Annotated in this window: 112 protein-coding genes and 3 tRNA genes; 55 read left to right on the plus strand and 60 right to left on the minus strand. The window is 68.8% G+C overall.

All coding sequences use genetic code 11. The features are described from left to right. On the plus strand, positions 1–191 hold a 191-nt coding region (locus IWC96_RS15890), incomplete at its 5' end, for a hypothetical protein (RefSeq protein WP_231378864.1). Between the two features lie 133 nt (positions 192–324). On the opposite strand, the gene IWC96_RS04375 is transcribed toward IWC96_RS15890, so the two are convergent. Then, the gene (locus IWC96_RS04375) at positions 325–576 is read right to left on the minus strand and encodes a FliM/FliN family flagellar motor switch protein (protein ID WP_045318939.1); all 252 of its coding nucleotides are present in this window, start codon (positions 574–576) and stop codon (positions 325–327) included. Positions 577–649: 73 nt separating this feature from the next. Here IWC96_RS04375 and lipB point away from each other — a divergent pair, with 73 nt between their 5' ends. After that, a complete protein-coding gene (gene lipB, locus IWC96_RS04380; RefSeq protein WP_196838413.1) occupies positions 650–1,390 on the plus strand; it encodes a lipoyl(octanoyl) transferase LipB in 741 nt (246 codons plus the stop codon). Here the strand turns inward: lipB and IWC96_RS04385 are convergent. Genes IWC96_RS04385 through crcB form a run of 6 tightly spaced genes read right to left on the minus strand, consistent with a single transcriptional unit; the run spans position 1,387 to position 6,356 of the window. After that, positions 1,387–1,899, minus strand: a complete 513-nt coding sequence (locus IWC96_RS04385; RefSeq protein ID WP_081703437.1) for a DUF805 domain-containing protein — start codon at positions 1,897–1,899, stop codon at positions 1,387–1,389. The genes lipB and IWC96_RS04385 overlap by 4 nt on opposite strands. A gap of 55 nt (positions 1,900–1,954) precedes the next feature. After that, entirely contained in the window at positions 1,955–2,497 is a 543-nt protein-coding gene (locus IWC96_RS04390) for a hypothetical protein (protein WP_370541087.1), read from the minus strand. A gap of 53 nt (positions 2,498–2,550) precedes the next feature. Continuing rightward, positions 2,551–3,243 carry an HAD-IA family hydrolase gene (locus IWC96_RS04395; RefSeq protein WP_021697043.1) on the minus strand — a complete coding sequence of 231 codons (693 nt, stop codon included), beginning with the start codon at positions 3,241–3,243 and terminating at the stop codon, positions 2,551–2,553. Continuing rightward, entirely contained in the window at positions 3,240–4,934 is a 1,695-nt protein-coding gene (locus IWC96_RS04400) for a putative 2OG-Fe(II) oxygenase (RefSeq protein WP_021697044.1), read from the minus strand. Before IWC96_RS04400 ends, IWC96_RS04395 begins: the two co-directional genes overlap by 4 nt. Then, positions 4,931–5,926, minus strand: coding sequence for an RluA family pseudouridine synthase (locus IWC96_RS04405; protein ID WP_196838446.1), 996 nt, complete (start codon positions 5,924–5,926; stop codon positions 4,931–4,933). Before IWC96_RS04405 ends, IWC96_RS04400 begins: the two co-directional genes overlap by 4 nt. 40 nt (positions 5,927–5,966) lie before the next feature. After that, positions 5,967–6,356: a fluoride efflux transporter CrcB gene (gene crcB / locus IWC96_RS04410; RefSeq protein WP_196838414.1), complete on the minus strand. Its 390-nt coding sequence runs from the start codon at positions 6,354–6,356 to the stop codon at positions 5,967–5,969. A gap of 47 nt (positions 6,357–6,403) precedes the next feature. Here crcB and IWC96_RS04415 point away from each other — a divergent pair, with 47 nt between their 5' ends. Then, positions 6,404–6,844, plus strand: a complete 441-nt coding sequence (locus IWC96_RS04415; RefSeq protein ID WP_021697048.1) for a DUF2214 family protein — start codon at positions 6,404–6,406, stop codon at positions 6,842–6,844. A gap of 135 nt (positions 6,845–6,979) precedes the next feature. Further along, entirely contained in the window at positions 6,980–8,182 is a 1,203-nt protein-coding gene (locus IWC96_RS04420) for a hypothetical protein (RefSeq protein ID WP_231378868.1), read from the plus strand. Positions 8,183–8,195: 13 nt separating this feature from the next. Here the strand turns inward: IWC96_RS04420 and IWC96_RS04425 are convergent, their stop codons facing one another. Continuing rightward, positions 8,196–8,687 (minus strand): hypothetical protein, encoded by a 492-nt coding sequence (locus IWC96_RS04425; protein ID WP_021697050.1) that lies wholly within the window; start codon positions 8,685–8,687, stop codon positions 8,196–8,198. A 78-nt stretch (positions 8,688–8,765) separates the two neighbouring features. Between IWC96_RS04425 and IWC96_RS04430 the strand changes: the two genes are divergently transcribed. Beyond that, positions 8,766–9,911, plus strand: coding sequence for a bifunctional 2-C-methyl-D-erythritol 4-phosphate cytidylyltransferase/2-C-methyl-D-erythritol 2,4-cyclodiphosphate synthase (locus tag IWC96_RS04430; protein ID WP_021697051.1), 1,146 nt, complete (start codon positions 8,766–8,768; stop codon positions 9,909–9,911). Here the strand turns inward: IWC96_RS04430 and IWC96_RS04435 are convergent. Beyond that, entirely contained in the window at positions 9,889–12,186 is a 2,298-nt protein-coding gene (locus IWC96_RS04435; protein ID WP_196838415.1) for a fused MFS/spermidine synthase, read from the minus strand. The two genes, IWC96_RS04430 and IWC96_RS04435, sit on opposite strands and share 23 nt — an antisense overlap. A gap of 80 nt (positions 12,187–12,266) precedes the next feature. Here IWC96_RS04435 and IWC96_RS04440 point away from each other — a divergent pair, with 80 nt between their 5' ends. Next, the gene (locus IWC96_RS04440; RefSeq protein WP_021697053.1) at positions 12,267–12,758 is read left to right on the plus strand and encodes a CinA family protein; all 492 of its coding nucleotides are present in this window, start codon (positions 12,267–12,269) and stop codon (positions 12,756–12,758) included. Here IWC96_RS04440 and IWC96_RS04445 read toward each other — a convergent pair. Beyond that, on the minus strand, positions 12,730–13,374 hold the full coding sequence (locus IWC96_RS04445; protein ID WP_021697054.1) for a hypothetical protein: 645 nt from the start codon (positions 13,372–13,374) through the stop codon (positions 12,730–12,732). The genes IWC96_RS04440 and IWC96_RS04445 overlap by 29 nt on opposite strands. On the opposite strand from IWC96_RS04445, the gene IWC96_RS04450 reads away from it, so the two are divergent. Beyond that, positions 13,373–13,663, plus strand: a complete 291-nt coding sequence (locus tag IWC96_RS04450) for a sulfurtransferase TusA family protein (RefSeq protein WP_021697055.1) — start codon at positions 13,373–13,375, stop codon at positions 13,661–13,663. The two genes, IWC96_RS04445 and IWC96_RS04450, sit on opposite strands and share 2 nt — an antisense overlap. Here the strand turns inward: IWC96_RS04450 and IWC96_RS04455 are convergent. Continuing rightward, positions 13,629–14,555 carry a YihY/virulence factor BrkB family protein gene (locus IWC96_RS04455; protein WP_021697056.1) on the minus strand — a complete coding sequence of 309 codons (927 nt, stop codon included), beginning with the start codon at positions 14,553–14,555 and terminating at the stop codon, positions 13,629–13,631. The genes IWC96_RS04450 and IWC96_RS04455 overlap by 35 nt on opposite strands. Before the next feature lie 177 nt (positions 14,556–14,732). On the opposite strand from IWC96_RS04455, the gene IWC96_RS04460 reads away from it, so the two are divergent. After that, entirely contained in the window at positions 14,733–16,028 is a 1,296-nt protein-coding gene (locus IWC96_RS04460) for a diguanylate cyclase domain-containing protein (RefSeq protein ID WP_196838416.1), read from the plus strand. Here IWC96_RS04460 and phhA read toward each other — a convergent pair. Together phhA and hspQ are read right to left on the minus strand one after the other, a co-directional pair. Next, on the minus strand, positions 16,025–16,906 hold the full coding sequence (gene phhA, locus IWC96_RS04465; protein WP_021697058.1) for a phenylalanine 4-monooxygenase: 882 nt from the start codon (positions 16,904–16,906) through the stop codon (positions 16,025–16,027). The genes IWC96_RS04460 and phhA overlap by 4 nt on opposite strands. Before the next feature lie 60 nt (positions 16,907–16,966). Beyond that, entirely contained in the window at positions 16,967–17,272 is a 306-nt protein-coding gene (gene hspQ / locus IWC96_RS04470) for a heat shock protein HspQ (RefSeq protein ID WP_021697059.1), read from the minus strand. Between the two features lie 143 nt (positions 17,273–17,415). On the opposite strand from hspQ, the gene IWC96_RS04475 reads away from it, so the two are divergent. Next, positions 17,416–18,477, plus strand: coding sequence for a Ppx/GppA phosphatase family protein (locus IWC96_RS04475; RefSeq protein WP_196838417.1), 1,062 nt, complete (start codon positions 17,416–17,418; stop codon positions 18,475–18,477). A 12-nt stretch (positions 18,478–18,489) separates the two neighbouring features. Here the strand turns inward: IWC96_RS04475 and IWC96_RS04480 are convergent, their stop codons facing one another. From IWC96_RS04480 to gyrA, 6 genes are read right to left on the minus strand one after another with little or no spacing between them, the layout of a single operon-like run. After that, positions 18,490–19,368, minus strand: coding sequence for a peptidylprolyl isomerase (locus tag IWC96_RS04480; RefSeq protein WP_196838418.1), 879 nt, complete (start codon positions 19,366–19,368; stop codon positions 18,490–18,492). Positions 19,369–19,385: 17 nt separating this feature from the next. Then, entirely contained in the window at positions 19,386–20,234 is an 849-nt protein-coding gene (locus IWC96_RS04485) for a peptidylprolyl isomerase (RefSeq protein WP_021697062.1), read from the minus strand. Next, on the minus strand, positions 20,231–20,716 hold the full coding sequence (coaD, locus tag IWC96_RS04490; protein ID WP_021697063.1) for a pantetheine-phosphate adenylyltransferase: 486 nt from the start codon (positions 20,714–20,716) through the stop codon (positions 20,231–20,233). Before coaD ends, IWC96_RS04485 begins: the two co-directional genes overlap by 4 nt. A gap of 55 nt (positions 20,717–20,771) precedes the next feature. Continuing rightward, positions 20,772–21,584: an aminotransferase class IV gene (locus IWC96_RS04495; protein ID WP_021697064.1), complete on the minus strand. Its 813-nt coding sequence runs from the start codon at positions 21,582–21,584 to the stop codon at positions 20,772–20,774. A 6-nt stretch (positions 21,585–21,590) separates the two neighbouring features. Then, positions 21,591–22,376, minus strand: a complete 786-nt coding sequence (locus IWC96_RS04500) for a hypothetical protein (protein WP_148291452.1) — start codon at positions 22,374–22,376, stop codon at positions 21,591–21,593. A 47-nt stretch (positions 22,377–22,423) separates the two neighbouring features. Then, the gene (gene gyrA, locus IWC96_RS04505) at positions 22,424–25,180 is read right to left on the minus strand and encodes a DNA gyrase subunit A (RefSeq protein ID WP_021697066.1); all 2,757 of its coding nucleotides are present in this window, start codon (positions 25,178–25,180) and stop codon (positions 22,424–22,426) included. 147 nt (positions 25,181–25,327) lie between these two features. On the opposite strand from gyrA, the gene IWC96_RS04510 reads away from it, so the two are divergent. Next, positions 25,328–25,945 (plus strand): superoxide dismutase family protein, encoded by a 618-nt coding sequence (locus IWC96_RS04510; RefSeq protein WP_021697067.1) that lies wholly within the window; start codon positions 25,328–25,330, stop codon positions 25,943–25,945. Here IWC96_RS04510 and IWC96_RS04515 read toward each other — a convergent pair. The 12 genes from IWC96_RS04515 to IWC96_RS04570 all read right to left on the minus strand — a co-directional run bounded on the left by IWC96_RS04515 (position 25,942) and on the right by IWC96_RS04570 (position 36,896). Continuing rightward, entirely contained in the window at positions 25,942–26,853 is a 912-nt protein-coding gene (locus IWC96_RS04515) for a DMT family transporter (protein ID WP_196838419.1), read from the minus strand. The two genes, IWC96_RS04510 and IWC96_RS04515, sit on opposite strands and share 4 nt — an antisense overlap. 345 nt (positions 26,854–27,198) lie before the next feature. Beyond that, positions 27,199–27,675: a single-stranded DNA-binding protein gene (ssb, locus tag IWC96_RS04520; RefSeq protein WP_045318942.1), complete on the minus strand. Its 477-nt coding sequence runs from the start codon at positions 27,673–27,675 to the stop codon at positions 27,199–27,201. Between the two features lie 93 nt (positions 27,676–27,768). Next, complete coding sequence (locus IWC96_RS04525; RefSeq protein WP_021697070.1) at positions 27,769–28,170, minus strand: hypothetical protein; 402 nt, start codon at positions 28,168–28,170, stop codon at positions 27,769–27,771. After that, a complete protein-coding gene (locus tag IWC96_RS04530; RefSeq protein ID WP_021697071.1) occupies positions 28,170–28,844 on the minus strand; it encodes a hypothetical protein in 675 nt (224 codons plus the stop codon). The genes IWC96_RS04525 and IWC96_RS04530 overlap by 1 nt, the downstream gene beginning before the upstream one ends. Positions 28,845–28,930: 86 nt before the next feature. After that, entirely contained in the window at positions 28,931–31,639 is a 2,709-nt protein-coding gene (locus IWC96_RS04535) for a transcriptional regulator (protein ID WP_196838420.1), read from the minus strand. 69 nt (positions 31,640–31,708) lie between these two features. Then, a complete protein-coding gene (locus IWC96_RS04540) occupies positions 31,709–32,545 on the minus strand; it encodes a flagellin (protein WP_021697073.1) in 837 nt (278 codons plus the stop codon). Positions 32,546–32,679: 134 nt separating this feature from the next. Next, complete coding sequence (locus tag IWC96_RS15895; protein WP_021697074.1) at positions 32,680–32,925, minus strand: flagellar protein FlaG; 246 nt, start codon at positions 32,923–32,925, stop codon at positions 32,680–32,682. A gap of 127 nt (positions 32,926–33,052) precedes the next feature. Further along, positions 33,053–33,883, minus strand: coding sequence for a flagellin (locus IWC96_RS04550; protein ID WP_021697075.1), 831 nt, complete (start codon positions 33,881–33,883; stop codon positions 33,053–33,055). Positions 33,884–34,238: 355 nt separating this feature from the next. Then, positions 34,239–34,709 carry a hypothetical protein gene (locus tag IWC96_RS04555; RefSeq protein WP_021697076.1) on the minus strand — a complete coding sequence of 157 codons (471 nt, stop codon included), beginning with the start codon at positions 34,707–34,709 and terminating at the stop codon, positions 34,239–34,241. Next, the gene (locus tag IWC96_RS04560) at positions 34,706–35,224 is read right to left on the minus strand and encodes a tlde1 domain-containing protein (RefSeq protein ID WP_021697077.1); all 519 of its coding nucleotides are present in this window, start codon (positions 35,222–35,224) and stop codon (positions 34,706–34,708) included. The genes IWC96_RS04555 and IWC96_RS04560 overlap by 4 nt, the downstream gene beginning before the upstream one ends. Then, positions 35,221–35,463: a hypothetical protein gene (locus IWC96_RS04565; protein ID WP_196838421.1), complete on the minus strand. Its 243-nt coding sequence runs from the start codon at positions 35,461–35,463 to the stop codon at positions 35,221–35,223. The genes IWC96_RS04560 and IWC96_RS04565 overlap by 4 nt, the downstream gene beginning before the upstream one ends. Beyond that, complete coding sequence (locus IWC96_RS04570) at positions 35,463–36,896, minus strand: DUF2793 domain-containing protein (RefSeq protein ID WP_021697078.1); 1,434 nt, start codon at positions 36,894–36,896, stop codon at positions 35,463–35,465. Before IWC96_RS04570 ends, IWC96_RS04565 begins: the two co-directional genes overlap by 1 nt. A 187-nt stretch (positions 36,897–37,083) precedes the next feature. Between IWC96_RS04570 and IWC96_RS04575 the strand changes: the two genes are divergently transcribed. Beyond that, complete coding sequence (locus IWC96_RS04575) at positions 37,084–38,520, plus strand: methylmalonyl-CoA mutase family protein (protein ID WP_370541088.1); 1,437 nt, start codon at positions 37,084–37,086, stop codon at positions 38,518–38,520. Beyond that, the gene (scpA, locus tag IWC96_RS04580) at positions 38,517–40,673 is read left to right on the plus strand and encodes a methylmalonyl-CoA mutase (RefSeq protein WP_196838422.1); all 2,157 of its coding nucleotides are present in this window, start codon (positions 38,517–38,519) and stop codon (positions 40,671–40,673) included. Before IWC96_RS04575 ends, scpA begins: the two co-directional genes overlap by 4 nt. Before the next feature lie 405 nt (positions 40,674–41,078). On the opposite strand, the gene IWC96_RS04585 is transcribed toward scpA, so the two are convergent. The 4 genes from IWC96_RS04585 to IWC96_RS04600 form a co-directional block, all read right to left on the minus strand. Continuing rightward, positions 41,079–41,636 carry a fasciclin domain-containing protein gene (locus IWC96_RS04585; protein ID WP_021697822.1) on the minus strand — a complete coding sequence of 186 codons (558 nt, stop codon included), beginning with the start codon at positions 41,634–41,636 and terminating at the stop codon, positions 41,079–41,081. Between the two features lie 275 nt (positions 41,637–41,911). After that, positions 41,912–42,628 (minus strand): anti-sigma factor domain-containing protein, encoded by a 717-nt coding sequence (locus IWC96_RS04590; protein ID WP_021697821.1) that lies wholly within the window; start codon positions 42,626–42,628, stop codon positions 41,912–41,914. Beyond that, positions 42,625–43,170, minus strand: a complete 546-nt coding sequence (locus IWC96_RS04595; RefSeq protein ID WP_231378869.1) for a sigma-70 family RNA polymerase sigma factor — start codon at positions 43,168–43,170, stop codon at positions 42,625–42,627. Before IWC96_RS04595 ends, IWC96_RS04590 begins: the two co-directional genes overlap by 4 nt. 66 nt (positions 43,171–43,236) lie before the next feature. Then, positions 43,237–43,695, minus strand: a complete 459-nt coding sequence (locus IWC96_RS04600) for a DUF4112 domain-containing protein (protein WP_021697819.1) — start codon at positions 43,693–43,695, stop codon at positions 43,237–43,239. A gap of 55 nt (positions 43,696–43,750) precedes the next feature. Here IWC96_RS04600 and IWC96_RS04605 point away from each other — a divergent pair, with 55 nt between their 5' ends. Next, a complete protein-coding gene (locus IWC96_RS04605) occupies positions 43,751–44,722 on the plus strand; it encodes an endonuclease/exonuclease/phosphatase family protein (RefSeq protein ID WP_021697818.1) in 972 nt (323 codons plus the stop codon). On the opposite strand, the gene rlmJ is transcribed toward IWC96_RS04605, so the two are convergent. Beyond that, entirely contained in the window at positions 44,719–45,573 is an 855-nt protein-coding gene (gene rlmJ / locus IWC96_RS04610; RefSeq protein WP_021697817.1) for a 23S rRNA (adenine(2030)-N(6))-methyltransferase RlmJ, read from the minus strand. The genes IWC96_RS04605 and rlmJ overlap by 4 nt on opposite strands. Positions 45,574–45,634: 61 nt before the next feature. On the opposite strand from rlmJ, the gene IWC96_RS04615 reads away from it, so the two are divergent. Genes IWC96_RS04615 through IWC96_RS04625 form a run of 3 tightly spaced genes read left to right on the plus strand, consistent with a single transcriptional unit; the run spans position 45,635 to position 48,610 of the window. Then, positions 45,635–46,666, plus strand: coding sequence for a DNA topoisomerase IB (locus IWC96_RS04615; RefSeq protein WP_021697816.1), 1,032 nt, complete (start codon positions 45,635–45,637; stop codon positions 46,664–46,666). Between the two features lie 59 nt (positions 46,667–46,725). Beyond that, positions 46,726–48,240, plus strand: a complete 1,515-nt coding sequence (locus tag IWC96_RS04620; RefSeq protein ID WP_231378871.1) for a sensor histidine kinase — start codon at positions 46,726–46,728, stop codon at positions 48,238–48,240. Next, on the plus strand, positions 48,233–48,610 hold the full coding sequence (locus tag IWC96_RS04625; protein WP_045319160.1) for a response regulator: 378 nt from the start codon (positions 48,233–48,235) through the stop codon (positions 48,608–48,610). Before IWC96_RS04620 ends, IWC96_RS04625 begins: the two co-directional genes overlap by 8 nt. Here the strand turns inward: IWC96_RS04625 and IWC96_RS04630 are convergent. From IWC96_RS04630 to IWC96_RS04650, 5 genes are read right to left on the minus strand one after another with little or no spacing between them, the layout of a single operon-like run. After that, entirely contained in the window at positions 48,591–50,201 is a 1,611-nt protein-coding gene (locus IWC96_RS04630) for an NAD(P)/FAD-dependent oxidoreductase (protein WP_196838423.1), read from the minus strand. The two genes, IWC96_RS04625 and IWC96_RS04630, sit on opposite strands and share 20 nt — an antisense overlap. Before the next feature lie 5 nt (positions 50,202–50,206). Beyond that, entirely contained in the window at positions 50,207–50,665 is a 459-nt protein-coding gene (locus IWC96_RS04635) for a DUF6265 family protein (protein ID WP_021697812.1), read from the minus strand. A 27-nt stretch (positions 50,666–50,692) separates the two neighbouring features. Next, the gene (gene hutI, locus IWC96_RS04640) at positions 50,693–51,904 is read right to left on the minus strand and encodes an imidazolonepropionase (RefSeq protein WP_242397140.1); all 1,212 of its coding nucleotides are present in this window, start codon (positions 51,902–51,904) and stop codon (positions 50,693–50,695) included. Then, positions 51,904–52,791 carry an agmatinase family protein gene (locus tag IWC96_RS04645; RefSeq protein ID WP_196838424.1) on the minus strand — a complete coding sequence of 296 codons (888 nt, stop codon included), beginning with the start codon at positions 52,789–52,791 and terminating at the stop codon, positions 51,904–51,906. The genes hutI and IWC96_RS04645 overlap by 1 nt, the downstream gene beginning before the upstream one ends. Continuing rightward, on the minus strand, positions 52,788–53,495 hold the full coding sequence (locus tag IWC96_RS04650) for a UTRA domain-containing protein (RefSeq protein ID WP_021697809.1): 708 nt from the start codon (positions 53,493–53,495) through the stop codon (positions 52,788–52,790). Before IWC96_RS04650 ends, IWC96_RS04645 begins: the two co-directional genes overlap by 4 nt. A 72-nt stretch (positions 53,496–53,567) precedes the next feature. Here IWC96_RS04650 and hutU point away from each other — a divergent pair, with 72 nt between their 5' ends. Both hutU and hutH read left to right on the plus strand, forming a co-directional pair. Then, positions 53,568–55,241 (plus strand): urocanate hydratase, encoded by a 1,674-nt coding sequence (gene hutU / locus IWC96_RS04655; RefSeq protein ID WP_021697808.1) that lies wholly within the window; start codon positions 53,568–53,570, stop codon positions 55,239–55,241. Further along, positions 55,238–56,770: a histidine ammonia-lyase gene (hutH, locus tag IWC96_RS04660; RefSeq protein WP_021697807.1), complete on the plus strand. Its 1,533-nt coding sequence runs from the start codon at positions 55,238–55,240 to the stop codon at positions 56,768–56,770. The genes hutU and hutH overlap by 4 nt, the downstream gene beginning before the upstream one ends. A 1-nt stretch (position 56,771) precedes the next feature. On the opposite strand, the gene IWC96_RS04665 is transcribed toward hutH, so the two are convergent. Beyond that, positions 56,772–58,631: a PPC domain-containing protein gene (locus IWC96_RS04665; protein ID WP_196838425.1), complete on the minus strand. Its 1,860-nt coding sequence runs from the start codon at positions 58,629–58,631 to the stop codon at positions 56,772–56,774. A gap of 94 nt (positions 58,632–58,725) precedes the next feature. On the opposite strand from IWC96_RS04665, the gene folD reads away from it, so the two are divergent. The 5 genes from folD to IWC96_RS04690 all read left to right on the plus strand — a co-directional run bounded on the left by folD (position 58,726) and on the right by IWC96_RS04690 (position 62,620). Continuing rightward, positions 58,726–59,637: a bifunctional methylenetetrahydrofolate dehydrogenase/methenyltetrahydrofolate cyclohydrolase FolD gene (gene folD / locus IWC96_RS04670; protein WP_021697805.1), complete on the plus strand. Its 912-nt coding sequence runs from the start codon at positions 58,726–58,728 to the stop codon at positions 59,635–59,637. Between the two features lie 50 nt (positions 59,638–59,687). Next, positions 59,688–60,326 (plus strand): LemA family protein, encoded by a 639-nt coding sequence (locus tag IWC96_RS04675; RefSeq protein ID WP_021697804.1) that lies wholly within the window; start codon positions 59,688–59,690, stop codon positions 60,324–60,326. Further along, positions 60,323–61,114, plus strand: a complete 792-nt coding sequence (locus IWC96_RS04680) for a YgcG family protein (RefSeq protein WP_021697803.1) — start codon at positions 60,323–60,325, stop codon at positions 61,112–61,114. Before IWC96_RS04675 ends, IWC96_RS04680 begins: the two co-directional genes overlap by 4 nt. A gap of 1 nt (position 61,115) precedes the next feature. Further along, positions 61,116–61,802: a TPM domain-containing protein gene (locus IWC96_RS04685; RefSeq protein ID WP_021697802.1), complete on the plus strand. Its 687-nt coding sequence runs from the start codon at positions 61,116–61,118 to the stop codon at positions 61,800–61,802. A gap of 62 nt (positions 61,803–61,864) precedes the next feature. Continuing rightward, entirely contained in the window at positions 61,865–62,620 is a 756-nt protein-coding gene (locus IWC96_RS04690; RefSeq protein WP_045319157.1) for an endonuclease/exonuclease/phosphatase family protein, read from the plus strand. Here IWC96_RS04690 and IWC96_RS04695 read toward each other — a convergent pair. Next, positions 62,560–64,044 (minus strand): phospholipase D-like domain-containing protein, encoded by a 1,485-nt coding sequence (locus IWC96_RS04695; RefSeq protein ID WP_196838426.1) that lies wholly within the window; start codon positions 64,042–64,044, stop codon positions 62,560–62,562. The two genes, IWC96_RS04690 and IWC96_RS04695, sit on opposite strands and share 61 nt — an antisense overlap. Positions 64,045–64,212: 168 nt before the next feature. Between IWC96_RS04695 and IWC96_RS04700 the strand changes: the two genes are divergently transcribed. Then, positions 64,213–64,389 (plus strand): hypothetical protein, encoded by a 177-nt coding sequence (locus IWC96_RS04700; RefSeq protein ID WP_021697800.1) that lies wholly within the window; start codon positions 64,213–64,215, stop codon positions 64,387–64,389. A 117-nt stretch (positions 64,390–64,506) separates the two neighbouring features. After that, complete coding sequence (locus IWC96_RS04705; protein WP_196838427.1) at positions 64,507–67,038, plus strand: tipN; 2,532 nt, start codon at positions 64,507–64,509, stop codon at positions 67,036–67,038. Between the two features lie 392 nt (positions 67,039–67,430). Here IWC96_RS04705 and IWC96_RS04710 read toward each other — a convergent pair whose 3' ends face one another. The 3 genes from IWC96_RS04710 to IWC96_RS04720 all read right to left on the minus strand — a co-directional run bounded on the left by IWC96_RS04710 (position 67,431) and on the right by IWC96_RS04720 (position 72,136). Further along, complete coding sequence (locus IWC96_RS04710) at positions 67,431–67,682, minus strand: hypothetical protein (protein WP_045319155.1); 252 nt, start codon at positions 67,680–67,682, stop codon at positions 67,431–67,433. Between the two features lie 102 nt (positions 67,683–67,784). Beyond that, on the minus strand, positions 67,785–69,851 hold the full coding sequence (locus IWC96_RS04715) for a S46 family peptidase (protein ID WP_196838428.1): 2,067 nt from the start codon (positions 69,849–69,851) through the stop codon (positions 67,785–67,787). A gap of 209 nt (positions 69,852–70,060) precedes the next feature. Further along, positions 70,061–72,136, minus strand: coding sequence for a S46 family peptidase (locus IWC96_RS04720; RefSeq protein ID WP_196838429.1), 2,076 nt, complete (start codon positions 72,134–72,136; stop codon positions 70,061–70,063). Positions 72,137–72,336: 200 nt separating this feature from the next. Between IWC96_RS04720 and IWC96_RS04725 the strand changes: the two genes are divergently transcribed. From IWC96_RS04725 to IWC96_RS04735, 3 genes are read left to right on the plus strand one after another with little or no spacing between them, the layout of a single operon-like run. Then, positions 72,337–73,512: an ABC transporter permease gene (locus tag IWC96_RS04725; RefSeq protein WP_021698270.1), complete on the plus strand. Its 1,176-nt coding sequence runs from the start codon at positions 72,337–72,339 to the stop codon at positions 73,510–73,512. Further along, positions 73,509–74,261: an ABC transporter ATP-binding protein gene (locus IWC96_RS04730; RefSeq protein ID WP_021698269.1), complete on the plus strand. Its 753-nt coding sequence runs from the start codon at positions 73,509–73,511 to the stop codon at positions 74,259–74,261. Before IWC96_RS04725 ends, IWC96_RS04730 begins: the two co-directional genes overlap by 4 nt. Positions 74,262–74,288: 27 nt before the next feature. After that, positions 74,289–75,293: an HlyD family secretion protein gene (locus IWC96_RS04735; protein WP_045319300.1), complete on the plus strand. Its 1,005-nt coding sequence runs from the start codon at positions 74,289–74,291 to the stop codon at positions 75,291–75,293. A 7-nt stretch (positions 75,294–75,300) separates the two neighbouring features. Here the strand turns inward: IWC96_RS04735 and IWC96_RS04740 are convergent, their stop codons facing one another. The 3 genes from IWC96_RS04740 to IWC96_RS04750 form a co-directional block, all read right to left on the minus strand. Further along, complete coding sequence (locus IWC96_RS04740) at positions 75,301–76,104, minus strand: crotonase/enoyl-CoA hydratase family protein (protein ID WP_021698267.1); 804 nt, start codon at positions 76,102–76,104, stop codon at positions 75,301–75,303. Between the two features lie 64 nt (positions 76,105–76,168). Continuing rightward, a complete protein-coding gene (locus tag IWC96_RS04745; RefSeq protein WP_021698266.1) occupies positions 76,169–76,471 on the minus strand; it encodes a hypothetical protein in 303 nt (100 codons plus the stop codon). 89 nt (positions 76,472–76,560) lie between these two features. Then, positions 76,561–76,716 carry a hypothetical protein gene (locus IWC96_RS04750; RefSeq protein ID WP_021698265.1) on the minus strand — a complete coding sequence of 52 codons (156 nt, stop codon included), beginning with the start codon at positions 76,714–76,716 and terminating at the stop codon, positions 76,561–76,563. An 88-nt stretch (positions 76,717–76,804) separates the two neighbouring features. On the opposite strand from IWC96_RS04750, the gene IWC96_RS04755 reads away from it, so the two are divergent. Genes IWC96_RS04755 through IWC96_RS15900 form a run of 3 tightly spaced genes read left to right on the plus strand, consistent with a single transcriptional unit; the run spans position 76,805 to position 78,365 of the window. Next, positions 76,805–77,029, plus strand: a complete 225-nt coding sequence (locus IWC96_RS04755; RefSeq protein WP_021698264.1) for a DUF1289 domain-containing protein — start codon at positions 76,805–76,807, stop codon at positions 77,027–77,029. A 56-nt stretch (positions 77,030–77,085) separates the two neighbouring features. Beyond that, complete coding sequence (locus IWC96_RS04760) at positions 77,086–77,610, plus strand: TIGR02281 family clan AA aspartic protease (protein ID WP_021698263.1); 525 nt, start codon at positions 77,086–77,088, stop codon at positions 77,608–77,610. A 41-nt stretch (positions 77,611–77,651) separates the two neighbouring features. After that, positions 77,652–78,365 (plus strand): OmpA family protein, encoded by a 714-nt coding sequence (locus IWC96_RS15900; protein WP_021698262.1) that lies wholly within the window; start codon positions 77,652–77,654, stop codon positions 78,363–78,365. Here the strand turns inward: IWC96_RS15900 and IWC96_RS04770 are convergent, their stop codons facing one another. After that, positions 78,366–79,190 (minus strand): sulfite exporter TauE/SafE family protein, encoded by an 825-nt coding sequence (locus IWC96_RS04770; protein WP_196838430.1) that lies wholly within the window; start codon positions 79,188–79,190, stop codon positions 78,366–78,368. It lies immediately after the preceding gene. Next, the gene (gene dusA, locus IWC96_RS04775) at positions 79,187–80,215 is read right to left on the minus strand and encodes a tRNA dihydrouridine(20/20a) synthase DusA (protein ID WP_021698260.1); all 1,029 of its coding nucleotides are present in this window, start codon (positions 80,213–80,215) and stop codon (positions 79,187–79,189) included. The genes IWC96_RS04770 and dusA overlap by 4 nt, the downstream gene beginning before the upstream one ends. Before the next feature lie 243 nt (positions 80,216–80,458). Here dusA and IWC96_RS04780 point away from each other — a divergent pair, with 243 nt between their 5' ends. Beyond that, positions 80,459–81,064 (plus strand): DUF4168 domain-containing protein, encoded by a 606-nt coding sequence (locus tag IWC96_RS04780; protein WP_045319293.1) that lies wholly within the window; start codon positions 80,459–80,461, stop codon positions 81,062–81,064. 63 nt (positions 81,065–81,127) lie between these two features. On the opposite strand, the gene IWC96_RS04785 is transcribed toward IWC96_RS04780, so the two are convergent. Continuing rightward, positions 81,128–82,981, minus strand: coding sequence for a monovalent cation:proton antiporter-2 (CPA2) family protein (locus IWC96_RS04785; RefSeq protein ID WP_045319292.1), 1,854 nt, complete (start codon positions 82,979–82,981; stop codon positions 81,128–81,130). Positions 82,982–83,409: 428 nt separating this feature from the next. On the opposite strand from IWC96_RS04785, the gene IWC96_RS04790 reads away from it, so the two are divergent. Both IWC96_RS04790 and IWC96_RS04795 read left to right on the plus strand, forming a co-directional pair. Next, on the plus strand, positions 83,410–83,787 hold the full coding sequence (locus tag IWC96_RS04790) for a hypothetical protein (protein WP_148291536.1): 378 nt from the start codon (positions 83,410–83,412) through the stop codon (positions 83,785–83,787). A 122-nt stretch (positions 83,788–83,909) separates the two neighbouring features. Further along, positions 83,910–85,685, plus strand: coding sequence for a VWA domain-containing protein (locus tag IWC96_RS04795; protein WP_021698257.1), 1,776 nt, complete (start codon positions 83,910–83,912; stop codon positions 85,683–85,685). 3 nt (positions 85,686–85,688) lie between these two features. Here the strand turns inward: IWC96_RS04795 and IWC96_RS04800 are convergent, their stop codons facing one another. Genes IWC96_RS04800 through IWC96_RS04810 form a run of 3 tightly spaced genes read right to left on the minus strand, consistent with a single transcriptional unit; the run spans position 85,689 to position 88,645 of the window. Next, a complete protein-coding gene (locus tag IWC96_RS04800) occupies positions 85,689–86,102 on the minus strand; it encodes a DUF805 domain-containing protein (RefSeq protein ID WP_045319291.1) in 414 nt (137 codons plus the stop codon). Beyond that, a complete protein-coding gene (locus IWC96_RS04805) occupies positions 86,099–86,593 on the minus strand; it encodes a DUF805 domain-containing protein (protein WP_021698255.1) in 495 nt (164 codons plus the stop codon). The genes IWC96_RS04800 and IWC96_RS04805 overlap by 4 nt, the downstream gene beginning before the upstream one ends. Positions 86,594–86,650: 57 nt before the next feature. Further along, positions 86,651–88,645, minus strand: a complete 1,995-nt coding sequence (locus IWC96_RS04810) for an acetyl/propionyl/methylcrotonyl-CoA carboxylase subunit alpha (protein ID WP_196838431.1) — start codon at positions 88,643–88,645, stop codon at positions 86,651–86,653. Positions 88,646–88,811: 166 nt separating this feature from the next. On the opposite strand from IWC96_RS04810, the gene IWC96_RS04815 reads away from it, so the two are divergent. From IWC96_RS04815 to IWC96_RS04825, 3 genes are all read left to right on the plus strand, one after another. Continuing rightward, positions 88,812–90,299 carry a hypothetical protein gene (locus IWC96_RS04815; protein ID WP_021698545.1) on the plus strand — a complete coding sequence of 496 codons (1,488 nt, stop codon included), beginning with the start codon at positions 88,812–88,814 and terminating at the stop codon, positions 90,297–90,299. 73 nt (positions 90,300–90,372) lie between these two features. Beyond that, positions 90,373–90,864, plus strand: a complete 492-nt coding sequence (gene msrB / locus IWC96_RS04820) for a peptide-methionine (R)-S-oxide reductase MsrB (RefSeq protein WP_196838432.1) — start codon at positions 90,373–90,375, stop codon at positions 90,862–90,864. A gap of 50 nt (positions 90,865–90,914) precedes the next feature. Next, on the plus strand, positions 90,915–91,454 hold the full coding sequence (locus tag IWC96_RS04825) for a hypothetical protein (protein ID WP_021698543.1): 540 nt from the start codon (positions 90,915–90,917) through the stop codon (positions 91,452–91,454). 43 nt (positions 91,455–91,497) lie between these two features. Here IWC96_RS04825 and IWC96_RS04830 read toward each other — a convergent pair. Continuing rightward, positions 91,498–91,572: transfer RNA gene (locus IWC96_RS04830), tRNA-Thr, on the minus strand. 877 nt (positions 91,573–92,449) lie between these two features. Between IWC96_RS04830 and murA the strand changes: the two genes are divergently transcribed. From murA to IWC96_RS04900, 14 genes are all read left to right on the plus strand, one after another. After that, positions 92,450–93,736 (plus strand): UDP-N-acetylglucosamine 1-carboxyvinyltransferase, encoded by a 1,287-nt coding sequence (gene murA, locus IWC96_RS04835; RefSeq protein WP_021698542.1) that lies wholly within the window; start codon positions 92,450–92,452, stop codon positions 93,734–93,736. Further along, positions 93,726–94,217, plus strand: a complete 492-nt coding sequence (locus tag IWC96_RS04840; RefSeq protein WP_021698541.1) for a DUF2948 family protein — start codon at positions 93,726–93,728, stop codon at positions 94,215–94,217. Before murA ends, IWC96_RS04840 begins: the two co-directional genes overlap by 11 nt. Continuing rightward, positions 94,214–94,681, plus strand: coding sequence for a UPF0262 family protein (locus IWC96_RS04845; RefSeq protein WP_021698540.1), 468 nt, complete (start codon positions 94,214–94,216; stop codon positions 94,679–94,681). The genes IWC96_RS04840 and IWC96_RS04845 overlap by 4 nt, the downstream gene beginning before the upstream one ends. 126 nt (positions 94,682–94,807) lie before the next feature. Then, on the plus strand, positions 94,808–95,026 hold the full coding sequence (gene infA / locus IWC96_RS04850; protein ID WP_021698539.1) for a translation initiation factor IF-1: 219 nt from the start codon (positions 94,808–94,810) through the stop codon (positions 95,024–95,026). 13 nt (positions 95,027–95,039) lie between these two features. After that, on the plus strand, positions 95,040–95,639 hold the full coding sequence (locus tag IWC96_RS04855) for a Maf family protein (protein WP_196838433.1): 600 nt from the start codon (positions 95,040–95,042) through the stop codon (positions 95,637–95,639). Continuing rightward, positions 95,636–96,643, plus strand: a complete 1,008-nt coding sequence (locus tag IWC96_RS04860) for a S1 RNA-binding domain-containing protein (protein ID WP_045319391.1) — start codon at positions 95,636–95,638, stop codon at positions 96,641–96,643. The genes IWC96_RS04855 and IWC96_RS04860 overlap by 4 nt, the downstream gene beginning before the upstream one ends. Then, a complete protein-coding gene (locus IWC96_RS04865; protein ID WP_081703543.1) occupies positions 96,640–96,816 on the plus strand; it encodes a DNA gyrase inhibitor YacG in 177 nt (58 codons plus the stop codon). The genes IWC96_RS04860 and IWC96_RS04865 overlap by 4 nt, the downstream gene beginning before the upstream one ends. A gap of 69 nt (positions 96,817–96,885) precedes the next feature. Continuing rightward, a tRNA-Phe gene (locus IWC96_RS04870) sits at positions 96,886–96,961 on the plus strand. Between the two features lie 623 nt (positions 96,962–97,584). Then, a complete protein-coding gene (locus IWC96_RS04875; RefSeq protein WP_021698537.1) occupies positions 97,585–98,475 on the plus strand; it encodes a MotA/TolQ/ExbB proton channel family protein in 891 nt (296 codons plus the stop codon). A 5-nt stretch (positions 98,476–98,480) separates the two neighbouring features. Further along, positions 98,481–98,912: a biopolymer transporter ExbD gene (locus tag IWC96_RS04880; protein WP_021698536.1), complete on the plus strand. Its 432-nt coding sequence runs from the start codon at positions 98,481–98,483 to the stop codon at positions 98,910–98,912. A 72-nt stretch (positions 98,913–98,984) separates the two neighbouring features. Beyond that, positions 98,985–99,647 (plus strand): energy transducer TonB, encoded by a 663-nt coding sequence (locus IWC96_RS04885; RefSeq protein ID WP_231378873.1) that lies wholly within the window; start codon positions 98,985–98,987, stop codon positions 99,645–99,647. 134 nt (positions 99,648–99,781) lie between these two features. Beyond that, positions 99,782–100,534, plus strand: coding sequence for a M48 family metallopeptidase (locus tag IWC96_RS04890; RefSeq protein ID WP_196838435.1), 753 nt, complete (start codon positions 99,782–99,784; stop codon positions 100,532–100,534). A gap of 56 nt (positions 100,535–100,590) precedes the next feature. Beyond that, positions 100,591–100,667: transfer RNA gene (locus IWC96_RS04895), tRNA-His, on the plus strand. A gap of 173 nt (positions 100,668–100,840) precedes the next feature. Beyond that, complete coding sequence (locus IWC96_RS04900; protein ID WP_196838436.1) at positions 100,841–101,116, plus strand: HU family DNA-binding protein; 276 nt, start codon at positions 100,841–100,843, stop codon at positions 101,114–101,116. 116 nt (positions 101,117–101,232) lie between these two features. Here the strand turns inward: IWC96_RS04900 and IWC96_RS04905 are convergent, their stop codons facing one another. Both IWC96_RS04905 and IWC96_RS04910 read right to left on the minus strand, forming a co-directional pair. Then, positions 101,233–102,486 (minus strand): TadE/TadG family type IV pilus assembly protein, encoded by a 1,254-nt coding sequence (locus tag IWC96_RS04905; protein WP_196838437.1) that lies wholly within the window; start codon positions 102,484–102,486, stop codon positions 101,233–101,235. Further along, a complete protein-coding gene (locus IWC96_RS04910) occupies positions 102,483–102,932 on the minus strand; it encodes a PleD family two-component system response regulator (RefSeq protein ID WP_196838438.1) in 450 nt (149 codons plus the stop codon). The genes IWC96_RS04905 and IWC96_RS04910 overlap by 4 nt, the downstream gene beginning before the upstream one ends. Before the next feature lie 110 nt (positions 102,933–103,042). Here IWC96_RS04910 and IWC96_RS04915 point away from each other — a divergent pair, with 110 nt between their 5' ends. The 3 genes from IWC96_RS04915 to IWC96_RS04925 all read left to right on the plus strand — a co-directional run bounded on the left by IWC96_RS04915 (position 103,043) and on the right by IWC96_RS04925 (position 107,528). Further along, a complete protein-coding gene (locus IWC96_RS04915; protein ID WP_196838439.1) occupies positions 103,043–106,393 on the plus strand; it encodes an EAL domain-containing protein in 3,351 nt (1,116 codons plus the stop codon). A 65-nt stretch (positions 106,394–106,458) separates the two neighbouring features. After that, positions 106,459–106,866 (plus strand): response regulator, encoded by a 408-nt coding sequence (locus IWC96_RS04920; RefSeq protein ID WP_196838440.1) that lies wholly within the window; start codon positions 106,459–106,461, stop codon positions 106,864–106,866. Positions 106,867–106,976: 110 nt separating this feature from the next. Then, the gene (locus IWC96_RS04925; RefSeq protein ID WP_196838441.1) at positions 106,977–107,528 is read left to right on the plus strand and encodes an NUDIX hydrolase; all 552 of its coding nucleotides are present in this window, start codon (positions 106,977–106,979) and stop codon (positions 107,526–107,528) included. Here the strand turns inward: IWC96_RS04925 and IWC96_RS04930 are convergent. Next, complete coding sequence (locus IWC96_RS04930; protein WP_196838442.1) at positions 107,498–108,982, minus strand: inorganic phosphate transporter; 1,485 nt, start codon at positions 108,980–108,982, stop codon at positions 107,498–107,500. The genes IWC96_RS04925 and IWC96_RS04930 overlap by 31 nt on opposite strands. A 182-nt stretch (positions 108,983–109,164) precedes the next feature. On the opposite strand from IWC96_RS04930, the gene IWC96_RS04935 reads away from it, so the two are divergent. Further along, positions 109,165–109,641, plus strand: a complete 477-nt coding sequence (locus tag IWC96_RS04935; RefSeq protein WP_196838443.1) for a hypothetical protein — start codon at positions 109,165–109,167, stop codon at positions 109,639–109,641. 68 nt (positions 109,642–109,709) lie between these two features. Here IWC96_RS04935 and IWC96_RS04940 read toward each other — a convergent pair whose 3' ends face one another. Continuing rightward, positions 109,710–110,534: a flagellin gene (locus tag IWC96_RS04940; RefSeq protein ID WP_196838444.1), complete on the minus strand. Its 825-nt coding sequence runs from the start codon at positions 110,532–110,534 to the stop codon at positions 109,710–109,712. Positions 110,535–110,987 lie beyond the last annotated feature (453 nt).

Genomic DNA, 110,987 nt, shown 5'->3' on the forward strand with positions numbered 1-110,987 from the left:
ACCCACCACCGGACGCCCCCGCCGCCGACGCGGTCCCCGATCCCTTGCCCGCCAGGGATCTCGCCCGCCTCATCGCCGCGCTGCAGGCCGTCACCGCCCGCGCCGAACAGACGCTCGACGCCGAAACCGCGAGACTCCCGTTGCACTCTTTTTCGCCGCCGGAGTCTCACCACCCGGGACAGGGGCCGTGACCCCATCAAACCCGTCACCCTCCGGCTTGACCGGAGGGTCCAGACGCTCCGTCAGGGCCGAGCGACCTCCGAACGTCCAGTGTTTCTGGATTCCCCGGTCAAGCCGGGGAATGACGGAGGGAGGAGCTCCGCCCTACGCCGCGCCGGCCATGTAGTCGTACAGGTCCGCCGGGCGGGTCACGGTGATGGCGATGCGGTCGTCGTTGATGGTGATCTCGCCGCGGGCCACGGGGTGGTTGTTGGCCAGGATCCACACTTCTTCGTGCTCTCCGGCGTCCAGGGGGATCACCGCGCCACGGCCCATGCGCAACAGCTGCGCCATGGGCAGCACGGAGCGACCGAGCACCACGGAGATCTCGACGTTTACGGATTCAATCTGACTCATCGGGTGTACTGACGCGGTTACTGGGGTGATCTGGTCTTGCATGGCTGCCCCCTGCCGCCACATTGGGCCGATCATGCTTTCCCAGCCGTTAAGTTCTCCGCCCGATCTGACCCGCCTGCGCCGCGACGACGGGCGGCCGGTTCAGTGGGTCACGGCCCTCGCCCCCGTCCCCTACGAGACGGCCGTGGCTTTCATGGAGGACCGGGTCGCCGCCATCCATGCGGGCGAGGCGGAGGAGATGATCTGGCTGCTGGAGCATCCGCCCCTCTACACCGGCGGGGTCTCGGCGAAGGCCGACGACCTGATCGACGCCCGCTTCCCGGTGTTCCAGACCGGGCGCGGCGGCCAGTACACCTACCATGGCCCGGGCCAGCGGGTGGCCTATGTGATGTTGGACCTGAACCGGCGTGGCCGCGACGTGCGCGCTTTCGTACGCGGGCTCGAGCAGTGGATTATCGGCGCCCTGGCCGCCTTCAACGTGGAGGCCGACGTGCGCGACGGCCGCGTCGGCGTCTGGGTCGAGCGCCGCTTCGTCGGCGACGACGGGTCGGCCCAGGCCCGCGAGGACAAGATCGCCGCCATCGGGGTCAAGGTGCGCCGCTGGGTCAGCTTCCACGGCATCAGCCTGAACGTGGAGCCGGACCTGACCCACTTCGACGGCATCGTCCCCTGCGGCATCCGCGAGCACGGCGTCACCAGCCTCGCCGACCTGGGCCTGATCGCGACCATGGACGACGCCGACGCGGCCCTGAAGGCGAGCTTCGAGCGGGTGTTCGGGCCGACGGAGAGTCAATCGACGCGGGGGGAAACCTAGTCCTTCTGACCAATGCCCTTGGGGGACGGGCCATATCGGTTGGGCCCGGGCGTGCCGTCGAGGAAGCCGAGGGTGACCAGAAGCCAAAATCCGATGATGAGGTACACCGAAGTGAAGACATGCTTGGCGATATCCAGGGTGGAGAACGGAGGCGCCATCGGCGACATCATCAAATCCGGCGCGATGAGCATGGCGATCCCATCGGCAATAGCCAAGGGCGCTGACACAAGCACCAGCCAGCCGCTCTTGTCGCGGTCATGCGCACGCCTCATCGACAATGCTGTCAAAGGCCAAAGAAAGACCAAGAGCACACCAAGACTGAGCGCGGCCTCACCTTGCGAAAGGCTCGGATCAAATGGCGACGGCCATGCGCCGAAGATCATCTTGCTGAGCAGAGCCCAAAGCGACGTCTGAATGACGGCAAGACCAATCCAGATCAACCACCAGTCCCGTCGACGTGTGCGCCCATCAAAGCTCACGAGCGCCTTCAGTGCTTTGTGTGTGGCCATCGCTACCCCCGTCTCTCGGTTGGAGGATCAATCAGGCTCGGTCAAGCTTGAGACTTCACCCCCGACGGGGCGTGAACCAGCTCGGCGCGGCGGGCGGGGCGCAGTTGCGCTGCATGCCCATGCCCTTCAGGAAGGCCCGGCGCTGCCGTCCGGCCTGGATGGCGGACTGCACCTGCTGGCTGTGCTGCTCCGCCCCGCTCAGCCGCCGCACCCAGCTGCGCAGGGGGATGAAGTCGGTGGCCGTGTCGCGGATCGCATCCAGCGTCGCCGACGCCGCCGCGTCCGCCGCGATCTCGCTGTTCAGCGAGCCGTCCTGGGGCGTGGGCTCGTCCAGGTCCGGTCCCAGGGCGTCGTCCAGCCGCCGCACCTCGGCCGCGATGGCCGGGCAGCGCTCCAGATTGCGCATGTCATAGGGCGCCGCCTGGGCCTGCAGCAGCACCGTCGGAATGGCGTCGCGGCGCAGGTTCAGGTCTTCCAGCGGGGCGGTGGCGGCATCGGCGAAGCCGTCGCGCACCGTCCCCACCCCGTCCCCCGCCGAACGGGCCGCCGTGCAGGCGTTCAGGGCCAGGGCCGACAGGCAGATCACGGAAACGCTCAAGGTTTTCATCATGGGGATGTAACGCATTTCCAAGGACTTGGTTGTGGGAATCGTCACGCCGCGCGACGCCCCGCGGCAAAGGCGTGCAGCGCCTGCTCCAGCCCCGGGAAGTCCTCGGCCACATGGACCGCTCCGGACGCCAGCACCTCGTCCGCCGTGTGGAAGCCCCAGGCCACCCCCTGCGGCCGGACCCCCGCGTTCAGGGCCATGCGCATGTCGTGGCTGGTGTCGCCGATCATCACCGTCCGCTCCGGCGCCCCGCCGCACACATCCATGGCGCAGACCAGCATGGCCGGGTCCGGCTTGCCCGGCCCGTCCTCGGCGCAGTGGCTGCTCAGGAACAGGTCCGCCCAGCCCGCTCGCGCCAGGTTCCGCTCCACCCCCCGCCGCGACTGGCCCGTGGCCAGCGACAGCCGCCACCCGTCCCGGCTCAGCCGGTCCAGCAGGTCCATGGCCCCGGCATACAGCGGCTCCTCGAACCCCGGCCGCTCATGCATGCTCCGGAACGCGCCCTGATAGGCCGCCACGAACTCGGCCAGCTCGGCGTCGGTCAGCTCAGGCGCCAGCTGGCGCAGCGCCTCGTGCAGCGACAGCCCCACGATCTGGCGCACCGCCTCATAGCCCGGCTCGGCCAGCCCCACGGTCCGCGCCGCCGTCACCGCCGCCTCAAGGATCGCCGCCCGGCTGTCCACCAGGGTCCCGTCGATGTCGAACACCGCCAGCGGCGCATCGGCTGCGGGCCTCATGCGGGGACCACGTCGAAGGCGATGGTCAGCCGGGTCTGGTCCCCCGAGAACGGCACGGTCCCATGCCACATGTAGGACGGGAACAGCGCCAGCAGCCCCGGCTCCGGCTTGATGAAATGCTGCGCCTCCAGCGACGGCGCCGTGGGAATGCCGGGCCGCCCGAACTGGATCCAGCCCTCGCGCCCCGCCCCCTCGACCGCGTCCGGCAGGGCGATATAGCAGGCCGACGACAGCCAGCCGTCAGGATGCAGATGGTCCGCATGAAACCCGTCGGGCTGCAGCTGGATCGACCAGGCTCCCTTGATGCGATAGGCGCCGGTGTTGCGGCGGCGCAGGGGATCGTCCCCCTGCCCCAGCAGCGCCATGTGCCGCCGGATGGGGCCGTCGATGGCCTTGAAGAAGGCCCGCACCGTCGGCTCCTCGCTGACCAGCAGGTCCATGCTGGTCTGGGTGCCGTGTCTCAGCGACTGGTCCAGCGGGTGGGTCTTCAGCCGATGCAGGCCCCGAAGCGTTTCGGCCAGCTCGGCCAGATAGCTGTCCAGATCCGGCCAGCCGTCCGGCGTGTCGATGCGCCAGCCCCGCACCACCGCCTCATAGTCGCACAACTCGGACAGGCGCGGATCGTCCAGCAGCCGCCAAAGGGTCGCCTGAAAGGCCAGCAGGTACTGATCCAGCGGCCGGTCGCGCAACATGGCCTCCACCATCGACGCCGCTTCCTCCGCCGCCCCCACGGCCAGCAGGGCCTCCACCAGTCCGCGCCGGGCGTCCTCCTGCTCCGGCGCCATGCCCACGGCGGTCCGTGCATGCTCAAGGGCCTTGTCCGCATCAAAGGCCACCGCCGCCCGCGACGCCGCCAGATGGCCCGCCGCATCGCTCAGCGGCCCGGCCGTCATGGCCTCATAGGCCCCGCGCGGATCGCCCGCATAGGTCAGCACCTTGGCCTTGAGCGCCCGCAGCGGACTGACGTCCGGGTGTTCGACAATCATCCGGTCGATGCGCGCGCACGCCGCCGCCGCATCCCCCGTCCGCATCCACACCAGCTGGGCCTGATCCCGCAGGGCGTCCAGGGCCAGCGGGCGCCGCGTCAGCACCTCGGCGAAGGCCGCGTCCGCCTCGTCGTAGCGAGCCTGTTTCTGCAGGGCGCGGGCCAGGGCCAGCCAGGTCTCGGGCGCGTCGCCGCCTTTGGCGAAGGCTGTGCGCGCCGCCGCCTCGGCCCGGTCCGCATGACCCATGTCCCCCAGCAGCGCCGCCAGATTGTGGTGGACCACCGGATTGTCCGGCGCCAGCCCCACCTGCCGCTCGCGCACCGCCAGGGCCTCCGCCGCCCGGTCCAGCGCCTGCAGAGCCTGGGCCCGCAAATCCAGCAAGGCCAGACGGGGGCGCTCCACCGCCGCCGCAGCCTCGGTGGCGGCCAGCAGGTCCTCATGCCGCTCCTGGGCCGCCAGCAGCCGGGCCAGATCGACCGCGGCGTGCACATGGGCGGCATTGATTGTCAGGGCGGCGCGCAGCGCCCGTTCCGCTCCTGCCGCGTCCCCCGTCCCCGCCAGCGCCGCGCCCAACAGGTGACGGATGTCCGCCTCGCCCGGCAGCGTCGAGGCCAGCGGCGCGAGCAGATCCAGGGCCTCGGCGAAACGCCGCTGGTTGAGCAGGGCCGCGGCCTGCTGCGCCCGCATGGCCTGATCCGGCGTCATCGGATGCGCTTGACCCCGGCGAAGGGATCCTGCTCCGCCTCATCCTCGGAGAAGCCGAAATGGGCGAAGCCGGCCTTCATCTCGGGACTCAAGGGGGCCTCAACGATCAGCTTGCCGCCGCCGGGGTGGTCCAGCTCGATCCGCCGCGCATGCAGCTGCAGCTTCAGCGGACCCGACAGTTCGTTCGACGCCTCGTCCCCGTATTTGGGATCGCCGAGGATGGGATGCCCCATCGCCTTCATGTGCGCCCGCAGCTGGTGGGTCCGTCCCGTGAACGGCCGCAGCGCCATCCAGCTGGCCCGGTGCGCCGCCCGGCTGATGGTGGCGAAGGCGGTCTCCGCCGGCTCTGCGCCGTGCTCCTTCGGATCGGCGGGCCGCATGATCTCGAAATCGTTGATGCCCGACTTCTTCAGCGCCAGATCGATCTGCCCGGCCCCCGGCTTGGGCGCGCCCATGACAATGGCCCAGTAGGTCTTCTTGGCCTGACGCCGGGCGAAGGCCCCCGCCAGCCGCTTGGCCGCCTCCGGCCCCTTGCCGAGCAGCAGGACGCCCGAGGTGTCCCGGTCCAGCCGGTGCACCAGACGCGGCCGCTCCAGCCCCTCGCCCCAGGCCGACAGCAGCCGGTCCACGTGCTTGGTGGTCTTGGTCCCGCCCTGCACCGCCAGCCCGGCGGGCTTGTTCAGGGCGATCACCATGTCGTCCTCGAACAGCACCAGCGAGCGGGCATAGGCCACGTCCCGGTCGCTCAGGGTCGGCCGCTCGCCCGGGGTCTTCTCCACCGGATCGGGGATCGGCGGCACCCGAACGGCGGCGCCCGCGGTCAGCCGGTCCTCCGGCTTGGCGCGCGATCCGTCCACGCGGATCTGGCCCGACCGGGCCATCTTCTGCACCTGCACATGGGACAGGTGCGGCCAGCGCCGCCGGAACCAGCGGTCCAGACGGATGCCGTCCTCGGCCTCGGCCACATACAGGGTTTTCACTTCACGGCTCATGGCCGCCTTATAGGCCGTCACGCGCGCGGCGCCATCCTGGCTACCAGAGGCGCCGGGCGATCATCAGCCCCGCGAACAGGGCCGCCACCGACAGCACCACCGACAGGCCCACATAGCCCGCCGCCAGCCCCAGCTGCCGCCGCTCGATCATCAGGGCGGTCTCCAGCGAGAAGGCGGAGAAGGTGGTGAAGCCGCCCAGCAGCCCCACCCCCAGCAGCAGGCGCAGGCGCTCGTGATCCACGCCCGACCCGGCTTTCAGCGCCAGCCATCCCGCCAGCAGCCCCATCAGCAGCCCGCCCACCACATTGGTCGTGAAGGTCCCCAGAGGCCAGGCCACGCCCGGCGCCAGCCGCGCCGCCGCCAGCCCAAGGGCGTAGCGCGCCATGGCCCCCGCCGCGCCGCCCGCCGCCACCAACAGAAATCGTGTCATGATGCCAACCTACGCTGTTTCCGACTCGCCCGTGAAGGCGCTTTCCCATGCTGGACCTGACCCTCGCCATCCTGCACCACATCCTGGTCTTCGGCCTCGTGGCCATGATCATGGGCGAACGGGTCCTGCTGCGCGCGGCGCCCCTTGATGTGGACCGGCTCGGGCATCTGGACGCCGGCGTCGGCGGCGCGGCCGCCCTGGTGCTGATCGTCGGCGTCTCCCGCGTCATCTGGGGCGGCAAGGGCTGGATGTTCTATGAGGCCAACCCCTTCTTCTGGGCCAAGCTCGCCGTGTTCGGCCTGATCGCAGCCGCCTCGATCATTCCCACGCTCCGGTTCATCGCCTGGCGCCGCGCCCGCAAGGCTGATCCCGCCTTCCAGCCGGAACCCGCCGATGTGGCCAGGGTCCGCCGCTGGCTGGGGATCGAAGCGCTCCTGCTCCTGCCCTTGCTGGCCTTCGCCGCCGCCATGGCCCGCTGGCCGTTCTGAACTTTCTCAAAGTTCATTTGCCCCCGGGCGGTTCGCCGATAGGGTTAAGCTTGGTTCGCGCCCAAGGCGAAGCTGGATGGCTCGGCCCCGACTTTCATCGTAGAACCCTTGCGGAACAAGGTTTGGGGAACAGGCATGTCGCAACAGGATTCGCATGAGCCGACGGTGGCGCCGCCTGTGCCGGAGCCGACCGTGGAGCCCATGGCCCATCCCCTGCATCAGCCTGCGCCGGTGATGGGCGCCGTGGCGACCCCGCCCCCGCCGGGGGCGGCCGACCGGCCTGACCGCGACGCGCCCGCTCCCGTTCGCGACCCCGACGCCCGCCACACCCGCTCGCGCGACGGCATCGACCGGCCGATTCAGGAAAGCGAGTATTTCTCCAACGATCCCGAGGCGATCCAGCACATCTCGGATCACATCGACGAGTATTTCAACCAGCCCCTCGACATCTTTCCCTTCTGGGAGAGCGACGGAAAGCCGGACCGTTTCCACGTCCTGTTCCATCGCCAGATCCAGGAACGTTTTCCGGTCGAGTCCGACATGCGCGGCCGCATCCACCGCTACGGGCGCTCGGTGTTCCGGCGCCTGTGCACCCATGTGGCCATCAAACGCATGAATCAGGCCCTGGCCCTGATCGCCTTCACCCTGCTGGCCACGCTGGGCCCGACCTGGTTCACCGACTGGACCGGGACGACCACCGCCGGGGTCGCCATGGCGGCCATCGCCATGGTGCTGACCGTGGCCCTGTACTGGGGCCTGAACGCCATCCTGTTCACCCAGTACCGCTTCCGGCTGGAGAACGACTCCTACGAACTGTCGCGAGAGATCGTGCAGCGGACGCGCGAGCTGCAGAACCTGTTCACCAACGCCCGCGCCGTGGCGGACCAGGCCGAGACCCAGTTCCAGACCGACGGCAAGGGCTGGGGCCAGCGCGCCATGTACCTGACCCGCCTGACCATGTGGCTGGGCGCGCGCATGGAATATCTGGAGAAGTTCGTCCAGATGGAGCTGTGGCGGGTGCGGCGCGAGCGCTACTGGATGCGCTGGTTCAGCCGCTTCATGACGCCGCTGGTGTTCCTGCTGTGGCTCTGGCTGGCCGTGCTGGAGCCCGTGCCCGGCGTGAACGAGATGGAATTCCGCATCCTGCAGGGCCTCGCCATCGTGCTGGGCGCCGGGGTGTCGTGGATGTCCTACTTCCTGTGGCAAACCCCGGTGGGCGCCATTCAGGACAAGCTCGGCATCGAAGGCTGGGTCCGCTACGCCTCGCTGGACGTGGACAACGCCGTGGCGACCAGGTCCGCCGCGACAAGGAGCGCCTGGTGGAATACCGCAACCTGACGCGGGGTAGGGTCTAGTAGCGCGCGCCCAGCGAGTCCCGCACGCTGCGGGCGTCATAGACCTCGGGACGGTCCGGGCGGGGGCCGTCGCCGGTGCGAATCTCCATCACCGTCGAGGTCGGCTGGTCGCCCGAGATGTTCAGGCCAAGGCCGACGCCGACGCCCGAGGTGCGATAGCCGCCGTAGCTGCCCGATCCGGCGCCGATGGAGACGCTGGGCCGGACGCCGCCCTGGCTGGGGCGCCCGTCGATCCATCGCTGGGTCACCTCGAACCACTCGTCGCCGTTCTGAAGCGTCAGTTCGGCCGCGCGCAGCAGGGCGTAGTCCGCGACCGGACCGGGATCGCCGACGCCGCGATAGGTGACGCGCCAGCGGTCGCTTTCGATGCGCTGCTCCGAATAGCCCTGGCCCGAGCCGCCCATCTGCGGCCCATAGGGCGACAGGCTGGCGCAGGCGGCCACCAGCAAGGCGGCGGCGGACGCGACGACGACGAACGGACGGATCATGGCGGACTCCCTCTTTCATCACAGAAAGCGAACGACGTGATCGATTGTTCCGACCCGCATTTGGGCTAGAAGGCCGTCATGAGTTTCTCAGCGATCGTGGTGGCGGCGGGCTCCGGCTCGCGCGCGGGCGGCCCCAAGCAATGGCGCGCTCTGGGCGGACGGCCGTTGCTGGCGTGGTCGGTGGGCGCGCTTCTGGATGCGGGCGCCGATGAGGTCGTGGTGGTTGTGCCGGGCGGCGCCGAGGATCAGGCCGCCGAGGCCCTGACCGGCCTGTCCGGCTGGCGCGCCGTGGCCGGCGGCGCCACGCGGGCGGAGTCCGTACAGGCGGGACTGGCCGCCCTGTCCGCGAGGGACGATACGCCCGTGCTGATCCACGACGCGGCGCGGCCCTTCCTGACGGCGGATCACGTCGCCCGCCTGCTGGACGCGCTGGACGGCGCCGACGCCGCCCTGCTGGCCCTGCCCGTCCCCGACACCCTGAAACGCGAGGGCGCCGACGGCCTCGTGGCCGCGACCGAGCCGCGCGAGGGCCTGTGGCGGGCCCAGACGCCGCAGGCGGCGCGCCTGAAGACCTTCCGCGACGCCTGGGCCGTCTGGCCGGCCGGCGAGAGCCCCACCGACGACGCGGCGGTGGTGGAGCGTGCGGGCGGAACCGTGCGCCTGGTCCCCGGCGACCCGCGCCTGATGAAGCTGACCTATCCGGAGGATTTCGCCCTGGCTGAACAGATGATCGCGCGCGAGACCCGCATCGGACAGGGTTACGACGTGCACCGCTGGGGCCCCGGCGACACCGCCTGGCTGTGCGGCGTGGCCATTCCCCATGATCATGCGCTGGTCGGCCATTCAGACGCCGACGCGGGGCTGCACGCCCTGACCGACGCCATCCTCGGCGCCATGGGCGACGGCGACATCGGCGATCACTTCCCGCCCAGCGACCCCCGATGGAAGGGCGCGGCCTCCGACCAGTTCCTGATCCACGCCCTTGAGCGCATGCGCGCGCGCGGCGGCCGCATCGTCAATGTGGACGTGACGCTGATCTGCGAACAGCCGAAGATCAAGCCGCACCGGCTGGCCATGCGCGAGCGGCTCGCGGCGCTGCTGGACGTCCCGCTGGACGCGGTCAGCGTCAAGGCCACCACCAGCGAGGGCCTGGGCTTCACCGGGCGTCAGGAAGGCCTGGCCGCCCAGGCGGTGGTCTCGATCACCCTCCCCGCTCGAACCTGATCTGCCGCGTCAGGGCGCCGACCACGTTCACATAGTCGTCGGTCCAGGCCCGCACGTCGTTGGGCGCGATGGTCTTCCAGCGCGGATCGTCGGCGAACAGGGCCAGGCCCTCTTCGGTCGGTGACAGGATCAGGGCCTCGGTCGACGCCTCCGCCATGACCGGCAGGCCCTCGCGCTCCACATAGATCTGGTGCCGGTCGTGGGCGCCCGCCAGCCGCGCGGCGTTGACCGTCGGCATGGCCAGCTCCAGATGCCGGTTGGACAGGTGCAGGACCACCACCCCGTCGTCCTTCACCACCCGCAGATAGTCGGCGATGGCCTCGCGGGTCAGCAGATGCGTCGGGATCGAGTCCGAAGAGAAGGCGTCGATCAGCAGCAGGTCGAACCGGTCGTCCGGCTGATAGGCCAGGGTCAGACGCGCGTCGCCCAGCACCGTCTCAACCGGCCCCTGGGCGCAGTCGCTGATATAGGTGAACCACGTCGGATCGCGGGCGATGCGGTCCACCATGGGATCGATCTCGAAGAAGGTCAGATCGTCCGCCGGGCGGCGATAGGCGGCCATGGCCCCCGTCCCCAGACCCACCACCCCGATGGACACAGCCGGGCGGGCGATCTGCAGCGCGTCCGTCACCTGCCCGATCGGCGTGGACGGGGCGTAGTAGAGTGAAGGCAGACACGCCTCCACCGGATCGGTCGCCTGGGCCCCGTGCAGGGTGGTGCCGTGCATCAGCATGCGCACCGGCCCGCCCATGCCCGGATCATTGAACTCGGCCACCCGCATGACGCCGAAGAAGCTGCGCTCCGAATGCTGCCAGTCGTAACGGCCCGCCACATGGTGCGCCGACAGGCTGATCATCACCAGGGCGGCGGCGAACAACGGCGCCCGGTCGCGGATCATGAACGCGCTGATGGCCGCCAGCAGGAAGGCGAACCGGGACACGGCCATGGCCGAATCCCATCCCACCGCCGCCAGCAGTTCCGGATTCAGCCTCAGCGCCAGATAGATGGCGGGCGGCGCGAGGGTCAGCGGAACCACCGCGGCCAGCCAGACCCACTCCGGGATGGTGATCCGTCCCCGCCCCCACGGCCGGAACAGGGCCGTCAGGATCAGCACCAGCGGATATTCCCGCACCACCTCGAACACCACCGGCGCGATCAGGGCGCTGAAGATCCCGCCCAGCACCCCGCCCAGCGACAGCAGCAGATAGAACTCGGTCAGCCGGTCCGGCGGCGGCCGCCGCGCCGCCAGCAGCTGGTGGCACATCAGGGCGGTGAAGAAGAACGCCGCGATGTGGACCAGGAACATGAAGGCCCACTCGCCGCTCTGGAACGGCAGCATGCCGATCAGCGAGGCCACCAGCGCCGCCTGCACCAGGAAGGTCACCGGCAGGGGAATCCATGGCCGCGCCTGGAAGGCGATGATGAAGGTCAGCAGGTACAGCGCCAGCGGGATGACCCACAGGAACGGCGCCGAGGCCACGTCTGTGGACAGGTGCGCGGTGACGCCCAGCATCAGGCTGGACGGCGCGGCCGCCAGCAGCACCCACAGCCCCTTGGTCCGCCACGGGATCGGCGCGGTCGGCGCCAGCGGCTCGGGCGGCGCGGCCTGGGTCCGGCGTCGCCAGACCACGAACGCCAGCCCCAGCACCAGCGCCGTGAACAGGCCATACCCCACGCTCCAGCTGATCCGCTGACCCGTCAGGGTCAGGATCGGCTCGATCACCACCGGATAGGACAACAGGGCCAGGAAGCTGCCCAGATTGCTGGCGGCGTACAACACATAGGGGTTCTTGCCGTCCGGCTCGTGGGCCCGCACCCGCGCGTACCAGGCCTGCATCAAGGGCGCGGTGGCCGACAGCACCGCGAACGGCGCGCCGATGGACACCGCCAGGGTCAGCAACAGCCAGGTGATGGGCGCCGACGGGTCCGGGTCCCCCAGCAGCCCGTTGATCCTCAGCGGCAGGAACAGCGCCGCGATGACCAGCAGCACCAGATGGGTGATCACCTGCCCCCGGATCGACCGGATGCGCTGCAGCACATGGGCGTAGGCGTAGCCCGCCAGCAGCGCCCCCTGGAAGAACACCATGGCCGTGTTCCACACCGCCGGCGAGCCGCCCAGCGAGGGCAGCACCAGCTTGGTCACCATGGGCTGGACCACGAACACCAGCGCCGCGCTGACGAACACCGCCAGGGCGAACAGGGCCGGAGTCAGCGGATCGTTCAGGTCGCGCAGGCGCGGACGAACGGGCTCGGCCTCGGTGGTGTTGTCGGTCATTACGCCCCCGGCTTGCGCGCCCGGATGAAACGGGGCGTTCTCTTCGACGTTACCGCGACTCGACAGCTGATGAGAACGCCATGTTTCCCGCCGACATCGAACCCCTGGCCAAGACCATCACCGACCGCGCCTCCGACGCCGGGATCATGCTGGCCACGGCCGAAAGCTGCACCGCCGGTCTGCTGGTGGCGGCCCTGACCACCGTGTCCGGCTCGGCCAAGGCGGTGGACCGCGGCTTCGTCACCTATTCCAACGCCGCCAAGGCCCAGATGCTGGGGGTGGACCCCGAGCTGATCGATCTGCACGGCGCGGTGTCCCGCTCGGTGGCCGAAGCCATGGCGAAAGGGGCGCTGGAGACGTCGGGCGCCGGACTGGCGGCCTCGGTCACCGGCATCGCCGGACCCACCGGCGGCACGGTGGAAAAGCCCGTGGGTCTGGTCCATTTCGCCGTGGCCCATCAGGACGGACGTCTGATCCACCGCGAGGAACGCTTCGGCGACATCGGCCGCGACAGCGTGCGGCTGGAATCCGTCCGCACCGCGCTCAGGATGATGGCGGAGATGCTGGCGTAGCCGGCGCAGCCGGCGTCCCCACCGTGCCCCCGATCCCCGGCAGCACCGCCAGCTGATAGTCCGGCGTCGGCGCGAACCAGCTGGCCGCCTGACGCGCCGGGGTCAGGCTCAGCACCTGGTACAGCGGCCGTCGGCGCCCGTCCGGGTGCAGTTCCAGCACGATGCCTTCCCGCGTGGCGCAAACCGACCCCGCCCGTCCCATATAGCCGGAATAGCGGAACCGCTGGCACGAGCGCCCGGCGATGTTCGACGCCCCGACGCGGGTCAGGCGCGCCGCGCCGCGCTCGATCACCAGCAGATCCAGCGGCAGGGGCGACATCTGCTCCTCGCGCGGCAGGGGGAAGACAAAGGCCACCCGGCCCTGCCCGCCCGCCGTCATCACCGTCAGCGATCCCCGCACCCGGTCGGCGATATAGGTCTGGACGAGGCCGCCCTGGGCCACCTCGATGCGCCGACGCAGGCCCGACTGGCGAATCTCCACGGGGGTTTCGAACCCGGCCACCCAGACCCGGGCGTGATAGTCCGGCGAAACGCGCGGCGTCTGGGCCTGACCGGGCGCGGCCAGGGCGCAGAGGGCGATCAGAACCGCCGGCAAACTGGACGAAAGACGCACCATGCGTCACACCCTGACCGGATTCGTCCCCTGCGGAGAGCCCGTGGTCAGTCCTGTCCCCATCATCGTCGACGCGCGCGGCCATCGCTGTCCCGTGCCGAGCCTGCGGCTGCGCAAGGCGCTGGAGATCGCGGCGCCGGGCGCGCGGCTGGTCCTGCTGGCCACCGACCCCATGGCGCGGATCGACGTCCCGCACCTGATGCAGGAGCTGGGCGGGCGGATGATCGAGGTGCGCGAGGAAGCCGGCTGGCTGGCGATTACGGTTGAGCGCGCCGCCGACTCTGAAGGCTGACGATTCGGGAATCGGTGTCCACCTCGGGCGCGTCCTCGGTCGGGGGCTCGTCCTGACGGCGCAGCACGATCTCCATCTCGGTGACGAAGCCGCCGCCGTAGAAGATGGCGTTGACGTTCCAGGACAGCCAGATCAGCAGCACCACCACCGCACCCACCGAGCCGTAGGTCGCGCCCAGCTCCACGATCTGCTCCACATAGACCACGCACAGCCAGGACACGGTGGCCGACAGAACCGTGGCCACCAGCCCGCCCGCGATGGCCGCGCGCCACGCGACCCGGCTCGAGTGCACCATGGCGTAGCGGTACAGACAGGTCAGGCCGATGAACAACCCGGCCGTGGACCAGACCCCGTCCAGCCACAGCGAACTTCCCGTCTCCGACGCATGGCTCAGGATGCGCGAGGTCACCACCGCGCCCGACACCACGGTGAACAGGGTGAAGGCGAGGATCGCCACCACCAGGGCCAGCAGGTTGAAGCGGAAGAAGCCGTGGGGGTCCGGCTCGTCGTGAATCAGGTTCAGCCCGGCCAGCAAGGCCTTGAACCCCCGGTGCGCGGCGTAGGCGCCGATGACCAGGGCGATGGCGCTCTGGGTCGAGATGGACCGGGCCGACAGCCCCGTCATGCGCTCCACCTCGCCGATGAAGATGCCCCGGGCCGCAGCCGGCAGCATCTCGGTCAGGGCGGCGGCCTGTTCGGTCGCCTGGCCGCTGGACAGAACGATCTTGTAGAAGCCGATCAGGATGGCGATGGCCGGAAACACGGCCAGAAGCGCGAAGAACGAGACGCCGCCCGTGTAGAGCATGACGTCGCGGCCCCAGCTGCGCTTGAAGGCGCGCCCCGCCAGCCGACCCCAGAAGGCCAGCGAGGTGAAGTCCGTCGATTGGGTCAAACGTGCTCCCCCGCGTCACGGTTAACTGGGTTTAGCCCAGATCGCGGCGGTGGATAAGTCCCTTGCGCTCCGATGTCCAATCCCGGGGCCGTTGCATGGCAGGGGACCGGCTCGCTATGGTCCCGGCAATTCAGGGGGGACGCGGCCGATCCGGTGCGCGAGACGGAGATTCTGAGTTTGGGACCCGATCCGCGCGTACTGGTCGTGGCGGCCGACGACGATCTGGCCGGGCCGCTGTGCGCCGGGCTGGACGCCCTCGGCTGGCGCACCCTGACGGCCCGCACGCTGGACGGCGGCGCGGCCGCCATGGAGGATCTGGCCTTCGAAGCGGCCCTGATCGCGGATGCGGCGCCGGAAGCCGCCGCCGTCCTCAAGGCGCGCGCCCTGCCCCGCATCCTGCCGGTTCTGGCCCTGTCGAAACCGGGCCGGGACGCGCCCGGCGCCGATCTGGTGATGACCGGCCCCCCTCACCCGGCCCAGCTGGCCCTGCGGCTCGAGCAGCTGGTGCGCGGCGCCGTGGCCGAGGAGGAGTTCGCCCTGCGGCAGGCCACCTTCGCGGCCGGGGGCGCGACGCTGGAGGCCCCGGATCCGTCCGAAAAACCCCTGCGCGTCCTGGCGGCGGGGGTGGCGGATCGCCGCTTTCTGGCCCTGTCCAACGCCCTGTCGGCCGGCGGCGCCGAGGCTGTAGCGGCGCCTACGCCCTACACCGCCTTCGACTACCTGCACGAAAGCGCCTTTGACGCGGCGGTCCTGTGGGGGGGCGAGGACCATGCGCCCGCCCTGTCCATCGCTGCGGGCATGAAGCGCAACACGCGCCTGTTCCACATTCCGCTGGTGCTCTATCTGCGCCACGTCGCCGACCTCAACCTGTCGGAGCTCTACAATCGCGGCTTCGCCGACGTGGCGTCCCCCGACACCCCCGAGGACGAGACCGCCGCACGCATCCTGGCCCTGGCGCGGGACTATCGCCGCCAGAAGTCCATCCGCAAGGCGCTGGAGGCCGCGCGCGGCTCGGGTCTGATGGACGCCGACACCGGCCTGTTCACCCGCGAATTGTTCGCCGCCCACCTGGCGCGCGTCGCCGAGGGCGCCCGCGAGCGGGGCCGTCCCCTGTCGGTTTGCGTGCTGCGCGTGGTCTATGGCCGCGAGGTCGCCCTGGCCCGCGAAGGCGGCTGGCTGGACCGCGCCATGCCCCAGATCGGAGCCATGGTCTCGCGTCTCGTCCGGGCCGAGGACACCGCCGCGCGCCTGGCCCCCGAGGTCTTCGCCCTGGCCCTGCCCGCCACCCGCGGCGCGGCGGCCCGCCTGACCGCCGAACGCATCGCCGCCGTCATCGGCTGCACCGCCTTCGACGCCGGGCCGGAACGCCCGCCCTTCGTGGTGGAGTTCGAGGTGGGGTCCGCCGAACTTCAGCCCGGCGAAAGCCCGGCGTCCCTGCTGGAACGCGCCTCAGCCGCGGTCGGCGCGGCCTAGCCCGCCTTGGCGAACCGTCCGCCCCTGGCGGCATAAGCCTGCGTGCCCCGCGTGAACACCTTGTCCGACGGCAGGATCGCGTCGATGGGCAGGTCCTCGGCCCCCTTCAGGTTCTCGTACACCGGACCGAAGTCCTGCAGCGTCACCTCGCGCAGCTGCTCGATGGACGGAATGACGAAATAGACCTGCTGGAAGTCGTCGATGCGGTACAGGGTCCGCATCACCCGCTCCAGATCAAAGCCCAGCCGGTTCGGCGACGGATCCTCGAGGCTGAATTTGCTCTCGGTGGACGAGGACACGATGCCGGCGCCGTAGATGCGCAGCCCCTCGGGCGTCTCCATCAGGCCGAATTCCACCGTGTACCAGTACAGCCGCGCCAGATTGGGCAGCATGCCCAGGCTGGCCGCGCGCTGGCCGCCCTTGCCGTAGGCTTCCATGTAATCGGCGAAGGTCGGGTCCGTCAGCATCGGCACATGGCCGAACACATCGTGGAAGATGTCCGGCTCCTGCAGATAATCCAGTTGATCCGGCTTGCGGATGAACTGGCCCGACGGAAAGCGGCGGTTGGCCAGGTGGTCAAAGAACACCTCGTCCGGCACCAGTCCCGGCACGCACACCACCGTCCAGCCGGTCAGGGCCTCAAGCTTCTGGTTCATCTCGCGGAAATCGGGAATGCCCGAGCCGTGCAGGTCCAGAGCCTCCAGCCCCTTCAGGAACACGTCCGCCGCCCGTCCGGGCAGGATCTTCATCTGCCGCTCGTACAGCGTCACCCAGGTCTGATGCTCGACGTCGGTGTAGGACTCCCATGCCTGGGGAATGGTCCAGTCCTCGGCCGCGCCTTCGGGCGGGGTTTCATGGACGTGGGTGAAATCAGACATGCGGCCTCCTCATGATCAGGACGAATCTAGTCCGTCCTTGGTCATGAAGGAATACGTGCGTCAGTGGATCGGTTGCGAACGCGGCGCGTGTCGGCCGTGGCGATCCGTGGTGAACCACTGGGCCTGTTCGGCGGCGCTCAGCGGCTTCAGCTCCCGATTCGCCATCAGGGCGTCCTCGGGCACATAGGCGATGAAACCGCCGTCATCGCCATAGGCGAAGACCTGATAGAACGGCTGATCCGCACGGATGTCGTCAAAGGGCACGGCGCAGACCGCGTCCACGTCCACGATCACGCCCTCGAGGGGCTGTTCGCGGTGGCGAACGATCTGGCCGAGGCCGAAACGGGCTGTGCGTTCAATGGACATGCCTCAGAGAATACGCCCCCGCACCTGAGCGGGATGCCAGCCGCCTTGTTCATCTTTGTGACAGGAAGCGCTTGGCGAGCCCGCCCGGATGCGCCTAACCTTGCGTTGAACGGGCGCCGTCACGCGCCCACGAAAGGTTGGCCATGCCAGAGGCGGACGGCGCGCGCGGCAAGCGCGGCGCCCGGTCCCCTTCAGGTCGCGAGGCGCCGCTGTACGCTGCGCTCGATCTGGGGACCAACAATTGCCGACTGCTGATCGCGCGTCCCTCGCGTGACGGCTTCCGCGTGGTGGATTCCTTCTCCCGCATCGTCCGTCTGGGCGAAGGTCTGACCCGCACCGGCCGGCTCGACCCGGGCGCCATGGATCGGGCCTATGACGCCCTCAACATCTGCGCCGAACGCATCGCCCGCCGTGAAATCAAGGGCGACCGGGTCCGCGCCGTGGCCACCCAGGCCTGTCGCTCGGCCGACAACGGGGCCGAGTTCCTGGACCGCGTCGGCAAGGGCACCGGTCTGACCCTGCGCATCATCCCGCCCGAAGAAGAGGCGAACCTGTCGGTCCAGGGCTGCCTCAACCTGTTCGACTCCGCGGCGCGCGCCATTGTGGTGGTGGACGTGGGCGGCGGCTCGACCGAGGTGTCCTGGCTTCGTCGCGTCGGCGACAACGGCCAGGCCCGCTTCGAGACCGTCAGCTGGATGTCCGCCCCGCTGGGCGTCGTCACCCTGGCCGAGCGCCATCCCGAGCCCGATCCGCCGACGCCCGAGTGGTATGAAGCCATGGTCGACGACATGAAGGCGCGTCTTGACGCCCATGACGGCGCCCGGTCGCTCCGGCCCGTCTTCGACGACGGCCACGCCCATCTGGTGGGCACCTCTGGCGCCATCACCAGCCTGGCGGGCGTGCACCTGAACCTGACCCGCTATGACCGAAACCGGGTCGACGGCCTGTGGATGACCCGCGACGACTGCACCCGCGCCGCGGACCGCTTGAGAAGCCTGACGCCGGCAGGGCGCGCGACCGAGGCCTGCATCGGCGCAGAGCGCGCGGATCTGGTGCTGGCGGGGGCCGCAATCCTTGAGGCCGTCCAGCGGGCCTGGCCCTGCGCCCGCGTCCGCGTCGCCGACCGGGGCCTGCGCGAGGGCCTGCTGCTCACCGCCATGCGCGAAGGCCGCCGCACCGGCGGCCGCCGTCGTCGCCGACGCTAGAGACGGATCGGTCTAGGCCGCGGGCTCGATCACATCCACCGGCGGCTCCAGGTCGCAGATGGAGAAGTCCGCCCCACGCGCCGCCCGCGTCCGTTCGATCATGTCCCCGAAGGCCGGGGACGCCGTGTTCAGCACCCGCGCCACCGGCCGCTGGGCGGCGGGGATGTCGGCGGCCACGCGCACCGAAGTCATGACGTCCTGGGGCGTCGCCACCGTCCCGGACGGCTCCTCGCCCGTCTTGATCGCCCGCACCACGTCCAGCCCCGAGATCACCCGGCCCCAGGCGGTGTAGCGCTTGTCCAGCGACGGATAGGCCTGCCGCATCAGGAAGAACTGGCTGTTGGCGCTGTCCTGCGCCTCGCCCCGCGCCATGCCCGCCACCCCGGGGCAATAGACCCCCCAGGCGTGCACCATGCCGTCGGCGGTGCGGGCCATCAGCTCTTGAGGCTGGGTCTGGATCGGCAGCGAGCCCACGAAGCCCACCGGCGCACCCATGGGGTCGGCCACCGGCGTGAACGGCATGTCCGCGCCCCGGCGGAAGGTCAGCTCGGCGGTCAGGTCCGGATAAGCGCTCTGCCCCTCCCCGGTGCCCAGCGGGTCGCCGGTCTGGGCCATGAACCAGTCGATCACCCGGTGCCAGACCAGACCGTCATAGAAGCCGTTGCGGGCCAGCAGACGCATGCGCTCCACATGCCCCGGCGCGGCCAGGGGCGACATCTCCACCAGGATGCGGCCCCGATTGGTGTCGATGACCAGCAGGTTCTCCGGCGCCACCGTACGCCAGTCGGACTCCGGCGGCGAAGCGGCGGCGGCCGGGGCGGGCGTCGCGTCCTGGGCCATGACGGGCGTGGCCGCGAACAGGACGGCGGCGGCGATGATCGACAGGCGCATGGGGCCTCTCCTCTGGATCAACCTTCGATGCGGACGGGCGGGACCACGTCGCAGACGGTGAGGCGGTCGCCGCGCTCGGTCACGGCGGCCTGAACGATCTCCGCCATGCGAGGCGAGCGGGCGTCCAGCACCTGGGCCCTGGGCCGTTCGCCCTCGGGCATGTCGGCGGCCAGACGCGCGTTCAGCATCCTGTCCGGATTGGTGACCACGCCGTCCTCTGCATCGGATCCGGCCTTCAGCGACTCGACCACGTCCAGCCCCTCCAGCACCCGGCCGAACGGCGTGTAGTCGCCGTTGAGGTTGGCGCGGTAGGCGGTCATCAGGAAGAACTGGCTGTTGGCGCTGTCCGGGCTCGCCGAACGTGCCATGCCCGCCACGCCGGGACAGAAATAGCCCATGCCGTCCACCCGGTTGTCGGCGGTCACGAACATCTGGGCGTCCGGCTGGGTGCGCACGGGCATGGAGCCATAAAGGCCGAACACGGCGCGGTCCGCACGGCCCGTCGGCGTCTCGATGAAGGCGGGGCGGCGGCTGCGGCGGAAGGTGAACTCGCCGGGCACGTCCGGCAGCTCGCTGTTGCCCGCGCCGGTGCCTGTGGGATCGCCGGTCTGGGCCATGAAGTTCCGGATCACCCGGTGAAAGGCGTGGTTCTGGTAGAATCCCTGCCGCGTCAGCGTCTGGATCCGCTCGACCGCGTGCGGCGCCATATCCGGCGCCAGCTCCACCAGCACGCGGCCCTTGGAGGTGTCGATGACCCACAGGTTCTCGGGCGCTATGTCGCGCCAGATCTCGGCCTCCTGGGCCACGGCGGGGGACACGGCGGTCGCCAGGACGGCGGCGGCCAGAAGGCTGGTCGGAAACTTCATGCGTGTTGGACCTTGGCCCGGACGCGCTCGGCGACCCGGGGACTGACGAAACTCTCGATCGCGCCGTCCAGCCGGGCGATCTCCTTGACCAGCCGGGACGCGATGGCCTGGTGACGCGGATCGGCCATCAGGAAGACGGTCTCGATGTCGGCGTTCAGGCGCTGGTTCATGGCCGTCATCTGGAACTCGTACTCGAAGTCCGCGACGGCGCGCAGGCCCCGCACGATGACGTTGGCGTTCAGCTGTTCGGCGAAATGCATCAACAGGGTCGAGAACGGCTCCACCACGATGTCGGCGTTCAGGGGCGCCACCTCGGCCCGCAGCAGCTCGACACGCTCCGCCGTGGTGAACAGCGGGCCCTTGTCGTCGTTCTGGGCCACGCCGATGACCAGCCGGTCCACCAGCTTCACGGCCCGGCCGATGATGTCCATGTGCCCGTTGGTCACCGGATCGAAGGTGCCCGGATACAGTCCGATGCGCATAAGGCCCTGATCTCCCCCACGTTCGCCCCGGTTTAGCATCCGCGCGCCGTCGAACCTAGAGCGGCTGACACGGGTTTGATCGCCAGGCGTTCTTCACCAGCATGGTCAGGTCCGGCCGCTCGGCATAACGCACCGCCCCGATGGCCGCGACCGGAACCCCGATCATGGCCGCATTGACGATGAAGGCGGCGTCGAAGTCCGGCAGCTCGGGCAGGCCGACCCAGCGCTGCTCGGTGGCGACGTCCACGGCCTCCAGCCCGCGCTGGATCAGGGCCTGCCCCGTCCCCGCCAACATCGGGCCCTGGGGCCAGACCACCGTGTCGCCTTTCAGAAAGCCGATGTTCCAGATGCTGCCCTCGGTGACCCGGCCGTTGTCGTCGGCGAACAGCACGTCGTCATCCCCCGCCGCCATGGCCTCGCGCCGCTCGCGGATCAGGCCGAAGGTGGCCACATGCTTCAGGTGCGGGATCTCGCGGACGTAGCGCGAGACCCTGAGTTTCAGCGCTTCCGTCGGGTCCGCGGCGGGCGGCCCGGCCATGACCATCACGTCGGGCGTCCCCCGCGCCGACGGATTGCGAACACTGATCATCCGGCTGAACAGACTGACCCGCACCGAGGCGGCGCCGGACTGATCCCGCAAGGCCTGACCGATCCAGCGGCGCACCTCGCCCTCGTCCGGCGCCTGGCCGAACAGCTCCAGCCCGCCCTCGCGCAGCCGGGCCAGATGCAGATCCAGCCCCCGCACGCCCCACACGCCGTCGGCGCCCTGCTCCGCCTGCATGGAGGTGAAAGCGCCGTAGTTCACCAGCGCCATATGCAGCAGATCGTCCTGCCCGGCCGGCGCCCCGTTGACGAGAAGGGTCAGCATTGCACCCTAGTCCGGCGTCGCGGCGGTCGGATGATCAGCGCCGCTGACCTTTCCGGCTTTCGGCTTCTTGGGTCGCCACCCTCGAAACAGCCAGAACAGAAGGGCGGGTATCGGCAGGGCCACAAGGATGATCCACGGGTCGAGAGCGCCCGGCCCCTTTGCATAACCCGCACCGAGAAGCGCGAACTGCGCGACATGAAACTCAGCGGCGCCGGTCGCCCAATTCAGGGTCAGCTGACCCACCCCGAACAGGCTGACGATCATCCAGACCCAACGCCGCCGCCACCCCGCAACGACCGCCGTAAACAGGCAGAACAGTGGAGCCAGCACCGCCAGGGCAAGCACACCATAGTGCAGCGGCGTCTTCCCCTGGAGGGTGAAGGCTGTCAGCGCGGCCTCAGCCGGAGAGAAGTGGTTGATATGGACTCGCTCCACGAGCCAGGGGCCTTCACCTTGCCGAACCATCAAGGCGCTGAACTGAACAACCTTCTGCTGATGGTCGTACTCATGGACGACCTCGTAAGCGGACAGATCGCTCGTCGTATTCCACTGCCAGGACAGGACGCGAGTCTCTGACGGCGTATCCAGTGCAGCGTACTCACGCATCGACTGTAGTTGTTCATCGGTCGTGTTCGCGTTGGCCGCGTCGGTCATCGATGATCGCAGGGCGTCGAAATCGCCCAAGCGCACGTGCTCATAGACGTCTCTGGCCTGCGTATCCCGTTCCGGATCGACAGACCCCACCCCGCACGACGCCAGAGCAAGCGCGAGCAACAGCACCAATATGCGCAAGAACCCCTCCCTATCCTTGCCACCGGCCACGGCCGTGTCCGACCGTTCTATTCCTCGGCGCCGCCCTCGTCGCCGTCCTCGACGCCGTCATCACCCGACACTTCCGCCAGGCGCTCGACCGAAACGACCTTCTCGCCGTCGGCGGTGCGGAAGATGGTGACCCCCTGGCTGGACCGGCCGACGATGCGGACCTGATCGACGCGCGTGCGGATCATCTGACCGCGCGAGGTGACCATCAGCAGTTCGTCGCTGTCCTCCACCGGGAAGGCGGCGGTCAGGCGGGCGCCCGCGCGGCCGCCCAGGCCGTGGGCCGTCAGCCCCTGCCCGCCCCGACCGGTGCGGCGATACTCATAGGCCGAGGACCGCTTGCCGAAGCCGGTGTCGGTGACCGTCAGGATGAACTGCTCGGCAGCCCCCAGCTCGGCGATGCGCTCGACCGACAGCGCGGCCTCGGCCACCGTCTCGTCATCGGCGTCCGGAACGGTCGCTTCATCCTCGTCGCCCGCGGCCCGGCGCATGGCGTTGGCGTGCTTGACGTAGGCGGCCCGCTCTTCCGGCGTGGCGTCCACGCGGCCCAGCACGGCCATGGAGATGACCTCGTCCTCGTCCTGCAGACGGACGCCGCGCACGCCGGTGGAGTCCCGGCCCTTGAACACGCGCACGTCGTCGGCCTTGAAGCGGATGGCGCGGCCCAGGGCGGTGGTCAGCAGGATGTCGTCCTCGGCCGTGCACAGGGCGACGCCGACCATGTGGTCGCCGTCCTCCAGCTTCATGGCGATCTTGCCCGCGCGGTTGACCGTCGCGAAGTCCGACAGCTTGTTGCGGCGCACGTCGCCGGACTTGGTGGCGAACATGATGTCGTAGTTGGCCCAGTCCGCCTCGTCCTCGGGCAGGGGCAGCACGTTCATGATGGAGTCGCCCGGCTCGATGGGCAGCAGGTTCACGAACGCCTTGCCGCGCGAGGTCGGCCCGCCCAGGGGCAGACGCCAGGTCTTGAGCTTGTAGGCCTTGCCGTTGGTGGCGAAGAACAGCACCGGCGTGTGGGTCGAGGCCGAGAACACGCCGACCACGGCGTCGTCGTCCTTCATGGACACGCCCGAACGGCCCTTGCCGCCGCGATGCTGGGTCCGATAGGCGTTCAGGGCCACGCGCTTGACGTAGCCGCCGTGGGTGACGCTGACGACCATCTCCTCGCGCGGGATCAGGTCCTCGTCCTCCATGTCGCCTTCGCCCTCGCCGATCACGGTGCGACGGGGCACGGCGAACTCGGCCTTCACGGCCAGCAGGTCCTCGCGGATCACGGCGATGATGTTCTTGCGGTCCGACAGCAGGGTCAGGTGGCCCTGGATCACGCCCGCCAGTTCGCGCGCCTCGCCCATGATCTCGTCACGGCCCAGGCCGGTCAGGCGAGACAGGGTCAGGGCCAGGATGGCGCGGGCCTGTTCATCGGTCAGCTGCAGCTTGTCGCCGTCGATGACGACGCTGCGCGGGTCGGCGATCAGCTCGACCAGGGCGATCATGTCGCCCACCGGCCAGGGCTTGCCCTGCAGCCGTTCGCGCGCCTCGGCCGGATCGGCGGACGAGCGGATGATGTGGATGACCTCGTCGATATTGGCCACCGCCGTGGCCAGGCCGACCAGCACATGGCCCCGGTCGCGGGCCTTGGCCAGTTCGAACTTGATGCGCCGGACCACCACTTCCTCGCGGAAGTCCAGGAACGCGTCCAGCATGGCCCTGAGGCCCATCTGTATGGGCCGCCCGTGGTTCAGCGCCAGCATGTTGACGCCGAACGAGCTCTGCAGGGCGCTCCAGCGATAGAGCTGGTTCAGCACCACGTCGCCCGGCGCGTCGCGCTTCAGCTCCACAACGATGCGCATGCCCTCGCGGCTGGATTCGTCGCGAATGTCGGCGATGCCCTCCAGGCGCTTCTCGCGCACCATCTCGGCGATACGCTCGATCAGGGTCTGCTTGTTCACCTGATACGGGATCTCGGTGATGATGATGGCCTCGCGATCCTTGCGGATCTCCTCGATGGTGGCCTTGCCGCGCACCACCACGGAGCCCCGGCCGTCCAGCAGGGCGTTGCGCGCGCCGGTGCGGCCCATGATCTCGCCGCCGGTGGGGAAGTCCGGGCCCGGCACGATCTCGAGCAGCTGGTCGTGGCCGATGTCCGGGTCGTCCAGCAGCGCCACGCAGGCGTCCACGATCTCACCCAGATTGTGCGGCGGGATGTTGGTGGCCATGCCCACGGCGATGCCGCCGGCGCCGTTGACCAGCAGGTTCGGATACCGCGCCGGCAGGACGACGGGCTCCAGCTCCTTGCCGTCGTAGTTGGGCTGGAAATCGACCGTGTCCTTGTCGATGTCGGCCAGCAGCGCCATGGCCGACGCCTGCATGCGGCACTCGGTGTATCGCATGGACGCGGGCATATCCCCGTCCACCGAGCCGAAATTGCCCTGGCCGTCGACCAGCATCAGCCCCATGGAGAACGGCTGGGCCATGCGGACCAGGGCCATGTAGACCGACGCGTCCCCGTGCGGGTGCAGCCGCCCCAGCACGTCGCCGACCACCCGCGCGCACTTCATGTAGCTGCGCTCGGGCGTCATGTTCAGTTCGTGCATCGAATACAGGATGCGGCGATGCACGGGCTTGAGCCCGTCGCGCACGTCCGGCAGGGCCCGGCTGACGATCACGCTCATGGCGTAGTCGAGATAGGAACGGCGCAGTTCGTCCTCGATGGCGATCGGCGCGATATCGTCGGTGCCGCCCGTATTCGGGGCGTCGTTCTGGCTGTCGTCGGTCAAGTGAATTCAGGCTTTTCTGACGCCCCCGGGGGGCGGGAATCGGAACGTCTTCCGTGGCCGAAACATTAGCATCCAGGGGCTTGCGTGGCAAAGCACGCCGACGCATCCAGACCCCCTGCGGCAAAGCTTTTCAAAGGGAGCCGATATATGCGCGCGAACCTTCTTCTCACCACGGTCCTTGGCATCGGCGCCCTGGGCCTCGCGGCCTGCGGCGACACCGAGCCCACGACGCCCCCGGCCCCCTCGACGGCCCCGTCAGAGACGGCGTCCGCCCCCGCGGACCAGGATCTCGTTCGGGCCACGACCACCGAGACGGGGAACGCCACCCTGATGAGCAACGATGGCGAGGAGATCGGCACGGTCACCCTCACCCAGGCGCCCACGGGCCTGCTGATGCGCGTGGAGGCCGAGGGCCTGACGCCCGGCTGGCACGGCATCCACATCCACGCCGTGGGCGACTGCGGCGACGCCGCCTTCCAGAACGCGGGCAGCCACATCAATCACAACCAGGCGCCCCACGGCCTGCTGAATCCCGAGGGACCCGACGACGGCGACCTGCCCAACATCCACGCGGGCGAGAATGGTCAGGCGCGCGCGGAGCTGTTCACCACCTCGGCCCGCATCGCCGAGAACGGTCCCGGCCAGTGGCTGTGGGACGAGGACGGCTCCGCTGTCGTCATCCACGCCAGCCCGGATGATCACCGCAGCCAGCCCATCGGCGGGGCGGGCGACCGCGTGGCCTGCGCCGTCGTTTCGCGCGGCTAGAGCCTGACCTTCGCGCCGGGGGCGACCCCGGCGCGCAGTCCCCGCTCGGCCAGGGCGACGATGGTCACCCCGAGCAGGGTCAGGGCCGCGCCGGTCAGGATCTGCACGGTCAGGACGTCCCCCATGAAGCCCCAGCCGATCAGGATCGACACCACGGGCGTGAGCAGCAGATAGGGCGTCACCCGTCCCGCCTCACGCCGCTGCACCAGCCAGAAGGCCAGGCCCGTGGCGATGACCGTGGAGATCAGGGCTCCGAAGGCCACCGCGCCCCAGGCCAGGGGCGGCGCCTCCTGCATGGCCGCAACCTGCCCCGTCTCGAAGGTCATCGAGCCCAGAAGCAGGAACACGAAGGCGGTCATGGACAGCAGCCCCTGCATCTTCATGGGGGACACGGCCCGCGTCCGCCGCGCGATGACGGTGGTCAGGGCCCAGGCCACGCTGGCGCCCACGCCGATCATGATGGCGGGCAGGTCCATGAAGGCGTGGGAGTCCAGCACCATCCAGGCGATGCCGAAGAAGGCGATCAGCATGCCCAGAACCGCCGGCACCGTGATCCGCTCGCCCAGCAACAGAAAGGCGAACAGCGCCGTCATGGGAATCCACAGCTGCAGGCTGACCGACAGCGGGCTGACGTCATTGGCCATGGAGAAGCCCAGATAGATCAGGCCGAAGTGGATCGGGCCGCCCAGCACGACCAGCAGCACCAGGCTTCTCCAGTTCGGGAACGGCGGCCGCACGAACCAGGCCAGGCACACCGCCGCCAGGCCGAACCGCAGGGCGCCGGTCAGGAGGGGCGGCAGGCTCTCGGTCGCCACCTTCGCCGCGGCGTTGTTCACGCCCCAGATCACCACGATGGCGGCGATGGCGGCGATCTCGGCGACACTCAGGGCGGAACGGGACTCGGTCACAGCCTGCTCATGCCACGGGCGGCGCCCCCCCGCCCCTCACAAATCATGACCATATCTTAGGCGCCATCCTGGGGCGCTATGTTCGCGTCGCGGACGCTCACGGCTTGAGCGCAATTCAGCGCTCGTCCTTCTCCCATTGGGAGAAGGGGGACCCGCGCACCGGAGCGTAGCGGAGGTTCTGGCGCGGGGGATGAGGGTTCGGTGCCTCGCAAGACGCACCCGACCCTCACCCTGCGCGCACAGGACGGATGCTCACGCATCCGTGCGCGCAGCCCTCTCCCATAGGGAGAGGGAAGAAGCGCCCGCGCTCAAGCAGCGAGGCTCCGCGAGCCGAGCGGTAGCGCCCTAGAATGGAATATCGTCGTTGAGGTCGTAGCTTTCCTTCGGACCGGACGGCTTGTTGGCGCCGCCGCTGGAGAAGCCCGACGAATAGCCGTCGTCGTCCCGCGGGCCCGAGCCGCCGCCCTCGCTGCGGCCGCCCAGCATGGTCAGTTCGCCGCGGAATTTCTGCAGCACCACCTCGGTGGAGTATTTCTCCACGCCCTGCTGATCCGTCCACTTCCGGGTCTGCAAGGAGCCCTCGATGTAAACCGTCGAGCCCTTCTTCAGATAGTTCTCGACCACGCGCACGATGTTCTCGTTGAAGATCACCACCCGGTGCCACTCGGTCTTTTCCTTGCGCTCGCCGGTCGCCTTGTCGCGCCACTGCTCGGAGGTGGCCAGCGACAGGTTCGCGACCTTCTCGCCCGACGGAAGATTGCGGATTTCGGGGTCACGCCCCAGGTTGCCCACCAGAATGACCTTGTTGACGCTGCCCGCCATTGCTTTTTCCTTGTTCAATAAGGCCTTCCCGAAGGCGCGCGAACGCTCTCAGGAACACCATGTTCACATATTGTTCACGCCGCGTGCGTGACGTCAATCCGCCGTTTCAGGCGTCGAGGCCGGCGGGCGCTGAATGACGCCGGGAATGGCCAGACGGCCGTCCCCGGTGCGGGCCAGGGCGAAGAACCGCCCCCCCTCCAGGGTCTGGCCGAAATAGACGCCGGCCCGTTCGATGAAGATGAACTGCCCCTGATAGGAGCCCTTGATCTCGAGCACCGAGCCGCCCAGCCTCAGGAAGTTCAGCCGCATCTCCTCCAGCCGCGCGGCGCAGAACTCGATGGATTCCACATCCTCGGCCAGGACGTTGAAGCGCACCTCCTCGCCTTCCTCCACCACATGGTAGCAGACGCCCTGGTCGAACGGCGCCTCGGTGCTTGTGGAGCAGGCGGCCAGGGTCAGGCCCATCAGGGCGGCGGAAAGAAGCAGCGGTCTCATCAACGAAGCCCCGGGAACTGACAGTTGCGGTCCTGCTCGGCCAGGGTGCGGAAGCGGCTGTTGTCCTGGGACTGCTCCACCCGGCGCGGCACCAGCCGCAGGGTCAGGTCGCCCCAGCGGCCGTACTGGGCGTCTCCGGGACGCACGCAGGTGCCCGCGAACAGGGCCTGGACACAGGCGCCCTGGCTCATGCCGGCCGACAACTGACGCCACTCGCCGCCCACGTGGCGCAGACAGGGCGCGCCCGCCTGGACCGGTTGCGGCGCGGGGCCGACGGGCGAGACCTCGGGCGGAGTGATGGGCTGGGCCTCGGTCAACTCCAGCGGCGGCTCCTCGGGCGGCGGGGCGAACTGGGCGGTCGGCGCGGCGGCCAGGGCCCCGGTCTCGTCCAGACCCACGTCCAGGCCTTCGGTGGCTACGCCGTTCTGGCGGGCGCAGTCCGCCAGGGTGGCCATGCCCACGAACCGGCCGTCCACGAAACAGCGCAGCTCGCGCGTCGGTTCAAGATCGGGCGCCTCGGTCACATCCAGCTGCAGGCCCGCGCGTTCTTCCGGCGTCGTCGGCTCATCATCGCCGCCCCGCCCCATGAAGATCAGGGCGATGACCACGGCCGCCACCACGGCCAGAACGGCGCCGAGCGCCAGGATGATGCGGTTGTCGTTGGGAAACGCCATGAACCTCTCGCGGAAATCTTCCCGGCAATAACCCCCGACGCAGGCGCGCCGTCAACCAGCAAGCGAACTCCAGAGAGGGTTTTCCCCTATCCCCCCGTCAGACGGTTCAGGGCCGCCTGATAGTTGGCGATGCGGGCGGTCATATAGGCCGGCGCCTGGCCCCTCGCCTTGGTCAGGGGGTCTTCGGGTTTCAGGTCGCGATAGGCGTCGCGCACCACCTTCATGGCCGCCAGGATCGCCTCACCCGCGCGCTTCGCCGCGTCCGGGGTCGCCAGGTTCAGGGTGTTGGGCAGATCCACCCCATAGGTCGTGCGCGCGTCGTTGCCGGAGATCCGGCCGATGAAGCCGGGGCTCAGCCCCAACCCCGCCAGGGCGTCGCGCCCCGCAGCGCCCGATTTCAGGATCGCGCCCTCGCGGCCGTCACGAGCGCTGATGGACAGACGCTGCAGCCCCCCCATGGTCAGGGCGGTCTCGCCGTCCTTGCCGGTGACCTCGCCGCCTTCCGAGGCGACCGTCACCCTCAACTGCATGTTGGAGGCCTGCTCGATCTTGCGGGCCAGGGACTGCAGGGTGTCGCGCGCCTCGATGGTCACGGTCCGCGCCCGGCCGTTCGCGCCCACCACCTCGAAACGGTCACCCACACGCACCGATGTGGCGGCGGTCAGAAGCTTGGAGTCCCCCTGGGCGATCACACCGGTCGGCAGGCCAAGCCGGTCCAGCACGCTGGCGCCGCCCGCCGCCACGGCGAGCGTCGCCGGAGCCGCCTGGTTGCCCGCCCCCTGCCAGACGCGGCTCCACTCCACCGCGCCGGTCTGGGCGTCCAGACGCGCGGCGTAGGCCTCGGTCGGGTCGTCCTCCAGACCGCCCAGCGGACGGTCGTGAACGCCGGTCAGCCAGACCTTGCCGTCACGAACCTGCATGTCGGCGGCGGTGTCGTCACCCGCTCCGCCGAAGAAGGTGATGCGGTCGTTGCCGTCCGCCGTCAGACTGGGGTCCAGCGACAGGACGAAAACGTCCTTGCCGCCCGCATGGGCCGTATTCACCGTCGCCCCTGATGCCAGATCCGAGTTGTGGGTGGTCCCGGCCACCACCACCCGTCCATCCGAGACCGAAAGTCCGGCGATCTCGCCGCCCATCAGGCCCAGGTCCCGCGTCGCCGCCAGGGTCGGCGCGCCGGTCGGGTTCAGGGTGTAGCGCCTCAGCACGCCGCGCCCGTTCTCCACCCCGGCCACATAGAGGTCGTTGCCTTCCACCGTCACCGCCGCGACGGAGTCGTCCCCGGCGGTTCCGAACTGGGTGGTGAATTTCGAAGCCGCCGTGATCGGCGCGGTGGGATAGGCCTGGCTCTGGCTGAAGGCCTGAAGGTATCCGTCCCAGCCGCCGACGGCCGAGGCGCCGGTCATGGCCGATTTCGCCCGGCCCGCCACATAGACCGTTCCGTCATCGCCGAAGGTCACTGCGGTGGCCTCGTCGGCCGCCGTCGCGCCGCGACGCTGGGTCCACTGCTCCACACCGTCCAGATCATAGACCGTGACGAAGCTGTCCGAGACGGCGCGGTTGGCGCCCACATCACCGTTGACCAGCGCCCCGGTGACCGACCCGGCCACGGCCACGCGGCCGTCGTCAGAGATCGCCAGGGCGTAGCCCGACGCCTCGCTGGCCGCGCCCAGGGCCCGCGAGAACACCAGTCGTCCGGCGGAATCGAACTTCATCAGGGCGACGTCGCTGGTCCCCTTGATCGGCTGGGTGGCGCTCCCCTCGCTGAGATCGGCCACCATCCAGACATTGCCCTCGGCGTCCGTCTCGGTGGCCCGTATGGCGCTGATGCCCTCGGGCAGGCCGTTCTGGGACATGCGCCCGTCGACCCAGTGGGTCTCTCCGATCCCGGCGGCCGCGCCCACGCCTGCCCCGTCCGTGAACTTCAGCAGCTGGTTTCCCGCGCCCGATCCCTGCACCACATAGACCGCGTCGGCCGTGTCGGGCGCGGAGAACTCCACGGTCTCCACGGAGGATCCGCGCACCATCAGCGCCCAGCGCTCGGGACCGTCCGGCAGCTTCACCGTCTTGTCGCCCACCTGGATCGTGCGCTCCTCGGACGGAATCATCTCGCGGCCGATGCGGGTCTGGACCCCGGCGGTTTCCAGCTTGCCGTTGATGTGGCTGATGACGGCGCTCAGCGTGCGCGGCTGGGCGCCCATCTCGGCCAGATCGATGTCGATATCGACCGAGGTCTCCAGCTTGCCGATGGTCATACGGAACTGCACGTCGCCCTCGAAGGCGGCCACGGGATCGGCCAGCCCCCCCTCGTGGATCGGCCCGGTCAGGGATTTGGAGGTGTCGCGCACCACGCCGGCCGTGCTCTTGGACAGCGAACTGGAGGTCCCCTGCACCATGGAGAAGGCGTCAAACCCCGCCTGCGCCATCCAGCCGGTGACTTCGGACAGTCCGGCCTCGAATCGCTTGTCGGCCAGCGAAACCTGGGTCGTCGAGGCGCCGGGGCTTCCCGCCTGGTCCGCCAGGGCCGCCAGGGAGGCCAACCCCTGATAGAGCGTGAAAAGCTTGCCGTAGTCGGCCGAGGCGCCGGGCACGTCCAGCCGCGCGGCGCCCTCGTTGATCAGGCTGCGTCCGGCCAGGGCGGCGCGCAGGAGATCGCTCTGCTGCGCCTGGCGCGTCGTGTCCCACGGCGGAGTCGGCTGGGCCTTGAGCCGCTGCGTCGCGCCCGTGGAAAGACTGCTCGTGCCGGTAGTGAAACCGTATTGCCCGAACAGACCCAGAATGTAGCTGTTGTCGATCATGGACGCTCCAGCCTCCAGGATGCGCCCGACGCAGCAAACGAAGGCTTAAGCGTCAGCCCGAAATCGTGCTTAACCGCCGCGGAACAGCGACAGGATCACCTGCGGGGCCTGGTTGGCGATGGACAGGGCCTGCACGCCCAGCTGTTGCTGGACCTGCAAGGCCGTCAGCCGCGCGCTCTCCTTGGCCAGATCGGCGTCCACCAGATTGCCGATGCCCGATTCGACCGTATCCATCAGGCGCGAGACGAATCCGTTGTGCGCCTCGATCTGCTTGGCCTGCGACCCCAGGGCGCCCAGGGCCGAATTCACCTGGGAGATGGAGTTGTTCAGATCCGTCAGGGCCGCGGCTGCATCGGTCATGTTCAGCAGGTTCGAGCTGAGGGTCAGGTCGATGATGCCGCCGCCCAGGCTCAGGTCGCGGGTGCTGAGGGTGACGAAGGCGTCCGCCTCGGCGTTGGCCAGGAAGCGCACCCCGTTGGTCAGGGAGCCGTCCAGCAGATTGGCGCCGTCGAACTCGGCGTTCTGAACCGCCTGGGCGATCGATCCCAGCAAGGCCTGGAAGTCGTCGTTCAGCAGCTCCCGCGACTGCGTCTTGAGCGATTCGTCGTTGGCGGCGACGACCTTCTCCTTCAGCTGGTTCAGCAGGTCCGAGATGGTCTCTCCCGCCGAGAGGGCCACATCCGCCACCGAAGTGGCGCGATCCAGGCTCATCTGGACGGCGCTCAGGGCGCCCAGGTCCGCGCGCTGCCCCTGGGCAATGGCCCAGACCGACGCGTTGTCCTTGGCTCCCTGCACTTTCAGGCCGGTGTTCACCCGTCCCTGGACCGCTTCCAGACGTTCGTTCGTCCGGTTGAGGTTCTGAAGCGCAATCAGCGCGGATGTGTTGGTGTGAACGCTGCTGGTCATGGGTCTTCGTTCCCCGAGGATTTCTAGGGGGACGGTATCGACCGAGTCGTATGCGTATGGTTAACGCGCGCTAACCACGATATCCGCCTCGACCAGCGGTCGGGCGGTTCGGCGCTCTTGATGACCCTCGGGATTCAGGCCCGGGTGTCGATCACCGCTCCTGCGGCGTAGCCGGATTGATCTCCGATGCGGGCAACCTCATCGCGAGGCAGCTGTCGGACGACCTCTCCGGTCTCGCGGTCCAGGATCTTGTAGACGAACGCGCCCTTGGCGGCGCCCTCCTCGATCACCAGACGGTAACGCGCGAGGCGTTCGGCTTCCTCTGACGGTCCCGGATCCGCAAAATCGCCCGATGCGGACGACGATGTGGCGGGGACCACCGGAAACGAAGCGCGGCTTATCTTTGCATGTGCATCCATCCCTCATTCGCCGGTCATCAGGCCGGCGCCTCCCGATAGGCGGGAAGACGGAGGGAGCGCCCGTGGACGCTCCCTCCCCGTTCCTGGATTAGCGGAACAGTCCCAGCAGCATGGAAGTCGAGGAGTTGGCGATCGACAGCGCCTGCACACCCAGCTGTTGCTTGGTCTGCAGAGCGGTGAGTCGCGCGCTCTCCTTGGCCAGGTCAGCGTCAACCAGGTTGCCGATACCGGCTTCCAGGCTGTCCTGCAGCTTGCCCACGAAGGACAGGTGGGTGCCCAGCGCCTTGGAGCTGGTGCCCATCCGGGCCAGCGAGGCCGAGACGTTGGCGATGGAAGCGTCCACCAGAGCGAGCGAATCCGTCGCGTCGGTCGTGGTGGTGATGCTGTCCGCGGCGCCCAGGGTGACGATCGAGCCGCTGAGGCTCATGTCCTCACCAGCCACGTCGATGGTCGAGGTGCCGTCGGCCGAGGCCAGGGCCTTGTAGCCACCCGTCAGCGAGCCATCCAGCAGGTTGGCGCCGTTGAACGAGGCGTTTTCGATCACGGAGGTGATCTGGTCGCGGATCGAATCGAAATCCTCGGCCAAGGCGCTCCGCGACGCCGTCGTCAGGGTCTCGTCGGTCGCGGCCAGAGCCTTCTCTTTCAGCTGCAGCAGCAGATCGGAGATGGATTCGCCGGCGGCCATGGCCACATCGACGGTCGACTGACCGCGTTGCAGGCTTTCCTTGACGGTGTTCAGGGCGCCCATTTCGGCGCGCTGGTTCTGGGCGATGGCCCAGATGGCTCCATTGTCCTTGGCCGAATTGACCTTCTTGCCGGTGTTGATCCGGTTTTGAACGGTATTCAGCTCGGAATTGGTTTGCGAGAGGTTCTGCAGGGCGACCATAGCGCCCACGTTGGTGTTCACGCTGTTCAGCATGACGCGTCCTTTTCTTTCAAGGTGTCCGACGTCATTTTGACTGCCGGGAGCATTTTGCTCAGGCTCATTGAAGCAAGGGGCGGGCCAGTTTGAGCGCTTTGCGACAGCAATCAAACCACTGAAATCACAGCGTTATAGGTTGATTTACCACGCCCCGAACCCTGCACATTTTGCCGGTTCGCCGCCACGCCCTGCAGATTTTGCCTGCCGCCCGGCATGATTTGCCGCTCATGGGCCTGGCGCTGCGCCCATGGCCTCCAGCGTCTCCACCGCCAGCCGCCGCGCCAGGTCGCATTCCACCAGCTGGCGTCCCCGCACGATGTAGGCGGCCTCCAGGTCCGCCCAGGTCGGCGCCTCAGCCAGGGTCGCGATCGGACAGGGCCGGGTCGCCGCTTCCGGCAGGGGCGGCGGCTGGACCGGCGCAGGCGCCGGGCGCCAGTTCGCACAGGCGGCGGTCATGCTCGCGCAGGCGATCAGCGCGATCGGGATCAAGCGGTGTGGACGCATCGGGCGCGCTCCGGGCTTCATGGATGACGGGATCGGTCAGGTCTCGCAGTTCGATCACCTGACGGTGGACGGTCTCGACGCGCCGCGCCTGCGCGGTCAGCACCTCGATGTGTGCGGCCTGGGCGACGGCCTCGGCGGCCAGGCGGTCGCGCTGGTCGATCACCCGCTCCAGCCGCCGTTCGTCGGACCAGGGCAGCCAGGACCACAGCCGGTCCCACTGATGCGCGGCCAGGGCGACCGCCGCGATGATCGCCAGCACGACCGCCACGATCTTCACCCACCCGGGAATCAGCGTCCGGCCGGGAAACATCTGGATCATGGCGTCACCTCCAGCACGCTGAACGCGCCGCCGCTGATTCGCTCCCGATACGCCCGCGGCAGGACGATGCACCCGGACGATGCGTCGCCGGTCGCGTTGTCGCCGTGGATCTGGAAGGCGCTGCGTCCATGGGCGTCATGGCCGATGGGCGTCAGGTCCATGATGTGCGGGCCGGTCCGCGTGCTGGTGCGCGGCGGGCCGATGCGCCAGCGCCCGGCCGGGATGGGCCCGACGCCGCGCACCGCCTCCATGGCCGGGTTGTTCCGCCCCTCCCCGCGCCCCGAATAGCCCCGCGCCACCCAGCGTCCGTCGAAATAGAGCGCGCCTTCGGACTGGTCCCAGGACCATCCCATGGACCGGTTCAGCCTGGGCGCCGGACGGCAGCGGCGAAATCCCTCCACCAGGGCGTCGAACGCCGCCTGCGACAGCGGCCCCCAGACCCCGTCCAGATCGCCGGAGTAAAGCCCCAGGCTCCCCAGCGTCGCCTGCAGCGCGCGCGCGTCCGGGGCCCTCATGCCCGCCCCCGCCAGGCGGCCAGCCCCGCCACGATGGCCTGGGCCGAGGGCGCGACGATGTAGAGGGTCTCGCGCCAGGCGTCGCGCACGATCAGCGCCACCGCCACCCACATCAGCTCCCGCGGCGCCTCCAGCCGCCACACCAGCACCGCCAGCAGGCCCAGCCCCGCCACCGTGGCCGCATAGGTATAGGCCCGGCGGAACCGCCAATCCCCTTCGGGCTGTGGATCGCGCTCCATCAGACCACCCCCGCCTGGCCGAGGTAGGCCGCCAGCGCCCCGTGCAGCGCCGCCACCTGGCCCGCGTCCAGATCCTGGCCCAGCCAGGCCGCCGCCAGGGTTCCGTTGTGGAAATTGCCCAACCGCCGCAACAGGCCGGTCGACCCACCCGCATAGCCGGTGAAGGCGCTGGCCGGCGCCCCGATCAGCACCCCGTCGTGATAGCCGGACACATGGGTCGTGCCGGTGCGGCTGACGCAGAAATGGCCCGTCACGGCGGGCGCCGCGCCGAACACGGCCAGGGCGCCGGTCCCCACCCGCGCGCTGAAATTGCCGGTCGTCGGACTGATCGCCATGGACAGGGTCTCGTCGCCGTCCACCGGCCCCAGCGGGAACTGGCTGGTCCCCGGCGATGGATTGGCCGCCACCCAGACGCCGGCCGCGAGCCCGGTCCCGCCGTCCGCCAGCGCCGAGGCGCTCAGACCTGTGTCCACCCAGGCGTCCACGCCGTCACCGGACCAGCCGAGGTCCGCCGTGAAGGCGGGACCGTTCATGGGCGTCAGGTCGTACAGCCCCGGCGTTTTCAGATTCAGCCGCCCCGCCTGTTCGTCGTGGGCCGCCGTCACATACAGCGCGCTCAGCCGCGCCCAGACCCCGGCGGCCTCCAGCGCGCTGATCAGGTCGTCGATCAGGAAGGCCCGCACCCGCCCGGGCGGGGTTTCGAAGGCCGTCAGCACATCCTGGGTCGCGGGCCGCAGCAACGCGTCCATCACCGGAAAGCCCAGCCGCCCGGTCTGACGATCGATTCGCACAGCCTCGCGCCACACGACCCCGTCGGGCGACACCTTCAGCACCAGATCGTCGTCGCCGATCAGTCCGATCTCGGCCCGCCCGGACCAGCCCGACTGGAACAGCAGCGACAGCGTCTTCGCCTCGTCCGTCTTGTTCAGCACAGAGCGCAGGTCGCCGGTGCCGCCCTCGCCCTCGGTCCGCGCGGTCCACAGCGCGCTATTCAGCTTGGCGGCGAAGGCGTTGGTCTCGTCCGAGGCCGTGCCGACGCCCAGCCCTTGCAGATCGTCCAGCCGGTCGGGGCTCCCGCCCACCTCGATCCAGCCGTCCTCGCCAAACACCACGAGCCGCTGTTCATCCGCCACGAAGGCCCGCAGACCCGGCGGCGGCGCGATCGCTGTCCAGCCGCCCGCCTCGAACCGCGCCAGCGCGCCCGGCGTCATCGCCGACCAGGCCGCGCCGGTCGCGCCGTCGGGCAGGATATAGAGCGCGCCGTCGTCCGGCGCCGCCGGCTGTTCGCTGATGGACCGGCTGACCACCGCGCACTGGACCAGGGCGTCCAGCCGCGTCAGGGCCTCGTTCAGGGTCACATGTTTCTGCATCTGCCCGGCCTGCAGATAGGGCAGGTCCAGCCTCGCGCTGGACTGGGATTCGGCTGGGATCACGCTCGCGCCTCCATGATGGATCGTGAGCGTCAGTGTGCGGGCGCCGCGAACGCGTGCGGCGAAATCGGCCTCTCGCGAGGCCCGACCCCTTGTGCGTCAATGAAGTGGGCTCGAAAAATGCGGGATTAAGGCGCGCTGTTTCGGCCCGGCTTGACGGGCCGGGCGCCCGCGGCCCATCACTCGCGCCGTGAAAAGCCTCAGCCCAGATTTCCCCGTCCCGTCCCTCGCCGACTGGCGCGCCCTCGCCGAGAAGGGCCTGAAAGGCGCGCCGTTCGAGACCCTGATCGGCCGCACCGCCGATGGTCTGGCGATCCAGCCGCTCTACGCCGCCGACCCGGACCGCGCGGTCCTGCGCGCCCGCCCGGGCCTGTCCGGCGACCGCGACCGCCCGTGGGATCTGCGCACCCTCATCGACCACCCAGAGCCCGCGCGCGCCAACGCCCTGGCCCATGACGCCCTGACCAAAGGCGCGGCCTCGCTGCTGCTGCGGCTCGATCCGGCGGGCGAGGCCGGCGTGACCGTGGGCTCGCAGGACGATCTGGCCCGCGCCCTCGACGGCGTCCTGCTCGATCTCGCCCCTGTCGCGCTGGATGCAGGCTTCATGGGCGCCGAGGGCGCCAACTGGCTGGCCGTGCTGGCCAAGGGCGCGCCCGAGGCCCCCCTCGCCTTCCATCTGGACCCCCTGTCCGCCTTCGCCCGTGAAGGCGCCAGCGCCGGCCCCGTCGCCGCCCACGTCAACGCCGCCGCCCAGGCCGGCGCCCGCCACGCCGGGGCCTATCCCCGCGCCAGCCTGTTCCTCGCCTCGGGCCGCTTCGTGCATGAGGCGGGCGGGACCGAGGCCCAGGAGCTGGGCGTCATGGCCGCCGCCGTGGTCGCCTATCTGCGCGCGTTGGAGGCCGCCGGGATCGCGCCTGCCGAGGGGCTGAAGCGCATCGTCCTGGGCCTGTCCGCCGACGCCCGTTATCCGGTGCAGATCGCCAAGCTGCGCGCCGCCCGCGCCATCTGGGCGCGCATCGCCGAAGCCTGCGGTTCGGATGCGCCCGCCGTGATCGAGGTCCGCTCCTCCGCCCGCATGCTGGCCGACCGGGGCGTTCACAACAATCTGCTGCGCCTGACCGCCGCCGCCTTCGCCGGAGCCGTGGGCGGCGCCCAGGCCGTGGTGCTCGACTCCTTCACCGCGCCGCTGGGCGGCGACAATCCCCTGTCCCGCCGTCAGGCCCGCAACACCCAGCTGATCCTGATGGAGGAGAGCCATCTGGGGCGCGTCGCCGACCCGGCGGGCGGCGCCTTCTTCTTCGAGCAGCTGACCGACGATCTGGCCCGCGCGGGCTGGGCCGTGTTCCAGGCCATCGAAGCCGAAGGCGGTCTGGCCGCCGCCCTCCTGTCCGGCTCGCTCGCCGACGACGTGGCCGGCGCCCGCGAGGCCCTGATCGCCTCCACCCGCGACGGCTCCGCCCCGATCCTCGGCGTCAGCCTCTATCCCGCTGACGAAGACCCCGTGACCATCGACCCGCGCCCGGCCCACGCGGTCCCCGCGCCGGATGTGCGTCAGGCCGGCGCCGACGACGCCTGCACGCCCTTCGCCCCCACCCGCCTGTCCGACCATGTGGAGGCGCACCCGTGAGCCTGCCCGACTTCACCACCCTGACCTTCGACCAGACCGGCTCGGCCGCGCCCGCCCAAGGTGACGGCTGGACCACGCCCGAAAAGATCACCGTTGATCCGGCCTACGGCGCCGCTGCGCTCGAGGGGCTCGATTTCGTCCACGGCCTGCCCGGCGTCGCGCCCTATCTGCGCGGCCCCTACCCGTCCATGTACGCCACCAACCCGTGGACCATCCGCCAGTACGCGGGCTTCTCCACGGCCGAGGCGTCCAACGCCTTCTATCGCCGCAATCTGGCGGCCGGTCAGAAGGGCCTGTCCATCGCCTTCGATCTGGCCACCCACCGGGGCTATGATTCCGATCATCCGCGCGTGGCGGGCGACGTGGGCATGGCCGGGGTCGCCATCGACTCCATCCTCGACATGCAGACCCTGTTCGACGGCATCCCGCTGGATCAGATGTCGGTGTCCATGACCATGAACGGCGCCGTCCTGCCGATCATGGCGCTCTACATCATCGCCGCCGAGGAACAGGGCGTCAGCCGCGACAAGCTGACCGGGACCATCCAGAACGACATCCTCAAGGAGTTCATGGTCCGCAACACCTACGTCTATCCGCCGGCCCCCTCCATGCGGATCATCTCCGACATCTTCGCCTACACCGCGCGCGAGATGCCGAAGTTCAACTCCATCTCCATCTCCGGCTATCACATGCAGGAAGCGGGAGCGACGGCGGACCTGGAGCTGGCCTACACCCTGGCCGACGGGGTGGAATACGCCCGCGCGGGCGTGGCCGCGGGCATGGACATCGACGCCTTCGCCCCGCGCCTCAGCTTCTTCTGGGCCATCGGCATGAACCACTTCATGGAGGTGGCCAAGATGCGCGCCGGGCGCCTGCTGTGGGCCTCGCTGATCCAGCGCGAGTTCGCGCCCAAGTCGGCCAAGTCCCTGGCCCTGCGCGCCCACTGCCAGACCTCCGGCTGGAGCCTCGCGGCCCAGGACGTGTTCAACAATGTGGCCCGCACGGCGGTGGAGGCCATGGCCGCCGCCCACGGCGGAACCCAGAGCCTGCACACCAACTCGCTCGACGAAGCCCTCGCCCTGCCCACCGACTTCTCGGCCCGCATCGCCCGCAACACCCAGATCTTCCTGCAGCGCGAAACCGGCATGACCGACAGCGCCGACCTGTGGGGCGGCTCATACTATGTGGAGCGGCTGACGAACGACCTGGCCGCCCGCGCCCTGGCCCACATCGAGGAGGTGGAGACGCTGGGCGGCATGGCGAAAGCCATCGAGGCCGGCATCCCCAAGCTGCGCATCGAGGAAGCCGCCGCCCGCACCCAGGCCCGCATCGACACCGGCCAGCAGACCGTCGTCGGCGTGAACAAATATCTCTCGGATCTGGCCGACGACATTCCGGTGCTCAAGGTGGACAACGCCGACGTCCGCGCCCGCCAGATCGACAAGCTGAAGCGCCTGCGCGCCGAGCGGGACGAGGCCGCCTGCCGGGCCGCGCTGGATGCCCTGAAGGCGGGCGCCGCCGGAAACGCCAATCTGCTGGAGCTGTGCGTCGACGCCGCCCGCGCCCGCGCCACCGTGGGTGAGATGTCCGACGCCATGGAGGCCGCCTTCGGCCGCCATGTCGCCGAGGTGAAGACGGTCAAGGGCGTCTACGCCGCCGAGGCCGGGGCCGACGCGAAACTGGCCCGCGCGCGCGGCATGGTCGCCGCCTTCGTCGAGAACGACGGCGGCCCGCCCCGCATTCTGGTCGCCAAGCTGGGCCAGGACGGCCACGACCGGGGCCAGAAGGTCATCGCCTCCGCCTATGGCGACATCGGTTTCGACGTGGACGCCGGGCCCCTGTTCCAGACTCCCGCCGAGGCCGCGAAACAGGCGGTCGACAACAATGTCCATGTGGTCGGCGCCTCGTCGCTGGCGGCGGGACACCTGACTCTGGTGCCGGAACTGAAGGCCGAGCTGGAAAAGCTGGGCCGCCCCGACATCATGATCGTGGTCGGCGGCGTCATTCCGCCCGGCGACGTGCCCGCCCTGATCGAGAGTGGGGCCGCGGCGGTCTATCCCCCCGGCACGGTCATCGCCGAGTGCGCCGTCGACCTGCTGGACAAGCTCAACGCCCGCCTCGGCTACGCCCAGCCCCCCGCCGGGAAGCGCTAGATCACCGTCATCGCCGGGCCCGTCCCGGCGATCCATACGCACGGTCAGGGCGAAGGGGCCACCGGATGCGCCACCGCTTCCCGGCGCCCGATCCGTTTGTTTCCAATGGATTGGCTGCGCCGCCGTCCCTGTTTACGCCCACCCTGTTTCAGCGCCCTTATACTCCCGTCCGGCGACAGGGATCAGCGCGGGGACGTGAGACGGTGAGACTCCATTGCACTGTTTTTTTTCGCTTCAGACCGTCGCCTGCTCAACCGCACGCTCCGAACGGGATTTCGGACATTTCGGACCCTGTTTTTTCCCGGGTCTTGCACTGCAATTGCACTGTTTTTCGCGTCCAGAGTCTCATTCGGGCGGCCAGGTCAAACCTGGCCGCCCGACAAGAACGTCCGAAAAAACCGTCGCTTATTGCGGCATCACCACGGTATCGATGACGTGGATCACGCCATTGGAGGCGTCCAGGTCGGTGGCCGTCACCGTCGCCGTGCCGCCCGCCGCATCGGTCAGGATCACCGAGCCGCCTTGCAGCGACGCGGTCAGCTCGGCGCCCTGAACGGTGGTCAGGGTGACGCTGCCGCCGCCGGCTTCGATGGCGGCCAGAACGTCGGCGGCTTTCAGTTCGCCGGCGACCACGTGATAGGTCAGCACGGCGGTCAGGGTGGCGCGGTTGGCCGGCTGGACCAGGGCTTCCACGGTCCCGGCAGGCAGCTTGGCGAAGGCGTCATTGGTGGGGGCGAAAACCGTGAACGGACCCTCGCCAGACAGGGTCTCGCCCAGACCGGCGGCCTGGACTGCGGCGACCAGGGTGGTGTGGTCGGGCGAGCCGACGGCCACATCGACGATGGTCTGGCTGGAGTGCATCTGGGCGTGACCGCCGCCGTGGTGGTCAAAGGCGAAAGCAGGCGCGGCGACGCCGCCGGCGAGAAGGGCAGCGACGGCGACCTTGGTGATCAGATGTCTCATGATTTCGTCTCCTGAGTGCGACCGACTTGCTGCCGATCACATTCAGTTACGAAGCGCGTTACCTTGAAGATGCATGATCATCATCGAATTCGACAACGATTGTTCTTATGGTGAACATAAGATGATCTTGAAAAAGGGCGCGGGGAGACCGGCGGAAGGGCAGGTAAGGTCTCCCCGCGCATCGACGGGCCGAAGATGGAGCAACGGAGACGAACCAGCCTCCAGCGCCGTCGATAATCCCAGTTACGACGGCGCCGAGACCTTGGATGCAGCGATCAGAGCTGGGTGATGTCGCCCTGGGCCACCACGGGGCCGTCCGGCTGGGCCGACGGGGTGTGGCCCGGCTCCTCCATGGACACGGCCACCGAGATCGCCTGCCCGGCCACCGAGGCCAGGGTGGCGTCCAGATTGTGGGTCGCGGGCTGGGTCGGGTGGAACGCGCCCACCAGCTGCACGCCGCCGTCCGGCTTGACCAGCCACAGGTGCGGCACGCGCGGATCGCCTTCCATCACGTCGGTGGGGGCCAGGAACAGGTGCCCGGTGCCGGCATCATAGGCCAGGGTCACCGCCGCGGCGCCGTTCTCCAGCGTCAGGGTCGCCACCCGCGTCACCCCGCCCTGGGGCGCCACCGGTTCGGGAACGGCGGCGGGCTGCGCCACCATCACCGCCAGCGCAGCCACACTGGCCGCCAGCAGTCCGGTGGAGCCGATGGCCCACCGCCGCCAGAACGCCAGCCGGCCGTTGTCGTTCGCCGCCGCGACCCCGAAGGCCCCGGCCGCGATGCGCACCCACAGGGCGTCGGAAGGCCGAACCGGGGCGATCTCGTCCGCCAGCCGGGCCAGATCCTCGTTCCAGCGCGCCACGCGCCCCGCGAACGCGGCGTCTGTCTGCTCGCGGCCCCGCGCGGCGGCTTCCTCCGCCGGAGGCAGGATCCGCAGGGCCAGTTCCCCGGCCAGCACGTCGTCGGCGTCCTTGTCGATGGTGTCGGTCATTGTTCCAGACAGGCCCTCAGCTTGAGAAGCCCTCGCCGTATCCAGCTCTTCATGGTGCCCAGCGGCACATCCTGCCGCTGGGACAGTTCATCATAGGTCACGCCTTCGAAGAAGGCCGTGCGGATGGCGCCGCCGACCTTGTCGTCCAGCTCCTCCAGGCAGCCGTTCAGGCGCCGCGCCTCGTCCGCGCTCTCGATCTGCGCCGAGGCCAGGGGCGCGTCGTCCGCGACCTCGAAGGCGTCGTCCACCGGGCGGGTCTGGACCCGGGCGCCGGCCGAGCGCAGGCGGTCGATCGCGCGATTGCGCGCGATGGTCACCAGCCATGTGATGGGGCTGGCGCGGGTGGCGTCAAAGGTTTCGGCCCTGCGCCAGACTGTCAGATAGGTATCCTGCAAAACATCCTCGGCGAGCCCCCTGTCGCCCAAGATACGCAGGCATACGCCCAATAGTTTCGACGAGGTCGCCTCATACACCCTCTGGAACGCGGCCCGGTCGCCCTGCCCCGTCTTGCCAAGCTCGATGGCCAGAGCCTCGCGCGTCATCACCGCTTCCATGCGTGTCCTCGAATTGCCGGATGGATTGTGGGCGCGCGGGGCGCCCCGTCAAGGTCAGTCGTGCAGATAAACGATCCGCTTGCGTCCCGCCGCCCGCATGTCGGCCAGATGTCGCTCATGATCGCCGCTGGTCTTCGCCTCGCGTCCGTTGGCCTCGACCCAGTGTGTGGCCTCGATCTCCTTCTGCAGGGTGCGCCCGGCGAACTGATGTCCCACAAAGAAGAAGTCCACCACCGAGCCTGCCACGGGGATCTCCGTGACGGCCACATCGAACAGCAGATAGGCCGCCATCTTGGCCAGGGTCCGGGGCGAGGCCTTGGCCTGGAGGCCGCTGGCGAACAGCAGGGCTCCGGCGCCCAGGCTGTAGGCGCCCCCCACAAGAGGGATCCAGGTCAGCAGGCCATCCATGCCCACGCCCCAGGGTCCAATCTTGATCACCCGATCGGAAAGCTTGCGCACCCCCTCGACTCGGGACCAGACCTTCTCGATATCGTGGATGGTCCGTTTCGCCATGAGCCCCTCCCTCGCCTGCGCGGTTCTTCGACCGTCCCTTACAAGCCACGCTTGAATGTCCCTCAAACGTCTTCAGTTGCAAAGCTCGGTGAATTTACTGGTCCAGGCGGTCCTGACCGCCGCCGCGCTCGGCCCGCTGGTCCTCGCCCTGGCGTCCCTGTCCGGGATCGGCCATCGCTGGGTCGACATCCTGGCCCAGTTCCCCGCGCCACTCCTCCCGCTGACCCTGGCGGCGACCCTGATCGTGCTGCTGCTGCGGTTCTGGGTTCCGGCCGCCACCGGGGCGCTGGCCTGTCTGCTTCTGGCGCTGGCCATCTGGCCCCAGATCGCGCCCGGCGGTCCCGCCCCGGCCGCCGACAGCCCCCGCGTTCGGCTGTACGCCGCCAACCTCTACGCCATGAACGAGGACGTGGCGGCCATGCGCGCCTCCATCGAGGCCGCCGACGCCGACATTGTGGTCCTCGTCGAGTTCGGCGAAGCCCCCAGCGCCGCCGTCGAGACGCTCCTCGCCGGCTACCCCCACCGGGAAATCACCGAGCGCGTCGTCCGCAGCGAGGACGCGGTCCGCTCGGTCATCGCCTCCCGCTACCCCCTGTCGCGCCGCTCCACCGAAGGCAATGAACGCCAGATGATCTCCGCCGTGGCCGACACCCCGCTCGGTCCGGTCCGCGTCGTGGGCGTCCACCTGACCCGTCCGTGGCCCTTTCAGTACCAGTGGGGACAGATCATCCAGACGCAGAATCTGTTGACCCATATCGACGCCGCCCCCGAACCGGTCGTTCTGGCCGGCGACTTCAACAGCGTGGCGACGGGACGTATCGGCCGCATGCTGCGGTCAGAGGGCGGCTTGATCCATGCTCCCGGTTGGCCCGGCACATGGCCCGGACCCCTGCCCGGCCCGCTGCGCATGACCATCGATCAGGTCTATCACTCACCCGACATCGCCGTGGCGAAGCGCAGCCTCGGCGGGCCCACCGGCTCCGACCACCGCCCGGTTATCGTCGACCTGGCCCGCCCGGCCGATTAGGTCCACCAGGCTTCGCCCCGTCCGCCCGGCTCGCCCAGCGCGATGGCGATCCATTCGCAGATGTCCTGCGCCACCGCCTGCGCGCCTTCCGGCGGATTGATCAGGACCAGGGCGCAGCCGTTCATCTGCATGGGGTTGGTCAGCGGCCTCAGCCGCGCCTCGGCCACCAGCGCCCGCTTCACCCCTGCGTCGGCCAGCCGCCGCAGGAACCCGTCGAAAGTCTCCATGTCCTTGATGGGCAGCCAGATGGCGATGACCGTGTCCGGATCCCGCCGCATCAGGGCGCCAGCCGTTTCGGCGCAGCGTACATAGTCGTCCGGCCGCTCGAACGGCGGATCGATCAGCACCAGCCGCCGACGATCCCCCGCAGCGACGGCGCGCACCACCTCATAGCCGTCGGCCTGGCGCGTCTCCACGCCCTCGCGTCCCTTGAGCCGCTCGGCCAGCAGATCATGCTCCTCGGGCCGCAGTTCGCAGGCCAAATAGCGGTCGCCCTTCCTCAGGCTGTCGGCGATCAGCAAAGGCGAGCCGGGATACCAGCGCACGGTCTCGCCGCCGCCGTTGCGCGCCGCCACGGCGGCCTTCAGCTCGGCCAGCTCGGTCGGCAGTCGCGCCGCGCCCATCAGCCGGGCGATCCCCGCCTGCGCCTCCTTCGAGCGCACGGCGTCCTCGCCCAGATCGTACAGGCCCGAGCCCGCATGGGTGTCCACCACCAGCATCCGCCGCTCGTCGCGCGCCATGCGGCCCAGCAGCCACAGCAGCAGGCCGTGCTTGACCAGATCGGCGAAATTCCCGGCGTGATAGGCGTGACGATAGTTCATGGCGGCGGCTTCGCCTTCACGCCCCGCCACGTCAAGCGGAACCCTTCATCCCGTCCGCGTGTTCGCGCTTGGCTTCCACCGAGATGACCCCATGCCCGACGGCTCCGCCTTCATCGACCCGGACCAGATGCCCGAGGGGCTGACATGGTGCGCCGACGACCAGCCGGGCCTGACCCGCGTCCGGCGCGGCAAGGGATTTTCCTATCACCGGGCGGGCGGCGAGCCTGTCACCGACGCCCGTATCCTGTCGCGCATTCGCGCCCTCGCCATCCCGCCCGCATGGACCGACGTCTGGATCTGCCCGCGCGCCCGGGGCCACATCCAGGCCACCGGCCGCGACGTCAAGGGCCGCAAGCAGTACCGCTATCACGCCGACTGGTCCGAAGGCCGCTCGGAAGCCAAGTTTCACCGCCTGACCGACTTCGCCCGCGCCCTGCCCCGCCTGCGCCGCCGGGTCGAGGAAGACCTCTCCCGGCGCGGGCCCAGCCGCGAGAAGGCCGTCGCCACCACCGTGCGCCTTCTGGAGATCACCCTGATCCGTATCGGCAATCGGGAGTACGCGCGCCAGAACCGCAGCTTCGGCCTGACCACCCTGCACAAGCGCCATCTGGAGGTGGACGGCTCGGCCCTGATCTTCGCCTTTCGCGGAAAATCCGGCGTGGAGCACACCGTCACCGTCCGCGACCGGCGCCTGGCCCGCCTGCTGAAAGCCCTGCGCGACCTCCCGGGTCAGCATCTGTTCAAATACCGCGATGCGGACGGCGATCTGGTCCCGGTCAGCTCCGATGACGTCAACGCCTACATCCGCGACGTCATGGGCGAGCCTTTCTCGGCCAAGGACTTCCGCACCTGGGCCGCCACCGTCTCCGCCGCCCGGGCCCTGCGGGAATGCGAAACGCCGGCTTCGAAGGCGGAATTGAAGCGCCAGTGCAATCAGTGCCTCAAGGCCGTGGCCGGCCTTCTGGGCAACACCCCGGCCGTGTGCCGCTCTGCCTACGTGCATCCGGCGGTGTTCGACCTTCATGAATCCGGGGGCCTGGCGGACTTGCCCGGCCCGGCCGCCAAGGGGTTCGAGCCGGCGCTGATCCGGGCGCTCGACGCTCATTCTGCGCGAACCGCATAGAATCGCTCGCATGACTTGCTAAAAGGCGGGGGTCAGCGCCCGCGCCATGGAGGTATGATTTGCGCCAACTGGCGAACACGATGGATCTGGGTGCAGCCTTCGACGCCTCTCCCAACGCCTATGTGCTGCTGAACACCGACCTGGTGATCGCCGGCGCCAACACGGCCTATCTCGAGCTGGTGAACGCAAAGCGAGAGCAGATTATCGGCCGCCCCATGTTCGAGGCCTTCGACTCCGGTCCGAGCGACGAGGCGCCCGAAAACGTCCGCCAGGTCCGCGACTCCATCCTCCACGCGATCAAGACCGGCCAACGCGACCATCTGGCCATTGTCCGCTTCTCGATCCCCTTCGAGGACCCCACGGGTGCGGTGATCTACGAGGATCGCTTCTGGAGCGCCACCCACACACCCATCCGGGACGAGACGGGCAAGGTCGCCCTTGTGCTCCAGCACACCACCGACATCACAGAAATCGAGAGTCTGCGGCATCAGGTCGGCGCCGTCACTGGCGAAACCTCCACCGCGCTGGACGCGGCGCTCGGCGGCGGCGTCCTCGCCCGCGCCCAGCAGGTTCAGCAGAGCAACCGCAAGCTGGAGATCGAACGGCGAAAGTTGAACGACCTCTTCATGCAGGCGCCCGGCTTTGTCGCTGTGCTGGGCGGGCCGGATCATGTCTTCGAGCTGGCGAACTCCGCCTACGGTCAGCTGATCGGCCACCGGGAGGTGCTGGGCAAGTCCGTTCGCGAGGCCATGCCCGAGGTGGTGGATCAGGGGTTCATCGACCTGCTTGACCATGTCTACACCACCGGCGAGACCTATGAAGGCCGCGAAAGCCTGCTCCAGCTGCAGCGGCGCAGGGGCGGCGATCTGGAAGACGTCTATCTGAACTTCATCTACCAGCCGATCCTCGGCGAAGAGGGCCGCATCGTCGGCGTCTTCGTTCAGGGCCATGAGGTCACCGAAACCGTCAAGGCCGACCAGCGCCAGCGCCTGATGATCGACGAACTGAACCACCGGGTGAAGAACACCCTGGCCACGGTCCAGTCCATCGCCATGCAGACAGCCCGGACCCACGAGGACCCCGCCAGCTTCGCCGAGACCTTCCAGTCACGGCTGATGGCGCTGTCGCACACCCACAACCTTCTGACCCGCAGCCACTGGGAAGGGGCCGACCTGCGCGACGTGCTCCAGCACGAAACCCTGGCCCATGGGGCCCACCGGGTGATCCTCAATGGACCGTCCGTCGCCCTGCCCCCCGCCATGGCGGTGTCCCTGGGCATGATCTTCCACGAACTGGCCACCAACGCCGCCAAATACGGCGCCCTCAGCACCGGCGACGGACGCGTGTTCGTGGACTGGAGCGTGCAGGATCTCACCAACCGCAAGCTGGTGATCTTCTGGCGCGAACAGGGCGGCCCGTCGGTGACGGAGCCCAGCCGACGTGGATTCGGCAGTCGTCTGATCGAAAGGAATGTCCGCCACGATCTGGCGGGAGAGGCGAAACTCGTCTACGCAAGTGACGGCTTTAATGCGGAAATATCCCTTCCGCTGGATCGAGGCGATGGGCATGAGTAACGCGTTGACGGGCCGCAAGGTCCTGGTTGTGGAGGACGAGTCCCTCGTCGCCATGCTGCTTGAGACCATCCTCGAGGACATGGGGTGCATCCCCGTCGGTCCCGTCTCCACCGTGGATGAGGGTGTGCAGAAAGCCGAGAACGAGCCCGATCTGGACCTGGCCCTGCTGGACGTGAACGTGGCCGGACGGCAGGTCTTTCCGGTCGCCGAAGCCCTCGCCCGCCGCGGCATCCCCATGGTGTTCTCGACGGGCTACGGCGAGGCTGGACTGCCGCCGGAATGGCGTGGCGTGCCGGCCATCCAGAAGCCCTTCAGCGAGGCCGCCGTGCGCGACGCCATGCTGGGCGCCCTCAACGTCGCCCGCGCCTGAGGTCCTTCAGGATTTCCCGCGCCGCATTGTGCCCCGGCGCCCCGGTGACGCCGCCCCCGGGATGCGCGCCCGATCCGCACAGATAAAGCCCGGGCACCGGCATGCGGTGATCCCCGTGCCCCAGCACCGGCCGCGCGCTGAACAGCTGGTCCAGGCTCAGCCGTCCGTGGAAGATGTCCCCGCCTGGCAGGCCGAAGCGCCGCTCCAGATCCAGCGGCGTCAGCGCCAGCCGCCCCAACACCGACGCCTTGAACCCCGGCGCCAGACGGTCCACCGTGTCGATCATCAGGTCCGCCACCGCGTCGCGGTGGTCGTCCCACGAGCGCCCCCCTGACAGCACCGGCGCCACATGCTGGCAGAACAGGCTGGCCACATGGGCGCCCGGGGGCGCAAGGCTATCGTCCAGGGTCGAGGGGATCAGCATCTCCACGATCGGCGCCTTCGACCAGCCGTCCCGCCGCGCATCCATGAAGGCCCGGTCCATGTAGTCCAGGCTGGGCGCGATGATGATCCCCGCCGTCAGATGATCGCCCGGCTCCGGCAGGCAGGTGAAGCGCGGCAGCTCCGACAGGGCCACGTTCATGCGGAAGGTCCCGGACCCCGACGCATAGCCGCCGATCCGCTCTCTGAAGTCCGTCGGAACCACGGCCGGGTCCACCAGCCGCTCAAACAGCAGGCGCGGGTGCAGGTTCGAGACCACGGCCCGTCCCCGCACGGTCTCGCCGGCTTCCGTCACCGCCCCCACGGCCCGGCCCTTCTCGGTCAGAACCTCGGCCACCGGGCTGTCCAGGCGAATGTCCACGCCCTGTTCGGCGCAGGCGGCCGCCATGGCCTGGGTGATCGCTCCCATGCCGCCGATGGCGTGACCCCAGACGCCGCGCTTGCCGTTCACCTCGCCGAAGATGTGGTGCAGCAGCACATAGGCAGAGCCCGGCGTGTAGGGGCTGGCGTAGTTCCCCACCACGCTGTCGAAGCCGAACAGGGCCTTGACCGGATCGCTCTCGAACCAGCCGTCCAGCCAGTCTCCCGCTGACTTGGTGAACAGGTCCAGCAGATCGCGCCGCGCCGTGGTGTCCAGCCCCGCCATGCGCCGCCCCACCGACGCGGCCTTCAGCATTTCCGGGATCACGGCCGCCCAGCCGCCCTCCACCACATTGGGCGGGGTGGTCAGGATCAGGGCGCGCAGCACATCGGCCACCGCCTCCAGCCGCCGCTCGTAGGCCGGCAGCCGCTCCGCGTCGCGCGCCGAGAATTTCGCCGCCTCGGCCTGGGTCCGCCCCTCCCCCGCCAGCAGATACGAACTGTCATCCAGTGGCAGGAAATTGCCCACCTTGCGCTCGACCACCCGCAGGCCGCGCCCCGCCAGATCCATGTCCGCGATGATCTTCGGGTTCAGCAGGCTGACGGTGTAGCTGGCCGTGGAGTTGCGGAATCCCGGATGGAATTCCTCCGTCACCGCCGCGCCGCCGACCACGCCGCGCCGCTCCAGCACTGTCACCTTCAGACCGGCCCGCGCCAGATAGAAGGCGCAGGTCAGCCCGTTGTGCCCGCCGCCCAGAATGACGACGTCTGCCTGATCCTGATCCCGCACCGGCTTCAGTCGCAGGACGTCTGGTCGCCAGGCTCGAACGCCCAGGTCATGACGGGCTCATTCTCACCCTCAAGGCCGCGGATGGTGGCGGTCATCACGTCGCCTTCCCGCTCATAGACGATGACATTGGGCCAGTCGTTTTCACGGTTCTCGAAGACCGCCCCCTGCGGGTTCTGGTCCACCAGCATGAAGTCCACGGCGTCGCGGCCGTTCGGCATGGCCTGGTACAGGGTGACGCCGCCACGGGCGATGATCCGCAGTTGCTCCCATTCCGTCAGACGACCGCCTCTTCGCGTGGTCGAGTGGCCGAAGAGCAGGCCCTCGCTGGCGTGGGTCCAGGTCTCCACCGTTTCACGCCCGGGATGACAGGCGCGCCACACGCCTTCCATCCAGCGCAGGTCGACGGCCGATTGCGGACCAGGCGAAGGACTTGCCAGCAACACGGCGGCGATCATGGCGATCATCGTGTCTCCTCCCGAAGGCGCGGACTCTCAGTCCGGCTGTCCGTTCCTGTATCGCCCATACAGTAGCGGCGCCCCAAGCCAGTAGCAAAGCTCCGCCGGCCGATTGATGTCCCAGACCGCCAGGTCCGCCGCCTTGCCGGTCTCCAGCGTCCCGATGCGGTCCGCCATGCCCAGCGCCTTGGCGGCATGGCGCGTGGCGCCCGCCAGCACCTCTTCCGGCGTCAGGCGGAACTGCACGCAGGCCAGAGTCATGGCCGCCAGCATGGACGCCACCGGCGAGGTGCCGGGGTTGCAGTCCGTCGCCACCGCCATGCTCACCCCATGGCCGCGCAGCGTCTGGATGGGCGGCGGCGTCTCTTCCCGCAGCATAAGGAAGGCGCCGGGCAACAGCACGGCCACGACGCCCGCCTTGGCCATGGCCGCGATCCCGGCCTCGTCGGCATATTCGATGTGATCCGCCGACAGGGCGCCGTATCGCGCCGCCAGCGCCGCCCCCCCGCCGTTCGACAACTGGTCGGCGTGCAGCTTGACCGGCAGGCCCAGCGACTTCGCCTTTTCGAACAGCCGCCCCACTTCGTCGGTGGAGAAGGCGATGGGCTCGCAGTAGGCGTCCACCGCGTCCACCAGCCCCTCGGCATGGGCGGCGGGCAGAATCTCGTCCACCGCCAGATCCACATAGGCGGCCCGATCCTCGCGGAACTCCGGCGGCACCGCGTGCAGGCCCAGATAGCTGGTCGCCACCCGCACCCCGCCCTCGGCGCCCACCCGCCGGGCGGCGCGCAGCATCTTCAGCTCGCTGTCCCGGTCCAGGCCATAGCCGGACTTGATCTCAACCGTGGTGACACCCGAAGCCTTCAGCCCGGCCAGCCGCTTCAGCGCCGAGGCGACCAGATCGTCCTCGGACGCCTCGCGGGTCATGCGCACGCTGGAGACGATGCCCCCGCCCGCCCGGGCGATCTCCTCATAGGTGGCGCCGCCCAGCCGCTGCTCGAACTCGCCGGACCGGTCGCCGCCGAACACCAGATGGGTGTGGCAGTCGATCAGCCCCGGCGTGACCCAGCGCCCGTCCAGCCGATCGACTTGGGCCGCTTCGTGCGCCGGCAGGTCCGCCCGCGCCCCGACCCAGGCGATGTCCCCGTCCCGGATCAGGATCGCCCCGTCCTCGACGGCGCCATAGGCTTCGCCGCCCTCGAGCATGGTGGCGAGGCGGCAGTCCGTGATGAGGCGGTCGGCGCGGATCATCGGGCCTGCACGCCCGCCAGAATTTCGCAGAACCAGCGGCCTGCGGTCAGGCTCCCCAGATCACCCACCTCCAGCGAGGGGTCGTATTCGGTCAGGTCCACGCCGCGCACCTTCGGATGGGCGCCGATGACCCGGGCGGCGTCGAAAAAGGCCTGCGCCGAAACCCCGCCCGGCCGGGCGCCGGGGCTGGCGGGCCACTGGCTGCGGTCGATCACGTCGATGTCGAAGTCCACGTGGATGAGGTCGCAAAGGCCGGACAGCCGCTCCAGCTCCTGCGCCACGACGGCGGCCAGTCCCTGGTCGCGGCACTGGCGGGCGGTGCGCACCGATATGCCCGCCGCCATGGCCTTTTCGTGAGCGCGGCGGGTGTTGGCGAAGGGGGCCAGACCCACCTGGCTGATGCGCCGCCCGTCCAGACCGTCGTCCAGCAGCGCCTGGATCGGATTGCCGTTGGTCAGGCCGTGGTCGGTGTCGCGCAGGTCGAAATGGGCGTCGAGGGTCAACACCCCCACCCGCTCCAGACCCAGGGCGTGGGCCGCCGGGCGGGTGATGGCGTTGTTGCCGCCGATCAGGATGGTCAGGGCCCGGTGCGCCTGCGCCGCCACGGCATCGCGCACCGGCTCGAAGGCGTCGGCGGGGGACACGGCCTTCAACGGCACGTCGCCCGCATCATGGACCCGCACGTCCAGCTCGACCTCCGTTTCCAGATCATACGCAGACAGGCGCGGCAGCACGGCGCGCAACGCCTTCGGGCCAAGGTCACACCGTCCCGGCGTCAGCGACCGCTCGTTCAGCGGCGCCCCGATCAGGGCCACGGGCGCGTCGGGGTGATCGCCCAACAGATCGGCGACCGAACGCCAGCCAAGAGCCTCGGAGCCCGTCATCCCTGATCCTTCCTCGGAGAAAACCGCGCCACCAGATCATAGGCCGCGCCGGGAAACATCTGCCAGACCCGCGTCACGCCCTGGCCGTCGCGCCAGGTGCGCCGTTCCAGCCGCAGGCAGGTCGCCCCGGCTTCCAGCCCCAGCGCCTCTGCTGTCTGTCGGTCTGCGCCGACGGCGGATATGCGATGCTCCGCCTCGGTCCACGGCGCACGCGCCAGCAGCCACCCCCCCGCCGGCTCCGCCGAGAAATCGGCGGCTTCGGCCTCCGGCGTGGCGGTCAGAGAGATCAGACGGTGCTCCATGGCGAACGGCAGGCCGTCCGCCAGGTGCAGGGTCTCCAGTTCGATCACCCGCGCGCCCAACTCTGCCTCGTCCGCCGACGCCGGACGCACGATTCGGCCCATCAGCCTGTGCGAATAGGCCAGCCCGCGCGCCTGCACCTCCGCCTGAATGTCGGGAATGGCCACCAAGGCCGAGGAGTGGACCGGCGGGTGCGCCACCACCGTACCGACCTTGCGGCGTCGCACCACCAGGCCGCGCGCCGCCAATTCCGAAACCGCTCGCGAAACGGTCATGCGGGCGCAGCCGTATTCGACCGTCAGCTCAGCCTCGGTGGGGATGCGGAAACCCGGCGCCCAGTCGCCCGAGGCGATGCGGCGTTCGATGTCGCGCGCAATGCGTCGATGCAGGGGCTCGGCGTCCATGACGCGCAGACTGCCCCTTGCACCCCATTATGTCTAGACATAACAATAGCCGCATTCGACAGGGAGATTTGAATGCCCGACGCCCCCAACACCCGCGTCATCCGAAGCCCCCGCGGGCCGGACAAGACGGCGAAGACCTGGGCCGCCGAGGCCGCCCTGCGCATGTTGATGAACAATCTGGATCCCGAGGTGGCCGAGCGGCCCGAGGACCTGGTGGTCTACGGCGGCATCGGCAAGGCGGCGCGCGACTGGCCGTCCTTCGACCGCATCGTCGACCAGCTGACGCGGCTGGAGCCGGACGAAACCCTGCTGGTGCAGTCCGGCAAGCCGGTGGGCGTGTTCCGCACCCACGAGGACGCGCCGCGCGTGCTGATCGCCAACTCCAATCTGGTGCCCAGATGGGCCACGTGGGAGCACTTCAACGCGCTCGATCGCAAGGGCCTGATGATGTACGGCCAGATGACCGCCGGGTCCTGGATCTACATCGGAACCCAGGGGATCGTTCAGGGCACCTACGAGACCTTCATGGAGGCGGGCCGCCAGCACTATGGCGGCGACTGGTCGGGCAAGTGGATCCTGACCGCGGGCCTCGGCGGCATGGGCGGGGCCCAGCCTCTGGCGGCCACCATGGCGGGCGCGTCCTGCCTGGCCATCGAGTGCCAGCCCAGCCGCATCGAGATGCGCCTGCGCACCCGCTATCTGGACGTGGCGGCCGACACGCTGGATGAGGCGCTGGAGCTTCTTAATCAATCCATCAAGGACAAAAAACCCCAATCAATCGGGTTGTTGGGCAATGCAGCTGATATTTTGCCTGAACTGATCAAGCGCGGCGTGCGGCCCGATCTGGTCACCGACCAGACCAGCGCCCACGACCCGGTCAACGGCTATCTGCCCTCCGGCTGGACGGTCGCGGAGTGGGAGGCCAAGCGTCAGACCGACCCCGCCGCCGTGGAGGCCGCCGCCCGCAAGTCCATGGCCGTTCACGTGCAGGCCATGCTGGATTTCCATGGTCAGGGCGTGCCCACCACCGACTATGGCAACAACATCCGTCAGGTGGCCTTCGACGAGGGCGTGAAGGACGCCTTCGCCTTCCCCGGCTTCGTGCCCGCCTATATCCGCCCCCTATTCTGTCGCGGGATCGGACCGTTCCGCTGGGCGGCGCTGTCCGGGAATCCGGAAGACATCAAGAAGACCGACGCGGCCATGAAGCGCCTGTTCCCCGACAACGCCGGGCTGCACCGCTGGCTGGACATGGCGGGCGAGCGCATCGCCTTCCAGGGCCTGCCCGCGCGCATCTGCTGGATCGGCCTGGGCGACCGGCACCGGGCGGGGCTGATGTTCAACGAGATGGTGGCGTCGGGCGAACTGTCCGCGCCCATCGTCATCGGACGGGACCATCTGGACTCCGGCTCGGTGGCCAGCCCCAACCGTGAGACCGAGTCAATGATTGACGGTTCTGACGCCGTGTCCGACTGGCCCCTGCTGAACGCCCTGCTGAACACGGCCTCGGGCGCGTCCTGGGTATCACTGCACCATGGCGGCGGCGTGGGCATGGGATACTCCCAGCACTCGGGCGTGGTCATCGTCGCCGACGGCACGCCGGAGGCGGGCAAGCGGCTGGAGCGCGTCCTGTGGAACGACCCGGCCACCGGCGTCATGCGCCACGCCGACGCGGGGTATGACATCGCCAAGGACGCCGCGCGCGAACATGGCCTGAACCTGCCCTCGCTGGAGGCCGCCCGATGAGCATCACCATCGGCGCCGAGCGCCTGACTCTGGATCAGCTGCGCACCCTGGCCACCGAGCACACGCCCGTCGTCATCGCCCCCGCCGCCCTCGACCTGCTGGATCAGGGCGCGGCCACGGTGGCCCGGATCGTCGAGGACGGGCGCACCGTCTACGGGGTCAACACCGGCTTCGGCCTGCTGGCCAACACCCGCATCGACGACGCGGATCTGGAGACCCTGCAGAAGAATCTGGTCCTGTCCCACGCCTGCGGCGTCGGCGCCGCGCTGGCGGACCAGACCGTGCGCCTGATCATGGCGCTGAAGATCGCGTCCCTGACGCGCGGCGTCTCGGGCGTGCGGCGCCAGACGGTTCAGCTTCTGGCCGACATGCTGAACCGGGGGCTGGTCCCCCTGATCCCGGCCAAGGGCTCGGTGGGCGCCTCGGGCGATCTGGCGCCCCTCGCCCATCTGGCCGCCGCCATGATCGGCGAACCGCGCCAGATGGTCTGGTTCGAGGACGCGTGGGAGCCGGCAAACATCGCGCTGGAGAAGGCGGGCCTGACGCCCGTCGTCCTCGCCGCCAAGGAGGGCCTGGCCCTGCTGAACGGCACCCAGTGCTCCACGGCGCTGGCGCTGGTGGGCCTGTTCCGGGCCGAAAACCTGTTCCGCTCGGCGCTGGTCACCGGGGCCATGTCCACCGACGCGCTGAAGGGTTCCGACGCCCCGTTCGACGCGCGCATCCACGAGCTGCGCGGCCAGCCGGGCCAGATCGACACGGCGGCCGCCCTGCGCACCCTGATGGCCGACAGCCCCATCCGCAACAGCCATCGCGACGACTGCCTGAAGGTTCAGGACCCCTATTCCTTCCGCTGCCAGCCCCAGGTCATGGGGGCCATTCTTGATGTCATGCGGGCCGTGGCCCGGACGCTGGTGATCGAGGCCAACGCCGCCACCGACAATCCGCTGGTCTTCCCCGACAGCGGGGACGTGCTGTCGGGCGGCAATTTCCACGCCGAGCCGGTGGCCTTCGCCGCCGACCAGCTGGCCCTGTGCATCGCCGAGATCGGCAGCATCTCCGAACGCCGCACCGCAATCCTGATCGACCCCAAGATGAGCGGCCTGCCCGCTTTCCTGACCAGCGACCCGGGCCTGAACTCGGGCTTCATGATCGCCCAGGTCACCGCCGCGGCGCTGGCCTCGGAGAACAAGATGCTGGCCCATCCGGCGGTGGTGGACACCATCCCCACCTCGGCCGGTCAGGAGGACCATGTCTCCATGGCCACCCACGGCGCGCGGCGTCTGGGCGACATGGCCGACAACGTCGCCAACATTCTGGCGGTCGAGCTGCTGGCCGCCGCCGAGGGGATCGAGCACCACCGCCCGCTGACGTCCTCGCCGCCGCTGGAGCAGGCGCTGGACCAGCTGCGCACGGTGGCCACGGCCATCCCAACCGACCGCTATTTCGCCGACCATATCCAGGCCGCCGCCGAGGTGATCGAAGGCGGCCGGCTGGCGACGCTCTGTCCGGACGACGTAGCCCTGGGCTGACCTACTCCTGCCGCTCGATGGTGATGACGTAGGCGCCGGTGGAATTGGGCGCATAGCTGTTGGCCCGCAGGGTGTACCAGCCCGCCTCGTCGAACTCGTGCTCGATCAGCGAATTGGTGTCCGACAGCCCGTCATCATCCGAGGCCAGCAGCACGAAGTCCTCCGCCAGCCCCTCGCCCAGGGCCAGGAAGGCGTCGAACGCGTTGGACACCATGGTCAGCCGCAGGCGGTCGCCCTCTTCGACCTGGAATCGATAGTCGTCGTAGTAGCTGGAATCCCCCGCAGCCATGCTGTCGTTCTCGGTCAGGCTCCCGCGCACGGTCGCGCCGATCATGATGCTGCCCGCCACAGGCGCCGGGCCGCGATCGATCAGCTCCAGCGCATAGAGGCCCCGTCCGGCTCCCCCCAGCGGCTGGGCCCGGACAATGTAGTCGCCGGTCTCCGGGATGGTGAAGTTGAGACGCGAGTTCAGCCCCTCGCCCAGACCGTCGTCGTCATAGGCAAGGGCGATGAACTCGCCCTCGGCCGCCCCGATCTCCAGATAGCTGTCGAAGTCGCCCGAGCGCATGACGATCTGCACCCGCTGGCCTTCCTGTCCCTGGAACCGATAGGCGTCGAAGCGGCCGTCCGAGGCGCTCCGGACGCTGTCGTCGCTGATCTCGCCCTGGACCGCTCGTCCGAAGACCAGCGGCATGGGTTCAGGATCCGGCTCAATCTCGCTGACGCCCAGGGTGTAGGCGCCCGTGCTCGCGCCGCCGAACGACCGGGCGCGAAGCTCATAGACGCCGGCCTCCTCAAAGGTGTGGACCAGGCGCGAGTTCAGGCCCTCGCTCCCGTCGTCGTCCGCGGCGATGGACTCGAAGCCGCCGGCGCTCGCACGACCCAGCTCGAGGTAGGTGTCGAAGTCCTCCGACTGCATGGCGAACACCACCCGCTGCCCGGCCTGCGCCGTGAAGGCGTAACCCACATAGCCGGAGCCGTAGTCATCCATGGTCGCGGTTTCATCGAGGAGCCCCGCAATCTCGTCGCCCAGCGCCAGCGGCGCCGGCGGCACGGGCTCGGGGCCGTCGCTCAGCGACAGGACGTAGGCGCCCTCGCCATCGGAGGACAGGGCGGCGGCGCGGATGACGTAGTCGCCGGTCTCGGGCGCCGTGAACAGGATGCGCGAGTTCAGCCCGTCGTCGCCGTCGTCATTGGACGCCAGTTCCTCGAAGGCGACGCCCGAACGGCGCCCCACATACAGAACCGGGTCGAAAGCGTCGCTGTTCAGCCGGATCTGGATGCGTTCGTCAGCCCGCGCCCGGAAGACATAGACGTCATACAATTCGTCATAGGTCAGTTCCGGGTCCTCGCCCCTCGTCAGCGCGCCCTGCACATCTCCGCGCGGCCGGATGCGCGTGGGAGTCGGCTCGACCGGAGCCGCAGCCCGCTCGGCCAGACTCACCTGATAGGCGCCCGTGGCCTCGGGGCTGAAACCGCGCACCCGGACCCGATAGGTCCCGGCCGTTTCCGGCGTGAAGCGCAGCAGGGCGTGCGGATAGCCGCCGCCGTCGTCATCGCTGGCCAGAGGAGTCGGGTCCGAGTGCTCCCCCTCGCGATAGATCGAGACGTAGGAGTCGAAGTCATCCGACGTCACACTGATCTCCAGCCGTTGGGTCGGCGCGGCGCGGATCAGGTAATCGTCATACAGATGGGCTTCCTCGGACCACGATCCGACCTGACCGTGGGCGTCACCCTCCTCGAGCATGCCGCTGACCGGCCGGTCCGGCATCAGCCAAGGGGTCTCCTGTGCGATGGACGGGGCAGCCATGACCAGGGCCAGGGCGCTTGCACAGGCGAGGCGGGTGCGGATGGACGACATGAGCGGATTCCCCCTTGAGTTCAGGCCGATCATAGACGCCGAACCGGCGCGGCTGTAAATCGCCCACCGCACACGATTTCTGACGAGGACGATCATGCCCGAAGCCAAACGCATCGACGGCAAGGCTTTCGCCGAGGGCCTGGTGAACCGCATCACCCGCGCCGTGGCCGAGCTTCAAGCCCGCCACGGCCTCAAGCCTGGACTGGCGGTGGTCATCGTCGGCGAGGACCCGGCCAGCCAGATCTATGTGCGCAACAAGGGCGAACGCACGGAAGCCTCCGGCATGCGCTCGGACACCCACCGCCTGCCCGCCGAAACCTCGCAGGATCAACTTCTGGACCTGATCGCGGACCTGAACGCCGATCCGGGCATCCACGGCATCCTGGTCCAGCTGCCTCTTCCCGATCACATCGATTCTTCCGCCGTGCTGGGCGCCATCGATCCGGACAAGGATGTGGACGGCTTCCATGTGGTCAATGCGGGTCGTCTGGCCGTGGGCCTGCCCGGGCTGGTCCCGTGCACCCCGCTGGGCAGCGTCATGCTGCTCAAGGACCAGATGGGCGATCTGACGGGTCTGAACGCGGTCATCGTCGGGCGCTCCAACATCGTCGGCAAGCCCATGGCCCAGCTGCTGCTGGCCGAAAGCTGCACCGTCACCGTCGCCCATTCGCGCACCCGCGACCTGCCCGCCCTCACCCGCACCGCCGATATTCTGGTGGCCGCCGTGGGCCGTCCGGAGATGATCAAGGGCGACTGGATCAAGCCGGGCGCGACGGTGATCGACGTGGGCATCAATCGCGTGCCGTCCGCCGATCCCGAGAAGGCGGCCCAGGGCAAGACCCGCGTCGTGGGCGACGTGGCCTACGCCGAGGCCGTGGCGGTCGCGGGCGCGATCACCCCGGTCCCCGGCGGCGTCGGCCCCATGACCATCGCCTGCCTGCTGATGAACACCTACACGGCCGCCTGCCGGTCCGCCGGACTCGATCCCGCCCTGCCGGACGCTTGAACAACCGTCACCGAGGGGGAATAGTCTTTCTCAGGCAGGCGGGAGATTTCATGATGACGGCAAAACGTTCCTGGGCGGGTCCGATTCTCGCCTTGGCCATGATCCCGGCGCTGGCCGGATGCGGCGTCAACGCCATCCCCACCAAGGAAGAGCGCGCCCGCGCCGCCTGGGGGGACGTGCAGAGCCAGTATCAGCGCCGCGCCGATCTGGTGCCCAATCTGGTGGCCACGGTCCAGGCGTCGGCGGTGCAGGAGCGCACGGTGCTGAACGAGGTGATCGAGGCCCGCGCCCGGGCCACGGCGGTCAACGTCAGTCCCGAGGACGCCGCCGCCATGCAGGAATTCCAGGCGTCCCAGTCCGAACTGGCCGGGGCCCTGTCGCGTCTGCTGCTGGTGGTCGAGGCCTATCCGGAGCTTCAGTCCAACCGCAACTTTCTGGAACTCCAGTCCCAGTTGGAGGGCGCCGAGAACCGCATCGCCATCGCCCGGCGCGACTACAATGAGGCCGTGCGCGACTACAACACCGAGCTGCGCACCTTCCCCGGCGTGGTCTGGGCCAGCACCGTCCACGGCGGCTCCGAACCCATGCTACCCTTCGAGGCGACCGAAGCGGCGCAGACCGCGCCCGAGGTGAACTTCAATCTCGACGCGCCGCCCGCGTCGGCCGCTCAGGCCACGCCCGACCAGTGAGAATTCGCCCGCTCCTCTGGATCATCGTTCTGACGGCCGTCTGGCTGGCGGCCGGGCATGCGACGGCCCAGACCTTCCCGGCCCTGACCGGCCGCGTGGTGGACGAGGCCCGGCTGCTGTCGCCGGACCGGGAGCGGCAGCTGAGCGAGCGGCTAGAGGCGCTGGAAGCCGAAACCACCGACCAGCTGGTTGTAGTCACGGTGAACGACCTTCAGGGCTACCCCATCGAGGACTACGGCTATCAGCTGGGCCGCGAATGGGGCATCGGCCAGGGCGAGACTGACAACGGCGTCCTGCTGATCGTGGCCCCCAATGAGCGCAAGGTGCGGATCGAGGTGGGCTACGGGCTGGAGCCGATCCTGACCGACGCTCTGTCCGCCCGCATCATTCACGAGGAGATCCTGCCCGACTTCCGCCAGGCGGGGTTCGAGAGCGGCATCACCAGGGGCGTCGACGCCATCATCAACCAGCTGACGCTGGACGAAGCCGAAGCCCTTGCCCGGGCGGCGGAGGCCGAGCGGCCCGAGTCGGTCATGGTCTGGGGGGTGCTGATCACCATCGGCGTGTTCCTGCTGCTGGGCGTCATGGGCGCGGTTTCCGCGTCCCGGGCGCCGGGACGACGGGGTCGCAGGCGCGGTGACGGCCTCACGCCGATCCTGATCTGGGCCGCGACGGAGGCGGCGCGCAGCCGTTCGAGCGGAGGGTCCGGCGGCGGGTTCGGCGGCGGGGGCGGCTTCAGCGGCGGCGGCGGCAGTTTCGGCGGCGGCGGCGCCTCGGGAGGATGGTGAGATGAAATTCGGCCGCGAGGAGCATGCCCGCATCACCGCCGCCATCCGCGAGGCGGAAAAGACCACGTCCGGCGAAATCTTCTGCGTCTTCGCCCATCGGGTGTCCCACCACGCCGATGTGGTGCTGGCCTGGGCGGCGGGGCTGGCCCTGACCGTGCCGCTGCTGCTGATCCCGTTCGGCTTCAATCCCTCCTGGCTGCCGGGCTTCTCGGCCGGATGGACCGCCGCGCACCTGGCGGCGACCGAGATCACGGTCGGCCTGACCCTGGCCGCCTACGCCGCCGTGCAGCTGTTCGTGTTCGCCCTGGTCTGCCTGATCGGCTGCATTCCGGCGGTGCGCCGCGCGATGACGCCACGCACCCTGCGGGCCGGCCGTTGCCGCCGCGCGGCCATGAACCAGTTCCTGGCCCACGGCCTGCACGTCACCGAGAACCGCACCGGCGTGCTGATCTTCGCCAGCGAGTTCGATCATCACGTGGAGATCATCGCCGATGAGGGCATCCATGGTCTGGTCGACGCCGAGGTGTGGATGGACGCGGTCGCGGTGATGGCCCGGCATCTGAAAGCCGGCCGCGCCGCGGAGGGCTATGAGGCCGCCGTCGCCCTGTGCGGCCAGGTGCTGGCCCGGCATTTTCCGCCCGCGCCGCGCGACCGGAACGAACTGCCGGACCGGCTGGTTGAAATCTGATCCCGTTCGGGCCGTTTTTCGGGCTCAAAAGCTTCATCCCATAGGCCTATAGTCCCGCGTTCATGGCCCGACTCCTCACCTACAATGTGCATCGCTGCGTCGGCGTCGACCGACAGCTGGACGTGGCCCGCATCGCTGGCGTCATCGCCGATCTGGAGCCGGACATCGTCTGCCTCCAGGAGCTGGACGTGGGCCGCGCCCGCACCGGCGGGGTGGACCAGGCCCACGCCATCGCCGAACGGCTGGACATGAGCTTCCAGTTCCACCCCGCCATGCGGGTGGAGAAGGAGCTGTACGGCGACGCCATCCTGACCCGCCTGCCCGAAACCCTGGTGCGCGCCGACGCCCTGCCGACCCTGTCCGGCCTCAAGGGTCTGGAGCCGCGCGGCGCCCTGTGGAGCCTGATCCAGGTGGACGGGGTCGAGATCAACATCATGACCACCCACCTGGGCCTGATCCCGCGCGAACAGCGTCTTCAGGCCACCGCGCTGATGGGCAAGGCCTGGATCGGGTCGCCGAAGCTGGAGGGCCCCGTGATCCTGACCGGGGACTTCAACGCCACCTCGATCACCCGCCCGTATCAGATCTTCACGAAAAAGCTGGACGACGCCCAGCGGCGTCTGAACCTGAAGCCCAGTCTCAAGACCTTCCCGTCAGGCTTCCCGGCCATCCGCATCGACCATTGCTTCGTCAGCGAGGAGATTCGGGTCACCGGCGCGCGGACGGGAACCTCGCCCTTGGCGCGCATGGCCTCTGATCACCTGCCGCTGGTGATCGATTTCGAGGTGTCGGCGGCGGGGGATTCCAGCCTCGCCTGACGGCTGCGCCGCCGTCTCAGCCAGGGCCACCAGGCGTCGTCGGAGCCGTGCGGGTCGCCGAACTGCCATTCGGCCATGAAGCGGTCAAAGCGCGTCGGCGGCTCCAGGCCCAGCTGAACCAGACGATCCCCCCCGAACGACAGGATGGTCTGGCCGACAGAGGGCGACAGCGCTTCGGCCGCGCCATAATGCTCGCCGTCCACGGCCATGAAATGGGCGATCAGCCGTTGGCGCAGCCGCCGGACGAAAGTGCGGCCTTCCTCCGTATCCGCCACGGTCGCCACGTCGCACTCGGTGTCGAGCCCCTGCGACCGGTTGTTCAGATTGGTCGAGCCGATGCGCAGGAACTCATCGTCGATGATGGTCACCTTGGAGTGGACGATGATGCGCTGGCCCTCCTCGGTGCGGGGACAGAAGGCGGTGAAGCGGTTCTCGTGATCCGCCGCCTCCAGCCGCATCAGAACCTCGGCCCGGGCGGTGTCCATGGTCAGACGGTCGAACCAGCTGGGGCTCTCGGTGGTGGAGATCAGCACGATCTCCGGCCCGCCCGGTTCGACCAGACGATCGATCAGGGCCTGGGCGATCACCGGCGAGGTGAAATACTGGTTCTCGAGATAGATCAGGCGTCTGGCCCGGCGAATGGCGTCCAGGTGCAGGGCCAGGTTCTCCTTCACCTCGGCGCGCCGCCCCCAGGCGGGCTCGGTGCGGGCCACGCCGACCTCCACGTCGGTCAGGTCCGGCTCGACGCCCTCCGGCCACGGATCCAGCCCCTCCTGCTGGATCGGCAGGACCGCTTCGCGCGTGGCCCGGAACCAGCGGCGCCGCGCCAGATCGCCCAGCGCCCTGGCGGCCGGGCCGTCCATGACGCACATCACCTCGTGCCGGGGCGGACAGATGGCGCCGGACGGCATGCACCGGCGCGGGTCCCCGTCCATGTGCTCCACCGAATCCCAGCGGTCCGTGGCGATGTCGCCGCCGCCGCAGAAGGCCACCGCGTCGTCGATCACCACCACCTTCTGATGGTGGCACGCCCCCAGGGGGCCGGGGCTGTCCAGCCGGAAATCCGCCGTGCGACGGCGGAACCACCGCTGGGCCCGCTGTGGGAAAAACCCCTGCGAGGCCGCGATCAGCAGCGGTGATTTCCAGATCAGCAGCCGGATGTCCAGATCCGGGTTCTGCTTGATCATCATGCGGATCTGATGGCCGATCTCGGCCTGGCGGTCGCCGGGCCGCGTCTCCGGATCCAGCCGGGTGCGCGGATCGAACTGCCAGCCCAGGACGACGACGGATCGCTTGGCCTTGGACAGGGCGGATTCCAGCGCCTCGAAATAGGCGGCGTTCTCAACCAGCACGGCGAACCGCCCGGCGCGTTCGACGCGCCAGCAGTTGTCGCCGGTCTTCAGCCATGTGTTCGCCTGATCCATGCCCCGCCTTGTGACGTGGTCGCGTGACGACTTTATTCACGTCCACGCATCGAAGACGCTCCACCGGGGTCGTGGTTCCGTCAAGCCAACACATTATGGCCAAGGTTGCGGCTAAGCTGGATCAGGCGCATAAGGCTTTGACGCTGGGACAGGGGAGCTAGATCGGCGATGCAGACGCTGATCCAGATGATCATCCGCTTGGTGGCCGCCATTGCTGCAGCCGCCCTGGCGCAATTCGGCGTGGACGTGAACACGCCCGAGGCCGAGCGCGAGGTCCGCCGGATGGCCGATTGCACCGAACAGGTCGCCGAACTGACCGCGCCGCCGCCCTCCCACAACTGCTGATACGCCAAATACGCCGCCTTCACCTTTGCGCGGCGACCGCGAACGGCTAGTTTCTCCGTTCGCGCGAAACCTCAAACTTGTCCGTGATGCGCGCGTCGGACCACGGGGCTCCTGTCCATGACAAAACGCAGTCGGCTGTCGACCAAAACGGAAGCCCAGGCGGACGTCCCGCCCGAGGCGGTCGACATCGCGCCGGAGGCGGCTCCGTCCGAACGCCCCATGTCCGAGCGTCAGCGCCGCCGCCTGGCCGAACAGGAACGCAAGGCGCGCGAAGCCGAGGATGAAGAACAGCGTATGGCGCGCGAGGCCGAGGAGGCCGCCGTCGCCGCGGCCATGGCCGACATCCGCGCCCAGATGAGTGATGAAGCGGCCCAGCCGCCTGCCACGCTCGATGATCTGCCCCTTCCGGCCCCGGCCGCCCTGCCCGCCCCTGCGCCCGCCGTGACGGGCGGGCGTCACGCCTATCTGATCGCCGCACTGGCCGTGGTGCTGTGGATCGGCGGCGTGGCCGCCTGGGCCGCGTTCCAGACCGGCGCCGGGCTGAGCGGCCTGGACCCGCTTCAGATCGCCATCTACAGCCTGCTGGCCCTGGCCCCGGCGGGCCTGGCCATCCTGCTGGCCCAGGCCGTGCGTCAGGGGGCCCAGCTTTCGGCCGAGACCCGCCGCGCCCGCGCCCTGGCCGACGCCATGGTGGCGCCCACGGCCCTCGCCGCCCAACACGCGGGGGGCATGGTCACCGCCCTGCGTGGGGACATCGATCAGGCGACCCTGGCGGTGGAGCGCGCGCGCAATGATCTGGCCGCCCTGCGTCAGGCCTTGGGCGAGGAGACCGAGCGTCTGACCGAGGCGGCGGAGACGGCCCAGCGCTCGGCCCGTCGCCTGTCCGAACAGCTGGGCGGCGAACGGACCAGCCTTCAGGCGCTCTCCGGCGAGCTGGAGAAACAGGCCGCCAATGTGGTGGATGTGGTCGAGCGCCAGTCCCGCATGGTGGCGGACGCCTCGGACCTGGCCCAGACCCAGCTTCGGGAGGCCGAGGCCGCCCTGGCCGCGCGCGCCGCCGACATGGCCGCCGCCGCCGGGGAGGCCCAGGACGCCGCCCGCCTGGCCGCCGACGACCTGTCGCGCCAGACGCTGCGGCTCGAGAACGCCGGATCCGGCGTGGCCGAACAGATCCAGTCGGTCGAGGAAGGGCTCAGCCAGCAGCGCGCAGCCCTCGTCACCGCCGCCTACGCCCTGCGCACCGATCAGGAGGACTTCTCGGCCCAGGTCGAGAGCCAGCGCGCCCAGCTGATCGAGACCCTGTCGGCGGCCCGCTCCGCCGGCGGCGAACTGTCCGACACCTCGTCGCGCAGCGTCGAGGTTCTGCGCGATCTGGTCGAGGCTGCGGCGGACCAGTTCCGCGCCCTCAGCGAACTCTCCAATCGCGAGGCGGAAGCCTTCGACGGCGCGACCCGCAAGGCGCTGGATCGGTTCGAGGCGTTGGCCGCGGATGCGCGCGACACCATGGCCGAGGAAGCGCGCCGGGCGCTGGAGGCCCTTAACGCCGTGGCCGCGGAATCCCGCGCCGCCGCCGCCGAGGCCGCAGACCAGGCCCAGGCCCGCGCCGACATTCTGGGAGAAGCGCTCTACGCCGCCGCCCAGAAGGCCGATCACGCCGCCGACAGCCGCATCGAGGGGGCCCGCCGCATCGTGGACGAAACCTCGTCCCTGGTGGACGAGGCCGGTCAGAAGGCCGTCGAGCGTCTGGAGCTGACCGTGGAGCGCCTGAACGCGGTCATCAGCCAGGTGGACGACGCCATGGGCGAACTGGACATCAAGGCCGCCCGCATGCCCGAGGAGGCCCGCAGCCGCATCGATGACGTGCGCGCCGCGGTGGAGGAAGGGCTCAAGGCGCTCGGTGAGGCGTCCCAGAAGGCGGCCGAGGACACCGAAGCCCTGGACGCCGCCTTCCAGGAACGGGTCAAGCGCAACTACGACATGCTGTCCGAGGCCGTGCGGCTGATGGGGGTGGTGTCCGGCGACTCGCCCGTGGCCGCCCAGCGCCGCCGCGAGGTGCTGGCGGAGAAGGCCCCCGAGACGGGCAAGGCCGCCACCGCCCGTGCCGCGCCGCCCCCGGCGGATCCCGAGCCTTCGGGCGGTTTCGGCCTTCGCGGCCGCCTGAAGCTGGAGCCCGCCGGCGCCCCGCGCGGGAAGGACAGCGACGCCGACCGCAGCCTCAGCTGGAAGGATCTGGTGGACGACGACGCCGGTCAGGATGCGCCGCTGGATCTGGAGACGCCGGTCGTCGACGACGAGGCCCTGGGCGAACGCATCACCCAGGCCATCCGCCGCATGGGCGTGGACCCCAACGCCCTGCTGCCCCGCTCACGGGTCGAGGAAGCCGCCGCCGCCTTCCAGGACGGCGAGCCGGACCGCGCGCGCCAGATCGTGCGCCGCATCGCCCCGGCGGCCGTGCGCAGCGTCTCGCGCCGGGTGCTGAGCGATGCGGAGCTGAAGGCCGACGTGGAGCGCTATGTGCGCCAGATGGCCCGCCAGCTGGCCCAGGCCGCCCGCGAGGACGGCGAGGGCTATTCGGTCCTGTCCCGCCTGGCCACCGACCCCGGCCGCGCCTTCCTGCTGCTGGACGCCGCCGTGGGCGACCTGGCCTGACCGTCGTATCGTCCCTCCATGAGAGTCAGATGTCCAAGGCCGTTTGAATTTACTGTCGCAGGACCAGACGGGCCTTACACGCTGCGTTTTGAGCCGATCGACGGGTGGGACGGATCATTCATCGTCGAAGGTCTGCGAACGCCTATGACGTGGAGCGTGTTGACGATTGACCGGAACGAGGCCGGTGAACTCATATTCGCTGGAGGGACTGACGGCAGCGAGGACGTTTGGGGCGATCATTATTGGTATGAAGCGCGACTGGAGCCCAAACCGTCCAGGATAACCCTATGGGGCGATCAGGTGATCGTGCGAGTCGACCACGGCGTCTGATGTGGTCCTCCGCTCGCCAATCGCCCTTGGACGAACTCGGGGCAGACCTTCGCTTCTCACCTCTAGCGCCCCTCCAGGTATTTGTAGGCCACAAGTCGGACGATGGACGGGACCGCAAACAGGATCCCGCCGATGAGCGCGCCACCTAGAGATATGGCTCCCACGACGAGGAAGTCTTGCAGGATCAAGCCGGCCCGCAGATCGAGCAGGGTTTTGACGATTAGCACCGCCAGCAGCGGCGCCCCGCATCTGACGAAGCCCGCGACAAATCCTCGCCAAGGGGCGTCCGGCCGCTGGATAAGGTCTCCTTGCATGCTTCCCTAGAATACCGGCTGAATGTCCGCTTCCCACCCGTCGCTGCGGTTCCGGACGCCTGCTGTGCGGCAGGCCCCCGGCATCACCCATGAGACCATCCCCTAGTCCGCGCCCAGCTCCGTCAGCAGGTGATCCATGCCGTAGATGTTGCGCAGGGCCTCGGTCACGGCCTGGGTCGTGACGATGACGCTGCGGTTGACGTTGATGTCATAGCCGTAGGCGTTGCGCTGGGTCAGGACGGTGGAGTCGAAATTGGCCCCGATGATCTCGCCCCGCGCATTGATGGCGGGCGAGCCTGACGAGCCGCCTATGGTGTCGGTGGAGACCGACATGTTCATCACCGCGTCCATGTCGATGCGGTCGCGGGCGGCGGCGATGCGCGGGGTGATGACGAAGGGATCGGCGCCGGTGGCCCGGTCGAACAGGCCCGCGAAGGTGGTCAGCGGCTCCACGGTCCGGCCGTCATAGGTCCAGCCCTCCACCTTGCCGTAGCTGAGGCGCAGGGTGCCGGTGGCGTCGGGATAGATGGCGTCGCCGTAGACGGCGAAGCGCGCGGCGGCGAGCGCCTCGGACGCGCGGGCGGTCGGGGCCTCGACCTCGGCCTCCCACTGGTCGCGCACCGGGCGGTTGATGGGCTGCATGGCGAGGGCGAAGCGGATCAGCGGATCGTCGCTGGCCTCGATGGCTTCAAGACCGCCCTCCCACAGGGCCCGGCGCACGGCCGGATCGCCCAGGGTCGATCCGGAGGCCAGCCGTTCGGCCATGCCCTCGGGGGATTCGTCGCCCAGCAGGGCGCGCACGCGCGGATCGTCCACGGTCAGGATCTCGCGGGTCTTGGACAGCCACCAGCTGAGCTGCAGCTCGTCCAGCGCCGGATAGGTGGGCAGGTCCGCAAACAGGCGCTGCTGCACCAGCGGCAGGCGGCTGTCGGCGAACTCGGGCAGGCGCTGTCCCGAGGGCTTGTCCCGCTCCTGCGCAGCGCGCACCAGGGTCTGGGCGAAGCCGAACAGACGCGAACCGCCGCCGGCGCGGCCCTCAAGCAGGCTGTAGGCCGGATAGAGCCGCGCCTGCACCGGCTGGATCTCCGCCAGCGTCGACCACGGATCGCCCGCCTCGGCCGCCAGCGCCGGATCGGCGGCGACCCGGGCGCGGAATTCCTCTTCCGCCGCCTGACGCCGCCCCATGAAGTCGCCGTCGATCAGGGCGCGCATGCGGCCCATGCCGCGCTTGTAGGTGTTCTCCACCCCCGAGAGGGCGGATGAGGCGATGAAGCGGTTCTCGTCGCTTTCCTGCGAAAAGCGGATCAGGCGCCCGCGCAGTTCGGACGCGATCAGCTGGTCCATGGGCAGGACCACGTCACGCACGGTGGCCAGCTGGTCCTGGGTCAGCAGGCGCTGGGTCGACCCCGGCGTGCCCGAGACGAACACCGCCTCGCCCGGCGTCGGCGCGTCGGCGTTCCAGGTGAAGTGGGTCTCGGTCGCGACCGGCCGGTCGTTCTCGTAGAGACGCAGGAAGGCCGCATCCAGGGCGAAGCGGGGGAAGCTGAAATTGTCCAGGTCGCCGCCGAAGGACGAGGCGCGCTCTTCCGGCGCGAAGGCCAGGCGCACGTCGGCGTATTTGCGGAAGGTGTAGAGCTTGAACTGGCCGCCGCGATACAGGCTGACCACCTGACAGCGCAGGTCGTCCCGGCCCTCGCAGGCCGCGCTCTCGATGGCGCCGGATTCGGCGTCGCGGGCGCGGGTGAAGGCCGAGCCGTCCAGCCCCTGCCCCGCCGCCTGCATGCGCTCCGTCACGTCGGAAATGTCGATCAGCACCTCGGCCTGCATGCCGGGGCAGCGACGCTCTTCTTCACGGCTGGCCGGGGTGAAGCCGGTCTCGGCGTACTGCACCTCGGGCGTCGAGATGTTCTGCACACAGGACGAGACGCAGTGATTGTTGGTCATCACCAGTCCCTCGCCCGACACGATGCCCGCCGAACAGCCGGTGGTCAGGCGCACCGACGACAGCCGCGCATGGTCCAGCCACGCCTGGTCGATGTCCGTCCCCAGCGCCGTGTTGGCGCGCTGGATCGGGAAGTTGTCATAGGTCCACATGCCCTCTTCGGCCGAAGCCGAAGACGCGGCGGCCAGGGCCAGGACGGCGGCGGAGGCGGTGAGGAACAGGCGCATGGTGGTCTCCTTCAGGCAGGGCCCCTCTCCCGATGGGAGAGGGCTGCGCGCAGCGGGATGCGAAGCAGACCGCTTCTTGAGCGCGCAGGGTGAGGGTCGGGCGAGTCCTTGCGGAACCACCGAACCCTCATCCCCCACGCAAGGACCTCCGCGCTGCGCGCTCCGGTGCGCGGGTCCCCCTTCTCCCACCGGGAGAAGGTTGGAGGCGCTTACTCCACGCCCAGTTCTTCCAGCAGGTGCGGCAGACGATAGACGTTCCGCAAGGCCTCGGTCACGGCGGCTGTGGAGACCGAGACCGTCCGGTTCAGCTCTCCGTCATAGCCGAACGCGCCGCCCAGCGAATGGATGTTGCCGTCGAAGGCCGCGCCGATCACCTCGCCCCGGGCGTTGATCACCGGCGAGCCTGAGTTGCCGCCGATGATGTCGTTGGTGGAGACGAAGTCGTAGACGGTCTCGTGGTTCACGCGACCCTCGGCCTCGGCCCAGCGCGACGCCAAGTTATAGGGCTCGGCGCCGGTGGCCCGCTCGTACAGGCCGCCGATGTAGGTCATGGGCGGAACGTCCACGCCGCGATAGCTCCAGCCCTCGACGGCGCCGTAGCTGAGCCGCAGGCTGAAGGTGGCGTCGGGATACTGGCTGTCGCCATAGACGGCGAAGCGGGCCTGGGCGATGCGCTCGGCCGCCTGGCCGGTGGGGGCCGACACGCGCTGCTCCCACTGGGCGCGGGGCTCGCGGCCCAGGCCTTCGGTGCGCAGGACGAACTGGATCATCGGATCGGTCGAAGCCTCCACCGCCGCCAGTCCGCCGTCGAACAGGGCGGTGCGCACGGCCGGATCGGTCAGGGTCGTGCCCGTGGCCAGCCGCTCGGCCAGGCCCTCGGGGCTTTCATTCCCCAGCAGGGTCTGGACCGCCGCATTGTCGGTGGTCAGGTATTCGCGGGTCTTGGACAGCCAGAAGCCCAGCAGCAGCTGATCCAGTTCGGAGGACACCGGCGTTCCGTCCGCCAGGCGGCGGCGCAGGTTGGTCAGGCCGGTTTCCGAGGCGTACTCCGGCAGGCGCTCGCCGGCCGGCTTGGCGCCTTCCCGGGCCGCGCGAACGATGGCGCGGGCGTAGCTGTAGAGGGTCGATCCGCCGCCCGCCGCCGATTCCAGCTGGCGATACGGCAGATACAGCTCCTCGACGGACGACTGCACCGTCTCAAGCTCGGTCCAGGGATCGCCGATGCGCTCGGCCAGGGCGGGGTCGGCGGCGACGGCGGCGCGAAGCTCGGCCTCCTGCTCGCGCTTGGTCCCCATGAAGTCCCCGTCGTTCAGGGCCAGCTGCTGGCCATAGAAGGCCTTGAAGCTGTTCTCCACGCCGAACAGGGTGTCCAGCGCCACGCGCTCCTGCTCCTCGCCGCGCTCGCCGAAGGCGATCAGACGGCCGCGCAGCTCCGAGCGCTGCAGCTGGCTGACGGGGATCTGCTGGTCGCGCAGGTTCTCCAGCTGGGCCACGGTCAGCAGACGCGAGGTCGAGCCCGGGTTGCCCGCCACGAACACCGGCTCGCCCTCGGTCGGCGGGGCGGGGTTCCAGGTCAGGTGGTTCGGGGTCTCGACGACCTGGCCGTTCTCGTAGAGGCGCAGGAAGGCCGCATCCAGGGCGTAGCGGGGATAGTTGAAATTGTCCGGGTCGCCGCCGAAGAAGGCCGCCTGGAACTCCGGCGCGAAGGCCAGACGGACGTCGGAATAGTTGCGGTACTCGTAGAGAGCGAAACGCCCGCCGCGATAGAAGCTGATGACCTGGCAGGTGCGGGTGTCGTCGTCGCCGCAGGCCTCTTCCTGAATGGCGCGGCTGACCGCGTTGCGGGCCTGGACGAAGGCGGCGCCCTCAAGGCCCGCACCCGCCGTCAGCACCTGATCGGTGACGTCGGTGATTTCGGTGAGGATCTGGGCCTGCACGCCGGGGCACTGGCGCTCCTGCTCGCGGGCGGCGGGCATCCAGCCGTTCTGGACATAGTCATTCTCGGCGTCCGACAGGTCCTGGACGCAGGACACCACGCAGTGGTGATTCGTCAGCACCAGCCCCTGGCCCGAGACCACCGAGGCCGAGCAGCCGCTGGACAGACGGACGGCCGCGCCGCGCACGCTGTCCAGCCACGCCTGATCGATGTCGGTGCCGTATTTCGCGTTCACCGTGGCGGTGGGAAAATTGTCGAAGGTCCACATGCCTTCGTCGGCCTGGGCGGCGGACGAGGCGAAGGCGGCCAGCGCCAGGACGGCGGCCGAAACGGTGAGGCGAAGCGACATGGGTGAAGGCTCCCTGAGCGCGCCGATCAACCGCGGCGCTTGTGGGCGAACTGACTAGCAAGGCCGGGTCCGGCGCGCCAGCACTGAGGCCGACACCTTGATGTGAAAGGGAAAACGGCCCGTCTTTCCGACCCTTACCCCGATTTAACTTGGCCCGGCGAACGCTGGCCTTCAGACAGGGGGACAACGAAGGGGGTTCGATGTCACTCGCGCTTGCAACGCTGCTCTACGAATGGCGCCGCTACATGGCCGCGGTCATGGCGCTGGCCCTGTCCGGCCTGCTGGTGCTGGCCATGACCGGTGTGTTCATCGGCATCGGCAAGGGCTTCACGGCCGCCATTGAGCGCTCAAGCGCCGATGTCATCGTTCTGCCGCCCGGCGCCACGGCGCTGTTCAGCGGCCCGATGGGCATGCCGCGTCGGTACATCCCGCTGATCTACAATCACCCGGAAGTGGTTCAGGTCAGGCCGCTGGCCATGTCCGGCGGCATGTTCCAGAACATCCGCAACATCGACCCGACAATGTCCGCGGCTGACCGGGCGCGGCAGGGCGCTCCTCGCCAGCGCAACGTCATGGTCAACGTCATCGACACGGCGCCCGGTTCGGTGACCATACCTGTCGATTACTCCGATGAGCTGGTGGAGGCGCTGCGACAGCCCTTCACCGTCGCCGTCGATGAATCCGCCCTGCCGACCCTGGGCGTCCAGCTCGGAGACAGGGCGATCTACAACGGCCAGACCGTGACGGTGGTCGGTGTGATCCGCGGCTATCCGAACATGATGCAGCCCACCATCGTCACCTCGCGGGACACCCTGCGGATGATGGGGCAGACCAGCGATTCAAGCCCCAGGGTCGGGCCGTTGATGATCGCCATCGAGGATCCGGCGCGCGCCGAAATCGTGGCGGCTCAGATCAACGCAGCCAGCCGGGGGGCCTACCGCGCCTGGACCCGCGTCGAGCTGGCCGAGGCCAACGCCGGCGCCATGTTCGAGGAAGGCATACTGGTCATCATCATCGGCGGCTGCGTCGTTCTGGGGGCCATCATCGGCGTGGCCATCACCTGGCAGACCTTGCGCGGCGCCATCATGGCCAACATCAAGGAGTTCGCCTCTCTCAGAGCCCTGGGCGTCAGCATGGGGTCCCTGCGCCGGATCGTGCTCGAGCTCAGCTTCTGGGTGGGTCTGGTGGGTGTGGTCGCCGCCATCTTCCTGACCTGGCTGGTGTCGCTGCTGGCCAGCGCCAACGCCGTCATCATCGCCCTGCCCATCAGTCTTCTTCTGATCGTGGGCGGCGGACTGGTGATCATCGCCATGGTGTCGGGCCTTCTGTCGCTCGGCATCCTCAAGAACAGCCAGCCCGCGGATTTGCTGCGATGACCACCGCGACACATGGAAAGCACGGCGACTTCGCCATCGAGGCCAAGGGTCTGGTCAAACGCTTCAAGACCGGCCGCACCCACATCGAAGTGCTGAAGGGAGTCGATTTCGACGCCCGGCACGGCGACCTGACCATGGTCATGGGGCCCTCGGGATCCGGCAAGTCCACGCTGATCGCAGCCCTGTCCGGCCTGTTGAAGCCTGATGCGGGCCGGGTGGACGCGCTGGACGTGGATAACCTGTGGAAGCTCTCCTCCGGACGCATCGACAAATTCCGTCTGGATCACTGCGGCTTCATCTTCCAGGGCTTCAACCTTTTCCCGGCGCTGTCCGCGTTGCAGCAAGTCACGACGGTTCTCAAGTATCAGGGGCTCTCGGGCGATAATGCGCGTCGCCAGGCCACCGCCGCACTGGAAGAAGTCGGCCTGGGCCCGCGTCTGCACCAGCGCCCGTCGGCATTGTCCGGCGGCGAGAAGCAGCGTGTGGCCATCGCTCGCGCGCTCGCCAAAAACCCTCAGATCCTGTTCGCCGACGAACCCACCTCGGCGCTGGACGGCGAAAACGGACAGGTGGTGATCCGCCTGTTGCGCCGCGCCGCCACAGAGCACGGCGCCGCAGTGATCTGTGTCACCCACGACCCCCGGCTTGAAGCCTGGGCCGACCGTGTCATCCACATCGAAGACGGCCGCATTCTAGACGACCAGCGACGGACGCCCGAGGCGAACCCGATGCTGGCCTCGGCCCACTAAAGACCAGAAAAAGAGCAACCCATGTCCATCCCCGGTTTCCTGAAGAAAAAGCGCACCTGGATCGCTCTCGTGGTGGTCATCCTGCTGATCGGCGGCTTCCTGTTCATGCAGGGCCAGGGACAGCAGCGACAGGCTGAGCTGGAGGCCGCCACCGCCTCGGCGCCGGAAAGCCCTTACGCCGCCATCGCCAACGGTCGCGCGGACGTGGAAGGCGGCGTGATCCAGGTGGCTGCCCGACGCGGCGGCGTGGTTCGCGAGGTCTATGTCAACGAAGGTGACGAAGTCACGGCGGGACAGATCCTGGCTCGTCAGGAGGACGACGAACCTCGTCTGGCTGTGCAGCGCGCATCCGCCGAGGTCGCCCAGGCGCGCTCGCAGCTGGCCGCGATCGAGGTGGATCTGAACACCGCCCGGCGTGAATTCGAACGTATGAACCGTCTGGCCGACAGCAACTTCATCGCTGCGCAGCGCCTGGATCAGGCCCGCGACGCCATCGCCATGGCCGAGGCTCGGCTGAACAGCCAGCGCGCCTCCGTCCAGACAGCGCAGGCCCGGCTGAATGAGGCGCAGTACAATCTCGAACTCACCGCCATCCGTGCGCCCATGGCCGGCCGCATCGCCCGACGCTACGCCCAGCCGGGCGCGGGCGCCTCGACCCTGAACGTCTCCACCATGTTCGACCTGGAGCCCATGACCGACCGCATCGTGCGCGCCGAAATCGTGGAGGCGGACATCCCCAACATCACCATCGGGCAGCAGGTGGAGATCACCCCCGAGGGTGACCCCGACCAGGTTTACGTGGGTGAAGTGTTGCGCCGCGCCGGCCTGTTCGGCGCCCGCCGCCTGCAGTCGGATGATCCGTCCCAGCGCGCCGACGAGCGGGTGGTTGAGGTCGTGGTCTCGGCCAACGAAGCCCCCTTCCTGATCGGCCAGCGGGTGCTTGTGAAGTTCATGAAGCCGGGCCAGACCGCCGGCGCCGAGCGCGAAGTCAGTGTCGGGGTCGGGCCGGATCAGGCGATGCGTACGCCGTAAAGGGGCTTCAGCGGCCGGTGAAATCCGCCGGCCGCTTGTCCAGCACCGCCGACACGCCTTCGATATGGTCGTCGGTCAGGTGGGCCAGGGCCTGCATGGCCGCCGACATCTCCAGCATCTGATCGAAATTCATGTCGCGCCCCTGCCGCAGGAGGCTCTTGGCCATGCGCAGGGCCTGGGGCGCGTGGGCGGCCACCTGCTCCGCCGTCGCCATCGCCTCGTCCATCAGGTCGTCATGGGCGACGACGCGATTGACCAGACCCCATCGCTCCGCGGTCTCCGCATCGATGGAGCGGGCCGTGAACAGCATCTCGGCGGCGCGCGCATAGCCGACGTTGCGCGGCAGCAGCCATGACCCGCCGTCGCCGGGAATGATGCCGAGCTTGAGGAACGGCACGCCGAAGCTGGCGCGGTCGGAGGCGATGCGGATGTCGGCCAGTCCGGCGATGTCGCAGCCCAGCCCCATGGCCGGGCCGTTCACAGCCGCGACCAGCGGAACCTCCAGTGCGTACAGCGACCGCACGATGCGGTGGACCACCCGGCGATATCGCTCGCGGATCTCGGCGCCGGACCCCTCGAACAGATCGCGGCGGTCCTTCATGGCCCTGAGGTCGCCGCCCGCCGAGAACGCCCTGCCCGCTCCCGTGATGACGGCGCAGCGCACGGATGGATCGGCGTTGATTCCCTCACAGACGGCGGCGAAGGCGTCGCCGTCCTCAAGGTCCGGCAGGGCGTTCAGCCGCTCGGGCCGGTTCAGGGTCAGGATGTGGACGGCGCCGCGTCGCTCCGCCGAGATCAGTGCGCTGGTCATGTCTCGTCCATAGAAAAACCCCGGCCCTGGGGGACCGGGGTCCTGTTTGATCAGATTGAGCAGATTACTGAGGGGGGGCGAAACCGTTGGACTGGTCGACCGTGATCACGCCCTGCATGCTTTCCAGCCGCTGGCGGTCCGCCTCAGCGCGGTCTTCCATCTCGCCGCGCGTAGAGCAGACCCGGCGAGCGATGCCCGATCCCGTCACCGGTCGACGCTCGCAAACGCGCTCGTTGCGACGGTCCGCGCGGGTCTGTGCCGCTTCGGCCTCAACCTCGGGCGTGGCCGGTTGGGCGTCGGTCTGGAGCTCGGGCTGGGCCTGAAGAGTCAGGGCCATGGCCGCAGCGGAGAGCAGGCTGATCATCATGACATCATCCAATCATTCGCGTCGAACAGTGTGTGATGACAAGTGTGCACCGCAAAACGCGCTCATGGCAAGCGGCACGGTTGCACCGCCTACGGTCGTCTCCGCAGTTTCAGGGTGTTGGACAGCTTCTCCAGAGGCCGGCGGCGAAGCCGGTTGGAGGGCACGGTCCGGGTGTTGAAGGCCGTGCCGCCCACAAGGGCGAACTGCATGACGGCGTTCTGGAGGTTGAAGTGCTTATCGTTCATTGTGGGCGTCTCCTTTCGAGAACGATGAAAGAAGACGCGGCGCGCCGGTTGGGGATTTCACCTTCTTGGTCGTGTCGCGTCAGGACCAATGTCGGAATTCAACGCCCCGAATTCAAGTCGCCCGCCTCGCCCGGTCGCCACGCCCTGCATCCAGGTCTGCACCGTGGATGGACGTTCGGGCCTGTGCCTGGGATGCCTGCGCACGCTCGGCGAGATCGGCGGCTGGTCGAAGCTGACCGATGAGGAGCGGGCCCGGATCATGGCCGACTTGCCTTCGCGCAAGGATCGCCTGGATCCCGCCCTCAGATTCTGAATTCGTTCACCACGCCGTTTCACCGGACGCCAAGGGCTTTGGGTCATGGTGGCTGCATGGCGCGTTTCGATTTCCAGTCCGGCGTGATGTTCGCCCTGGCCCTGACGGCCGCGGGCGTGCTCGGCTACGGCGTCAGCCATCTGGGCGACGCCGGCCGGGCCCAGGCCGCGCCCGTCCTGATGAGCGCATCCGCGCCCTCCGCAAGGGCGACCGGTCAAGCGGCCCAGATCATCCGCGCCGCCGACGGCCACTACTGGGCCGAAGCCGACATCAACGGGCGTGCGGTGCGTGTGCTGGTGGACACCGGCGCCAGCGTCGTGGCCCTGACCCGCGACGACGCGCTGCGGCTTGGCTTCATGCTGGAATCCGAGGACTTCGACCACACGGTGGTCACCGCCAACGGCGAGGGCCGCGCGGCGCGCATCGAACTGGCCCATGTGGCGGTGGCCGGCGCGCGCGTCGAGCGGGTTCAGGCCCTGGTGGTCGAGCGGGGCCTGCCCGCGTCCCTGCTGGGCATGAGCTATCTGGGCCGGCTGTCCCGCATCGAGGCCACGCCCCACGGCCTGACGCTGCGTCCCTGAACCCTGAGTGACTCGCAGCCTTGATCGGGTGATGATGTGTCATGCGCTCGGCACTGATCTTTCTGATGATCTGCGGTTTCTGGCAGTCCCCCACACAGGCTCAGGAGTGGGCGGTCGCAACCCGTGACGGCGGACGCCTGGCGCCCCAGGGCTACAGAACCGTTCACGAAATCGCCGCCTGGCTGACAGCGCAAGGCGATGCCTTTCCTCGCCACGAACTCGTGGTGGAGGGGTGCGAACCCAATGTCGTCACCGATCCGCACCTGAGCAGAACGGAACTGGTGGCCTCGGAGCTGTTCCTGGCCGGGGTCGGTCCCGGCCGTGTCATCGTGGAGCTTAACCCTGCGGGTTGTGGGGACAGTGTCGCCGTATGGTCCCGTCGAGCCCCGCCGCGCCTGAGTCACTTCGACATGCCGAGGCTGCATTTCGAGAGCGGTTCAACGGAGATTACCGCCCTGCATCGCTGGTGGTTGCGGCGGACGCGCTTTCATATCACGCCCGAAACGCGCGTGCTGGTCGATGGGCATACGGACACCGTGGGACCTGATGGGCTCAATCAGGCTTTGAGCGAACAGAGGGCTCAGGCCGTGGCCGACCAGCTCATATTCATGGGTGTGTCCGAAAACATGATCACCGTGCGCGGATCGGCCGACCGTCTGCTGGCCCGGCCGTCAACGGGTCCCGAGATGCTCAATCGACGCGTAAGCGTTCACCTCAGGCGTCCTCGATCGGACGGGTCATACACGCCTTGGTGATCAGAGGGCCTTCACGACCACCGAGATCGCCGTGGCCAGCAGATAGACCGCGAACGCCTTCTTCAGCACGCGCCGGTTCAGACGGTGCGCCAGGCGCGCGCCGATGGGCGCCGTCAGGGCGGTCAGCAGCCCCATGATCGCGGCGGCCGGAATATTGACGTAGCCCAGCGACAGGGGCGGCCGTCCCTCCGCGCCCCAGCCGAACACCGCGAAACCCAGCGCCGCCGCCGCGCCGATGGCCAGTCCGAAGCCCGAGGCGGTGGCCACGGCCTGATGGATCGGTCGTCCGCACAGCACCATGGTCATGCCGCCCAGGCTGCCGCCGCCCACGCCCATCATGGCCGACAGCCCGCCGATCAGCGTGCCCACGCCGCGCCGACCCCAGCCGGTGGGCAGGTCAGGCCTCAAGGTGATCCGCTCAGGCAACAGTCCCATCTGCGCCGCCACCAGCAACAGACAGGCGCCATAGACGATGGCCAGCCCCCCCATGGAGGTCACCCCCGCGATGGCGGCTCCGATCAGGCCGCCCAGCGCCACCCACGGCGTCCAGGTGCGCAGCACCGTCTCGTCCACAGCGCCGTGCGCCCTGTGCGTTGCCAGCGACTTCCAGGACGTGGCGACGATGGTCAGCAGCGAGGTGCCGATGGCCACATGCAGATTGCTCTCGCCGCCCACGCCCAGCACCGAGAAGGCGTAGAACAGGGCGGGCACCAGCACGGTGCCGCCGCCGACGCCGAACAGCCCGCCGATCACCCCCGCCACGGCTCCGGCCCCCGCCAGGGCGACCGCCATCAGCAGCAGGTCGGCGACCGGAAGGCCGTTCACGCCGCCTCTTCCTCGCGGGCGTCCCGCTTGGCCTCGGCCTCGCGCACCGCCTCGACGGCCTGATCCACAACCTCCAGCCCGGCGCCCGGGCGGATCGACTCCACCGTCAGGATGCGGCGGAAGGTGCGCGCACCCGGCCGCCCGTGCATCAGGCCCAGCATGTGCCGGGCCATGTGGGGCAGATGCACCCCCTCCTCCAGCCGCGCGGCCATATAGGGCCGGTACCGCGCGATGGCCTCGAACGGGTCCACGTCCGGCGTATCCGCCCCGAACAGCCGCCGGTCGGCTTGTCCCAGCAGCGCCGGCTCGTGATAGGCCGCCCGGCCCAGCATGACGCCGTCCAGCGCAACGCCATGCTCGTCCGGCGCCAGATGGGCCTCGGCCGCGTCCAGATCGGGAACACCGCCGTTGATGACGACGGTCAGATGCGGCCGCTCGCGCTTCAGGCGCCGCACCAGGGCGTAATCCAGCGGCGGCACGTCGCGGTTCTCCTTGGGCGACAGCCCCTTCAGCCAGGCCTTGCGGGCATGGACGATGAAGGTTGTGACGCCCACGGCCGCGCTGGCGTCCACGGTGGCGAACAGGCTGTCGACCGGGTCCTGATCGTCCACGCCGATGCGGCACTTCACGGTCGCCGGAACGGTCACGGCCCCGCGAATCGCCGCCATGCAGTCGGCGACCAGCTCCGGTTCACGCATCAGGCAGGCGCCGAAGCGGCCCGACTGCACCCGGTCCGACGGGCAGCCGACATTCAGATTGATCTCGTCATAGCCGAAGTCCTGGCCGATCCGCGCGGCCTCGGCCAGTTGATCCGGCTCGGACCCGCCCAGTTGCAGGGCCACGGGATGCTCGACCGGATCGAAGCCCAGCAGGCGGTCGCGGTCGCCATGGATCACCGCCGGCGCCGTGACCATTTCCGTATAGAGCAGGGCATGCCGGCTCAGGACGCGGTGCAGCGCCCGGCAGTGCCGGTCGGTCCAGTCCATCATCGGCGCGACGGAAAATCGGTGGGCGGGCGGCGTCACTTTGTTGAGGCGATCCTGGGGCGCTGGTGTGCGGAAGACCCTTACATAAAGGGAAACGTGGCCGTTTTCATGCCGCCTCGAGCCCGATTGCCGCCTTAGTTGCATGGCCGTGCAAGACCGGGGTATCCTTTGGTCCTCCCACCTTCCCCTTGATTCAACTCCACATTCGCACGGGAAGTCGTGAACCTTTGTTCGCGTGTGACGGTTCTGATCGGACCGAGTGGACAATTCGAAGGACAATCCATGCGTCTCAAGCTCATCGCCGCCGTTTCCTCCGCCGCCCTTATCGCCGGCGCCGCCACGGCTCAGGAAGCCGACATGCAGGCGGGCGCCCAGGCCGAAGCGCAGGCTCCGGCCGCGACTGGCGAACCGACTGACGCCGAACTGGCCGCTTTCGCCGGCGCCATGGGGCAGCTGCAGACGATCGCCCAGCAGGTCCAGGGCGGTCAGCCGACCCCCGAGCAGCAGGCTGAAATGGCCGCCGTTGTCGAAGGCTCGGGCCTGGAGATCGACCGCTTCAACGCCATCTCGCAAGCCGTCTCGACGGACCCGGTGCTGCAGGCCCGCGTGGCTGTCGCCGCTACGCCCCCTTCGCCCGAAGGCTCCGTCGCCGCGAGCGTGACCGACGCCGAAGCCGGTCAGTTCGCCGCCGCCATGACGGCCGTGCAGCCCATCGCCCAGTCCCTGAACGGCGCGGCCCCCACCGCCGAGCAGCAGGCTGAGATGGCCGCCGCCATCGAAGGCTCCGGCCTGACGCTGGATCGCTTCAACGAGATCTCCGGCGCCATCGGCCAGGACCAGCACCTTCAGGCCCGCGTGGGTCTGGCGGCCGCTCAGTCCAGCCAGTAATCGCGGCGACACCGTGATCGAAATGAACGGCGCTCCTTTTGGGGCGCCGTTTTTCTTTGCGGGTCAGGCGTCCTCGTCCTCCAGCACGTCGGCGGTCTCCTCGCTGAGCGGCCTGGCCTCGCGCTTGGGCGGCACATAGGGTGCGGGCTGGGGCGTCACCACATTGCCGCGCATGAGGGACCGGCCCGCCGTCAGGCCGCCGGTGATCTGGGCCTCGAAGCGCTGCTCGTCGCGACGGCGCACATCGTCCAGGGTTTCCGCCACCCCTTGGTCGTCCAGGCCCATGTCCGCCAACACCTGCCCGCCGAACTTCAGGGCGGATTCGAAGGTCTCGCGCAACTCATAGTCCACGCCCGCCTTGACCAGCCGCAGCGAATGGCCCCGGTCGAAGGCGCGGACGTACAGGCGCGTCAGGGGGAACTCCGCCTTCACCAGTTCGACGATGTGATCAGCGACCTCGGGCTTGTCCACGCACACCAGAACCGCCTCGGCGGTCCCAGCCCCCGACGCATGCAGCACGTCCAGCCGCGCCCCGTCGCCATAGTAGACCTTGAAGCCGAAATTGCCCGCCGCCTGGATCATCTCCACGTCGTTCTCGATGATCGACACGTCCACGTCGCGGGCCAGCAGCGGCTGGCTGACCACCTGGGCGAAACGGCCGAAGCCGATGATCAGCACCCGACCGTGCAGGTCGTCGGCCCGATCCACGCCGTCCGCGCCGTCGGGCGACAGGCCCTTCTCTTCCGGCAGGAAGAACCGGGTGATGATCAGGGTGACCACCGGCGTCAGGGCCATGGACAGGATCACCACCGCCGTCATCACCGCGCTGGTGCGTCCGTCGAACACCCCGGCCGTCAGGGCGGCGGCATACAGCACGAAGGCGAACTCGCCCCCTTGAGCGAACAGGGCCGCCCGCTCTAGCGCCTCGCGGTGCCTGGCCTTGAACACCCGCGCCACGGCATAGATCGCGATGCCCTTTACGGCCATGAAGGCGACCACCGCCCCCGCGATCAGGATCCAGTCCGACGCCACAACGGCCAGGTCCAGCGCCATGCCGACGCTGAGGAAGAACAGGCCCAGCAGGATGCCCCGGAACGGCTCGATGTCCGCCTCCAGCTGATGGCGGAAGGTGGAGTCCGACAGCAGCACCCCGGCCAGGAAAGCGCCCATGGCCATGGACAGCCCGCCCACCTGCATGAACAGGGCGGCGCCCAGCACCACCAGAAGGGCTGCGGCGGTCATCACCTCGCGCGCGCCGCTGTTGGCCAGGATGCGGAACAGCGGGTTCAGCAGATAGCGCCCCGCCCCCACCAGGGCCGCGATGGCCAGAAGCCCGATCAGCACCGCCTGCCACAGCGGTCGCGTCGCCTCGCCGGAATCGGTGCCCATGGCCGCGCCCATGAAGACCACCAGCGCAAGCAGCGGCACGATGGCCAGATCCTCCAGCAGCAGGATCGAGACCGCCCTTTGTCCCTGTGGCTCCATCCGCTCGCCGCGTTCGTCCAGCATCTGCATGATGACGGCGGTGGACGACAGCACGAAACCGCACGCGCCGATCAGGGCCACGGCGGGCGTGAAGCCGAGGGCTATGCCGACCCCGGTCAGCAGCAGGGCGCAGGCCGCCACCTGGGCCGCACCGAGGCCGAAGATTTCGCGCCTGAGGCTCCACAACCGTGATGGCCGCATCTCAAGGCCGATGATGAACAGCAGCATCACCACGCCCAGCTCGGCCACGTGCAGGATGGTCATGGGGTCATCGAAAAGACCCAGGCCGAACGGCCCGATCAGAAGCCCGGCGGCCAGATACCCCAGCACCGAACCCAGCCCCAGTTTTCGGAAGAGGGGCGCCGCCACCACCGCCGCGCCCAACAGGACCACCGCGTGGCCCAGCTCCATTCCCGTCGATGCGTCGGCCATTGGATCCCCTTTCAACCCGGGCAATATAGGCACGAAAGGTCGCAGCACGAGCCTTCCCGCGCCTGTTTCCAGACCTCGGAATGCAGCGGTGTCGCCTTCGCCCGGCAGAAAGAGCGATTCAGGCTCATTTCAAACGCTGGCTAAAACGGTCGCTCCAACGGCGGCGTGCTCTACCGCGCTCTTCCACCACGGCGACGCTCAAGCCTCCATGCCTGTGTCGCCATGCCGGCTTCCTCCCCGGAACACTGCCGGCGCACGCCTTGAGGACATTTGATGCCCAACACGCCAGCCATCTGGCTTGACCCCATAACCGTCAAAACCACCCTCGCCCATACGCGAGAGATCGTACTGAACAAGGGCGACACATTGATCAGTCGGACCGCCATGGACCGTCCGCCGGGCCGGCCGGGGATCGGTCGAAGCCTGTCATGACCTTCATCGAACTGACCCACGAGGATGGGCATCGCATCATCCTGAGCATGGATGAAATCGCGCAGATTGCGCCTCTTGGAGGCGATGAACAGCGGGGCTGCGCCGTGACCTTCAAGCGCCGGGGGACAGAAGCGACGTCTCGCCACATTCGGGTGAGAGAGCGCCTTTCCACGCTTTCAGCTTCACTTCGGCCGATGCGGCCCCGGACCCGCGCCCAAATCGGGCTGAGCTGGACATTTCAGTTGCCGGAACCTCGGCAAAGCATCGCGGACACCCCGACCCAGGCAGTTCAGCCTCCAACCCATCTTCATCCGGTCCCGCGCTCCCGATTTTCCGCACAAAGCACGACCCTCGACGCGGCCAATCGCTCATAGCGGTCAGATTTCATCTGGATATTCCGCCACAGTTTCGACCAATCTTGACTGGCCTCATGAAGGTCACAGGGGTTCGGGAGCTGTCGATGTTGGGTTCAAGGAAGTTGAAGGTCGGGGTCTGCATGGCCGCCAGCCTGGGTCTGGTCACCCCTGTGGGGGCGCAATCGCCATCGGGCGGATCGGCCTATGCGCCTGGCGACGGCGCGCCGACCCGCGCGGCCTGCGCGGCGCTGGGCTTCGAAATCTACAAGGAGCCGGTGAACGTCTATTCCCGGTTTCCGGCGCCGCCCACCCGGCCGATGAGCTCCAGCCTTCATTATGGAGCGCCGCCGCCGCCCGCGTCGCCGCCTCCGCCTCCGCCTCCGCCGCCGCCGCCGCCTCCCCCGCCGCCCGTCGGCGCACCTTCGCCTCAGGTCAGCCCGGCCGCGCCTCAGCCAATCGTCGTCACAGGCACACGCATCGCGCCTGGCCCGGTGACCGCCGGGGCGCCCGAATCCTATCCCCAGGCCACGCCCAATGCGGTGCGCCGGACGATGGACGAGCCGGTCTCGACCTTCTCCATCGACGTGGACACGGCCAGCTATTCCAATGTGCGGCGCTTCATCAATGACGGCATGTCTCCGCCCGTCGACGCCGTGCGCGTCGAGGAGATGATCAACTATTTCGACTACGGCTACGGACAGCCCGAAAGCGCTGACGAGCCCTTCGCGGTCACCACCACCGTGGTGGACTCGCCCTGGGCCGAGGGCCGCCGGATCGTCCATGTGGGCCTTCAGGGCTATGAGTTGCCCGAAGATCAGCGTCGGCCGCTGAACCTGACCTTCCTGGTCGATGTGTCCGGGTCCATGAACAGTCCAGACAAGCTGGAACTGGCCCAGCGGACCATGAACCTGATCATCGACCGGCTGCGGCCCCAGGATACGGTCGCCGTGACCTATTACGCCGAGGGCGCGGGCACGACGCTGCAGTCCACCCCCGGCACGGACAAGCTGCGCATCCGTTGCGCGGTGGAGAGCCTGCGTGCCTATGGCGGCACCGCCGGCGCCACCGGCATGACCAACGCCTACGACCAGGCGCGGGTGAACTACGCCGAGGACCGGGTGAACCGCATCCTCATGTTCACCGACGGCGACTTCAACGTGGGCGTCACCGACAACCGCTCCATCGAGGAGTATGTGTCGCTGCAACGGGACAGCGGCATCTATCTGTCGGTCTACGGCTTCGGGCGCGGCAACTACCAGGACGCCCGCATGCAGACCATCTCGCAGGCCGGGAACGGCACGGCGGCCTATGTGGACAGCCTGAACGAGGCGCGGCGGCTGTTCGGTCCCGCCTTCGACAGGGGCGCCTTCCCCATCGCCGACGACGTGAAGATCCAGGTGGAGTTCAACCCCGCCCATGTCGCGGAATGGCGGCTGATCGGCTACGAGACGCGCCTGCTGGACGAGGCCGACTTCAACAATGACGCGGTCGACGCGGGCGAGGTCGGCTCGGGCGCCTCGGTGACGGCGCTGTACGAGATCACGCCCGTGGGCGGTCCGACCCAGCTGTCGGAGCGTCGCTATGACACCCGCCAGGCGCCGCCCGCCACGTCGGACGAACTAGCCTTCGTCCAGGTGCGCTACAAGCTGCCGGGCGAGGACGAGTCCGTGCTGATGCAGACGCCCGTGTCCGGCCCCGCCTCGGCTTCCGCGCCGGAAAGCACCCGTTGGGCCCTGGCCGTCGCCGCCTTCGGCCAGCGCCTGCGCCGCGATCCGTGGCTGGGCGCCGATTATGGCTGGGATCAGGTGCTGGACCTGGCCCAGGGCGCGCGCGGCGACGACCCCTATGGCGAGCGGGCCGCCTTCGTTCAGATGATCCGGGCGGCGTCCGAACTGCCGCCCCGCGACAGGCCCTGACGATCAGGCGTCGAGGGGCGGGCCGTGCCGGTTCGCCCCCTCCTCGCCCTTCATCCACCCCAGTTCGACCGCGGCCCAGATGATGACGATCAGTCCCGCGGCGCCGACCAGGCTGTCCGGATACGGCCAGATGAAGTTGAAGCCGATCAGCACGCCCGCCGCCCACCAGCCGCTGCGCCCCCGGTCATGCAGCCGTTTGGCCAGCACGCACACCGCCGCATAGACCCAGGCCGGATAGAAGACCCAGCCCACCGGCACATGCCACCACTGGCCCACGGCGAACCACTGGAACAGGGCCAGCACCGCGACCAGAACGACCACGCCGACAACGAACGGCCGCCGGTCGATCCGCCCTTTCGGGGACAGGAACAGCGCTGCCGTAAAGGGCGCTTTGGATGCAACGTCCGTGCGCGTCATCCCGCCGGTGCGCGATAATTTTCGATCTTGGCGTTCGCCGGTGGACCATAGGCGTTTGGCTCCCGCCGGCCCGGCAGGAATCCGAGCGTGACAAGGAAGAACAGCCAGAAGACGAAGAACACCAACCCCAGCAGGGCGACCACTGTCGATTCCGCAGACTCCAGGGGGACGCCCCGCATGTCCATTCCGGCGGACCACAGATTGAGCACCACGGACGAAACATAGAAAAGCACGAACCACTTGCCGCTGGCGCCGCGATCATGCGCCCGGCGCACGCCGACGGCGAGGATGGGCCAAAGGAACAGCAGGGTGACGACCAGGCCGAAGGTTAACTGGGCCCATCCCCTGGTTTCCGCAGAGAGCCCTGACAGCACCGCACTGAGGATCATGCCCGCGAACATGCTGAACAACATCAGCACGACCGTCAGACCGAAGCAGATCAGCCAGAACTCCAGACGGTTCGCCCGTCCCTTGAAGGAAAAGATGTCCATTCGCCCCTCCCCGGCCATTGGAAGGTCAGCCTAGCCGACGGACGGAGGCTGACAAACCTATTCGAACTCCACCAGCACGTCGTCGGCGGCCACGCTGTCGCCGGCGGCGGCGCTGACGGTCTTGACCGTGCCGTCGTGCTCGGCGCGCAGGATGTTCTGCATCTTCATGGCCTCGATCACGGCCACCGCCTCGCCGGACTGCACCGCCTGGCCCGGCTTCACATTGATGGAGACCACCAGGCCCGGCATGGGCGACTGGATCAGCTTGGAGGTGTCGGCCGCCTCCTTCTCCGGCAGGCGGGCGTAGAGGTCGGCGATGTGGGGCGCCAGCACCCGCACCCGCGCCTTCGAGGCCCGCCAGCGGATGTCGAAACCGTCCGGCGCGCGCTTCACCTCGGCGGTGAAGGGCCGGCCCTCGGCGGCGCCGTCGGCGAGCACCGCCTTGAATTGGGCCAGGCCGGGACGCCAGTCGATATCGGTCAGGGTCAGGGTGTGATCCCCGTCCAGATCGATGACCAGACTCTCGTCATCGTCATAGCCCACCATGATCCCCTGGCGTTCGCCGCCGATCAGGACGGCCCATTCGAACCGGTCCGAAGGATCGCCCGACTGTTCGGCGAGGATCTCGTTCATGGCCGCCGCCGCCGCGATCATCACATCCCGCCCGAAGCCCGCCACCGGCAGGCCGTCGAAGCCGTCCGGGAACTCGTCCTTGATGTAGCTGGTGGACAGCACGCCCGAGCGGAACCGCTCCTGCTCCATCACCGCCGCCAGGAAGGGGACGTTGTGGCCGACGCCTTCCAGATGGGTGTCCTCCAGCGCCCGGCCCATGCCGTCGATGGCGCCCTCGCGGGTCGGGGCCCAGGCGCACAGCTTGGCGATCATGGGATCGTAGAACATGCTGATCTCGTCGCCCTCGCGGACGCCGGAATCGTTGCGCACCACATAGCCGTCCTGCTCGCCCTCGGCGGGCTGGTCGTAGCGCACCAGCCGCCCGATGGACGGCAGGAAGCCGCGATAGGGATCCTCGGCGTAGATGCGGCTCTCGATGGCCCAGCCGTCGATCTTCAGATCCTTCTGGGTCAGGTTCAGCTCTTCGCCCCAGGCCGAGCGGATCATCTGCTCCACCAGATCGACCCCGGTGATCAGCTCCGTCACCGGATGCTCCACCTGCAGGCGGGTGTTCATCTCGAGGAAGTAGAACGACTTGTCCTGCCCGGCCACGAACTCCACCGTCCCGGCGGAGTCATAATTGACGGCCTTCGCCAGGGCCACGGCCTGGGCCCCCATGGCGGCGCGGGTGGCCTCATCCAGCAGCGGCGACGGCGCTTCCTCGATGACCTTCTGGTTGCGGCGCTGGATCGAGCATTCCCGCTCGAACAGATGGATCACGTTGCCGTGCTTGTCGCCCAGCACCTGGATCTCGATGTGGCGCGGGTCGATGATGAATTTCTCGAGGAACACCCGGTCGTCGCCGAAGGCGTTCTTCGCCTCAGCCTTCACCGCGGCGAAGCCCTCGGCCATGTCGGAGTCCGAATGGGCCACGCGGATGCCCTTGCCCCCGCCCCCGGCCGAGGCCTTGATCATGATGGGATAGCCGATCTCGCGCGCGATCTTCACCGCCTCTTCCGGCGTCTCGATCAGGCCCATGTGGCCCGGCACGGTGGACACACCCGCCTCGGCGGCCAGCTTCTTGGAGCTGATCTTGTCCCCCATGGCGTCGATGGCCTCAGGGTTCGGGCCGATGAAGGCGATGCCCTCGTCGCGCAGCCGCCGGGCGAAACCGGCGTTCTCGCTCAGGAAACCGAAGCCCGGGTGCACCGCTTCCGCGCCGGTCTGGCGCACCGCCTCCACGATCCTGTCCGCCAGCAGATAGGACTGGTTCGCCGGCGCCGGACCGATCAGGACCGCCTCGTCCGCCATCTCCACGGCCAGCGAGCCGGCGTCCGCCTCCGAATAGACCTGCACCGTCGCGATGCCCATGCGCCGACAGGTCTTGATGATGCGGACGGCGATCTCGCCCCGGTTGGCGATGAGAATCTTGGAGAACATGCCTTGATGACTTCCCTGACGCGGTCTGCGCCGCTTGCCGAGGTTCGCTTACGGCCCATGCCACCCCGTGTAAACGCCCGCCCGGCCCCATGCGGGGTTGGCGAAGGTGGGCTGATAGGGTTTAACACCCGCCACCCGTACATTAACCGATCCGGAGCTCCCTGCCGTGAAAACCCTCCTCGCCACTGCAGTGTCCGTCCTGGCCCTGGGCCTCGCCGCCCAGGCCGCGACCGCCCAGGACTGGCGCGCCGCCGCCGAACAGGACCTGACCGCCGCCCGTGAGGCGCTGAGCCAGAACCACCCCGCAGCCGTCATCGAGGCGCCCTCCAGCGCCCGGTTCCGCACCTGGCTGGACGAAGGCTATGCGGAGGCCCAGGGCAATCTGGGCCGGGTCAACTCGCCCAACGCCTACGCCTATCTGCTGCGCGGCTACGGTTACGGCTTCCGCGACGCCAACATCAGCCTCGGCCCGACGTGGGAGGGCCGCGAGCCCTGGGACGCCGTGGCCTGGGCCAATTTCGCCACGGCCTGGCGCGACGGCGCCTATGTGGTCACCTGGGTCAAGGACGGCGTGCGCCGCAACGTTCCGCAGGTGGGATGGGTGCTGGAGTCCTGCGATGGAACCCCGGCCGAGGAAATCGCCCAGCGCCGTCTGGACCGCTGGGAAGGCGATCTCAACCTCGAGGCGGACCGCATCGAGACGGCGCCCTACCTGTTCTGGGACCGGGGCAACCCCATGGCCGGCGGCCTGCCCGCCGAATGCCGCTTCATGGACGGCCGTCGCCGCCGCAACGTGGACATCGTGACTGACTTCGCGGCCCCCGAGGACCGCGAGGCCGCCTATCGCGCCTCGGTCTATGTGCCGCCGTCGGTTCCGCTGGCGGTGGAAATGGTCAACGGCCTGGCCTGGGTGAACATCCACACCCTGGCGGACGACGCCGACTGGGCAGCCTTCCTGGCCCAGGTGGACGCCCAGCAGTCCGCCATCCGCGGCGCCCCCGGCGTGGTGATCGACCTGCGCGGCGCCGATGGAACCTCGGCCTCTGCCGCCAGCTACGCCCTGCGGGCCGCGGCCCGCATCTGGGAGCCGGAAATGATCGGCGCGGCCCAGCCCACCGACGTCGAGCTCGGCTATCGCGCCACCCCGGCCAACCGCGAGTGGTTCGCCCAGGCCCTGGCCCGCATGCAGGGCGACCCCGCCTTCGTGGCCAACAACCCCGCCACCATCGCCGAAACCCAGGCTGTGGTCGCGGCCTTCGATCAGGCCATCCAGGCCGGCCAGCAGTCCTTCACCCGCCCGATCCCCGCCATAGGCGACATCGAAACCGGCGCCAATCCGGTGCGCGGCAATGTGGTGGTTCTGGTGGACGGCGGCTGCTCCGGCGGCTGTCTGGACGCGGTGGACGTGCTGAAGGATCTGCCGAACGTGCGTCTGGCGGGCCAGACCACCAGCGCTGACACCCTGTTCATCGAGCCGACCATCACCGCCCTGCCCTCGGGCTTCGGCCGCGTGGTCTATGGCCACAAGGCCTGGATCAACCGCGAGCGCGCCTCGAACCAGCCGCACACGCCGGATCAGGGCCTGACCTACACGGGCGACCCCACGGACGAGACCGCCGTGCGCGCCTGGGTCGCCGGCCTGTTCGGCGGCTGATTCCATCCACATCCTGAACCAACCAACGCCGGGCGGGGCTGGAACCCCGTCCGGCGTTTCCTATTTCCAGACCATGACCCAAGCTGCATCAACGTCTCCCCGCTCCGCGTCCGGCTTCGATCTGACCCCGCCCAGTCCGTCACAGATGGCCATCCTCGAACACGGCCTGAACGACGAGGAGCGGCGCGTGCTGCTGAACCACGGCACCGAGGCGCCGTTCTGCGGGACGCTGCTGGAGGAGAAGCGGGCGGGCGTCTTCTGCTGCCGCCTGTGCGGCCTGCCCCTGTTCCAGACGAAGACCAAGTTCGAAAGCGGCACCGGCTGGCCCAGCTTCAACACCCCCTATGATCCCGAGCACGTGCGCGCGATCACGGACACCTCATACGGCATGGTGCGGGTCGAGACCCGCTGCGCCCGCTGCGACAGCCATCAGGGCCACGTCTTTCCCGACGGCCCGCCGCCTACGGGCGAGCGCTACTGCATCAACTCGGCGGCCCTGAGCTTCACCCCGGACGGCGAGGCGCTGCCTGACCCGCTCGGGCGCGGCGATCATCTGCCCGGGTGACACGCCCCCGCCGCATTCAGTCGTCAGCGTGACGGCACTGGAGTAACGCCATGATCCTGACCGCCCTCGCCGTTCTGGTCCTGTCCGACCAGCCCATCGCCACGGCCGGCCGCGACCAGGGCCATGTGTCCGCGCCGGCGGCCGCCGAGGAAACGGCCGCGCCGTCCATCACGGCGCCGCGCGCCATGACCACTGACCAGCAGATCGCCGCCTGGATCGGCGCATCGTCCGCCGCGCCCATGGAGACGGGCGACGGCCCGTTCGACTACGACGCGCCGTTCGCGCCGGAACGCAGGATTCGCGGCCAGGTCAGCGCGGCGATCGGATCGCACGGCTATCAGGCCTTCGGCGTGGATGTGTCCGTACCCTTGGGCGAGAACGGCTTCGCCCGACTGCACTACAGCGAATCGAAGGGCGGGCTCCCCGCGTACAATCCGTATTACGACCCCCGGTACGACAGCTATGGCCTGCGCTCCGGGTCGTATCTCGGCGCGCAGGACCCGTGGAGCGCCTGGGGCGCCGAGGGACTGACGCCCCGGTCCCTGCGGACCCGAGGCATCACCGCCATCCCGGACGATCAGGACTGGTGAATGCAAAAAGGCCCGGACGGTTGTCCGGGCCTCTTGCTTCAGATGGTGCCGCCGGGGGGAATCGAACCCACGACCTCAGCCTTACCAAGGATGCGCTCTACCACTGAGCTACGGCGGCGAAATCTGAGGAAGCGGCCGTATAGCCAATACGTTCGCCCGATGCAAAGGCCAAAACGCCTCTTGATCGCATTCCTGCATCCAGCCTTTATCGCCCGGTGAAAAGCCCGCCCGACACACCGACGCCAAAGCCGCCCACGCCCGCCGAAAAGGCCAAGGCGGAACGGGAGGCGCGTCTGGCCGCCGCCCTGCGCACGAATCTCCGCCGTCGCAAGGCGCCGCCCTCCGCGCCCCCGTCCGACGCCGACTGAGCCTGAAAAGCGGGACCAACTCGCCCGTTCGTCCCGCATTTCCAGACCCCAATGCCTTGCCGCAGAACGGTCGAGACGGTTTTTTCGTCTGGTTTTCCGACTGCGTTCGTCGCTGGCGTACCCTTCTCGGGTTCCGTTGCGGGGGAAGGCGTTGGCGCCAGGGCCGGACGCGCAGCGGGACCGGTCGAGCGGGATCGCCCGGGCATTGAGAGCCCGGGGTCCGGCGGGCGTCCTGGACGCCGCCGCCCGTCGTGGGCCGAGCATGCGGCATGGGGACGAACCGGCGGAACTCTGGGCGCGCGACAAACGAGGTCGCGCGTCGGCCGGCTGAAGAGAGCCCTCCCCCGCGGCGCTCACGCACAGAACGACCGGGCGGGCGCGAGCGACCACGCCGAAACACACATCAAGGGCGGCCGCCGGCGACGGCGCCGTCCCGGTCCCGGGCGAGATCGCCCGCGCCCGCCGCTTCCCCAACTCCGCCGGGCACGCCGCGCGGAGGCGCAGTGCGTGGCGGCGTCTGATCAAGAGGCGTGACAGTCCGTTCTCGCCCCTTTCAACCGGCGCGCGAGACAGGCTAGATACCGCCCCCGCTTCGCCCGCGCCGGGCGCAGCCTCGACAGAGACCCCATGGACCGCATCGCCATCACCGGCGGCGCCCGGCTGAACGGAGCCATTCCGATCAGCGGCGCCAAGAACTCCGCCATCAAGCTGATGGCCGCCTCGCTGCTGACCGAGCAGCCGCTGCGCCTGACCAACATGCCGCGCCTGGCCGACACCCGGTTCCTGGGCGAGCTGCTGCGCGGACTGGGCGTCAGCGTCACCGAGCAGGACGGCGCGGACGGAACCGAAACCGTACTGCACGCCGCCGAGATCACCTCGACCTTCGCGCCCTATGATCTGGTCCGCCAGATGCGGGCCTCGTTCAATGTGCTGGGGCCGCTGCTGGCGCGCACCGGCCATGCGCGGGTCAGCCTGCCGGGCGGCTGCACCATCGGCGCGCGGCCGGTGGACCTGCACCTGCAGGCCCTGAGCGCCCTGGGCGCGGTCATCGAGCTGGAGGAGGGCTATGTCTCGGCCCAGGCGCCGAAAGGTCTCCGCGGCGCCGAGATCACCTTTCCCTTCGTTTCCGTGGGCGCCACCGAACACGCCCTGCTGGCGGCCGTCCTGGCCCAGGGCGTGACCGTGCTCCACAACGCGGCGCGCGAGCCCGAGATCGGCGACCTGGCCCATTGCCTGAACGCCATGGGCGCCAGGGTGGAGGGCATCGACACCCCGACCCTGACCATCACCGGCGTCGGCTCCCTGTCGGGCGCGGACTGGAGCGTCATCCCCGACCGCATCGAGGCGGGCACCTATGCGACCGCCGCGGCCATGACCGGCGGCGACGTGACCCTGACGAAGATGCGGCCCGCGCTGCTGACCGCCCTGACCGCCAAGCTGCGCGAGGCGGGGGTCACGGTGGACGAGACGCCGGACGGCCTGCGCATCCGCCGCGACGGCGGACGCCTCCAGCCCGTCGATGTGACCACCGAGGTCTATCCCGGCTTCGCCACCGACCTGCAGGCCCAGTTCATGGCCCTGATGACCCTGGCTGAGGGCGAGAGCGTGATTTCGGAGACCATCTTCGAGAACCGCTTCATGCACGTGCCCGAGCTGATGCGCCTGGGCGCCGACATCACCGTGCACGGCGGTGAGGCCCGCGTGCGGGGCGTCGAAGCGCTGCACGGCGCCGAGGTCATGGCCACCGATTTGCGCGCCTCGGTCAGCCTGGTGATCGCGGGCCTGGCGGCGGAGGGTGAAACCACCATCGGCCGGGTCTATCATCTGGATCGCGGGTTCGAGCGGCTTGAGGAGAAGCTGGGGGCCTGCGGCGCCGAGGTGCGGCGGCTGAAAGGCTATGAGGATGGACACTGAGACCACCGCCGTCGAAACGGACCTGAGCGAGGACAAGGTCGCCGAGGACAAGGGCCCGCCCCTGCCGCCCCTGCGCCTGCTGGCCGAGGATCACGAGGATCTGCTGATCATCTCGGCGGCGCTTCAGGACGCCATCCTCACGCCGGGCGACATCCTGTGGGAAAGCGCGGCGCGGCGGCTGACCATCACCTTGCGCCGGTTCTGCTGGGAATGCGGCGGCACCCGGGTCCAGGCGGCGCTGCAGTTCGGCGACGTCATGGCCGTCAAGAGCCGCGACATGCCCCGCGCCCCCGAGATTCCCCTGGAGCTGCTGGCCATGGACTTCATGCCGGGCGAGGCGCCGGGCGGCCGGGTGGTCATGATGTTCGCCGGCGGCGGCGACCTGCGCGTGGACGTGGAGTGCATGAACGCGGTCCTGGCCGACATCTCCGAACGCTGGCGGGCCCGAAGCGCGCCGCGCCATGAAGAGGATCCGGCATGAGCGGTCCCCATCGCCTGTCGGCCGTCGATCTGGACGAAGCCTCCCTGCCCTCGGCCACGGCCGAGATCGAGCATGCCCGGCGCGTGGCCATCTTCGATCTGGTGGAGCAGAACAGCTTCACCCCCGCAGGCGCCGAGGGCGGTCCGTATCAACTGAAACTGTCATTGCAGGACAGCCGCCTGGCCATGGACATCACCGGGCCGGCCTATCGCAAGGGACACCTGCTGTCCCTGACCCCGCTGAAGACGGTGATCCGCGATTACCTGATGATCTGCGACAGCTACTACGAAGCCCTGCGCGGCTCGTCGGCCAGCCAGATCGAGTCCGTCGACATGGGGCGGCGCGGTCTTCACAACGAAGGCGCCGAGGCCATGAAGGCGCGGCTGGAGGGCAAGGTCGAGGTGGACCACGAAACCGCCCGCCGCCTGTTCACCCTGGTCTGCGCCCTGTGGCGTCGCGGCTGACCCGACGCTATTTCCCGTCAGAACTCGACGCCCGGCCTGTTTTGGTGCATTAGGCCGCGTCCGATTTCGAGCCGCGCCGGCGCCCAGCGTGACCGATACCTGTATCCCAAGGGCGAGAGAGACTGCATGTCGAAGGAAGAACTGCTCGAGTTTCCAGGCGTCGTCAGCGAGCTGCTGCCGAACGCGACCTTCCGTGTGAAGCTTGAAAACGACCACGAGATCATCGCCCACACCGCCGGCAAGATGCGCAAGAACCGCATCCGCGTTCTGGCGGGCGACAAGGTTCTGGTGGAGATGACTCCCTACGACCTGACCAAGGGTCGCATCACCTATCGCTTCAAGTAAGGCGGGCGGCCGCGTGGCCTCTCCGCCCCCAAGCCTCGCGCTTGTGCTGGCCTCGGCCAGTCCGCGCCGCATCGAACTGCTGGCGCAGATCGGGATCACACCCGACCGCATCGTCCCCGCCGACATCGACGAAACGCCCCTGAAGGCCGAGACGCCGCCGCGACTGGCCGAGCGCCTGGCGCGCATCAAGGCCGAGACGGTCGGCGCCCGCGAGACCGAAGCCCTGGTCCTGGCCGCCGACACTGTCGTCGCCGTGGGACGCCGCCTGCTGGAAAAGCCGGCGGACGAAGCCGAGGCCCGGCGCTTCCTTGCGCTGCTGTCCGGCCGTAACCACCGGGTCTTCACCGGCGTGGCGGTCAAGGCCCCCGGACGCGACGCGGCGGTGCGGGTGGTCGAAACACGCGTGGCCTTCAAGCCGCTGTCCGACGACGAGATCGCGGGCTATCTGAAAACCGGCGACTGGCGCGGCAAGGCGGGAGGCTACGCCATCCAGGGTCCCGCGGGCGCCTTCGTGCGCCGCATCGTCGGCAGCCACCCCGCGGTGATGGGCCTGCCGCTCTACGAAACGGTCCAGCTCCTGCGCGGGGCCGGCTGGCGCCCGGCCCGGCCGTGAGCGGCGACCGCCAAGTCTATATAGACGACAGCCCCGGCGAAACGCGGGGCGTCATCGAGAGCGAGCGCGGCTTCGAGCATATCCTGATCCAGCGGGAGGCCGACGATCCCGCCCGGCGCCTCGGCGCCGTGTCCGTCGGCCGGGTCGCGCGGGTGGAGCCGGGACTGAGCGGCGCCTTTGTGGATCTGGGCGGCGCAGACGGCTTCCTGCCGATGAACCGGAACACGACCCTGCACATCGGCCAGAAGATCGAGGTCGAGGTGGTCGCCGAACCGCGCGAGGCCAAGGGGCCCACGCTGCGCATGCTGGGCGCGGCCGAAGGAGACCCCCGCATGGTCCGGCCTGGCCCCAGCGTCAGTGAGTGGCTGGACCGGCTGGCGCCCGGCGTCGCCCCGATCACCGGAAAGGCGGCCATCGAGGCCGGGTGGGCTGCGATCGAGGACGCCGAGGCCCCGACCCTGCCGCACAGCGGGCCGGACGTGGCGGTCGAACGCACCCGCGCCATGATCACCGTCGACATCGACCAGCCGCCCCTGCCCGGCAGGGGCCTGAGCGGCAGGGACCGGCAGCGCGCCAATCAGGAGGGGCTGCGCATCGCCGCACGCTTGATCCGCCTGCGCCACTGGGGCGGGCTGGTGGCGGTCGATCTGCTGGGCGCCGGGCACGACGGGGCGCAGGTCACCGCCGCCGCACGAACCGCCTTCGGCGCAGATCCCGCCATCGCCTACGGCCCCGTTAACCGGTTCGGCGTGCTGCAACTGGTCCTGCCCTGGACCTTCACCCCACTGGAGGACCTGATCCGGCCGAGCGTGGAAACAGCCGCCCGAGATGTGGCCCGGAGGCTGAACCATGCCCTGCTGGCCGACACCACGCGCGCGCGCGTCACCGCGCGCTGCCATGGTGAGGTCGCAAACGCCGCCGCCGCCCTGGTGGCGCGTCTGGGCCCACGCGCCCATCTCCTTGCTGATGACAGCCTGCCTCTGACCCGAGTGATCGTTGAATGACCCGTGCCACCTGCCCAATCTGCCGCAAGGCCGAAGTCGATCCCGGATACCGACCCTTCTGCTCGAAGCGGTGTGCGGACATTGATCTGGGCCGCTGGTTCACCGGTCGGTACGCCGTTCCCGGGCCGCCGGCGGGTGAAAATGGCGAAAGCGACGGCGAGGATGGGGCCTGACGCTGGACAGGCTGATCGGCCTCGCTTATAGACCCCGCTCCCGACGGCCTGAGCCGTCGCCGGACCCGGGCCTGGGTAGCTCAGTTGGTAGAGCAGCGGATTGAAAATCCGCGTGTCGGTGGTTCGAATCCGCCCCCAGGCACCACTCCTTTCCTCCCTTATCCTGCAAGCGGCGCCACCGGTTACCGCCGGACCAAAACATTTCGTCGTTATGTGGTCACGATCCGCGACCGCCGCCCTGCGCCACCTTTGCGCCACATTTCAGCAACTGACCATGATGCAGATGCCGCCGCCGCGTGACCGGAGATTCCCCTCTCCCGATCGATGGCGAAAGCCCATGCCAGTTACGGAGTGTAACAGGATTGCAGATTGTTCATATTTTGAAATATGAGCAATATTCTTCCTCCATAAAAGCGGTGCTGAGAACAGATGACGCTCTTATGACATTTGGGCGAAAAGACGTTGCTGACACGGTCGCCCCGCTCTCCCGCCGGTTGAAAAGCATGATCACGCACTTGACGCCCCCCGGGCGGTTCGCCAAGACAACGTGACCGCTCGTCTTAACGGGGAGCGTCGGCATGCGAACGACCTCCTCTCCAGGTCGGGCGTGAAAGCTTTTCAGGGGCTTCGGCAACCGAAGAGCGACAGGAAACGTTCCGGGAGCCGGATCGACGATTCGGCAACCGGTGTAATTTTAGTGAGGGGCCCGCCTCCCGGCGAACGCCTCTTTAGGTCCAACGAGTCAGACCAAGCAGGAACTGGCGAACTATGCTCGATAGCAAAAAGACAAATTTCCTCCTCGCTCTGGCCGGCGCTGCCGTCCTCATGGCGAGCTCGCCGGCTCTCGCGCAGGACGCGGCCCCGGCACCCACCGAAGCGCCCGCGGCTGAGGCCCCGGCAACCACCGAAGCTACCCCGGTCGAAACCCCCGCTCCGGCGGCGGAAGTCGAGACCGCCGAAACCGGCGGCCACGGCGAACTGACCGTCGCCAAGATGTTCATCGACTCCGACCCTGTCGTTCAGGCGGTGATGATCGGTCTGGTGCTGGCCTCTGTCTTCTCCTGGACCCTGTTCGTCATCAAGATGATCGAGTTCGGCAGCCTGAACCGTCAGACCGACCGTTACCTTGAGGCCTTCCGCGGCGCCCGGACAATCCCGGATATTCGCCGTGTGTCGACCTCTGAGGACTTCGAGGGCAACCCGCTCGCCGACATGGCCGCGGCCGCCACCGAAGAAGTCGAAGCGTCCCGCGCAGCCGGTCTGGCCGTGAACAGCGACCACCGTGAAACCACCATCGTCCGCTCCATGGCCGCCGTGGCCGCTGTGCAGTCCGGTCTGGCCAAGCGCCTGTCGGGCGGTCAGCAGTTCCTGGCTTCGACCGGTTCGAACTCACCCTTCATCGGTCTGTTCGGTACGGTTTACGGCATCATGAACTCGTTCATCGGCATCGCGAACACCAACACGACCAACCTGGCGGTCGTGGCGCCCGGCATCGCCGAAGCGCTGCTGGCCACCGGCCTGGGTCTGTTCGCGGCTATTCCGGCGGTTATCTTCTACAACTACTTCAACACCCGGATTTCGTCCTACGGCGTGCGGTCGGACGGCTTCAACGCCGAGCTGATGAACACGATCTCGCGTCAACTCGACAAGGGAGCGTAAGCTAGATGGCCGCCAAACTCGGAGGCGGCGCCGGCGGCAAGTACGAGATTCAGCAGAACAGCGAAATCAACGTCACACCCTTTGTGGATGTCATGCTTGTTCTGCTCATCATCTTCATGGTGGCGGCTCCGCTCGCCACCGTGTCGGTGGAGGTCGAACTGCCAACCGCCGTGTCGCCGCCTCAAGTAAACCCGCCGAAGCCGATCTACATCTCGCTTCAGAGCGACGCCGACATCTACATCGGTGATGGGCGCACCTCTCTGGGCACCCTGGGCGACGATCTTCGCCGCCTGATCGGCACACGAAACCCTGACGAAGAGCGGATCTTCATCCGCGCCGACAAGACCACCCGCTACGGCGACTTCATGCAGCTCATGAACGCCCTGCAGGACAATGGTTTCTACAGTGTCGCGCTCGTCGGCGAAGATAACGCATAAGGACCACGGTCGCAGATCATGACTGAAGAACATCGTCGCGACCCGCTCCTGGACCCGCCTCGCCGGAAGAAAATGTCGACCGGCGTCGTGGTGGGTATCGGGATCTCGGTCTTCGTACACCTGGCGGGCGCCTGGTGGATCTACAATCAGAAGTTCGTCCTGAAGGAAGTGTCCTATTCGGATGAGTCCATCGACGTCGAGCTGATCGACCCGTTTGTCCCGCCGCCGCCGCCGCCGCCGCCGCCGCCGCCGCCGGACACGCCTCCGCCGCCAAAGCTGCAGGTGCGTGAGCCGGTTGCGGTTCCCAACGCCCCGCCGCCGCCGGTGACCCTGCCGATTGAGGCGACCAAGAAGGAAGACCGCGTCGAATACACGGGTCCGCCCGTGATCGTCCCCGGTCCGCCTCCGCCTCCGGCCCCGCCGGCGCCTCCGCGTCCGTCGGTGATCACCAACCCGGATTGGGTGCGTCGTCCGGACGCCAACGACCTGGCCCGCTTCTACCCCAGCCGCGCCTTGGCGGACGGCACGGAAGGCAGTGCGACGATCGAATGCACTGTTCAGGCCAACGGTCGTCTGTCCGACTGCAGCGTGGTCAGCGAAACGCCCTCCGGCGCCGGCTTCGGCCGCGCGAGCCTGCAACTCGCGCCGCGGTTCCAGATGCGGCCCCAGACCCGAGACGGCGCACCCGTCGGCGGGGCCCGGGTCCGGATCCCCATCGGATGGCGTCTGGGCTGACAAACAGCCTGAATGCAGAGAACATCGCCCCGGAGTTCGCTCCGGGGCGTTTTCTTTTGAGCGCTCGCCATAGCTCGGAAGGAGCCAAAGCCCAACCTGGACGTTAGGACGCCGACCTTTCAGGAGACCCGATCATGTTCAACAAATCCGTTGCGGCCCTCGCCGCCGCCACCGCCCTGACCGCCAGCCTTGGCGCCTGTGCCTACAACGAGACCCTGGGTCGTAACCAGTTGCTGATCGTGGACGACGCGGCCCTGCAGTCCTCAGCCGATCAGGCCTGGACCCAGGCCATGCGCGAGATGAATCCCACCAGCAACGCCGCCCAGAACCAGCGTGTGCGAACCGTGGGCAGCCGCATCGTCTCGGCCGCCAACCTGGATGCTCGTCTGTCCTGGGACTACGCCGTCTTCCAGAACGACTCTCCCAACGCCTTCGTCCTCCCTAACGGCAAGATCGGGGTGACGACGGGACTGCTGAACCTGGTGCGGAATGACGACCAGCTCTCCGCCGTCATCGGCCACGAGGTGGGCCACGTGGTCGCTCGCCACGCCGCCGAACGCTATTCCCAGACCGCCCTGACCGCCACGGGCCTGCAGGTGGCGCGTGGTGCGGCCGGCGACTATGGCCAGGCCGTCGGCGCCCTCGGCGGGATCGGCGCCCAGTTGGGCGTGCTCCTGCCCTTCTCGCGCAATCACGAACTTGAAGCTGACCGTCTGGGCGTGGACTACATGGCCGCCGCAGGGTACCGCCCGCGCGAGGCCGTCGCCCTGTGGACGCTGATGGCCCAGCAGCGCCAGGGCTCCACTCCGGAGTTCGCCTCCACCCACCCCTCGGACCAGACCCGCATCGCCCAACTGGAGCAGTATATCTCCAGCCGCGGCTGGTAGGCGTCTTCTGCGCTTGATCAGCGAGCCCGGTGCGGTTAGACACCGGCCTTCGCGATGCCGCCCTAGCTCAGTTGGTTAGAGCGCCAGATTGTGGCTCTGGAGGTCTCCCGTTCGATCCGGGAGGGCGGTACCATCGCGGAAGCGTCCATCAGTTAGGCCGTGAAGTCGGTTCAGCGCCTCGCCGAACTTCAGAATGCGGCTCGACAGCGTGCGCGAATCCTACGAGCACCGGATGACGGAACTGCGTACGGTCGCAGTCCGTTGAGGCTGAGGCACTCACGCATTCCAACTATTGAGAGATATCCGATGAACACCAGCGACCTGATCGATCACGTGGCGGCAGACGCCGACCTGACCAAGGCGCAAGCCAAGGCCATTGTCGACGGCGTTCTGGCGCGGATCACCGCAGCCGCCGCCAAGGGCGAGGAAGTCAACCTGCCCGGCTTCGGCAAGTTCAAGGTGCAGGACCGCGCCGCCCGTCAAGGCCGCAACCCGGCGACCGGCGCGACCATCCAGATCGCCGCCAGCAAGAAGGTGACCTTCCAGCCTGCCAAGGCTCTCAAGGACGCCGTCTCGAGCTGACGGAGACACCACTGCCTTGCAGCCAAGCGTGACGCCGCTGCGAGGACCAGGAGCCGACGTCGCCCCGCACGACGCATGCGTCTGCGGGCGACTCGGTCTTCCTGGAAGATCCCGACCTATTCGACCAGTTGGGTCGATCCGCCGGACGGGCCGACGCCCTCCGGCACAGGTACGGTGCTGTAGCCATAATCCGCATTGATGATCAGGGACGGCGAGCCGTTCAGGCGCAGCTGCCGCGCCACGATCACGGTCCAGGCGCTGTCCTCGGCGACGTTTCTCCGACCTTCCACAACGAGTTGCGCGCGTGGGATGTAGATCACGCCCAGCAGACGCCGGACGTTGTCGGCCGATATGAGGAAGTGCTGGGTATTGGAGGGCGCCGACACCACCACGAACCCGGCGTAGGGGCCCGTCCGTCTGCCCTCCAGGTCCACGGTGGCCTGGCCCCGAAATTCGAAACGGGCGTCTGGCGCGAACATCAGGGCTACGTCCTGCCCGGTCAGCCGTCCCATGCCGCGAATATCGATGATCCCGCCCGAGAACCAGTGCTCGCCGGGTTCGAGGAGCAGCTCGGCGTCGCCCGTGATGGTCACACCGCCGCAATGAACGCCTGGGGACAGGCGCAAGACGCCGGTCTGCAACATCGCCGGCAGGGTCGCGCCCGAACAGACATGGGACGGCGTGAACTCCGCGTCAGCGAAGGGGTCGGGCACTGAGGCCGCATCCACCCCCGGCAAGGGGGTGATGGTTCCTCTGGCGTCGGTCACGGCCTGCACATCGGCGGCGGAGACGCTGCCCCCGTCGACGATGATGTCGCGATTGGAGTGAACCATGCAGGCCGGGGCGTTGATGCGGCCGGAGTCCCGCACATTCAACACGCGCTCGCCCTCGTCGCCCGTGACCAGAACGCACAGGGGCGACCGCGCCAGGGTGACGGCTCGCGCCTCGGCGCTGAAATTCCAGCCTCCCGGCGGCAGCATGCTGCCGAAGAAGGAGTCCCTGTGCGCCTCCAGAACCACTTCCAGCGCGTTCTGGCCGTCGATGGTGACCACCTGGATGCTTTGCGTCACCTGCGGCGCCTGAGACCAGTCCTGCAGATGACCGTCCACATAGGCCGAAGCCCGTTCGACGGCGGCGGAGATGTTGGTGGCCAATCGCAACTGGGCGGCCCCGGCCAGGGCGGCGTTGTCAGCGATGTCCTGCAAGCGGGTCTTTGAAGCGTGGACCTCGGACAGATCGATGGCCCCGACGGCGATCAGGGCCAGGGCCGGAAAGGCCAGGGCGAACTTGATGGCGATGGTTCCGGTGTCCTCCCGCCAGATCAGGGACAGACGCTCACACAGACGCACCAGGAACGGGTGAAAGCTCATCCCGCCGCCCGACGCATCGCCCCATAGGCCATCAGGTCACGCCGCATGCGGGCGGCGCGAAGCGCGAAAGCGATCTGATAACTCAACAGCCGCCAGTTCAGGGGTTTGGTCACAAACCCATCCGCGCCGGCGCGATAAGCCCAGTCGATGGAGGCCACGTCCTCGCGGCTGGTCTGGACGATCACAGGCGTGTGCTGGGTGGGGGTGTTCTCGCGCAGGCGCTTGATCAGGCCGAACCCATCCAGGACCGGCATCTCCAGATCGGTCAGGATCAGGTCGTAACGGCCGTCGCGGGCCATCGCAAAGCCCTCGGCGCCGTCTGCGGCCACCTCGATAGCCGCCGTGTCCGTCGCCAGGTGCACCCCGGCGAACTCACGCAATATGGGATCATCGTCCACGAAAAGGATCGTGGCCGAGCCCAGGTCCACGTACTCAAAACCCGACATTAGTATTCAGGCCGCTCCCGGCCCTCCTCTTCCGCAGGGTGCAGATTAATCGCGGAGTCATTAACCGGCAGTATCGTTTGAAGATTGACAAGCTTGGCCATAAGGCGCCCGTGACCTCCAACAAGACTATCGGTCGAAAACTTGTACTGCTGGTGCTGTCGGCACTGGCGGCCTCGTTCGTCACCACGGCGGTGCTGTCCACCGTGATCGAGGCGCGTCGTCAGGCCGACCTGGAGGTTGAGCGGCTCACCCAGGCCGCGCGGGTCATCGGATCCCTGTCCGCCGATGCGGTCCGGGCGGGTGATCGTCGCGGGGCCTTCGAGGGCGTGCGCTCGATCCGCCAGATGCCCGATGTGACCTATGCCCGGATCGAGACCCTGGACGGCGCCGTGCTGGCGGAGACCGGGGGCGGTCTGCGCCTGGCCCGGGACGCCCAGGTGCGCGAAGGCGAGCGCACCTCCCTATGGGCAATCCTGACCACCGACAGCCTGCAGGCTCGAGCCCCGGTGATAAGCCACGGCGAACACGTCGGCGAGATCGTGCTGTTCAGCCGGGCGCCGGGGGTGCGCGAGCGCATCCTGTTCGCCCTGTGGATCAGCCTGGCCGGCGCCGGCGTCGCCCTGATGGCCGGCCTGGCGGTGGCCATGCGCCTGGCTCGTCGCATCAGCGGGCCCATCGGCGCCCTGGCCGCGCACATGGATCAGGTGCAGGCCACCCATGACTATACGCGGCCCGCCGACATCCGGGCCGACGGCGAGGTGGCCGATCTGGTGCGGGGCTTCAATGTCATGCTTTCGGGCGTCCGGGAACGGGACGCCCGCATCGCCCGTCAGGTGGAGACCCTGGAGGACGAAGTGGCCGCCCGCACCTTCGATCTGGCGCGCGCCAGGGACGTCGCGGAGAGCGCCAACGCCGCCAAGTCCGACTTCCTGGCGGTGATGAGCCACGAAATCCGCACGCCCCTGAACGGCATTCTGGCGCTGAGCGACATGCTGACCCGGGCCGACCTGCCCGCACGCCAGCGCCGCCACGCCGATGTGATCGCCAAGTCCGGCCGCTCCCTGCTGGGCGTCATCAACGACATCCTCGACTTCTCCAAGGTCGAGGCCGGCAAGATGGAGCTGGAGATCCTGCCGGTCGATCTGGCCGAGGTGGCTGAGGATGTGGCCAGCCTGTTCCTGGAGCGCGCCCGAACCAAGGGGCTGGATCTGGCCGTGTATGTGGACCCGCGCCTGCCGCAGGTTTCGGCTGACCCCGTCCGGTTGCGCCAGGTGATCAGCAACCTGGTCAACAACGCCATCAAATTCACCGAAACTGGCGGTGTCCTGATCCGTGTCGAGGACGACCCGACGGCGCCCGGCCATGTGCTGATCGCCGTGGAGGACACGGGCCCGGGCATTCCCGCCGACCGCCTGCCGACCCTGTTCGAGGCCTTCACCCAGGCCGACCAGTCCACCACACGCCGCTATGGCGGCACGGGGCTTGGTCTGGCCATCTGCGACCGGCTGGTGCGCGCCATGGAGGGCGACTGGCGGTTGGAGAGCGAAGTGGGGCGGGGCTCGCGCTTCGCCTTCTCCGCGCCCCTGCCCGCCGCCGGGGAGGTCCAGCCGCTGGCCGACCTGTCCGGTCTGACCGTGGCCGTGGGCGATGTCGGTCCGATGTCGGCCGAGGCCATCTCGCTGTATCTGGACGCCCTGGCGGCGCGGCGCGCGGACGTCGCCGATGCGCGCCTGGTTTTTGGACCGACGTCTGCGCCCCTGGCCCCCAAGGCGGTGTGGATCGCCCTTGAGGACGAGGAGAATACGGCCGCGGACGCCGTCCTGACCAGACCGTTGCGCCGGGCGGATCTGATCACCGTGCTGGAGCAGGTCAGCCATGGCCGTGCGCCGCAGCTGGACACTGTCAGGACCCAGGCCGCCGACGACCTGCCTCGTTTCCCCGGAGTACGGGTGCTGGTGGTGGACGACTCCGACGTCAACCGCGAAGTGGCTGCCGAAACCCTGAGCCAGCTGGACGTGGACGTCACCCTGGCGGAAGGCGGCGAAGCGGCCATTGAACTGATGCGGGCCGAAGCCTTCGACCTGGTGTTCATGGATGGGTCCATGCCGGGTCTGGACGGTTTCGAGACCACGGCCCGCATCCGGGCGGAGGAAATGGAGACCGGCCGTCCCCGCGCTGCGATCCTGGCCCTGACCGCCCATGTCATCGGGGCCGGGGCCGACGCCTGGCGCGAGGCGGGCATGGACGGCGTCGTCTACAAGCCCTTCACCGTGCGGGATCTGGCCGGGGCCCTGCAGCGGACCTGCGCCGACAAGGCCGTGACGGGGCCGGGGCCGGCGGCGCCTCGCACCACCCAGGCTGATGCCGACGTCGGGTTGTTCGACCCCCAGGTGCGGGCGGAACTCGACGCCATCGCCGCGCGCAAGCCCGAGTTTCTGGACCGGGTGCAGGGTCTGTACCGCGCCAATGCGCCGCTGCGCGCAGGCGAAATCGACGCCGCGCTGCGTGCCGGCGACATGGACGCCCTGGCCCGCGCTGCCCATGCCCTGAAATCCATGAGCCTCAGCATCGGCGCCCGCGCCGTGGCGGCGGCCGCCTCCACCGTCGAGGCCGGGGCGCGCGAGAGTCGGTCCGGTCTTCACGTCGAGGTGGACGGCCTGCATCAGGCCCTCGAGCTCACCTCGGTCGCCCTGTTCGGGGAAGGCCCCGCATGCGACCCGTTCGAAGCCCAATTCGAGGCGGCCATGACCAACGGCGGCCTGAGGCTGGTGTACCAGCCCATCGTCGATCGCAACGCCGGTCCCTGCGGCAAGGTCGAGGCGCTGGTGCGGTGGGACCATCCCGAACGGGGCCCCTTGTGCCCCGACGCCTTCCTGCCGTGCGTGGCCCGGGCGGCCCTGGGTCCGCGACTGACCGATTTCGTGATGCGCCGCGCCATGCGGGATCTGACGGGCCTTGAACACCTGAGCGTGGCCGTGAACGTCTTCCCCGAAGAGTTCCAGGAGCCGGGCTTCTCGGACCGGGTGCGCGACGCCCTGACGGCCGAGGGCTTCGACCCGCAACGGCTGGAGATCGAAGTCACCGAAACAGCCATGCTGGACATGGAACGGTCGGCGGCCGCCATCGCTGACCTGAAGGCGCTGGGCGTCCGCGCCGCACTTGACGACTTCGGGACAGGTTTCACCAGTTTCCAGGCCCTGAAGACGCTGCCGTTCGACACGCTCAAGATCGACCGCAGCTTTGTCCAGGACTGCCTGTCCAGCACGGCTTCAGCCGCGATCATCCACGCCGTCATCGGGGTGGGCCGCGCCCTGGGGGTGAAGGTGGTCTGCGAAGGGGTGGAGACGGCCGAACAGGCCGCTTTCCTACGCACGGCGGGGGCCCACTACCTTCAAGGGTACCATTTCCACAGGCCCATGGAGTTGAGCGAGATTTCCCGTCTGAGCGATCGCGCGGCCTAGGCGTTAAGCCTCTCCGTTAGCGGATTGGCGCCCTTTCCGTGAGAGTTTGAGTACGGAGCAAAGTCATGGCCGCCATCATCATCGTAGACGACGATCCCACCGTACGCGCCATCGCCGTGGAATTCCTGCGCGACGGCGAACACGCCATCGTCGAAGCCGCCGACGGACACGAGGCGCTGCGCGTCCTCAAGGCCGTGCCCATCGACCTGATGGTGCTCGACATGCTGATGCCCCAGAAAGATGGGCTGGAGACGCTCATGGAGGCGCGCCAGCTCTATCCCGACGTGCGGATTCTGGCGATCTCCAGCGGCGGCAGCATGGACGCCAACTATCTGCTCGCCGTGGCCAAGACCCTGGGCGCTGACGCTGTCCTGTCCAAGCCGCTCACCGCCGCACGATTCCGGCAGGTGGTGGAGGACCTTCTGATCCCTGCCCCTGCGTCTCAGGACCAGACGCGTTTGGTGAGCCGCTGACCGCCCGATCCGTCCCTGCTCCCTCCTGACGAAGCAGCCGAATACGAGAGCGCCCGAACAGCCTCATCTTCCACCTCCCACGACTCACTCCGCGCCGCTAGGGTCGCGGGATGTTGCGCCGCATCGTGCGGGCCCTGGGGGCTCGCCACAGACGAACCTGGCCCCTGGCGGGGCGCCCCTCGACCGTTCAGAGCGGCGCCATTCCCTATGCCTGGGCCGGAGACGAACCGACCTACCTGCTGATCACCTCCCGGCGCACCGGCCGGTGGATCTTTCCGAAGGGCATGGTGGAGGATGACATGACCCCTGCGCGCTCGGCCGCCAAGGAGGCCTGGGAGGAAGCAGGGGTTCGGGGAGACATCGGCAAGGTCGCCGTCGGGACCTATCGGACCGAAAAGGTCGAGCGCCACAGCCGTCGCATGATCGCCGTGGACCTGTATCCCCTGAAGGTCGATGACCAGGCCAAGGACTGGCCGGAGCGCGGCAGCCGGAGACGGCACTGGGCCACCCACCGTCAGGCCCGGCGGCTGATCGACAATGCCGAGCTGCTCGTGGTGCTGGACCGTCTGCACGCCGATCTCACGGCGCCGGAGGCGGACGCCCCGCCCGCCAAGCCGCCCAAGCGGCGGCGTCAGCCGAGGAAACGGGTCAGGACCAGGTAGATCAACGCCGACAGGATCGCCACGGCGGGCACAGTGACGACCCAGGCCGCGGCGATGCCCCACAGGTGCCGGCGACGCACCAGAAGACGCGTCTGGCGCTTGGTCTCCGCCTTGACGGCCTCTTCCGGGGTGACGGCGATGGTGTCCGGCGAGGGCGGTCCATTGCGGCGGCGCATGCCGCGATTGGTCATGACCTCGCGCAGCAGGCCCACCCCGAAGATGCCGCCGATGGCGATGTGGGTGGAGGACACCGGCAAGCCCAGCGTGGAGGCCACCAGCACGGTCGATCCCGCCGCCAGCGCCACGCAGAAGGCGCGCATGGGGTCCATCTTGGTGATCTTCTCACCGACGGTGCGGATCAGGCGCGGCCCGAACAGGGCAAGACCAAGCGAGATGCCGATCCCTCCCACGATCAGCACCCATAACGGCAAGGTCACCGCCCCGGTCTCGGCGGAGCCCGACTGGGCCGCCGCGACGATGGCGGCCAGCGGCCCCACCGCATTAGCCACGTCGTTGGCGCCGTGGGCGAAGGACAGCAGGGCCGCAGCCATGATCAGGGGCGGGACGAACAGGGTCGCCACCTGCTTCTTGGCGTTCTCCATGCCCTGTGACTTGCGCAGCACCCAGGGACGGGACGCCGCCCAGCCGAGCAGCGCCATGGCGGCGCCGCCGATCAGAACCACCGGCGTGGAGGGCGACCAGACGCGGCTGAGGCCCTTGGAGAACATGTAGAGGGTGAACACCCCCGCCATCACCCCCACCAGCACCGGCGCCCAGCGACGCGCCGCGGCGACCCGGTCCTGCTGGAACAGGATGCGCCACTTGATGAAGGCCAGCAGGGCCGCAGCGATCACCCCGCCCATGATCGGCGAGATGATCCAGCTGGCCGCGATGCCGCCCATGACCGGCCAGGCCACGGCGCCCACGCCGAAGGCCGCGACGCCCGCGCCCAGCACCGCTCCGACGATGGAGTGGGTGGTGGAGACCGGGGCCCCCAGGATGGTGGCCAGGTTCAGCCACAGGGCCCCGGCCAGCAGGGCCGAGGTCATCAGCAGGATCAGGCTCTGGGCGTCCAGCTCCGGTGACGGGGTGATGATTCCCTTGGAGATGGTGTTGACCACCTCGCCCCCGGCCAGCAGGGCCCCGGCCGTCTCGCAGACCGCCGCGATGATCAGGGCGGCGGTCAGGCTGAGCGCCTTGGACCCAACCGCCGGGGCCATGTTGTTGGCCACGTCATTGGCGCCGATGTTGAGCGCCATGTAGCCGGCGACCACCGTGCCGAAGACCACATAGATGCCCAGATCACCCACGCCGGCGATGCGCAGGGCGAACAGGGCCACGGCCAGCAGGAACAGCAGGGCGACGCCCGGAAACGCGAGCGAGCGGCCCAGGTCGGCTGTCGCGGCCTCCAGGCGGCCGAGCTTCTTGAGATCCTTGTCGAGGGTCTTGGCCAAAAGCGTCGCTTGTCTGAAATTTTCGTCCGTAAACGGCGCAACTAGCAGAGGCCGGAATGCTTGCACACCCCGTCGCGGGCCAGCGGCGTCGAAGCGTCTTATTGCAACGGTTCGGCGGTCATGCTCGTTGTCAGGATGAACCGCCGGACCGACCCCGGCGCCGAGGTCAAGGAAGACACGTCATGCTTCGCATTTCCCTGCTGGCCGCGCTGACCCTGGCGGTCGCCATGCCCGCCGCCGCCCAGGACGCGGTGGATGATCTGTTCGCCAATCCTCCCGAGGCCGAGGAGCGGATCCAAACCCCGCCGCCGCGCCCCGCGGAGCCGACGCCGGTGGAGGAAATCGCCCCGGTCGACAAGCCCGCCTACGACCCGGAGACCGAGGAGACCCAGCGCCTGAACGCCGCAGTCGAGGCCTATAACCAGTCCGTGCGCCAGACCAACGCCTCGGCCCAGGCCGAATACGAGCAGAGCCTGCGCGATCATGCAGCGTGGGTGGCGCGGCTGGAGGAGGAGCACCTGGCTGAACAGGCGGCCTATGAGGCCGAAGTGCTGCGCCGGCAGCAGGAGCATGAAGCGAATCTGGCCGCGTGGCGCCGCCGGGTCGCGGCGTGCCAGGCCGGCGACATCAGCCAGTGCGATCCCTCGACCATCCGCTGATCTGAAAGAGAAACGCCGGACGACGGACCCGAAGGTCCGCACGTCCGGCGCTTGATCCTGAACAGGCCCTACTGGAACAGGCCCAGAAGCATCTGCGGCGCCTGGTTGGCGATGCCCAGCGCCTGAACACCCAGTTGCTGCTTCGTCTGCAGCGCCTGGAGCCTGGCGCTTTCCTTCGCCAGGTCCGCATCCACCAGATTGCCCACCCCGGCCTCCAGGGTGTCCTGGAGCTTGCCCACGAAGGTCGAGTGCGTCTCCAGCGCCTTGGATTTCGTGCCCATCCGCGCAAGGGCGGCGGACACGGCGGCGATGGAGTCGTCCACGTCGGTCAGTGCGGTCGACGCGTCGGACAGGTTGGTGATGCTCTGGCTTGCGCCGATCGACACGATGGTCCCGCCCAGCGCCATCACTTCGGCAGCGACGGTCAGTCGCTGCGCGCCGCTGGCGTCCGCGAGGGCCTCGAAACCGGTGGCGCCGGTGTCCAGCAGGTTGACCCCGTTGAACTCGGCGTTGGCGACCACACTGGAAATCTGGTCGCGCAGGGCTTCGAAGTCCTCGGCGAGCGCTTCGCGGGAGGACGTGGTCAGGGTCTCGTCGGTCGCCGCGAGGGCCTTCTCCTTCATCTGCACCAGGAGATCCGACACCGTCTCGCCTGCGGCCATGGCCACGTCGACCGCGGACGTGCCGCGAGCCAGCGATTGAGAAACCGCATTCAGGGCTCCGAGCTCGGCGCGCTGCCCCTGGGCGATGGCCCAGATGGAGCCATTGTCCTTGGCGGACGCGACTTTCAACCCGGTGTTGATGCGGTTCTGGGTGGTGGACAGATCCTGGTTGGTCTTGTTCAGGTTCTGGAGCGCGATCATCGCGCCCACGTTGACGTTCACCGAGTTCATGTCGGCGGTCCTTCCATTCTGGTCGGGGAGTGAAAACGGCCTTCTGGCCGCTGAGCCGGTTCTGGCTCGCGCACGCTCTCGCAAGGATCGGGCCGACGTCAGGCGTTTGATTATCAAGGCAATGATGGGCGCAGTTCGCAGGAACGCGCGATTTCTGCCGGGCCATGGGGGAAGGTTTTGCCGATTGCAGACACGCCAAGGCGCCCGTCGGTGCGGGTTGATGGGAAGGGAGCGGGGCGCCGGGCCATCGCCCGGTGCAGGGAAGTAGAAATACCGTTTCGACGAAGGCTGACGCCCCGCGTGATCGTTCTGCCAGAGCCCCCGGTGGGCACGCGTCTTAGGCGCTAGCCGGTGTTCAGGCCCTGAACGGGCGGGCATGGACAGCGCTCCATGTCCCGGACCCGGCGAGTAATCCGCCCCGCCGCTATATCCCGCTCGATCACAGCCCGTCGC

Source organism: Brevundimonas sp. BAL450, from assembly GCF_015767455.1.
In the GTDB taxonomy this organism is placed as follows: Bacteria; Pseudomonadota; Alphaproteobacteria; order Caulobacterales; family Caulobacteraceae; genus Brevundimonas; species Brevundimonas abyssalis.

Coding starts and splice junctions, on each gene's coding strand:
- msrB (WP_196838432.1), top strand. CDS start 90,373: ATGACCCAAGCTGCATCAACGTCTCCCCGCTCCGCGTCCGGCTTCGAT.
- infA (WP_021698539.1), top strand. CDS start 94,808: ATGTCGAAGGAAGAACTGCTCGAGTTTCCAGGCGTCGTCAGCGAGCTG.
- IWC96_RS04675 (WP_021697804.1), top strand. CDS start 59,688: ATGATGACGGCAAAACGTTCCTGGGCGGGTCCGATTCTCGCCTTGGCC.
- IWC96_RS04540 (WP_021697073.1), bottom strand. CDS start 32,545: ATGACCAGCAGCGTTCACACCAACACATCCGCGCTGATTGCGCTTCAG.
- IWC96_RS04400 (WP_021697044.1), bottom strand. CDS start 4,934: ATGACGCCGGATCAGGCCATGCGGGCGCAGCAGGCCGCGGCCCTGCTC.
- IWC96_RS04605 (WP_021697818.1), top strand. CDS start 43,751: ATGTCCCTCAAACGTCTTCAGTTGCAAAGCTCGGTGAATTTACTGGTC.
- IWC96_RS04585 (WP_021697822.1), bottom strand. CDS start 41,636: ATGAGACATCTGATCACCAAGGTCGCCGTCGCTGCCCTTCTCGCCGGC.
- IWC96_RS04890 (WP_196838435.1), top strand. CDS start 99,782: ATGTTCAACAAATCCGTTGCGGCCCTCGCCGCCGCCACCGCCCTGACC.
- hspQ (WP_021697059.1), bottom strand. CDS start 17,272: ATGTCCATTGAACGCACAGCCCGTTTCGGCCTCGGCCAGATCGTTCGC.
- IWC96_RS04385 (WP_081703437.1), bottom strand. CDS start 1,899: ATGGCCACACACAAAGCACTGAAGGCGCTCGTGAGCTTTGATGGGCGC.
- IWC96_RS04905 (WP_196838437.1), bottom strand. CDS start 102,486: ATGAGCTTTCACCCGTTCCTGGTGCGTCTGTGTGAGCGTCTGTCCCTG.
- IWC96_RS04755 (WP_021698264.1), top strand. CDS start 76,805: ATGTCGGAATTCAACGCCCCGAATTCAAGTCGCCCGCCTCGCCCGGTC.
- IWC96_RS04730 (WP_021698269.1), top strand. CDS start 73,509: ATGACCACCGCGACACATGGAAAGCACGGCGACTTCGCCATCGAGGCC.
- IWC96_RS04690 (WP_045319157.1), top strand. CDS start 61,865: ATGGCCCGACTCCTCACCTACAATGTGCATCGCTGCGTCGGCGTCGAC.
- crcB (WP_196838414.1), bottom strand. CDS start 6,356: ATGACACGATTTCTGTTGGTGGCGGCGGGCGGCGCGGCGGGGGCCATG.
- murA (WP_021698542.1), top strand. CDS start 92,450: ATGGACCGCATCGCCATCACCGGCGGCGCCCGGCTGAACGGAGCCATT.
- IWC96_RS04715 (WP_196838428.1), bottom strand. CDS start 69,851: ATGCGCCTGTTCCTCACCGCCTCCGCCGCCGTCCTGGCCCTGGCCGCC.
- IWC96_RS04475 (WP_196838417.1), top strand. CDS start 17,416: ATGCCAGAGGCGGACGGCGCGCGCGGCAAGCGCGGCGCCCGGTCCCCT.
- IWC96_RS04790 (WP_148291536.1), top strand. CDS start 83,410: ATGACCTTCATCGAACTGACCCACGAGGATGGGCATCGCATCATCCTG.
- IWC96_RS04615 (WP_021697816.1), top strand. CDS start 45,635: ATGCCCGACGGCTCCGCCTTCATCGACCCGGACCAGATGCCCGAGGGG.
- IWC96_RS04495 (WP_021697064.1), bottom strand. CDS start 21,584: ATGCTGACCCTTCTCGTCAACGGGGCGCCGGCCGGGCAGGACGATCTG.
- IWC96_RS04665 (WP_196838425.1), bottom strand. CDS start 58,631: ATGTCGTCCATCCGCACCCGCCTCGCCTGTGCAAGCGCCCTGGCCCTG.
- IWC96_RS04425 (WP_021697050.1), bottom strand. CDS start 8,687: ATGATCCGTCCGTTCGTCGTCGTCGCGTCCGCCGCCGCCTTGCTGGTG.
- IWC96_RS04590 (WP_021697821.1), bottom strand. CDS start 42,628: ATGACCGACACCATCGACAAGGACGCCGACGACGTGCTGGCCGGGGAA.
- IWC96_RS04725 (WP_021698270.1), top strand. CDS start 72,337: ATGTCACTCGCGCTTGCAACGCTGCTCTACGAATGGCGCCGCTACATG.
- IWC96_RS04555 (WP_021697076.1), bottom strand. CDS start 34,709: ATGATCCAGATGTTTCCCGGCCGGACGCTGATTCCCGGGTGGGTGAAG.
- IWC96_RS04700 (WP_021697800.1), top strand. CDS start 64,213: ATGCAGACGCTGATCCAGATGATCATCCGCTTGGTGGCCGCCATTGCT.
- IWC96_RS04785 (WP_045319292.1), bottom strand. CDS start 82,981: ATGGCCGACGCATCGACGGGAATGGAGCTGGGCCACGCGGTGGTCCTG.
- IWC96_RS04940 (WP_196838444.1), bottom strand. CDS start 110,534: ATGAACTCGGTGAACGTCAACGTGGGCGCGATGATCGCGCTCCAGAAC.
- IWC96_RS04375 (WP_045318939.1), bottom strand. CDS start 576: ATGAGTCAGATTGAATCCGTAAACGTCGAGATCTCCGTGGTGCTCGGT.
- IWC96_RS04395 (WP_021697043.1), bottom strand. CDS start 3,243: ATGAGGCCCGCAGCCGATGCGCCGCTGGCGGTGTTCGACATCGACGGG.
- IWC96_RS04685 (WP_021697802.1), top strand. CDS start 61,116: ATGAAATTCGGCCGCGAGGAGCATGCCCGCATCACCGCCGCCATCCGC.
- IWC96_RS04810 (WP_196838431.1), bottom strand. CDS start 88,645: ATGTTCTCCAAGATTCTCATCGCCAACCGGGGCGAGATCGCCGTCCGC.
- IWC96_RS04510 (WP_021697067.1), top strand. CDS start 25,328: ATGCGCGCGAACCTTCTTCTCACCACGGTCCTTGGCATCGGCGCCCTG.
- IWC96_RS04825 (WP_021698543.1), top strand. CDS start 90,915: ATGATCCTGACCGCCCTCGCCGTTCTGGTCCTGTCCGACCAGCCCATC.
- IWC96_RS04800 (WP_045319291.1), bottom strand. CDS start 86,102: ATGACGCGCACGGACGTTGCATCCAAAGCGCCCTTTACGGCAGCGCTG.
- IWC96_RS04880 (WP_021698536.1), top strand. CDS start 98,481: ATGGCCGCCAAACTCGGAGGCGGCGCCGGCGGCAAGTACGAGATTCAG.
- IWC96_RS04760 (WP_021698263.1), top strand. CDS start 77,086: ATGGCGCGTTTCGATTTCCAGTCCGGCGTGATGTTCGCCCTGGCCCTG.
- IWC96_RS04645 (WP_196838424.1), bottom strand. CDS start 52,791: ATGACGGGCTCCGAGGCTCTTGGCTGGCGTTCGGTCGCCGATCTGTTG.
- IWC96_RS04420 (WP_231378868.1), top strand. CDS start 6,980: ATGTCGCAACAGGATTCGCATGAGCCGACGGTGGCGCCGCCTGTGCCG.
- IWC96_RS04625 (WP_045319160.1), top strand. CDS start 48,233: ATGAGTAACGCGTTGACGGGCCGCAAGGTCCTGGTTGTGGAGGACGAG.
- IWC96_RS04550 (WP_021697075.1), bottom strand. CDS start 33,883: ATGCTGAACAGCGTGAACACCAACGTGGGCGCTATGGTCGCCCTGCAG.
- IWC96_RS04535 (WP_196838420.1), bottom strand. CDS start 31,639: ATGATCGACAACAGCTACATTCTGGGTCTGTTCGGGCAATACGGTTTC.
- IWC96_RS04710 (WP_045319155.1), bottom strand. CDS start 67,682: ATGCAAGGAGACCTTATCCAGCGGCCGGACGCCCCTTGGCGAGGATTT.
- IWC96_RS04595 (WP_231378869.1), bottom strand. CDS start 43,170: ATGACGCGCGAGGCTCTGGCCATCGAGCTTGGCAAGACGGGGCAGGGC.
- IWC96_RS04635 (WP_021697812.1), bottom strand. CDS start 50,665: ATGATCGCCATGATCGCCGCCGTGTTGCTGGCAAGTCCTTCGCCTGGT.
- IWC96_RS04875 (WP_021698537.1), top strand. CDS start 97,585: ATGCTCGATAGCAAAAAGACAAATTTCCTCCTCGCTCTGGCCGGCGCT.
- coaD (WP_021697063.1), bottom strand. CDS start 20,716: ATGCGCATCGGACTGTATCCGGGCACCTTCGATCCGGTGACCAACGGG.
- hutU (WP_021697808.1), top strand. CDS start 53,568: ATGCCCGACGCCCCCAACACCCGCGTCATCCGAAGCCCCCGCGGGCCG.
- IWC96_RS04480 (WP_196838418.1), bottom strand. CDS start 19,368: ATGCGCCTGTCGATCATCGCCGCCGCCGTCCTGTTCGCGGCCACGCCC.
- IWC96_RS04695 (WP_196838426.1), bottom strand. CDS start 64,044: ATGGATCAGGCGAACACATGGCTGAAGACCGGCGACAACTGCTGGCGC.
- IWC96_RS15900 (WP_021698262.1), top strand. CDS start 77,652: ATGCGCTCGGCACTGATCTTTCTGATGATCTGCGGTTTCTGGCAGTCC.
- IWC96_RS04430 (WP_021697051.1), top strand. CDS start 8,766: ATGAGTTTCTCAGCGATCGTGGTGGCGGCGGGCTCCGGCTCGCGCGCG.
- IWC96_RS04935 (WP_196838443.1), top strand. CDS start 109,165: ATGCTTCGCATTTCCCTGCTGGCCGCGCTGACCCTGGCGGTCGCCATG.
- IWC96_RS04865 (WP_081703543.1), top strand. CDS start 96,640: ATGACCCGTGCCACCTGCCCAATCTGCCGCAAGGCCGAAGTCGATCCC.
- IWC96_RS04805 (WP_021698255.1), bottom strand. CDS start 86,593: ATGGACATCTTTTCCTTCAAGGGACGGGCGAACCGTCTGGAGTTCTGG.
- lipB (WP_196838413.1), top strand. CDS start 650: ATGCTTTCCCAGCCGTTAAGTTCTCCGCCCGATCTGACCCGCCTGCGC.
- IWC96_RS04440 (WP_021697053.1), top strand. CDS start 12,267: ATGTTTCCCGCCGACATCGAACCCCTGGCCAAGACCATCACCGACCGC.
- IWC96_RS04445 (WP_021697054.1), bottom strand. CDS start 13,374: ATGGTGCGTCTTTCGTCCAGTTTGCCGGCGGTTCTGATCGCCCTCTGC.
- IWC96_RS04530 (WP_021697071.1), bottom strand. CDS start 28,844: ATGGCGTTTCCCAACGACAACCGCATCATCCTGGCGCTCGGCGCCGTT.
- IWC96_RS04405 (WP_196838446.1), bottom strand. CDS start 5,926: ATGAGCCGTGAAGTGAAAACCCTGTATGTGGCCGAGGCCGAGGACGGC.
- IWC96_RS04565 (WP_196838421.1), bottom strand. CDS start 35,463: ATGGAGCGCGATCCACAGCCCGAAGGGGATTGGCGGTTCCGCCGGGCC.
- IWC96_RS04560 (WP_021697077.1), bottom strand. CDS start 35,224: ATGAGGGCCCCGGACGCGCGCGCGCTGCAGGCGACGCTGGGGAGCCTG.
- IWC96_RS04885 (WP_231378873.1), top strand. CDS start 98,985: ATGTCGACCGGCGTCGTGGTGGGTATCGGGATCTCGGTCTTCGTACAC.
- IWC96_RS04845 (WP_021698540.1), top strand. CDS start 94,214: ATGAGCGGTCCCCATCGCCTGTCGGCCGTCGATCTGGACGAAGCCTCC.
- IWC96_RS04740 (WP_021698267.1), bottom strand. CDS start 76,104: ATGACCAGCGCACTGATCTCGGCGGAGCGACGCGGCGCCGTCCACATC.
- folD (WP_021697805.1), top strand. CDS start 58,726: ATGCCCGAAGCCAAACGCATCGACGGCAAGGCTTTCGCCGAGGGCCTG.
- IWC96_RS04485 (WP_021697062.1), bottom strand. CDS start 20,234: ATGAAGTTTCCGACCAGCCTTCTGGCCGCCGCCGTCCTGGCGACCGCC.
- phhA (WP_021697058.1), bottom strand. CDS start 16,906: ATGTCTGATTTCACCCACGTCCATGAAACCCCGCCCGAAGGCGCGGCC.
- IWC96_RS04650 (WP_021697809.1), bottom strand. CDS start 53,495: ATGGACGCCGAGCCCCTGCATCGACGCATTGCGCGCGACATCGAACGC.
- IWC96_RS04720 (WP_196838429.1), bottom strand. CDS start 72,136: ATGTCGCTTCGCCTCACCGTTTCGGCCGCCGTCCTGGCGCTGGCCGCC.
- IWC96_RS04840 (WP_021698541.1), top strand. CDS start 93,726: ATGGACACTGAGACCACCGCCGTCGAAACGGACCTGAGCGAGGACAAG.
- IWC96_RS04435 (WP_196838415.1), bottom strand. CDS start 12,186: ATGACCGACAACACCACCGAGGCCGAGCCCGTTCGTCCGCGCCTGCGC.
- IWC96_RS04925 (WP_196838441.1), top strand. CDS start 106,977: ATGTTGCGCCGCATCGTGCGGGCCCTGGGGGCTCGCCACAGACGAACC.
- IWC96_RS04900 (WP_196838436.1), top strand. CDS start 100,841: ATGAACACCAGCGACCTGATCGATCACGTGGCGGCAGACGCCGACCTG.
- IWC96_RS04705 (WP_196838427.1), top strand. CDS start 64,507: ATGACAAAACGCAGTCGGCTGTCGACCAAAACGGAAGCCCAGGCGGAC.
- hutH (WP_021697807.1), top strand. CDS start 55,238: ATGAGCATCACCATCGGCGCCGAGCGCCTGACTCTGGATCAGCTGCGC.
- IWC96_RS04750 (WP_021698265.1), bottom strand. CDS start 76,716: ATGAACGATAAGCACTTCAACCTCCAGAACGCCGTCATGCAGTTCGCC.
- IWC96_RS04910 (WP_196838438.1), bottom strand. CDS start 102,932: ATGTCGGGTTTTGAGTACGTGGACCTGGGCTCGGCCACGATCCTTTTC.
- IWC96_RS04600 (WP_021697819.1), bottom strand. CDS start 43,695: ATGGCGAAACGGACCATCCACGATATCGAGAAGGTCTGGTCCCGAGTC.
- IWC96_RS04780 (WP_045319293.1), top strand. CDS start 80,459: ATGCGTCTCAAGCTCATCGCCGCCGTTTCCTCCGCCGCCCTTATCGCC.
- IWC96_RS04415 (WP_021697048.1), top strand. CDS start 6,404: ATGCTGGACCTGACCCTCGCCATCCTGCACCACATCCTGGTCTTCGGC.
- ssb (WP_045318942.1), bottom strand. CDS start 27,675: ATGGCGGGCAGCGTCAACAAGGTCATTCTGGTGGGCAACCTGGGGCGT.
- IWC96_RS04795 (WP_021698257.1), top strand. CDS start 83,910: ATGGCCGCCAGCCTGGGTCTGGTCACCCCTGTGGGGGCGCAATCGCCA.
- IWC96_RS04525 (WP_021697070.1), bottom strand. CDS start 28,170: ATGAGACCGCTGCTTCTTTCCGCCGCCCTGATGGGCCTGACCCTGGCC.
- IWC96_RS04745 (WP_021698266.1), bottom strand. CDS start 76,471: ATGATGATCAGCCTGCTCTCCGCTGCGGCCATGGCCCTGACTCTTCAG.
- IWC96_RS04920 (WP_196838440.1), top strand. CDS start 106,459: ATGGCCGCCATCATCATCGTAGACGACGATCCCACCGTACGCGCCATC.
- IWC96_RS04450 (WP_021697055.1), top strand. CDS start 13,373: ATGCGTCACACCCTGACCGGATTCGTCCCCTGCGGAGAGCCCGTGGTC.